This is a genomic window from Pseudomonas sp. JL3 (genome assembly GCF_031570575.1).
Classification (GTDB): Bacteria; Pseudomonadota; Gammaproteobacteria; order Pseudomonadales; family Pseudomonadaceae; genus Aquipseudomonas; species Aquipseudomonas cucumis.
In genome coordinates, this window is sequence record NZ_JAKWJK010000006.1 from 113,031 (window position 1) to 228,373 (window position 115,343).

At 57.0% G+C, this 115,343-nt stretch carries 103 protein-coding genes and 1 pseudogene (2 of these 104 cut by a window edge); 61 read left to right on the plus strand and 43 right to left on the minus strand.

From position 1 onward, the window contains the following. Together MMG91_RS13280 and mnmC are read right to left on the minus strand one after the other, a co-directional pair. Positions 1-1,167: the 5' portion of an N-acetylglutaminylglutamine amidotransferase gene (locus tag MMG91_RS13280; protein WP_305446447.1), read on the minus strand. The gene continues 606 nt to the left of window position 1, outside the view; only the first 1,167 of its 1,773 coding nucleotides appear in the window; it begins with the start codon at positions 1,165-1,167; the stop codon falls past the left edge of the window. 122 nt (positions 1,168-1,289) lie between these two features. Further along, on the minus strand, positions 1,290-3,272 hold the full coding sequence (gene mnmC, locus MMG91_RS13285; RefSeq protein WP_310659852.1) for a bifunctional tRNA (5-methylaminomethyl-2-thiouridine)(34)-methyltransferase MnmD/FAD-dependent 5-carboxymethylaminomethyl-2-thiouridine(34) oxidoreductase MnmC: 1,983 nt from the start codon (positions 3,270-3,272) through the stop codon (positions 1,290-1,292). A gap of 253 nt (positions 3,273-3,525) precedes the next feature. On the opposite strand from mnmC, the gene pap reads away from it, so the two are divergent. Further along, on the plus strand, positions 3,526-5,049 hold the full coding sequence (gene pap / locus MMG91_RS13290; protein WP_310659853.1) for a polyphosphate:AMP phosphotransferase: 1,524 nt from the start codon (positions 3,526-3,528) through the stop codon (positions 5,047-5,049). Between the two features lie 105 nt (positions 5,050-5,154). Then, positions 5,155-6,339 carry a thiolase family protein gene (locus MMG91_RS13295; protein ID WP_305502833.1) on the plus strand — a complete coding sequence of 395 codons (1,185 nt, stop codon included), beginning with the start codon at positions 5,155-5,157 and terminating at the stop codon, positions 6,337-6,339. A 138-nt stretch (positions 6,340-6,477) separates the two neighbouring features. On the opposite strand, the gene MMG91_RS13300 is transcribed toward MMG91_RS13295, so the two are convergent. Beyond that, complete coding sequence (locus MMG91_RS13300; RefSeq protein ID WP_310659854.1) at positions 6,478-6,672, minus strand: DUF6316 family protein; 195 nt, start codon at positions 6,670-6,672, stop codon at positions 6,478-6,480. 201 nt (positions 6,673-6,873) lie between these two features. On the opposite strand from MMG91_RS13300, the gene MMG91_RS13305 reads away from it, so the two are divergent. After that, positions 6,874-7,833, plus strand: coding sequence for a DMT family transporter (locus MMG91_RS13305; RefSeq protein WP_310659855.1), 960 nt, complete (start codon positions 6,874-6,876; stop codon positions 7,831-7,833). Positions 7,834-7,942: 109 nt separating this feature from the next. Here MMG91_RS13305 and MMG91_RS13310 read toward each other — a convergent pair whose 3' ends face one another. Next, complete coding sequence (locus MMG91_RS13310; protein ID WP_310659856.1) at positions 7,943-9,337, minus strand: class II fumarate hydratase; 1,395 nt, start codon at positions 9,335-9,337, stop codon at positions 7,943-7,945. Between the two features lie 190 nt (positions 9,338-9,527). Here MMG91_RS13310 and MMG91_RS13315 point away from each other — a divergent pair, with 190 nt between their 5' ends. The 7 genes from MMG91_RS13315 to MMG91_RS13345 all read left to right on the plus strand — a co-directional run bounded on the left by MMG91_RS13315 (position 9,528) and on the right by MMG91_RS13345 (position 17,354). Beyond that, positions 9,528-10,049, plus strand: a complete 522-nt coding sequence (locus tag MMG91_RS13315) for a DUF2059 domain-containing protein (protein WP_310659857.1) — start codon at positions 9,528-9,530, stop codon at positions 10,047-10,049. Between the two features lie 12 nt (positions 10,050-10,061). Beyond that, a complete protein-coding gene (locus tag MMG91_RS13320; protein WP_310659858.1) occupies positions 10,062-10,361 on the plus strand; it encodes a BolA family protein in 300 nt (99 codons plus the stop codon). 102 nt (positions 10,362-10,463) lie between these two features. Continuing rightward, the gene (locus tag MMG91_RS13325) at positions 10,464-11,405 is read left to right on the plus strand and encodes a rhodanese-related sulfurtransferase (RefSeq protein WP_310659859.1); all 942 of its coding nucleotides are present in this window, start codon (positions 10,464-10,466) and stop codon (positions 11,403-11,405) included. A gap of 39 nt (positions 11,406-11,444) precedes the next feature. Continuing rightward, positions 11,445-12,047: a DsbA family protein gene (locus tag MMG91_RS13330; RefSeq protein ID WP_187326510.1), complete on the plus strand. Its 603-nt coding sequence runs from the start codon at positions 11,445-11,447 to the stop codon at positions 12,045-12,047. Then, positions 12,040-13,857 (plus strand): ABC transporter ATP-binding protein, encoded by a 1,818-nt coding sequence (locus tag MMG91_RS13335; protein WP_305446440.1) that lies wholly within the window; start codon positions 12,040-12,042, stop codon positions 13,855-13,857. The genes MMG91_RS13330 and MMG91_RS13335 overlap by 8 nt, the downstream gene beginning before the upstream one ends. A 198-nt stretch (positions 13,858-14,055) precedes the next feature. Then, positions 14,056-16,515 carry an EAL domain-containing protein gene (locus MMG91_RS13340; RefSeq protein ID WP_310659860.1) on the plus strand — a complete coding sequence of 820 codons (2,460 nt, stop codon included), beginning with the start codon at positions 14,056-14,058 and terminating at the stop codon, positions 16,513-16,515. 44 nt (positions 16,516-16,559) lie between these two features. After that, complete coding sequence (locus MMG91_RS13345) at positions 16,560-17,354, plus strand: TenA family transcriptional regulator (RefSeq protein WP_305446438.1); 795 nt, start codon at positions 16,560-16,562, stop codon at positions 17,352-17,354. Positions 17,355-17,491: 137 nt separating this feature from the next. On the opposite strand, the gene MMG91_RS13350 is transcribed toward MMG91_RS13345, so the two are convergent. The 5 genes from MMG91_RS13350 to MMG91_RS13370 form a co-directional block, all read right to left on the minus strand. Beyond that, positions 17,492-18,418: a GGDEF domain-containing protein gene (locus tag MMG91_RS13350; protein ID WP_305502819.1), complete on the minus strand. Its 927-nt coding sequence runs from the start codon at positions 18,416-18,418 to the stop codon at positions 17,492-17,494. A gap of 375 nt (positions 18,419-18,793) precedes the next feature. After that, complete coding sequence (locus tag MMG91_RS13355; RefSeq protein ID WP_253550439.1) at positions 18,794-19,534, minus strand: YciK family oxidoreductase; 741 nt, start codon at positions 19,532-19,534, stop codon at positions 18,794-18,796. A 106-nt stretch (positions 19,535-19,640) separates the two neighbouring features. Continuing rightward, the gene (mupP, locus tag MMG91_RS13360) at positions 19,641-20,312 is read right to left on the minus strand and encodes an N-acetylmuramic acid 6-phosphate phosphatase MupP (RefSeq protein WP_305502816.1); all 672 of its coding nucleotides are present in this window, start codon (positions 20,310-20,312) and stop codon (positions 19,641-19,643) included. A 4-nt stretch (positions 20,313-20,316) separates the two neighbouring features. Next, the gene (gene ubiG, locus MMG91_RS13365; RefSeq protein ID WP_007899720.1) at positions 20,317-21,015 is read right to left on the minus strand and encodes a bifunctional 2-polyprenyl-6-hydroxyphenol methylase/3-demethylubiquinol 3-O-methyltransferase UbiG; all 699 of its coding nucleotides are present in this window, start codon (positions 21,013-21,015) and stop codon (positions 20,317-20,319) included. Positions 21,016-21,072: 57 nt separating this feature from the next. Then, the gene (locus MMG91_RS13370) at positions 21,073-22,407 is read right to left on the minus strand and encodes a TRZ/ATZ family hydrolase (protein WP_310659861.1); all 1,335 of its coding nucleotides are present in this window, start codon (positions 22,405-22,407) and stop codon (positions 21,073-21,075) included. A gap of 109 nt (positions 22,408-22,516) precedes the next feature. Here MMG91_RS13370 and mtnA point away from each other — a divergent pair, with 109 nt between their 5' ends. From mtnA to MMG91_RS13455, 17 genes are all read left to right on the plus strand, one after another. Further along, complete coding sequence (gene mtnA / locus MMG91_RS13375) at positions 22,517-23,593, plus strand: S-methyl-5-thioribose-1-phosphate isomerase (RefSeq protein WP_305446433.1); 1,077 nt, start codon at positions 22,517-22,519, stop codon at positions 23,591-23,593. Between the two features lie 446 nt (positions 23,594-24,039). Further along, positions 24,040-26,709: a DNA gyrase subunit A gene (gene gyrA, locus MMG91_RS13380; RefSeq protein ID WP_310659862.1), complete on the plus strand. Its 2,670-nt coding sequence runs from the start codon at positions 24,040-24,042 to the stop codon at positions 26,707-26,709. A gap of 221 nt (positions 26,710-26,930) precedes the next feature. Further along, on the plus strand, positions 26,931-28,016 hold the full coding sequence (gene serC, locus MMG91_RS13385) for a 3-phosphoserine/phosphohydroxythreonine transaminase (protein ID WP_305502810.1): 1,086 nt from the start codon (positions 26,931-26,933) through the stop codon (positions 28,014-28,016). Beyond that, a complete protein-coding gene (gene pheA, locus MMG91_RS13390; protein WP_033055815.1) occupies positions 28,016-29,110 on the plus strand; it encodes a prephenate dehydratase in 1,095 nt (364 codons plus the stop codon). The genes serC and pheA overlap by 1 nt, the downstream gene beginning before the upstream one ends. 12 nt (positions 29,111-29,122) lie before the next feature. Next, the gene (hisC, locus tag MMG91_RS13395) at positions 29,123-30,235 is read left to right on the plus strand and encodes a histidinol-phosphate transaminase (RefSeq protein WP_310659863.1); all 1,113 of its coding nucleotides are present in this window, start codon (positions 29,123-29,125) and stop codon (positions 30,233-30,235) included. Positions 30,236-30,263: 28 nt separating this feature from the next. Then, positions 30,264-32,471: a bifunctional prephenate dehydrogenase/3-phosphoshikimate 1-carboxyvinyltransferase gene (locus tag MMG91_RS13400; RefSeq protein ID WP_310659945.1), complete on the plus strand. Its 2,208-nt coding sequence runs from the start codon at positions 30,264-30,266 to the stop codon at positions 32,469-32,471. Next, on the plus strand, positions 32,468-33,157 hold the full coding sequence (cmk, locus tag MMG91_RS13405; protein WP_310659864.1) for a (d)CMP kinase: 690 nt from the start codon (positions 32,468-32,470) through the stop codon (positions 33,155-33,157). The genes MMG91_RS13400 and cmk overlap by 4 nt, the downstream gene beginning before the upstream one ends. 120 nt (positions 33,158-33,277) lie before the next feature. Further along, on the plus strand, positions 33,278-34,969 hold the full coding sequence (gene rpsA / locus MMG91_RS13410; RefSeq protein WP_008005961.1) for a 30S ribosomal protein S1: 1,692 nt from the start codon (positions 33,278-33,280) through the stop codon (positions 34,967-34,969). Positions 34,970-35,186: 217 nt separating this feature from the next. Beyond that, positions 35,187-35,465: a hypothetical protein gene (locus MMG91_RS13415; RefSeq protein ID WP_237886278.1), complete on the plus strand. Its 279-nt coding sequence runs from the start codon at positions 35,187-35,189 to the stop codon at positions 35,463-35,465. A 150-nt stretch (positions 35,466-35,615) separates the two neighbouring features. Further along, entirely contained in the window at positions 35,616-35,912 is a 297-nt protein-coding gene (ihfB, locus tag MMG91_RS13420; RefSeq protein ID WP_007899751.1) for an integration host factor subunit beta, read from the plus strand. Positions 35,913-35,939: 27 nt separating this feature from the next. Then, on the plus strand, positions 35,940-36,179 hold the full coding sequence (locus MMG91_RS13425) for a LapA family protein (protein WP_305425806.1): 240 nt from the start codon (positions 35,940-35,942) through the stop codon (positions 36,177-36,179). 226 nt (positions 36,180-36,405) lie between these two features. Continuing rightward, a complete protein-coding gene (gene rfbB / locus MMG91_RS13430) occupies positions 36,406-37,482 on the plus strand; it encodes a dTDP-glucose 4,6-dehydratase (RefSeq protein ID WP_310659865.1) in 1,077 nt (358 codons plus the stop codon). Further along, on the plus strand, positions 37,479-38,372 hold the full coding sequence (rfbD, locus tag MMG91_RS13435; protein WP_310659866.1) for a dTDP-4-dehydrorhamnose reductase: 894 nt from the start codon (positions 37,479-37,481) through the stop codon (positions 38,370-38,372). The genes rfbB and rfbD overlap by 4 nt, the downstream gene beginning before the upstream one ends. After that, positions 38,369-39,259: a glucose-1-phosphate thymidylyltransferase RfbA gene (rfbA, locus tag MMG91_RS13440; protein ID WP_310659867.1), complete on the plus strand. Its 891-nt coding sequence runs from the start codon at positions 38,369-38,371 to the stop codon at positions 39,257-39,259. Before rfbD ends, rfbA begins: the two co-directional genes overlap by 4 nt. 56 nt (positions 39,260-39,315) lie before the next feature. Beyond that, positions 39,316-40,239, plus strand: coding sequence for a glycosyltransferase (locus tag MMG91_RS13445; protein ID WP_310659868.1), 924 nt, complete (start codon positions 39,316-39,318; stop codon positions 40,237-40,239). After that, positions 40,236-41,198: an SDR family oxidoreductase gene (locus MMG91_RS13450; protein ID WP_310659869.1), complete on the plus strand. Its 963-nt coding sequence runs from the start codon at positions 40,236-40,238 to the stop codon at positions 41,196-41,198. Before MMG91_RS13445 ends, MMG91_RS13450 begins: the two co-directional genes overlap by 4 nt. Continuing rightward, positions 41,195-42,220, plus strand: a complete 1,026-nt coding sequence (locus tag MMG91_RS13455) for a glycosyltransferase family 4 protein (RefSeq protein WP_310659870.1) — start codon at positions 41,195-41,197, stop codon at positions 42,218-42,220. Before MMG91_RS13450 ends, MMG91_RS13455 begins: the two co-directional genes overlap by 4 nt. 342 nt (positions 42,221-42,562) lie before the next feature. On the opposite strand, the gene MMG91_RS13460 is transcribed toward MMG91_RS13455, so the two are convergent. From MMG91_RS13460 to MMG91_RS13520, 13 genes are all read right to left on the minus strand, one after another. Beyond that, complete coding sequence (locus tag MMG91_RS13460; RefSeq protein WP_405046536.1) at positions 42,563-44,320, minus strand: DUF6077 domain-containing protein; 1,758 nt, start codon at positions 44,318-44,320, stop codon at positions 42,563-42,565. Positions 44,321-45,140: 820 nt separating this feature from the next. Beyond that, a complete protein-coding gene (locus MMG91_RS13465; RefSeq protein ID WP_310659872.1) occupies positions 45,141-48,341 on the minus strand; it encodes a hypothetical protein in 3,201 nt (1,066 codons plus the stop codon). Between the two features lies 1 nt (position 48,342). Beyond that, positions 48,343-49,164, minus strand: coding sequence for a glycosyltransferase family 2 protein (locus MMG91_RS13470; RefSeq protein WP_310659873.1), 822 nt, complete (start codon positions 49,162-49,164; stop codon positions 48,343-48,345). 11 nt (positions 49,165-49,175) lie between these two features. Further along, on the minus strand, positions 49,176-49,532 hold the full coding sequence (locus MMG91_RS13475; RefSeq protein ID WP_310659874.1) for an SMR family transporter: 357 nt from the start codon (positions 49,530-49,532) through the stop codon (positions 49,176-49,178). Beyond that, positions 49,529-50,365, minus strand: a complete 837-nt coding sequence (locus tag MMG91_RS13480) for a sugar phosphate isomerase/epimerase family protein (protein WP_310659875.1) — start codon at positions 50,363-50,365, stop codon at positions 49,529-49,531. The genes MMG91_RS13475 and MMG91_RS13480 overlap by 4 nt, the downstream gene beginning before the upstream one ends. Beyond that, entirely contained in the window at positions 50,362-51,144 is a 783-nt protein-coding gene (locus MMG91_RS13485; protein WP_310659876.1) for a pyridine nucleotide transhydrogenase, read from the minus strand. The genes MMG91_RS13480 and MMG91_RS13485 overlap by 4 nt, the downstream gene beginning before the upstream one ends. A 15-nt stretch (positions 51,145-51,159) precedes the next feature. Continuing rightward, positions 51,160-52,308, minus strand: a complete 1,149-nt coding sequence (locus tag MMG91_RS13490) for an FAD-dependent oxidoreductase (RefSeq protein WP_310659877.1) — start codon at positions 52,306-52,308, stop codon at positions 51,160-51,162. Beyond that, positions 52,308-53,333 (minus strand): glycosyltransferase, encoded by a 1,026-nt coding sequence (locus MMG91_RS13495; protein WP_310659878.1) that lies wholly within the window; start codon positions 53,331-53,333, stop codon positions 52,308-52,310. Before MMG91_RS13495 ends, MMG91_RS13490 begins: the two co-directional genes overlap by 1 nt. A gap of 82 nt (positions 53,334-53,415) precedes the next feature. Further along, complete coding sequence (locus tag MMG91_RS13500) at positions 53,416-57,696, minus strand: glycosyltransferase (RefSeq protein WP_310659879.1); 4,281 nt, start codon at positions 57,694-57,696, stop codon at positions 53,416-53,418. Further along, complete coding sequence (locus MMG91_RS13505) at positions 57,683-59,056, minus strand: ABC transporter ATP-binding protein (protein WP_310659880.1); 1,374 nt, start codon at positions 59,054-59,056, stop codon at positions 57,683-57,685. Before MMG91_RS13505 ends, MMG91_RS13500 begins: the two co-directional genes overlap by 14 nt. Beyond that, a complete protein-coding gene (locus MMG91_RS13510) occupies positions 59,046-59,873 on the minus strand; it encodes an ABC transporter permease (protein WP_310659881.1) in 828 nt (275 codons plus the stop codon). Before MMG91_RS13510 ends, MMG91_RS13505 begins: the two co-directional genes overlap by 11 nt. Beyond that, positions 59,873-60,418: a dTDP-4-dehydrorhamnose 3,5-epimerase gene (rfbC, locus tag MMG91_RS13515; RefSeq protein WP_310659882.1), complete on the minus strand. Its 546-nt coding sequence runs from the start codon at positions 60,416-60,418 to the stop codon at positions 59,873-59,875. Before rfbC ends, MMG91_RS13510 begins: the two co-directional genes overlap by 1 nt. A gap of 619 nt (positions 60,419-61,037) precedes the next feature. Beyond that, positions 61,038-62,024 carry a glycosyltransferase family 2 protein gene (locus MMG91_RS13520; RefSeq protein ID WP_310659883.1) on the minus strand — a complete coding sequence of 329 codons (987 nt, stop codon included), beginning with the start codon at positions 62,022-62,024 and terminating at the stop codon, positions 61,038-61,040. A 525-nt stretch (positions 62,025-62,549) separates the two neighbouring features. Between MMG91_RS13520 and MMG91_RS13525 the strand changes: the two genes are divergently transcribed. The 6 genes from MMG91_RS13525 to MMG91_RS13550 all read left to right on the plus strand — a co-directional run bounded on the left by MMG91_RS13525 (position 62,550) and on the right by MMG91_RS13550 (position 68,896). Continuing rightward, positions 62,550-64,544, plus strand: a complete 1,995-nt coding sequence (locus MMG91_RS13525) for a nucleoside-diphosphate sugar epimerase/dehydratase (RefSeq protein ID WP_310659946.1) — start codon at positions 62,550-62,552, stop codon at positions 64,542-64,544. A gap of 112 nt (positions 64,545-64,656) precedes the next feature. Beyond that, entirely contained in the window at positions 64,657-64,992 is a 336-nt protein-coding gene (locus tag MMG91_RS13530; RefSeq protein ID WP_310659884.1) for a helix-hairpin-helix domain-containing protein, read from the plus strand. A gap of 207 nt (positions 64,993-65,199) precedes the next feature. Next, positions 65,200-65,994, plus strand: coding sequence for an SDR family oxidoreductase (locus tag MMG91_RS13535; RefSeq protein WP_310659885.1), 795 nt, complete (start codon positions 65,200-65,202; stop codon positions 65,992-65,994). A 32-nt stretch (positions 65,995-66,026) separates the two neighbouring features. After that, positions 66,027-67,301, plus strand: coding sequence for a beta-ketoacyl-ACP synthase II (fabF, locus tag MMG91_RS13540; RefSeq protein ID WP_305446412.1), 1,275 nt, complete (start codon positions 66,027-66,029; stop codon positions 67,299-67,301). Positions 67,302-67,375: 74 nt separating this feature from the next. Next, positions 67,376-68,029 carry a GntR family transcriptional regulator gene (locus MMG91_RS13545; protein WP_305502784.1) on the plus strand — a complete coding sequence of 218 codons (654 nt, stop codon included), beginning with the start codon at positions 67,376-67,378 and terminating at the stop codon, positions 68,027-68,029. Positions 68,030-68,044: 15 nt separating this feature from the next. Further along, the gene (locus MMG91_RS13550; protein ID WP_310659886.1) at positions 68,045-68,896 is read left to right on the plus strand and encodes a DUF1989 domain-containing protein; all 852 of its coding nucleotides are present in this window, start codon (positions 68,045-68,047) and stop codon (positions 68,894-68,896) included. 45 nt (positions 68,897-68,941) lie between these two features. On the opposite strand, the gene MMG91_RS13555 is transcribed toward MMG91_RS13550, so the two are convergent. Together MMG91_RS13555 and eat are read right to left on the minus strand one after the other, a co-directional pair. Continuing rightward, a complete protein-coding gene (locus MMG91_RS13555) occupies positions 68,942-69,109 on the minus strand; it encodes a DUF2897 family protein (RefSeq protein WP_008006000.1) in 168 nt (55 codons plus the stop codon). Positions 69,110-69,234: 125 nt separating this feature from the next. After that, positions 69,235-70,599, minus strand: coding sequence for an ethanolamine permease (gene eat / locus MMG91_RS13560; protein WP_305502782.1), 1,365 nt, complete (start codon positions 70,597-70,599; stop codon positions 69,235-69,237). A 405-nt stretch (positions 70,600-71,004) separates the two neighbouring features. On the opposite strand from eat, the gene kdpF reads away from it, so the two are divergent. The 6 genes from kdpF to MMG91_RS13590 all read left to right on the plus strand — a co-directional run bounded on the left by kdpF (position 71,005) and on the right by MMG91_RS13590 (position 79,067). Further along, positions 71,005-71,094, plus strand: coding sequence for a K(+)-transporting ATPase subunit F (gene kdpF, locus MMG91_RS13565; RefSeq protein ID WP_007899818.1), 90 nt, complete (start codon positions 71,005-71,007; stop codon positions 71,092-71,094). Between the two features lie 8 nt (positions 71,095-71,102). After that, the gene (gene kdpA / locus MMG91_RS13570; protein WP_310659887.1) at positions 71,103-72,797 is read left to right on the plus strand and encodes a potassium-transporting ATPase subunit KdpA; all 1,695 of its coding nucleotides are present in this window, start codon (positions 71,103-71,105) and stop codon (positions 72,795-72,797) included. Positions 72,798-72,807: 10 nt separating this feature from the next. After that, complete coding sequence (kdpB, locus tag MMG91_RS13575; RefSeq protein WP_310659888.1) at positions 72,808-74,865, plus strand: potassium-transporting ATPase subunit KdpB; 2,058 nt, start codon at positions 72,808-72,810, stop codon at positions 74,863-74,865. 108 nt (positions 74,866-74,973) lie between these two features. After that, complete coding sequence (gene kdpC / locus MMG91_RS13580; RefSeq protein WP_310659889.1) at positions 74,974-75,519, plus strand: potassium-transporting ATPase subunit KdpC; 546 nt, start codon at positions 74,974-74,976, stop codon at positions 75,517-75,519. Positions 75,520-75,668: 149 nt separating this feature from the next. Then, the gene (locus tag MMG91_RS13585; RefSeq protein ID WP_310659890.1) at positions 75,669-78,320 is read left to right on the plus strand and encodes a sensor histidine kinase KdpD; all 2,652 of its coding nucleotides are present in this window, start codon (positions 75,669-75,671) and stop codon (positions 78,318-78,320) included. Between the two features lie 48 nt (positions 78,321-78,368). Next, positions 78,369-79,067 carry a response regulator gene (locus MMG91_RS13590; RefSeq protein WP_305502774.1) on the plus strand — a complete coding sequence of 233 codons (699 nt, stop codon included), beginning with the start codon at positions 78,369-78,371 and terminating at the stop codon, positions 79,065-79,067. A 41-nt stretch (positions 79,068-79,108) separates the two neighbouring features. On the opposite strand, the gene MMG91_RS13595 is transcribed toward MMG91_RS13590, so the two are convergent. Beyond that, positions 79,109-80,149: a patatin-like phospholipase family protein gene (locus MMG91_RS13595; protein WP_305446403.1), complete on the minus strand. Its 1,041-nt coding sequence runs from the start codon at positions 80,147-80,149 to the stop codon at positions 79,109-79,111. Between the two features lie 219 nt (positions 80,150-80,368). Between MMG91_RS13595 and MMG91_RS13600 the strand changes: the two genes are divergently transcribed. The 3 genes from MMG91_RS13600 to MMG91_RS13610 all read left to right on the plus strand — a co-directional run bounded on the left by MMG91_RS13600 (position 80,369) and on the right by MMG91_RS13610 (position 82,494). Further along, positions 80,369-80,647 (plus strand): hypothetical protein, encoded by a 279-nt coding sequence (locus MMG91_RS13600; protein ID WP_095055823.1) that lies wholly within the window; start codon positions 80,369-80,371, stop codon positions 80,645-80,647. A 46-nt stretch (positions 80,648-80,693) separates the two neighbouring features. Next, entirely contained in the window at positions 80,694-81,461 is a 768-nt protein-coding gene (locus tag MMG91_RS13605) for a CHAD domain-containing protein (protein WP_305446401.1), read from the plus strand. A gap of 235 nt (positions 81,462-81,696) precedes the next feature. Beyond that, positions 81,697-82,494 carry an acyl-CoA thioesterase II gene (locus MMG91_RS13610; RefSeq protein WP_305502771.1) on the plus strand — a complete coding sequence of 266 codons (798 nt, stop codon included), beginning with the start codon at positions 81,697-81,699 and terminating at the stop codon, positions 82,492-82,494. Between the two features lie 13 nt (positions 82,495-82,507). Here the strand turns inward: MMG91_RS13610 and MMG91_RS13615 are convergent. From MMG91_RS13615 to MMG91_RS13625, 3 genes and pseudogenes are all read right to left on the minus strand, one after another. Continuing rightward, positions 82,508-82,738 (minus strand): annotated as a pseudogene (locus MMG91_RS13615) (terminase); the annotation flags it as partial. Between the two features lie 166 nt (positions 82,739-82,904). Continuing rightward, positions 82,905-84,386, minus strand: coding sequence for a methyl-accepting chemotaxis protein (locus tag MMG91_RS13620; RefSeq protein ID WP_310659891.1), 1,482 nt, complete (start codon positions 84,384-84,386; stop codon positions 82,905-82,907). Between the two features lie 121 nt (positions 84,387-84,507). After that, positions 84,508-85,317: a TatD family hydrolase gene (locus MMG91_RS13625; protein WP_183683384.1), complete on the minus strand. Its 810-nt coding sequence runs from the start codon at positions 85,315-85,317 to the stop codon at positions 84,508-84,510. A gap of 237 nt (positions 85,318-85,554) precedes the next feature. On the opposite strand from MMG91_RS13625, the gene MMG91_RS13630 reads away from it, so the two are divergent. The 3 genes from MMG91_RS13630 to MMG91_RS13640 all read left to right on the plus strand — a co-directional run bounded on the left by MMG91_RS13630 (position 85,555) and on the right by MMG91_RS13640 (position 88,081). Beyond that, positions 85,555-86,976 (plus strand): transglycosylase SLT domain-containing protein, encoded by a 1,422-nt coding sequence (locus MMG91_RS13630; RefSeq protein ID WP_305449837.1) that lies wholly within the window; start codon positions 85,555-85,557, stop codon positions 86,974-86,976. 103 nt (positions 86,977-87,079) lie between these two features. Next, entirely contained in the window at positions 87,080-87,514 is a 435-nt protein-coding gene (locus MMG91_RS13635) for a DoxX family protein (RefSeq protein ID WP_310659892.1), read from the plus strand. A 258-nt stretch (positions 87,515-87,772) separates the two neighbouring features. Next, on the plus strand, positions 87,773-88,081 hold the full coding sequence (locus tag MMG91_RS13640) for a class I SAM-dependent methyltransferase (protein WP_305446397.1): 309 nt from the start codon (positions 87,773-87,775) through the stop codon (positions 88,079-88,081). Between the two features lie 18 nt (positions 88,082-88,099). Here MMG91_RS13640 and greB read toward each other — a convergent pair whose 3' ends face one another. Genes greB through MMG91_RS13655 form a run of 3 tightly spaced genes read right to left on the minus strand, consistent with a single transcriptional unit; the run spans position 88,100 to position 91,830 of the window. Next, positions 88,100-88,597: a transcription elongation factor GreB gene (gene greB / locus MMG91_RS13645; RefSeq protein ID WP_129436988.1), complete on the minus strand. Its 498-nt coding sequence runs from the start codon at positions 88,595-88,597 to the stop codon at positions 88,100-88,102. A gap of 45 nt (positions 88,598-88,642) precedes the next feature. Next, the gene (locus MMG91_RS13650; protein ID WP_310659893.1) at positions 88,643-91,147 is read right to left on the minus strand and encodes an ABC transporter permease; all 2,505 of its coding nucleotides are present in this window, start codon (positions 91,145-91,147) and stop codon (positions 88,643-88,645) included. Next, complete coding sequence (locus MMG91_RS13655) at positions 91,147-91,830, minus strand: ABC transporter ATP-binding protein (RefSeq protein ID WP_007899869.1); 684 nt, start codon at positions 91,828-91,830, stop codon at positions 91,147-91,149. Before MMG91_RS13655 ends, MMG91_RS13650 begins: the two co-directional genes overlap by 1 nt. A gap of 10 nt (positions 91,831-91,840) precedes the next feature. On the opposite strand from MMG91_RS13655, the gene MMG91_RS13660 reads away from it, so the two are divergent. The 3 genes from MMG91_RS13660 to MMG91_RS13670 all read left to right on the plus strand — a co-directional run bounded on the left by MMG91_RS13660 (position 91,841) and on the right by MMG91_RS13670 (position 93,901). Beyond that, the gene (locus tag MMG91_RS13660) at positions 91,841-92,446 is read left to right on the plus strand and encodes an arylesterase (RefSeq protein ID WP_310659894.1); all 606 of its coding nucleotides are present in this window, start codon (positions 91,841-91,843) and stop codon (positions 92,444-92,446) included. Between the two features lie 56 nt (positions 92,447-92,502). Next, the gene (locus MMG91_RS13665; RefSeq protein WP_305446393.1) at positions 92,503-92,796 is read left to right on the plus strand and encodes a hypothetical protein; all 294 of its coding nucleotides are present in this window, start codon (positions 92,503-92,505) and stop codon (positions 92,794-92,796) included. A 133-nt stretch (positions 92,797-92,929) separates the two neighbouring features. Then, on the plus strand, positions 92,930-93,901 hold the full coding sequence (locus MMG91_RS13670) for a L,D-transpeptidase family protein (RefSeq protein ID WP_305446392.1): 972 nt from the start codon (positions 92,930-92,932) through the stop codon (positions 93,899-93,901). Between the two features lie 123 nt (positions 93,902-94,024). Here the strand turns inward: MMG91_RS13670 and oprI are convergent, their stop codons facing one another. After that, on the minus strand, positions 94,025-94,276 hold the full coding sequence (gene oprI, locus MMG91_RS13675) for an outer membrane lipoprotei OprI (protein WP_003172710.1): 252 nt from the start codon (positions 94,274-94,276) through the stop codon (positions 94,025-94,027). 628 nt (positions 94,277-94,904) lie between these two features. On the opposite strand from oprI, the gene MMG91_RS13680 reads away from it, so the two are divergent. Next, on the plus strand, positions 94,905-95,186 hold the full coding sequence (locus MMG91_RS13680) for a GNAT family N-acetyltransferase (protein WP_030132333.1): 282 nt from the start codon (positions 94,905-94,907) through the stop codon (positions 95,184-95,186). 70 nt (positions 95,187-95,256) lie between these two features. On the opposite strand, the gene MMG91_RS13685 is transcribed toward MMG91_RS13680, so the two are convergent. Both MMG91_RS13685 and MMG91_RS13690 read right to left on the minus strand, forming a co-directional pair. Further along, entirely contained in the window at positions 95,257-96,333 is a 1,077-nt protein-coding gene (locus MMG91_RS13685; RefSeq protein ID WP_305502766.1) for a 3-deoxy-7-phosphoheptulonate synthase, read from the minus strand. Positions 96,334-96,465: 132 nt separating this feature from the next. Then, the gene (locus tag MMG91_RS13690) at positions 96,466-96,894 is read right to left on the minus strand and encodes a PilZ domain-containing protein (protein WP_310659895.1); all 429 of its coding nucleotides are present in this window, start codon (positions 96,892-96,894) and stop codon (positions 96,466-96,468) included. Here MMG91_RS13690 and MMG91_RS13695 point away from each other — a divergent pair. From MMG91_RS13695 to cysB, 5 genes are all read left to right on the plus strand, one after another. Continuing rightward, positions 96,893-97,279 (plus strand): co-chaperone YbbN, encoded by a 387-nt coding sequence (locus MMG91_RS13695; protein WP_305446389.1) that lies wholly within the window; start codon positions 96,893-96,895, stop codon positions 97,277-97,279. The two genes, MMG91_RS13690 and MMG91_RS13695, sit on opposite strands and share 2 nt — an antisense overlap. Then, positions 97,276-98,226: a putative 2-dehydropantoate 2-reductase gene (locus MMG91_RS13700; protein ID WP_310659896.1), complete on the plus strand. Its 951-nt coding sequence runs from the start codon at positions 97,276-97,278 to the stop codon at positions 98,224-98,226. Before MMG91_RS13695 ends, MMG91_RS13700 begins: the two co-directional genes overlap by 4 nt. Before the next feature lie 25 nt (positions 98,227-98,251). After that, positions 98,252-99,157 (plus strand): 5'-nucleotidase, encoded by a 906-nt coding sequence (locus tag MMG91_RS13705; RefSeq protein WP_305446387.1) that lies wholly within the window; start codon positions 98,252-98,254, stop codon positions 99,155-99,157. Positions 99,158-99,254: 97 nt separating this feature from the next. Then, on the plus strand, positions 99,255-99,758 hold the full coding sequence (locus tag MMG91_RS13710; RefSeq protein ID WP_310659897.1) for a universal stress protein: 504 nt from the start codon (positions 99,255-99,257) through the stop codon (positions 99,756-99,758). A gap of 113 nt (positions 99,759-99,871) precedes the next feature. Continuing rightward, positions 99,872-100,846: an HTH-type transcriptional regulator CysB gene (gene cysB, locus MMG91_RS13715; RefSeq protein WP_007899921.1), complete on the plus strand. Its 975-nt coding sequence runs from the start codon at positions 99,872-99,874 to the stop codon at positions 100,844-100,846. A gap of 16 nt (positions 100,847-100,862) precedes the next feature. Here the strand turns inward: cysB and MMG91_RS13720 are convergent, their stop codons facing one another. After that, positions 100,863-101,345 carry a transcription elongation factor GreAB gene (locus MMG91_RS13720; RefSeq protein WP_310659898.1) on the minus strand — a complete coding sequence of 161 codons (483 nt, stop codon included), beginning with the start codon at positions 101,343-101,345 and terminating at the stop codon, positions 100,863-100,865. Between the two features lie 14 nt (positions 101,346-101,359). Continuing rightward, positions 101,360-101,758 carry a hypothetical protein gene (locus tag MMG91_RS13725; RefSeq protein WP_305502760.1) on the minus strand — a complete coding sequence of 133 codons (399 nt, stop codon included), beginning with the start codon at positions 101,756-101,758 and terminating at the stop codon, positions 101,360-101,362. Between the two features lie 124 nt (positions 101,759-101,882). Here MMG91_RS13725 and earP point away from each other — a divergent pair, with 124 nt between their 5' ends. Both earP and MMG91_RS13735 read left to right on the plus strand, forming a co-directional pair. Further along, positions 101,883-103,025, plus strand: a complete 1,143-nt coding sequence (earP, locus tag MMG91_RS13730; protein ID WP_310659899.1) for an elongation factor P maturation arginine rhamnosyltransferase EarP — start codon at positions 101,883-101,885, stop codon at positions 103,023-103,025. 48 nt (positions 103,026-103,073) lie between these two features. Continuing rightward, positions 103,074-103,643, plus strand: coding sequence for an elongation factor P (locus tag MMG91_RS13735; protein WP_007943632.1), 570 nt, complete (start codon positions 103,074-103,076; stop codon positions 103,641-103,643). Positions 103,644-103,740: 97 nt separating this feature from the next. Here MMG91_RS13735 and MMG91_RS13740 read toward each other — a convergent pair whose 3' ends face one another. From MMG91_RS13740 to MMG91_RS13755, 4 genes are all read right to left on the minus strand, one after another. Further along, positions 103,741-104,757, minus strand: coding sequence for an alpha/beta hydrolase (locus tag MMG91_RS13740; protein WP_310659900.1), 1,017 nt, complete (start codon positions 104,755-104,757; stop codon positions 103,741-103,743). 32 nt (positions 104,758-104,789) lie between these two features. Then, entirely contained in the window at positions 104,790-105,209 is a 420-nt protein-coding gene (locus tag MMG91_RS13745; protein WP_310659901.1) for an organic hydroperoxide resistance protein, read from the minus strand. A 327-nt stretch (positions 105,210-105,536) separates the two neighbouring features. Then, on the minus strand, positions 105,537-105,998 hold the full coding sequence (locus MMG91_RS13750; protein ID WP_007899914.1) for a MarR family winged helix-turn-helix transcriptional regulator: 462 nt from the start codon (positions 105,996-105,998) through the stop codon (positions 105,537-105,539). Between the two features lie 69 nt (positions 105,999-106,067). Then, a complete protein-coding gene (locus tag MMG91_RS13755; RefSeq protein ID WP_305446380.1) occupies positions 106,068-107,024 on the minus strand; it encodes a LysR family transcriptional regulator in 957 nt (318 codons plus the stop codon). Between the two features lie 108 nt (positions 107,025-107,132). Between MMG91_RS13755 and MMG91_RS13760 the strand changes: the two genes are divergently transcribed. Further along, entirely contained in the window at positions 107,133-107,882 is a 750-nt protein-coding gene (locus MMG91_RS13760) for a sulfite exporter TauE/SafE family protein (RefSeq protein ID WP_305502756.1), read from the plus strand. Here the strand turns inward: MMG91_RS13760 and MMG91_RS13765 are convergent. Beyond that, positions 107,872-108,726: a LysR substrate-binding domain-containing protein gene (locus tag MMG91_RS13765; RefSeq protein ID WP_052964013.1), complete on the minus strand. Its 855-nt coding sequence runs from the start codon at positions 108,724-108,726 to the stop codon at positions 107,872-107,874. The two genes, MMG91_RS13760 and MMG91_RS13765, sit on opposite strands and share 11 nt — an antisense overlap. A 96-nt stretch (positions 108,727-108,822) precedes the next feature. Between MMG91_RS13765 and MMG91_RS13770 the strand changes: the two genes are divergently transcribed. Both MMG91_RS13770 and MMG91_RS13775 read left to right on the plus strand, forming a co-directional pair. Beyond that, positions 108,823-109,038 carry a DUF1127 domain-containing protein gene (locus tag MMG91_RS13770; RefSeq protein ID WP_105343284.1) on the plus strand — a complete coding sequence of 72 codons (216 nt, stop codon included), beginning with the start codon at positions 108,823-108,825 and terminating at the stop codon, positions 109,036-109,038. 64 nt (positions 109,039-109,102) lie between these two features. Then, on the plus strand, positions 109,103-110,332 hold the full coding sequence (locus MMG91_RS13775) for a winged helix-turn-helix domain-containing protein (RefSeq protein ID WP_310659902.1): 1,230 nt from the start codon (positions 109,103-109,105) through the stop codon (positions 110,330-110,332). A gap of 106 nt (positions 110,333-110,438) precedes the next feature. Here MMG91_RS13775 and MMG91_RS13780 read toward each other — a convergent pair whose 3' ends face one another. After that, on the minus strand, positions 110,439-111,785 hold the full coding sequence (locus MMG91_RS13780) for a class II 3-deoxy-7-phosphoheptulonate synthase (RefSeq protein WP_008009408.1): 1,347 nt from the start codon (positions 111,783-111,785) through the stop codon (positions 110,439-110,441). Positions 111,786-111,933: 148 nt separating this feature from the next. Here MMG91_RS13780 and MMG91_RS13785 point away from each other — a divergent pair, with 148 nt between their 5' ends. Further along, the gene (locus MMG91_RS13785) at positions 111,934-112,689 is read left to right on the plus strand and encodes a spermidine synthase (RefSeq protein WP_305425867.1); all 756 of its coding nucleotides are present in this window, start codon (positions 111,934-111,936) and stop codon (positions 112,687-112,689) included. 121 nt (positions 112,690-112,810) lie between these two features. Here MMG91_RS13785 and MMG91_RS13790 read toward each other — a convergent pair whose 3' ends face one another. Then, on the minus strand, positions 112,811-113,602 hold the full coding sequence (locus tag MMG91_RS13790) for a crotonase/enoyl-CoA hydratase family protein (RefSeq protein WP_305502754.1): 792 nt from the start codon (positions 113,600-113,602) through the stop codon (positions 112,811-112,813). Positions 113,603-114,024: 422 nt separating this feature from the next. Here MMG91_RS13790 and MMG91_RS13795 point away from each other — a divergent pair, with 422 nt between their 5' ends. Further along, positions 114,025-115,343: the 5' portion of a DEAD/DEAH box helicase gene (locus MMG91_RS13795; RefSeq protein ID WP_095078676.1), read on the plus strand. The gene runs 355 nt beyond the window's last position; only the first 1,319 of its 1,674 coding nucleotides appear in the window; it begins with the start codon at positions 114,025-114,027; the stop codon falls past the right edge of the window.

The following is a 115,343-nucleotide window of genomic DNA, read 5'->3' on the forward strand; positions in this document are numbered from 1 at the left end:
CGCACCGTCCACTTGCGGATACCAGTGATACCCGGCGAACAACTCGTCCGCGCCTTGGCCGCTTTGCACCACCTTGCAGTGCTTGGCCACTTCGCGCGACAGCAGGTAGAAGGCGATGCAGTCATGGCTGACCATCGGCTCGCTCATGGCTCGGAACGCCGCGGGCAGTTGCTCGATGATCTCTTTTTCGTCGATGCGCAGTTGGTGATGTTGGGTGCCGTAGTGTTTGGCGATCAGGTCCGAATACTGGAACTCGTCACCGCGCTCGCCGCCGGCATCCTGGAAACCGATGGAGAAGGTCGACAGGTTTTCAACGCCGACTTCACGCAACAGACCGACCAGCATGCTCGAATCGACCCCACCGGAAAGCAACACGCCAACATCCACCGCCGCCCGTTGACGGATCGCCACCGCATCACGGGTGCTGTCGAGCACGCGATCGCGCCAGTCTTCGAGGGTCAGGTTCAACTCGTCGGCGTGTGGGCCGTAGGGCAGGGTCCACCAGGTTTTCTGCTCGGTGGTGCCGTCCGCTTCGATGCGCATCCAGCTCGCCGGGGGCAGCTTTTCGATGCCCGCCAGCAGGGTGCGCGGGGCAGGGACCACCGCATGGAAATTCAGGTAGTGATTGAGCGCCACCGGGTCAAGGATCGGGTTGATGTCGCCGCCCTTGAGCAATGCTGGCAGGGCCGAGGCAAAGCGCAGGCGTTGACCGGTGCGCGACAGGTACAACGGCTTCACGCCCAGACGGTCACGGGCGATGAACAGACGCTTGGCGTCGCGCTCCCAAATGGCGAAGGCAAACATGCCGTTGAGTTTGGGCAACAGGGCTTCGCCCCAGGCGTGATAGCCCTTGAGCAGCACTTCGGTGTCGCCGCCGGAATAGAAGGCGTAACCGAGGCTTTCCAGCTCGGTGCGCAGTTCCGGGAAGTTGTAGATCGCGCCGTTGAAGGCCAGGGACAAGCCCAGTTGGTTGTCGATCATCGGCTGGGCCGAGCCGTCCGACAGGTCCATGATTTTCAGGCGCCGATGACCCAGGGCAATCGGCCCCTGGCTGTGGAAGCCCCATGCATCAGGGCCGCGAGGGGCCAGGTGATGGGTGATTCGTTCAATGGCTGCGAGGTCCGCAGGTTGATGGTCGAAACGTAATTCTCCAGCTAATCCGCACATAAGTCCTTACCGGTTTTTCCGTTGGGGAGGGTCAATCGATACCCGCCAAAAACGGCGGGTACTCAGAAACTGACCCAAGTGAATCCCTGGAGTTTTAGACCGATAAGTTATAAGGCTGCGGATCAGGCTTTTCCGCGGATCAATTGGCGCAAGGCAAAACGGTTGGGATGGCAGGCTTCGGCCACCGCTTTCGGCAAGGGCAGGGGCTCGTTTTCAAGCCATGCCGCCAATAGCTCGCCAGACAACGGCGCGGTGATCAGACCGCGAGAACCGTGACCGCTGTTGACGTAAAACCCCTTGAGCCATGGGCAGGGCACATCGGGCACTTGCCGGGCATCTTTGCTCAATGCGGCATAGGCCTCGGCGAAGGCGACCTGTTCGGCCAACGGTCCGACGATCGGCAGGTAATCCGGGCTGGTGCAACGGAACGCCGCGCGCCCTTCAAGCTGTTGCGGGTCCAGATCTGGAACATGCAGACGGGCGACCAGGTCAGTGGAGATTTCCTCGAGCAACGCCAGGTTGCCGAGGTGTTCGGCGACGGTCGGGGTCAGCTCATCGCTTTTGAAATCGAAGCTGGCGCCGAGTGTGTGTTCGCCCAGGCGTGCCGGCGCCACATAGCCTTCGGCGCAGACGACGGTCGCCAGGCTCTGGCTTTCAGGGGTTTGCGCCAGTCGGGTGATCTGGCCGCGAATGCGTTTGAGGGGCAGATCGGCGCTGTGTGGAAAACGCTTGATCTCGGCGGCGCCGGCCAGAATCACCACGGGAGCGCTGGCCAAAAGTGTTTCGCCATCCCAGGCCTGCCATTGATCATCGACCTTGCGCAGTTCCAGCACCTCGCGATGGGGCAGCCACTGGATGTTCGCCGAGGACGCCTGCCACTGGCACAACGCGGGCGGGTGAACCCAACCGCCTTCAGGGTAGAACAAGCCGCCGTGCTCCAGTTCGATACCGGCCCGGGCCTGGGCCTGGGGTTGATCGAGCAGGTGCACCAGGCTTGGTGAAAAGGCCGCGGCCAATTGCGCCTGACGCTCGGCTTCCTTGGCATTGAAGGCCAGTTGCAAGACCCCGCAATCGTCCCAGTCGACGCCACGCTGCAGCTGTTCCAGCAGACGTCGGGTGTAGCCAAAACCGCTGACGATCAATTGCGACAACGCCGTGCCGTGAGCCGAAAGCTTGAGGTACAGCACGCCCTGAGGATTGCCCGAGGCTTCCTGCGCCAGTGCTTCGTGGCGGTCCAGCAGGCTCACTTGCCAACCTCGCGCGGCGAGGCTGGCGGCACTCGCGCAACCGGCCAGCCCGGCGCCGATCACCAGGGCGCGGCGTTCGCCGGTCAGCGGTTGTGGGCGAGCGAACCATGGTTTTGTCGCCGCTGGTTTAGCGGCTTCTTCCGGCCAACCGAGGAAGGTGCCCCGCAGAATTTCCCATTTATGGCCGATACCAGGCGTGCGCTTCATCTTGAAGCCCGCCGCGTTCAGCAAACGACGCACCCAGCCGGTGCTGGTGAAGGTGCTGATGGTCGAGCCGGGTGCCGCTAGGCGAGCCAGTTCGGCAAACAGCTCGGCGGTCCACATGTCGGGATTTTTCGCCGGGGCGAAACCGTCGAGAAACCAGGCGTCGATCTGCGCATCCAGTTGCGGCAACTGCTCCAGTGCGTCGCCGATCAGCAAGGTCAGAGTGACGCGGCCGTTGTCCAGCACCAAGCGCTGAAAGCCCTGATGGATCGCTACGTATTGCGCCAGCAATTGATCGGCAAATGGCTTGAGTTCCGGCCATAAGTACAAGGCGCGTTGCAGATCGGGCGCGCTCAGCGGGTACTTCTCGACACTGACAAAATGCAGGCGTGCACCGGCCACCGCGTGCTGTTCGAACAACTGCCAGGCACAGAGAAAATTCAGCCCGGTACCGAACCCGGTTTCACCAATAACCAGTCGACCACTGGCCGGCAATGCGGCGAAGCGGTCGCGCAAATCGTTTTGCTCCAGAAACACGTAACGGGTTTCTTCAAGGCCCGACTGGTCGGAAAAATACACATCATCGAACACCCGCGAACGCGGGCGACCTTGGTCGTCCCAGTCGAGCTGGGCGTGGGGCATTACAGGTTTCATGGCAGGCTCGGTAACGGCAAGGTGGCCATTCTAGCTGATCGCCGTAGCGGCGCTTGATCCATGGCAAGACACGGGGCAAACCGCCTGCTCAGAATGGTGGTTACCGCAAAAGATCGCAGCCTTCAGCAGCTCCTACAGGTGTACATCGATCCCATGTAGGAGTTGCCGAAGGCTGCGATCTTTTGTTCTTTTTTGCTTCACCACAAACCTCCATCTTCCGTTAGTCTTGATCAATCCTGGAAGGAGCCGCTCTATGTTCGAATCCGCCGAAATCGGTCATGCCATCGACAAAGAAACCTATGACGCCGAACTGCCAGCGTTGCGTGAAGCCTTGCTCGAAGCGCAGTTCGAACTTCGGCAGCAACACCGCTTTCCGGTCATCGTTTTGATCAATGGCATCGAAGGAGCCGGCAAGGGTGAGACGGTCAAGTTGCTCAATGAATGGATGGACCCGCGCCTGATCGAGGTGCGTACGTTCGACCAGCAGACCGACGAAGAACTGGCGCGACCGCCGGCCTGGCGCTACTGGCGGATGCTCCCGGCCAAGGGCCGCATGGGGATTTTCTTCGGCAACTGGTACAGCCAGATGCTGCAAGGGCGGGTTCATGGTTTGTTCAAGGATCCGCGACTCGATCAAAGCATCAATGGGGCCGAGCGGTTGGAGAAGATGCTGTGCGACGAAGGCGCGCTGATCTTCAAGTTCTGGTTTCACCTCTCCAAAAAACAAATGAAAGCGCGGCTCAAGGCGTTGGCCGACGACCCGCTGCACAGCTGGCGCATCAGCCCGCTGGACTGGCAACAATCCGCGACCTACGACAAATTCGTGAAGTACGGCGAACGGGTGCTGCGCCGCACCAGCCGCGACTATGCGCCGTGGCATGTGATCGCCGGCGTGGACGCGCGCTATCGGAGCCTGACGGTTGGCAAGATCTTGCTCGAGGGTCTGCAAAGCGCGCTGAAGAGACCCAGGATTCACCCACACAAAGTCAGTGCAGCGCCCTTGTTTCCCAGCGTCGATCAAGTGAATCTGCTCGACAGCCTGGACTTGACCCTGCAGCTGGACAAGGACGATTACGAAGAGCAACTGATTACCGAGCAGGCACGGTTTTCCGGGCTGATGCGCGACAAGCGCATGCGTCGTCACGCGTTGATCGCGGTGTTCGAAGGCAACGACGCGGCAGGCAAGGGCGGGGCAATCCGGCGGGTGGCCGCAGCGCTCGACCCACGCCAGTACGACATCATACCGATCGCTGCGCCCACCGAGGATGAACGGGCGCAGCCGTATCTCTGGCGGTTCTGGCGGCATATTCCGGCCCGGGGCAAATTCACTGTGTTCGACCGTTCCTGGTATGGCCGGGTGCTGGTGGAACGCATCGAAGGCTTTTGCAGCAAGGCGGACTGGATGCGCGCCTACGGCGAGATCAACGACTTCGAAGAGCAGATCGCCGATGCCGGAGTGATTGTGGTCAAGTTCTGGCTGGCCATCGACAAACAGACTCAGATCGAGCGTTTCAAGGAACGCGAGCAGATCCCTTTCAAGCGCTTCAAAATCACTGAAGACGACTGGCGCAATCGCGACAAATGGGACGATTACCGTGTGGCTGTTGGCGATATGGTCGATCGCACCAGCACCGAGATATCGCCGTGGACGCTGGTGGAAGCCAACGACAAGCGCTGGGCGCGGGTCAAGGTCTTGCGCACCCTCAATCAGGCACTGGAAGAGGCATTCAAAAAGTCCGACAAACTTCAGAGGAAACTGCAAAAACGCAAACGCTGAACCGATGGCTACGCATACGCGGGGTGAATGATTGTCGCGGTCAGTCATAGGGTGGGCTTATGCTCGGTCCAACTCCTGACTGACAACAACAATGAGGTGTATGCCATGCGTGAAGTGGTGATCGTCGACAGCGTACGGACCGGCCTGGCCAAATCCTTTCGCGGCAAGTTCAACATGACCCGTCCGGACGACATGGCGGCCCACTGCGTCAACGCGCTGCTCACGCGCAATGACGTCGACCCGGCCAGCGTCGAGGATTGCATCGTCGGCGCCGGCTCCAACGAAGGCGCCCAGGGCTTCAACATCGGTCGCAACGTCGCGGTGCTGTCGCACCTGGGCATCGGCACGGGTGGCATGACCCTTAACCGCTTCTGTTCGTCAGGCTTGCAGGCCATTGCCATTGCCGCCAATCAGATCGCTTCGGGGTGCAGCGATATCATCGTCGCCGGTGGCGTCGAGTCGATTAGCCTGACCATGAAAAGCGTCAACACCGACAACCTGATCAACCCGCTGCTGAAAGAGCAGGTACCGGGCATCTATTTCCCCATGGGCCAGACTGCCGAGATTGTCGCGCGTCGTTACGATGTCAGTCGCCAAGAGCAGGATGTGTACGCCCTGCAAAGCCAGCAACGTACCGCCCTGGCGCAGGCGGCCGGGTTGTTCAACGATGAAATCGTACCGATGGCGGTGAAGTATCGCGTCGAAGACAAGGCCACCGGCCAGGTGCAGATCCTCGACGGCATCGTCGACCACGACGACTGCAACCGCCCGGACACCACGCTGCAAAGCCTGGCCGGGTTGAAACCGGTGTTTGCCGAAGACGGCTCGGTGACCGCCGGCAACTCGTCGCAGCTGTCCGACGGCGCTTCGATGACCCTGGTGATGAGCCTGGAAAAAGCCCTGGCGCTGGGGCTCAAGCCCAAAGCCTTCTTCCGCGGTTTCGCCGTCGCCGGGTGCCAGCCGGACGAGATGGGCATCGGCCCGGTGTTCTCGGTGCCGAAGTTGCTCAAAGCCAAGGGTTTGCAAGTCGCCGACATTGACCTGTGGGAGCTCAACGAAGCGTTCGCCTCGCAATGCCTGTACAGCCGCAATCGGCTGGAAATCGATAACGACAAGTACAACGTCAACGGCGGTTCGATTGCCATCGGCCATCCGTTCGGCATGACCGGTTCGCGTCAGGTCGGGCACATCGTGCGTGAGTTGCAGCGGCGTAACCTGCGTTACGGCATCGTCACCATGTGCGTGGGTGGCGGGATGGGGGCTACGGGGTTGTTTGAGGCGGTGCGGTAAGTACCCTGATTAAGTAGAGACTGTTGCATTGCTATCGCGGGCAAGCCCGCTCCCACAGTAGTTGGTGGCGATCACAAATACAGCGAACGCCACAAACCCTGTGGGAGCGGGCTTGCCCGCGAATGCAGGCGCCGCGGTTTACCGGCTCATACACAAGAACTGCATCCGCTCGATATACACCTGAATCTCACGCACCGCTGCCTCCCGGTTTTCAAACGGTCCCTCCAGCGTGTGTTCTCGCGTGGTGAAATACAGCTCTCCATTCACACGACACAACCGGTCACAACGAAAGTGGGTGGCGGGGGCGTTGTCTTGGGCGCGCATGCCGTACATGGGCGATCTCCTACGGATGACGGTTTCAATGAGCTTATGCATGAACCACTTGCCACGCCTGGCCACCTGATCGACGGCATATCGTCAACTTTATGGTGCGACCTGCACAGTTTCATTCGCGGCCCGTCGGCAACTGTCCCTGTGTCGCGCCCCGGTCTGTGCCTAGAATGACCGTTTTCGCCAATCGGCTTCGGGGTCAGCATGCATATTTCATCGGGTCGCTGGGTTTATGGTCTGTTCCTGGCCTTGCTGACCGCGTTGCTGTGGGGAATCCTGCCGATCAAGCTCAAGCAGGTGCTGCTGGTGATGGACCCGGTGACGGTGACCTGGTTTCGCCTGCTGGTGTCCGGCGGCTGCCTGTTCATTTATCTGGCCGCGACCAAACGTCTGCCGAGTCGCAAAGTCCTCGGCCCGCGCGGTGGCTGGCTGGTGTTGATGGCGGTACTCGGACTGGTCGGTAACTACGTGCTGTACCTGATGGGCTTGAACCTGCTCAGCCCCGGCACCGCGCAACTGGTGGTGCAGATGGGCCCGATCATGTTGCTGATCGCCAGTCTGTTCGTGTTCAAGGAAAGGTTCAGCGTGGGGCAGGGGATTGGCCTGTTGGTGCTGCTGATCGGCTTTGCGCTGTTCTTCAATCAGCGCTTGAGTGAGTTGCTCACCTCCCTGACCGATTACACTGCCGGTGTGCTGATGGTGCTGTTGGCGTCCACGGTCTGGACCTTCTATGCCTTGGGCCAGAAGCAGTTGCTCACGGTATGGAATTCGTTGCAGGTGATGATGGTGATTTACCTGTTCTGCGCGCTGTTGCTGACGCCGTGGGTGCATCCACTGGAAGCGCTGCAACTGAGCCCGCTGCAAGGCTGGCTGCTACTGGCGTGTTGTTTGAACACCTTGATCGCTTACGGCGCCTTCGCCGAAGCCCTGGCCCATTGGGAGGCCTCACGGGTCAGTGCGACGCTGGCGATCACACCGCTGGTGACCTTTGCCGCCGTGGCCATGGCCGCGTGGTTATGGCCGGAGTATGTGCATGCCGAACAGATCAATGGCCTGGGTTATGGCGGGGCGGTGTTGGTGGTGCTCGGGTCGGCGCTCGTGGCGTTGGGGCCATCGTTGATGGCGGGGCTCAGGGCCCGGCGGGTGCGGATGGCGGCCAGTTGATCGTTCCCAGGCTCTGAGTGGGAATGCCTCAATGGACGCTCTGCGTCCGCTCTTGGGACGCAGAGCGTCCCGGGCTGCATTCCCACGCAGAGCGTGGGAACGATCAGTTTCAACCTTTGGCACCCGCCTCCAGCATATTCTCCGGCCGCACCCACGCATCAAACTCTTCATTGGTCAGATACCCCAGCTGCAACGCCGCCTCACGCAGGGTCAGCCCCTCGCTGTAAGCCTTCTTGGCAATCTCCGCCGATTTGTCGTACCCAATATGCGGGTTCAGTGCCGTCACCAGCATCAAACCTCGTTCCAGATGCTCGGCCATTTTCTCGGCATCCGGTTCCAGCCCGGCGATGCAATGCTGCTGGAAGTTACTGCAGCCATCGCCCAGCAAGCGGATCGATTGCAGCAGGTTGTGGATGATCACCGGTTTGAACACGTTCAACTGCAGGTGGCCCTGACTGGCTGCAAAACCGATGGCAACGTCGTTGCCCAATACCTGACAGGCCAGCATCGAAAGCGCTTCGCACTGGGTCGGGTTGACCTTGCCAGGCATGATCGAGCTGCCCGGTTCGTTGGCCGGTAGTTTCACTTCGGCAAGCCCCGCTCGCGGCCCGGAGCCCAGCAGACGCAGGTCGTTGGCGATTTTCATCAGGGTTACGGCAAGGGTTTTCAGGGCGCCGGAGAGGGTGACCAACGGTTCGTGACCGGCCAAGGCGGCGAATTTGTTGTGAGCGGTGACGAACGGCAAGCCGGAGAGGGCGGCCAGTTCAGCAGCGATCGCTTCGCCAAAACCATGGGGCGAGTTCAGTCCGGTGCCCACCGCCGTGCCGCCCTGAGCCAGTTCACAGACCGCCGGCAGCGCGCTGCGGATCGCCCGCTCGGCGTAATCCAGTTGTGCGATGAACGCCGAGAGTTCCTGGCCGAAGGTAATCGGCGTGGCGTCCATCATATGGGTACGACCGGTCTTGACCAGTTTCATGTGCCGCGCGGACAACTCCGCCAACCCGCCAGACAACTCGCTGATCGCCGGCAGCAAATGCTGCTGCACCGCCTGAGCCGTCGCGATGTGCATGGCCGTGGGGAAGCAGTCGTTGGAACTCTGGGAACGGTTGACGTGATCGTTGGGGTGCACTGGCGTCTTGCCGCCGCGCGGGTTGCCGGCCAGTTCGTTGGCGCGACCGGCGATCACTTCGTTGACGTTCATGTTGCTTTGGGTACCGCTGCCGGTCTGCCAGACCACCAACGGGAACTGATCGTCATGGTCGCCGTCGAGTACTTCGTCGGCGGCTTGTTCGATCAGGCGGGCGATGTCGGCGGGCAGGTCGCCATTGCGATCATTGACGCGCGCCGCGGCTTTCTTGATCAGGGCCAGGGCGTGCAGCACGGCCAGTGGCATGCGCTCGTTGCCGATGGCGAAGTTGATCAGCGAGCGTTGCGTCTGAGCGCCCCAGTAAGCGTCATCCGGGACTTCTACCTGGCCCAGGCTGTCGGTTTCGATACGGCTCATCATGCACACTCCTGTAGGTGATAGCGCAGTTTAGGCCGTGATCGCCGGCCGTGGTTCCATCAGTCTGGAATTTGACCGTTCAGCCCCTCTAAATCAGGTGCGACAAGGCTTGGGGTTGAGTGACACACTTTTTTAGGTGCAGAATGGTCGCCCTTGAGGTTTTGCCTCGCCTGCTAGAAAAGGAAACTCGATGACTCGTCTTCGTGCCATCTGTACCGCGGTTGCACTGGTTTGCGCCAGCGGCCAGGTTTTTGCCGATACCGCCAGCCACAACGCCAGTGCCGAAGCTTTCCTGACCCTGGCGCACGCTGACAAATTGGGCACTCCGGTGTATATGCAAGTGCAGCAAATGTTCGCTCAGCGCTTTGCCCAAACCAAAGCCCCTGAATCGAAAAAAGCCCTGCTGGAAACTTACCAGGCCAAGGCCAACGCCGCTCTGGATCAAGCCATTGGCTGGAACAAGCTGAAGCCTGACATGGTCAAGCTTTACACCACCAATTTCAGCGAATCCGAGCTCAAGGATCTGGTTGCGTTCTACAAGTCGCCACTGGGCAAGAAAGTCCTGGAAAAAATGCCACAGCTGACTCAGCAATCGGCCCAGATGACTCAAGCCAAGCTGGAAAGCGCGGTGCCTGTGGTCAACAAACTGCTGGCTGACATGACGGCCGAGCTGGAGCCTAAGGGCGCCGCTCCTGCCAAGAAAAAGCCTTAAGCGGAGTTCGGGATGACCATGCAACAACGCATCGAATCGACGCTCGGTCAGCTACAGCCCGAGCATCTGCAAGTGCTGGATGAAAGCCACATGCACAGCCGTGGGTTGCAGACCCACTTCAAGGCGGTGGTGGTCAGCCAGCAGTTCGAAGGCCTCAATCGCGTCAAGCGTCACCAGAAGGTGTACGGCACTTTGGGCGAGCTGATGGGCGAGTTCCATGCGTTGGCGCTGCATACCTACACGCCAGAAGAATGGGCACAGATCGACGCGGCCCCGGCTTCGCCGACCTGTGCTGGCGGCAGCAAGCATTAAGCATCGGTTTTTTGCTAGAATCCGCAACGCGCCGCTCACCCGGCGCGTTTTTTTTCGCATCCGGTTCACCCCTTACGAGGGTAGCCACCTGGAGAATTACCCATGACACAACAGATTGTCGTGGCGGCACTGTATAAGTTCGTCACCCTGGAAGATTACGTCACCCTGCGCGAGCCGCTGCTGCAAGCGATGGTCGACAACGGCATCAAAGGCACCCTGCTGATCGCCGAAGAAGGCATCAACGGCACCGTGTCCGGCAGCCGCGAAGGCATTGACGGGCTGATGGCCTGGCTCAAGAACGACCCGCGCATGGACGACATCGACCACAAAGAGTCGTATTGCGACGAGCAGCCGTTCTATCGCACCAAAGTCAAACTCAAGAAAGAAATCGTCACCCTCGGCGTCGAAGGCGTGGACCCGAACAAAAAGGTCGGCACCTATGTGGATCCACAGAACTGGAACGCGCTGATCAGCGATCCTGAAGTGCTGTTGATCGACACCCGTAACGATTATGAAGTCTCGATCGGCACCTTCGAAGGCGCCATCGACCCGAAGACCACCAGTTTTCGCGAATTCCCCGACTACATCAAAGCCAATTTCGACCCGGCCGTGCACAAGAAGGTCGCGATGTTCTGCACTGGCGGCATTCGCTGCGAAAAGGCTTCGAGCTACATGCTCAGCCAGGGCTTCGATGAGGTCTATCACCTCAAGGGCGGCATTCTGAAGTACCTCGAAGAGGTGCCGCAGGAAGAAACCAAATGGCAGGGCGACTGCTTCGTGTTCGATAACCGCGTGACCGTGCGTCACGATCTCAGCGAAGGCGACTACGATCAATGTCATGCCTGTCGTACGCCCATCAGTGTGGAAGACCGTGCATCCGAGCATTACGTGGCCGGCATCAGTTGCCCGCATTGCTGGGATAAGCTGAGCGAGAAAACCCGTCGCAGTGCCATCGACCGGCAGAAGCAGATCGAACTGGCCAAGGCGCGCAACATGCCGCACCCGATCGGTTACAACTACAAGCAAACTCCTTCCGAGGCTTGAACCATGTCTGCACGTCGCCTGCTCTATGTGATGGACCCGATGTGTTCCTGGTGCTGGGGTTTTGCGCCGGTGGCCAACGCGCTGGTCGAGCAGGCGCAGGCAGCGGGGGTGGACGTGCATCTGGTCGTCGGCGGTTTGCGTACCGGCAGTGGCTCGGCGCTGGAGCCGACCACTCGGCGCTACATCCTTGAGCACTGGCAGGCGGTCCACGAGGCCACCGGCCAACCTTTCAAGTTTGAAGGTGCGTTGCCCGATGGGTTTGTCTACGACACCGAGCCTGCCTGTCGGGCGCTGGTGACGGCGCGCAGCCTGGCACCGGATTGCGCGTGGAAACTGCTCGGGTTGATCCAGCATGCGTTCTACGCCGAAGGGCGCGACGTCACCCACGCCAGCGTGTTGGTGGAGCTGGCAGAGCAGGCCGGTTTGCCGCGCATCGAGTTCGCCGCCGCCTTCGACCGTGCCGATCAGCACGCCGCCACCGCTGCCGATTTCACCTGGGTCCAGGACCTGGGCATTGCCGGTTTCCCGACCTTGCTGGCAGAGCGCGATGGTCAATTGGCGTTGTTGACCAATGGCTATCAACCTTTGAGTGTGTTGTCTCCGTTGCTCGGCCGCTGGCTGGAGCGCGCTGCCTGTGCATGACCTGCCCGACGACGCTCCAGCCCCTGCACGTGTCGACCGTCTGAGCTGGGCGGAAATCCGTCGCCTGGCCCTTCACCATAAAAAATCCTTGTGGATCGCCAACGGCGTCGCGGTATTGGCAACGCTGTGCAGCGTACCGATCCCCTTGCTGTTGCCGTTGCTGGTCGACGAAGTGCTGCTGGGCCACGGTGACGCGGCGCTGAAAATCATGAACCATGCGCTGCCCGACGTCTGGCAGAAAGCCGCGGGTTACATTGGCCTGATGCTGCTGGTGACCCTGGCACTACGCTGTGCGGCGTTGTTGTTCAACGTGGTGCAGGCGAAATTGTTTGCGGCGTTGGCCAAGGACATCGTGTATCGGATTCGGGTGCGGTTGATTGAGCGACTCAAGTGCATCTCGCTCGGGGAATACGAAAGCCTGGGCAGCGGCACGGTGACTACGCACCTGGTCACCGACCTGGACACGCTGGACAAATTCGTCGGCGAAACCCTCAGTCGTTTCCTTGTGGCCATGCTGACGCTGGTGGGCACCGCCTCCATCCTGATGTGGATGCACTGGAAACTCGCGCTGCTGATCCTGCTGTTCAACCCGCTGGTGATCTATGCCACGGTGCTGTTGGGCAAGCGGGTCAAACACCTGAAGAAACTCGAGAACGACAGCACCTCGCGCTTCACCCAGGCCTTGACCGAAACCCTGGATGCCATCCAGGAAGTGCGCGCCGGTAACCGTCAGGGCTTTTTCCTCGGACGGCTGGGCCAACGAGCACGTGAGGTGCGCGATTACGCGGTGAACTCGCAGTGGAAAACCGATGCATCGAACCGCGCCAGCGGCTTGCTGTTCCAGTTCGGCATCGATATTTTCCGTGCCGCGGCCATGCTCACCGTGCTGTTTTCCGACCTGTCCATCGGCCAGATGCTAGCCGTGTTCAGCTACCTGTGGTTCATGATCGGTCCGGTGGAACAACTGCTCAATTTGCAGTACGCCTTTTACGCCGCCGGCGGTGCGCTGTCGCGGATCAACGAGTTGCTGGCCCGTGCTGATGAGCCGCAATACACCGGCAGTGTCGACCCGTTCCAAGGGCGCGACACGGTGGGCATCGAAGTCCAGGGGCTGAGTTTCGGCTACGGCGACGAGTTGGTGCTGAACCAAATGAACCTGTCGATTGCCCCCGGTGAGAAAGTCGCGATTGTCGGCGCCAGCGGGGGAGGCAAAAGCACCCTGGTGCAGTTGTTGCTGGGCTTGTATACGCCCCAGGCCGGCACCATCCGTTTCGGTGGTTCGACTCAGGAAGAGATCGGCCTGGAAACCGTGCGTGAAAATGTCGCCGTGGTCTTGCAGCATCCGGCACTGTTCAACGACACCGTGCGCGCCAACTTGACCATGGGCCGCGAACGCAGCGACGAAGCCTGCTGGCAGGCATTGGAAATTGCTCAACTGCACAACACGGTGCGTGAGTTGCCCAACGGCCTGGACAGTATTGTCGGGCGCTCCGGTGTGCGATTGTCCGGCGGGCAGCGTCAACGCCTGGCGATTGCGCGGATGGTGTTGGCCGAACCCAAAGTGGTGATCCTCGACGAGGCCACGTCTGCCCTGGACGCGGCCACCGAATATAACCTTCACCAGGCATTGGCGCGGTTCTTGAGCAACCGCACCACGCTGATCATTGCGCACCGGTTGTCCGCGGTGAAGCAGGCCGACCGGGTGCTGGTGTTCGATGGTGGGCAAGTTGCCGAGGATGGCGACCATCAGCAATTGATTGCTGATGGTGGTTTGTACGCCAAACTTTATGGGCATCTGCAGCAGCACTAGATGAGTGCCACGGGACGTTCAGGGCGTTTTCCCCGGCAAGGGAGAGCACATGAGGACGAAGCCCAGCCCTGAAGCGCTGGGACTATGCCCCTGTTGAGCATGAGCTTCCCCGGCTTGCCTAGAGTGAGAACCCATCCTAGTCTAGCTATAGCGTTTTCGTCCGGACGACGATCGAGCAGTGTCAATACAAGGGACCTCATGAAGCAAAAAAGGACTCTCGGAACCCCTCGGTTGTTGGGCATCGTCTGGCCTTTTATCGCCGTCGTGTTATTTCAGGCCTTGTTGGGAGGCGTCAGCCTTTACGTTCTTTCGGCGGTTCGCGGCTACGTCGGCGGGGAGAGCCTGTGGTCCAAGGGCCAGAAAGACGCCATCTATTACCTCAATCTCTATGCCGACAGTCGCGACGAAACGATTTTTCTCAAATACCAGAACGCGATTGCCGTACCTCAGGGTGGCCACGAACTGCGCCTGGCGCTGGATCATCATCCACCGAATATCGAGGCGGCGCGAATCGCCATCCTAAAGGGCGGCAACCACCCGGACGATGTCGCCAGCGTGATTTGGCTGTACCTCAATTTCCGGCACTTCAGCTACCTTGAAAAAGCCATCGAACTCTGGACGGTCGGTGACGCGTACCTGATGCAACTTGATGACGTCGCGCGGGAGATGCATCAGCGCATTACCGATAGCCAGGCCACCGATGCCGACGTCAAACGCTGGAAAGACCAGATTTTTGCCATCAACGATGGCGTGACACCAGCCGCCAAAGCATTCAGTGATGCCTTGGGCGAAGGCTCGCGGGTGATTCTGCGGCTGCTGTTGGTGACCAACCTCGCCACTGCGCTGGGTTTGATTGTGTTGGCCCTGCTGCGCACACATAAACTGCTCAAGCAGCGCCATGCCTTCGCCGATGCCTTGCAGTTGGAGAAAGACCGGGCACAGATCACTCTGCAATCGATTGGCGATGGGGTGATCACTACGGATGTCGAGGGTGCGATCGCCTATATGAATCCGGCCGCCGAGGCCTTGACTCACTGGAAGGCCGAACACGCGGCGGGGTTGCCATTGGCAGCGCTGTTCAATCTGCTGGACGAGAACGCTCAGGCTGATGGTTTTACCTTGATCGAGCACATTTTGAGCGGTCAGCTCAGTGGTGGCAGCGAGCATTCCAAACTGATCCAGCGTCTGGATGGCAGCACGGTGTCGGTCACTCTGGTCGGCGCGCCGATTCGCAATACGGGCAAGGTCAGTGGCACCGTGCTGGTGCTGCATGACATGACTCAGGAGCGGCAATACATCGCCAATCTGTCCTGGCAGGCGACCCATGATGCCCTGACCGGGCTGGCCAACCGCCGTGAGTTCGAGTATCGCCTCGAACAGGCCCTGCATCACCTGACGCGCCAGGCGGGGCGTCACGCCTTGATGTTTCTCGACCTGGATCAATTCAAACTGGTCAACGACACCTGCGGGCATGCGGCGGGCGATGAGCTGTTGCGGCATATTTGTGCATTGTTGCAATCAGGGTTGCGCGAAGGCGACACCCTGGCCCGGTTGGGTGGCGACGAGTTCGGCATTCTGTTGGAAAACTGTGCGCCGGAAGCGGCCGAGAAAATCGCCGAAAGCCTGCGCCAGACCGTGCAGAACCTGCACTTTGTCTGGAAAGGCCGGCCGTTCGTGACCACCGTGAGCATCGGTCTGGTGCATGTGACCCAGAGTCCGGCCAGCCTCGAAGCTTCGCTGCGTGCCGCTGACATGGCCTGTTACATGGCCAAGGAAAAGGGCCGCAACCGGGTTCAGGTCTATCACGCCGACGACTCGGAGCTGTCCCTGCGCTATGGCGAGATGGCGTGGGTACAGCGTCTGCACATAGCGCTGGAAGAAAACCGCTTCTGCCTGTACGCCCAGGAAATCGCGCCCCTTGGCCCGGGTGAGCATGGCGGCGGGCATATCGAAATCCTGCTGCGCTTGCATGATGAGGCGGGGCGCCTGATTCTGCCGGACAGTTTCATTCCGGCCGCCGAGCGTTACGGTTTGATGACGTCGATTGACCGTTGGGTGGTGGAGAACGTTTTCAAAGTCATTGCTCAGTGCATCGCCCAAGAGCGCGAAGGGCCGCTGGCCATGTGTGCGATAAATCTGTCAGGTATTACTATCGGAGATGAGGCGTTTCTGGACTTCCTTCGTGAACAGTTTGTTGCATATTCAATTCCACCTGAAATGATTTGTTTTGAAATTACAGAAACCAGCGCGATTGCAAATTTGGGCAGCGCAATTAGATTTATCAATGAACTCAAAGGTTTAGGTTGTCACTTTTCGCTAGATGACTTTTGCGCCGGTATGTCCTCATTCGCTTACTTGAAACATTTACCTGTAGACTTCCTGAAGATCGACGGGAGTTTCGTAAAGGATATGCTGGACGACCCGATTAACCGCGCCATGGTCGAAGTGATCAATCACATCGGTCATGTCATGGGTAAGCGCACGATTGCAGAGTTCGTTGAAACACCTCAGATCGAGCAGGCATTGCTGGAGATCGGAGTGGATTACGCTCAAGGGTATGTGATTGAACGCCCGCATCTGTTTACCTGGGATAGTTTGCAAAGTCGTCCTGCCCGGCCCCGACCTTTGTTGTTCAAGGCGCCCGGCACGTTCCGTTGAAATCTCTTGTTGATCTTAAAATCACAATCAAAAGGAGCGCGACAGTGATCGAGACATTCAACAGAACCGGACCACTCATGGAAGCTGCAAGTTATCCCGCCTGGGCTCAGCAATTGATCCAGGATTGCAGTGAGAGCAAGCGTCGGGTTGTCGGACACGAACTGTATCAGCGCATGCGTGATAACAAACTCAGCGCAAAAACCATGCGTCAGTACCTTATTGGTGGCTGGCCGGTGGTCGAACAGTTCGCGTTATATATGGCCCAGAACCTGACAAAGACCCGTTTTGCGCGCCACCCTGGCGAAGACATGGCGCGTCGCTGGCTGATGCGCAATATTCGCGTCGAATTGAACCACGCCGATTACTGGGTGCACTGGAGCCGTGCTCACGGTGTCAGCCTGGAAGATCTGCAAGCGCAACATGTGGCCCCTGAGCTTCACGCCTTGAGCCACTGGTGCTGGCACACCAGTTCGTCGGATTCGCTGATCGTGGCCATCGCCGCCACCAACTACGCCATCGAAGGGGCGACGGGGGAGTGGTCGGCCCTGGTTTGCTCCAATGGTGTCTACGCGGCAGCGTTCCCCGAGGAAGATCGCAAGCGGGCCATGAAGTGGTTGAAGATGCACGCCCAGTACGACGATGCCCATCCATGGGAAGCGCTGGAAATCATCTGCACCTTGGCGGGCATGAACCCGAGCAAGGCGCTGCAAGTGGAATTGCGCCAGGCTGTCTGCAAAAGTTACGACTACATGTATCTGTTCCTGGAGCGTTGCATGCAGTTGGAACCGGCAGCAAAAGCACCTGTAGCCCGTGAGCGGATGGCGTTGGCTGAAAGCTGATCTGAAGACTACGCAAAACAACTGTGGGAGCGAGCCTGCTCGCGAAAAGCGTTCTGACATTCAATATCTATGGTGAATGTCAGGCAGCTTACGCGAGCAGGCTCGCTCCCACATTGGTTATTTGGTGTTGCCGGGACTCAGCCCGCCATCGCCAGGCGGTTACGCCCCTCACGCTTGGCCACATACAACGCACTGTCGGCCCGTCGCAACAAACTCTCGGCAGACTCGCCGGGCAGCAGCGTCGAGCAACCGATGCTGACCGTCAGCTCAATCATCTTGCCCTCGGCCTCATAGTCCTGAGCCTGCGCCGCAAACCGCAGTCGTTCACCGACCATGGCTGCCGCTTCCCGACTGGTGTTGGAAAGCAGAATCATGAATTCTTCGCCACCAAACCGGAACACCATGTCGACGTTGCGCAACTGGTTTTTGATTGACGCTGCGACGGCTTTCAGCACTTCATCGCCGGCACTGTGCCCGTAGGTATCGTTGATGTGTTTGAAATGATCGATGTCCAGCATCAGCAGCGACAGGGGTTGCGAGTGTCGCCGCGACATCTCGATTTCCCGCTCCAGCGTCTGATCCATGGCGATGCGGTTGCCGGTATCGGTCAACGGATCACGCAATGCACTTTGGGTCGCCGCTCGGTAGAGCAGGGCGTTTCGCATGGGGAAGAGCAGGGTCGATAGCAATGACTCCAGGTTGCCCTGTTCCTGTTCGCTGAAGCGCTGATTGCGACGGAACACCAGCTCACCCAATTGCTCGCCTTCATGGCTGAGGCTGTAGCTGATTGAATGATGACCCCGTGCGCCGAATTGCAGGCGCAAGTCGCTGGGCTGATGTTCGTAATTCAAGGCATCCAGCGGCACAAGGCGCTGAATTTCACGGAAGAAAAGCCCGAGAATGCGTTGCGGCTCAAGACTGGTTTGCAGTTGCAGGCCCAGCGCTTGGCGCAACTGCGCAAGACTGACGGGCCGCTCCAGGAGGGGAGGCTGCTGACCAAAGCCCAGGCGTTGCAATTTGGCACTGTCGAAGTCAATTGCGTTGGTCTGGGAAGGTGATTTCATATGGCGTGAGCCCCTAAGCAGTAAGGCTGTCTTACAGGCTGGGTGAGAGCGGCTTTGGGCTGCGCGTCATACTGGTCCATCAGTCCCGTAGGACATTTGGCACGAGTTTAGTCCGCTTTGCCGAAGATTAGTAACCACTCGGCCGAAGCTCCGCTTCTTCTGCTTTCACACGGCGTGTCTGAACAAAATTAGAGCGAAAGTCATGCCATTCGGTTCAGTCGAATAAAAAGCTTTTAAAAATCAAAATATTGGAAGGTTATGCGCGGTGAGCTGCGCAGAGTGATGACATTTATTTGACTTGAGGCTGGGGTGGTTACCACCGGGTTTGAGTGCCGCGGCGGGAAGCCGTCGCGGCAGAAAAGCGACGCACGGGCGTTACTGAGCGTTGAACGCCTGGCCATTGATGCCGGTACTGTCCGGACCCATCAGGTAGAGGTAGACCGGCATGATCTCCTCGGGTGTCGGATTGTTCAGCGGGTTTTCACCGGGGTAGGCTTGAGCGCGCATGCTGGTGCGGGTAGCGCCGGGATTGATGCTGTTGGAACGCACCGGGGCCACTGTGTCTACTTCGTCGGCCAGGGTTTGCATCAAGCCTTCGGTAGCGAATTTGGAAACGCCGTAAGCGCCCCAATACGCACGCCCCTTGCGACCGACGCTGCTGGAAGTGAACACCACCGAGGCGTCCTGAGACAGCTTGAGCAGTGGCAGCAGGGTGCTGGTGAGCATGAACATGGCGTTGACGTTGACGTGCATGACGCGCATGAAGTTCTCGCCGGACAACTGCTCGATCGGTGTGCGTGGACCGATGATGGATGCGTTGTGCAGCAAGCCGTCGAGGTGGCCGAATTCGGTCTCGATCATCGCTGCGAGTTCATCGTATTGATGAGGCAGTGCGGTTTCCAGATTGAACGGAATCACGGCCGGTTGTGGATGCCCGGCCGCTTCGATCTCGTCGTAGACCTGAGTCAGGTTGGCTTCGGTCTTGCCCAGCAACAGCACGGTGGCGCCGTGGGCGGCGTAGGTTTTTGCAGCGGCAGCACCAATGCCACGGCCGGCGCCGGTGACCAGGATGACCCGGCCCTTGAGCAAGTCAGGGCGGGCGGAATAATCAAACATAAAAAACCTCACAAAAACAGAAGACAGATCGCGGCGTGGCCAATCGCGGGCAAGCCCGCGAAGGCGTCATCATTCACGTCACATCCCCGGAGCTTGAAGCCGGGTCTCAGCAGCTACAGAGGGCATTATCCAACACCTCAAGCAACGCCAGCGGATGATCGATCACCACGTCCGCGCCCCAGTGCTTCGGGTTATCGTCCGGATGAATATAACCGTAGGTCACCGCGCAGGTTTTGGTGCCGGCATCGCGACCGGACTCGATGTCGCGCAGGTCATCGCCGACAAACAGCACACTGGCCGGGTCCAGATCGAGCATCTTGCACGCGAGGATCAACGGCTCCGGATCCGGTTTGCTGTTCTTCACATGATCGGGGCAAATCAGCACTTTCGAACGTTCGGCCAGGCCCAGCTGCTGCATGATCGGCTCGGCGAAACGTACCGGTTTGTTGGTGACCACGCCCCAGATCAGGTTGGCCTTTTCGATTTTTTCCAATACCTCGGCCATGCCGTCGAACAGATGGCTGTGAACCGCGCAACCCTTGAGGTAGCGATCGAGGAACTCCTGACGCAATTCCTCGAACCCCGGCGATTCCGGGTCCATGGAAAAGTTCGCGGCGACCATCGATTTGGCGCCGCCGGATATTTCATCGCGAATGTGTTGAGTGTTGATTGGCGGCAAACCACGATCAGCGCGCATCGCCTGGCAGATGGCGATGAAATCCGGCGCGGTGTCGAGCAGGGTACCGTCCATGTCGAAAAGGACTGCTCTGATACGCATCGGCTTACTCCTCGCGCAGGGTCTGGATCATGTAGTTGACGTCCACGTCGGCCGCCAGTTTGTAGTGCTTGGTCAGTGGATTGTAGGTCAGGCCGATGATGTCCTTGACGGTCAAACCGGCCATGCGGCTCCAGGCGCCAAGCTCCGAGGGGCGGATGAATTTCTTGAAGTCGTGGGTGCCGCGCGGCAGCAGCTTCATGATGTATTCGGCGCCGACGATGGCGAACAGATAGGCCTTCGGGTTGCGGTTGATGGTGGAAAAAAACACCTGGCCGCCCGGTTTGACCATTTTGAAACAGGCGCGGATCACCGAGGATGGATCCGGTACGTGCTCGAGCATTTCCAGGCAAGTCACTACGTCGAACTGCTCGGGCATTTCTTCTGCCAGGGCTTCGGCGGTGATCTGCCGGTATTCGACGCTCACGCCGGATTCCAGCTGATGCAATTGAGCGACGGCCAGCGGCGCTTCGCCCATGTCGATACCCATCACGGTGGCGCCGCGTTGCGCCATGGCTTCGCTGAGGATGCCGCCGCCGCAACCGACGTCGAGGACTTTCTTGCCGGCCAGATGGACGCGCTCGTCGATCCAGTTGACCCGCAGCGGGTTGATGTCGTGCAGCGGTTTGAACTCGCTTTCGCGGTCCCACCAGCGATGGGCCAGGGCTTCGAATTTGGCGATTTCGGCGTAGTCGACGTTGCTCATGGTGTCAGTCCTCTAAAACTTGAAAAATCCTGTTGCCCCGGTTTTGGTCCAGGGTGCTTACAATTCGGTATGGCCGCTGATGCGCTGGCCCCAGGCCTTGGCAGTGGCACACAACTGCGCCTCATCCAGGCGGGTCAGGCGGCGGTCGTCGAGCAGTTGCTTGCCGGCGACCCAAAGGTGTTTCACGCAGTCGCGGCCAGTGGCATAGATCAATTGCGAAACCGGGTCGTAGACCGGTTGCTGCGCCAGGCCCGACAGGTCGAACGCGACGATGTCCGCCGCTTTGCCGATTTCCAGCGACCCCGTTTCGGCTTCGATTCCCAGCGCGCGGGCACCATTGAGCGTGGCCATGCGCAGGGCGCGATGGGCGTCCAGCGCGGTGGCGGAGCCGGCGACGGCCTTGGCCAGCAACGCAGCGGTGCGGGTTTCGCCGAGCAGGTCAAGGTCATTATTGCTGGCCGCGCCATCGGTGCCGACCGCCACATTGACTCCAGCCTGCCACAAGCGCTCCACCGGGCAGAAACCGCTGGCCAGCTTCAGGTTCGACTCCGGGCAATGAATCACATTGGTGTTACTTTCTACCAGCAGCACCAAGTCTTCATCGCTGATCTGGGTCATGTGAACGGCCTGCAGGCGCGGCCCCAGCAGGCCCAGGCGGCCGAGGCGGGCCAACGGGCGTTCGCCGCACTGCTCGACTGATTGTTGCACTTCGAAAGCAGTTTCATGGACGTGCATGTGAATCGAGGCGTCCAGTTCTTCAGCGATCACCCGGATTTTTTCCAGGGTTTCGTCGCCCACGGTGTAGGGTGCATGGGGCCCGAAGGTGATTTTGATTCGCTCGTGATGCTTGAGATCGCCAAATAATTCGACGCCCTGACGAATGGCTTCATCCGCCGTGCCGGCGCCTGGAATCGGGAAATCAAGGATCGGAATGGCGATCTGGGCGCGAATGCCGCTGTTATGGACGCGTTCGCTGGCGACCTTCGGGAAGAAATACATGTCGGAGAAACAGGTGATGCCGCCTTTGATCTGCTCGGCGATGGCCAAGTCAGTGCCATCACGTACGAAAGCCTCGTCGACCCACTTGGCTTCGGCCGGCCAGATGTGGTTTTCCAGCCAGGTCATCAGCGGCAGATCGTCGGCCAGGCCGCGGAACAGGGTCATTGCCGCATGCCCGTGGGCATTGATCAGACCGGGGGCGAGCAACATGTCCGGCAATTCGCGGACCTCGGTTGCGTTAAACTTCAAGGCTGCTGCGCGCGGGCCGATAAATACGATGCGACCGTCGCGGATGCCCAAGGCATGCTCTTTAAGGATCACGCCAGCCGGTTCGACGGGTACCAGCCAGGTCGGCAGCAATAACAGGTCGAGCGCAGCGGTGGGGGTCGGCATCGAAAGTCGGTTCCAGTGCTTTTGTAAAGGATGGCGAAGTATACCCGAGCGTCTTCGCGGGGGGATCGCTATAATCGGCGCCTTTTGTTCATGAGTGCGGGGTAAGTGGATGCGCGATCGACTGTTGGCTGCGGAGAAGGTGAAGGCCATCGATTGGCGTGATGGCACCCTGTATCTGCTGGATCAGCGTATTTTGCCTTTCGAGGAAACCTGGATCGCCTACACCAGCGCTGCGGGAGTGGCTGAGGCCATTCGCTCGATGGTGGTGCGCGGCGCGCCGGCCATTGGCATCAGCGCGGCGTATGCCATGGTGCTGTCAGCCCGCGCCCGAATTGTCGAGGGCGGTGACTGGCAGGCAGCCTGGGAAGAGGATTACGCGTTACTGGCCGATTCCCGTCCAACAGCGGTTAATCTGTTCTGGGCCTTGAGTCGCATGCGTGACCGCCTGGACCGCCTCAAGGAAGACGCAGACCCTCTGGCGGCGCTGGAGGCCGAAGCCATCGCCATTCATGAAAGTGATCGCGAAGCCAACCTGACCATGGCCCAACTGGGTGTCGATCTGATCCGCAAGCATCAGGGCAACGCCCAGGCGATTCTCACGCACTGCAATACCGGCGCACTGGCCACCGGCGGTTTCGGCACGGCGCTGGGGGTGATTCGGGGGGCTTTCATCGAAGGCATGGTCGAGCGCGTCTATGCCGATGAAACCCGGCCATGGCTGCAAGGTTCGCGATTGACCGCATGGGAATTGGCCAATGAAGGCATTCCCGTGACCCTCAATGCCGATTCCGCCGCTGCGCACATCATGAAAACCAAGGGCGTGACCTGGGTGATCGTCGGCGCCGACCGCATCACCGCCAATGGTGATGTGGCGAACAAGATCGGTACCTACCAACTGGCGGTCAACGCCATGCACCACGGCGTGCGCTTCATGGTGGTGGCGCCGAGTTCGACCATCGACATGAACCTGGCCAGCGGTGACGAGATTCCCATTGAAGAGCGCGATGGTCGCGAGTTGCTGGAAGTCGGCGGCAAGCGAGTGGGGGCGGATGTCGATGCGTTCAACCCGGTGTTCGACGTGACGCCTGCGGATCTGATCGATGCGATCGTCACCGAAAAAGGCATCGTCGAGCGTCCAGATACCGCGAAAATGGCGCAGTTGATGTGCCGTAAGCGTCTGCATTAAAGATATCTGGCACCTGATAAATCGACTTCGCGGGTAAGCCCGCTCCCACAGGAATCTGTGTCGAACCGAAAATCTCTAGGCATGGAGCGATCCCTGTGGGAGCGGGCTTGCCCGCGATTAGGCCCTGAAAATCAATGAAGCAAGCCGAATCTGCCCTGAATTCTCCATTCAACACGGCTCTAAGCCCCTCTCGTCCCCTTCAAGCCTGTCACCGGTCAACTAACTATGCTCCATGCGCGTCTGGGGGATAGGTGCGTGGCGGCTCTTGTGATAACATCCGGCGGTTTCCAGGGTAGCCTGATGTGGCTGCCTTTACTGCGCAGATCCATGGCATAACTCGTTGATTTGTCGTAAGTCGGTGCATGGCACTCAGTCTGCATCGGCGAGCTTCGTTCGTCCCATATGGATGTGACGAAGTTTCACCAGAAAAAGGAATCAGGCTTCTCATGGGCGAACTGGCCAAAGAAATCCTCCCGGTCAATATCGAAGACGAGCTGAAGCAGTCCTACCTCGACTACGCGATGAGCGTGATTGTCGGGCGGGCACTGCCGGATGCGCGCGATGGCTTGAAGCCCGTGCACCGGCGTGTGCTGTTCGCGATGAGCGAGCTGGGTAACGACTTCAACAAGCCGTACAAGAAATCTGCCCGTGTTGTCGGTGACGTGATCGGTAAGTATCACCCTCACGGTGATACCGCGGTGTACGACACCATCGTTCGGATGGCGCAGCCATTCTCGCTGCGTTACCTGTTGGTAGACGGTCAGGGCAACTTCGGTTCGGTGGACGGCGACAACGCCGCGGCCATGCGATACACCGAAGTGCGCATGACCAAGCTGGCGCACGAGCTGCTGGCTGACCTGCACAAAGAAACCGTGGACTGGGTGCCGAACTACGACGGCACCGAAATGATCCCGGCGGTCATGCCGACCCGTATTCCCAACCTGCTGGTCAACGGCTCCAGCGGTATCGCCGTGGGCATGGCGACCAACATCCCGCCACACAACCTCGGTGAAGTCATCGACGGTTGCCTGGCACTCATCGACAACCCGGAACTGACCGTCGATGAGCTGATGCAATACATCCCCGGTCCGGACTTCCCGACCGCCGCGATCATCAACGGTCGCGCCGGCATCATCGAAGCCTACCGCACCGGTCGCGGACGCATTTACATGCGTGCCCGCTCGATAATCGAAGACATCGACAAGGTCGGTGGCCGTCAGCAGATCGTCATCACCGAACTCCCTTACCAGCTGAACAAGGCCCGTCTGATCGAGAAGATCGCCGAGCTGGTAAAAGAGAAGAAGCTTGAAGGCATCACCGAGCTGCGCGACGAGTCCGACAAGGACGGTATGCGCGTCGTGATCGAACTGCGTCGCGGCGAAGTACCAGAGGTGATCCTCAACAACCTCTACGCCCAGACCCAGCTGCAAGCGGTGTTCGGTATCAACATCGTCGCGCTGATCGACGGCCGTCCGCGGATCCTGAACCTCAAGGACCTGCTGGAAGCTTTCGTTCGTCACCGTCGCGAAGTGGTTACCCGCCGTACCGTGTTCGAGCTGCGTAAAGCGCGTGAACGTGGCCACATTCTGGAAGGTCAAGCGGTTGCCCTGTCGAACATCGACCCGGTCATCGCCCTGATCAAGGCCTCGCCAACGCCGTCGGAAGCCAAGGAAGCACTGATCAAGACTGCGTGGGAATCTTCCGCTGTAGTTGCGATGGTTGAGCGTGCCGGTGCCGATTCGTGCCGTCCAGAGACCCTGGACCCGCAATACGGTCTGCGCGACGGCAAGTACTTCCTGTCGCCAGAGCAGGCGCAAGCCATTCTGGAGCTGCGTCTGCACCGTCTGACCGGTCTGGAACATGAAAAGCTGCTGGCCGAGTATCAAGAGATCCTCAACCAGATCGGCGAGCTGATCCGCATCCTCAGCAGCGCCACGCGCCTGATGGAAGTGATTCGCGAAGAGCTGGAAGTCATCCGCGCCGAGTACGGCGATGTGCGCCGCACTGAGATTCTCGATGCCCGTCTCGACCTGACCCTGGGTGACATGATCCCGGAAGAAGAGCGCGTCGTGACCATTTCCCACGGTGGCTACGCCAAGACCCAGCCATTGGCTGCGTACCAGGCTCAGCGTCGTGGCGGTAAAGGCAAATCGGCTACCGGCGTCAAGGATGAGGACTACATCGCTCACCTGCTGGTCGCCAACAGCCACACCACGCTGCTGCTGTTCTCCAGCAAAGGCAAAGTGTACTGGCTCAAAACCTACGAAATTCCGGAAGCATCCCGCGCTGCCCGTGGTCGTCCGCTGGTCAACCTGCTGCCGCTGGACAGTGATGAATACATCACCACCATGCTGCCGGTCGAGGAATACACCGAAGGTCACTTCATCTTCATGGCCACTGCTAAAGGTACTGTGAAGAAGACCCCGCTGGAATCCTTCAGCCGTCAGCGCAGCGTCGGCCTGATCGCGCTGGAGCTGGACGAAGGCGACGTACTGATTTCCGCTGCCATTACCGATGGCGAGCGTGAAGTCATGCTGTTCTCCGATGGCGGCAAGGTCACTCGCTTCAAGGAAACCGACGTCCGCGCCATGGGCCGTACCGCTCGCGGTGTCCGCGGCATGCGTCTGCCGGAAGGCCAGAAGCTGATTTCCATGCTGATCCCGGAAGAAGGCAGCCAGATCCTCACCGCTTCGGCGCGTGGTTTCGGCAAGCGCACCGCAATCACCGAGTTCCCTGAGTACAAGCGTGGCGGCCAGGGCGTTATCGCCATGGTCAGCAACGAGCGTAACGGCCGTCTGGTCGGCGCAGTCCAGGTGCTCGACGGCGAGGAAATCATGCTGATTTCCGACCAGGGTACTTTGGTTCGTACCCGTGTCGACGAAGTCTCCAGCCTGGGTCGTAACACCCAGGGCGTGACCCTGATCAAGCTGGCCAGCGATGAAACGCTGGTGGGCCTGGAACGGGTACAAGAGCCGTCGGAAGTCGAAGGCGAAGAGCTGGAAGGCGAAGGGCTCGAGGGTGAAGAGGGTGCAGTGTTCGACGGTGAAGTCGTGATCGACGACGTTGCCGAAGACCAGCAACTCGACGCCGCCGCTGACGAAGAGCCGCAAGAGTAAGCGGGCAAGCAGGGGGCGGATGAAGATTCGCCCCCTTGTTGTTTGTTCTGTTTGAAAATTTGCGACACTGCACAGGATCGTTCCCACACTCTGCGTGGGGATGCCGCTCGGGACGTCCCATGACGCAGAGCGTCATTGGATGCATTCCCACGCAGAGTGTGGGAACGATCATCCGCAGACCGAAAGATTTAAGTGACCACCAGATCAGAGCGAGATTGGATGTGAGCAAGAGAGCCTATAACTTCTGTGCCGGTCCTGCGGCGCTTCCCGAAGCTGTCCTGAAGCGCGCCCAGGGTGAACTCCTTGATTGGCACGGCAAGGGCTTGTCGGTCATGGAAATGAGCCATCGCAGCGATGAGTTCGTGTCCATTGCCACCAAGGCCGAGCAGGATCTGCGTGATCTGCTGAATATCCCCTCGAACTATAAAGTGCTGTTTCTGCAAGGTGGCGCGAGCCAGCAATTTGCTCAGATTCCTCTGAACCTGTTGCCGGAAAGCGGCACCGCCGACTATATCGACACCGGTATCTGGTCGCAGAAAGCTATCGAAGAGGCCTCGCGCTACGGCCACGTCAACGTTGCCGCCACCGCCAAGCCTTACGACTATTTCGCTATTCCCGGTCAGAACGAATGGAGCCTGTCGAAAGACGCGGCCTACGTTCACTACGCACCGAACGAAACCATTGGCGGCCTGGAATTCCAATGGATCCCGGAAACCGGTGATGTGCCGCTGGTTGCCGATATGTCTTCGGACATTCTCTCCCGTCCGGTGGATGTATCGCGCTTCGGCATGATCTACGCCGGGGCCCAGAAAAACATCGGCCCGAGCGGCGTCGTCGTGAGCATCATTCGCGAAGACCTGTTGGGTCACGCCCGCTCCATTTGCCCGACCATGCTCAACTACAAGGTCGCGGCCGATAACGGCTCGATGTACAACACTCCGCCAACCCTGGCCTGGTACTTGTCCGGTCTGGTGTTCGAGTGGCTGAAAGAGCAGGGTGGTGTCGAAGCCATCGGCAAGCTCAATGAAGTGAAGCAGCGCACGCTGTATGACTTCATCGACGCCAGCGGCTTGTACAGCAACCCGATCAACAAGTCGGACCGCTCGTGGATGAACGTTCCGTTCCGTCTGGCCGACGATCGTCTCGACAAGCCGTTCCTGGCCGGTGCCGACGAACGTGGCCTGCTGAACCTCAAGGGCCACCGTTCCGTGGGCGGCATGCGTGCCTCCATCTATAACGCCGTCGATATCGTTGCGGTCAACGCACTGGTTTCGTACATGGCAGAGTTCGAGAAGGAACACGGCTAATGTCTGAGCAAGAACTCAAGGCACTGCGCCTGCGCATTGATGCTCTGGACGAAAAAGTCCTGGAGCTGATCAGTGAGCGCGCACGTTGCGCCCAGGAAGTTGCGCGAGTAAAGATGGCCTCGCTGGCCGAAGGCGAAGTGCCGGTGTTCTATCGTCCTGAGCGTGAAGCTCAGGTGCTCAAGCGCGTGATGGAGCGTAACAAGGGGCCGCTGGGCAACGAAGAGATGGCGCGGCTGTTCCGCGAAATCATGTCCTCGTGCCTGGCCCTCGAGCAGCCGCTGAAAGTGGCGTACCTCGGCCCTGAAGGCACCTTCACTCAGGCTGCGGCCATGAAGCACTTCGGTCACGCAGTGATCAGCAAGCCAATGGCGGCGATCGACGAAGTGTTCCGTGAAGTGGCAGCCGGTGCGGTGAACTTTGGCGTGGTCCCGGTGGAAAACTCCACCGAGGGCGCGGTCAACCACACCCTCGACAGCTTCCTCGAACACGACATGGTGATCTGTGGCGAAGTCGAGTTGCGTATTCACCATCACCTGTTGGTCGGTGAAAACACCAAGACCGACAGCATCAGCCGCATCTATTCCCACGCCCAGTCCCTGGCCCAGTGCCGCAAGTGGCTGGACGCCCATTACCCGAATGTCGAGCGCGTGGCGGTTTCGAGCAACGCCGAAGCGGCCAAGCGGGTCAAGGGTGAGTGGAACTCGGCGGCGATCGCCGGCGACATGGCCGCTGGTCTGTACGGGTTGACTCGTCTGGCCGAAAAAATCGAGGATCGTCCGGACAACTCCACACGATTCCTGATGATCGGCAGCCAGGAAGTACCGCCGACCGGCGACGACAAGACCTCGATCATCGTTTCCATGAGCAACAAACCCGGCGCGCTCCACGAGCTGCTGGTGCCGTTCCACGACAACGGCATCGACCTGACACGCATCGAGACCCGTCCGTCGCGCAGCGGTAAATGGACCTACGTGTTCTTCATCGACTTCGTCGGCCACCATCGCGATCCGCTGATCAAAGGTGTGCTGGAAAAGATCAGTCAGGAAGCAGTAGCACTCAAAGTGCTGGGTTCCTACCCGAAAGCAGTTCTCTAAGGGCGGTAGCAAATGAGTGGCAACTTCCTCGCTCTGGCACAGCCGGGCGTGCAACAACTTTCGCCTTACGTTCCGGGCAAGCCCGTGGACGAACTGGCCCGTGAGCTGAACCTCGATCCGGCCAATATCGTCAAACTGGCGAGCAACGAAAACCCGTTGGGCGCCAGTCCCAAGGCGCTGGCAGCGATTCGCGAAGCGCTGACCGAGCTGACCCGCTATCCGGACGGCAACGGTTTTGCGCTCAAGACCCTGCTGGCCGATCAGTGCCGCGTCGAGCTGAACCAGGTAACGCTGGGCAACGGCTCCAACGACATTCTGGAGCTGGTGGCGCGTGCCTATCTGGCGCCAGGCCTGAACGCGGTGTTCAGCGCCCATGCGTTTGCGGTCTATCCGATCGTGACCCAGGCCGTCGGTGCCCAGGCAAAAGTGATACCGGCCAAAGACTGGGGCCATGATCTGTCGGCCATGCTGGCCGTGATCGATGCCGATACCCGTGTGGTGTTCATCGCCAACCCGAACAACCCGACCGGGACCTGGTTCGACGCCCAAGCGCTGGATGACTTCCTGCAGGACGTACCGGCCCATGTGCTGGTGGTGCTGGACGAGGCCTACATCGAATACGCCGAAGGCAGCGACTTGCCCGATGGCCTGGACTATTTGGCGGCCTATCCGAACCTGCTGGTCTCGCGCACCTTCTCCAAGGCCTATGGTCTGGCGTCGCTGCGGGTTGGTTACGGCTTGTCCTCGGCCATTGTCGCCGATGTGCTGAATCGCGTGCGTCAGCCATTCAACGTCAACAGCCTCGCCCTGGCCGCCGCTTGTGCGGCGCTGCAAGACGTCGAGTACCTGGCCGAAAGCCGTCGCTTGAACGAGTCCGGCATGCAGCAGCTGCAAGCGGGTTTCCGTGAGCTGGGCCTGAGCTGGATTCCATCCAAAGGCAACTTCATCTGTGTCGATCTGGGGCGTGTTGCGGCTCCAGTGTTCGAGGGGTTGCTGCGCGAAGGCGTGATCGTGCGTCCGGTGGCCAACTACGGCATGCCGAACCACCTGCGTATCACCATCGGTTTGCCGGCGGAAAACAGCCGCTTCCTCGAGGCGCTGACCAAGGTTATGGCTCGTGGTTGATGTCACTGCACTGCAATCTGCTCAACCTATGATCGGTCGCCTGGTGGTGGTCGGTCTGGGGTTGATCGGCGGTTCGTTTGCCAAAGGCTTGCGTGAAAGCGGTCTGTGCCGCGAAGTGGTCGGGGTTGATCTCGACCCGCAGTCGCGCAAGCTGGCGGTCGAGTTGGGCGTGGTGGATCGCTGCGAAGAAGACCTGGCGGCAGCTTGCCAGGGCGCTGACGTGATTCAGCTGGCGGTGCCGATCCTGGCCATGGAGAAATTGCTCGCGCTGTTGGCGGGCATGGACCTGGGGCAAGCGATTCTGACCGACGTCGGCAGTGCCAAGGGCAATGTGGTGCGCGCGGCGACCGAGGCGTTTGGCGGCATGCCGGCGCGTTTCGTGCCGGGGCATCCGATTGCCGGTTCCGAGCAGAGCGGGGTGGAAGCCTCCAATGCCGAACTGTTCCGTCGCCATAAAGTGATTCTGACGCCGCTGGATCAGACCGACCCGGCCGCGCTGGCGGTGGTCGATCGGTTGTGGCGCGAATTGGGCGCTGATGTCGAGCACATGCAGGTCGAGCGTCACGACGAAGTGTTGGCGGCGACCAGCCATTTGCCGCACTTGCTGGCGTTCGGTTTGGTCGATTCGTTGGCCAAACGCAATGAAAATCTTGAGATCTTCCGTTACGCTGCGGGCGGTTTCCGCGATTTCACAAGAATCGCCGGTAGCGACCCGGTCATGTGGCACGACATCTTCCTCGCCAACCGCGAAGCTGTCCTGCGCACACTCGATACATTTCGCAGCGACCTCGACGCTTTGCGCGACGCGGTCGATGCAGGGGATGGGCACCAATTGTTGGGCGTGTTCACTCGCGCCCGGGTTGCCCGCGAGCATTTCAGTAAAATCCTGGCCCGCCGGGCCTATGTGGACGCTATGAATTCCAACGATCTGATTTTCCTGGCACAACCTGGTGGCCGCCTGACTGGGCGGATTCGTGTACCGGGCGACAAATCGATTTCCCACCGTTCGATCATGCTCGGCTCCCTGGCTGAAGGCGTCACCGAAGTGGAAGGTTTCCTCGAGGGCGAAGACGCCTTGGCGACCCTGCAAGCTTTCCGCGACATGGGTGTCGTCATCGAAGGTCCGCACCACGGTCGCGTGACCATCCACGGCGTCGGTCTGCATGGCCTGAAGCCTGCGCCGGGCCCGATCTATCTGGGCAACTCCGGTACCTCGATGCGTCTGCTGTCTGGCCTTTTGGCTGCGCAGAGCTTCGATAGCACCCTGACCGGCGACGCTTCTCTGTCCAAGCGTCCGATGAATCGTGTGGCCAATCCGCTGCGTGAAATGGGTGCCGTGATCGAGACGGCTCCTGAAGGTCGTCCACCGATGACCATTCGCGGTGGCAACAAGCTCAAGGGCCTGACTTACACCATGCCGATGGCCAGCGCCCAGGTTAAATCCTGCCTGTTGCTGGCAGGTCTGTATGCCGAAGGCAAAACCACCGTCACCGAGCCGGCACCGACTCGTGATCACACCGAACGTATGCTGCGTGGCTTCGGCTATCCGGTGACCGTCAACGGCGCCACCGCATCGGTCGAGTCCGGCCACAAATTGACCGCGACCCACATCGAAGTGCCGGGCGATATCTCGTCGTCGGCGTTCTTCCTGGTGGCCGCGTCGATTGCCGAAGGTTCGGAGCTGGTGCTTGAGCACGTCGGCATCAACCCGACCCGTACCGGCGTGATCGACATCCTGCGCCTGATGGGCGCTGACATTACCCTGGAAAACCAGCGTGAAGTCGGCGGCGAACCGGTAGCGGATCTGCGCGTACGGGCAGCTAAACTCAAAGGTATCGAGATCCCTGAGGCGCTGGTTCCACTGGCTATCGACGAGTTCCCGGTGCTGTTCGTGGCCGCTGCCTGTGCCGAAGGGCGCACCGTGCTGCGCGGCGCCGAAGAGCTGCGGGTGAAGGAGTCGGACCGGATCCAGGTGATGGCGGATGGTCTGCTGGCGCTGGGCGTCAAGTGCGAACCAACCCCGGACGGCATCATCATCGACGGCGGCCAGATCGGCGGCGGCGAAGTGCACGGTCACGGCGATCACCGGATTGCCATGGCTTTCAGCGTGGCTTCGCTGCGCGCCACTGCACCGATCCGCATCCATGATTGCGCCAACGTCGCGACCTCGTTCCCGAACTTCCTCGCGCTGTGCGCGCAGGTCGGTATCCGTGTTGCACAAGAGGCTCAGTCGTGAAAATCATCGCGCCGGTCATCACCATCGATGGGCCAAGCGGCTCTGGCAAGGGCACGGTCGCCGGGATGCTGGCCAAGCGCCTGGGCTGGAACTTGCTGGATTCTGGTGCGCTGTATCGATTGCTGGCGTTCGCGGCGTATAACCATGGCGTCGATCTGACGAATGAGGAATTGCTCAAAAAGCTTGCCGCTCATCTGGATGTGCAATTCATCGCCGCGACCGACGGTCAGCTGCAGCGCATTATTCTGGAAGGCGACGAAGTCAGCGATATCATTCGCACCGAAAGTATCGGCTCGGGCGCCTCGCAGGTCGCTGCGTTGCCCGCCGTTCGTGAGGCGCTGCTTCAGCGCCAGCGGGCCTTTCAGGAACCACCGGGTCTGGTGGCCGATGGCCGCGACATGGGCACGGTGGTATTTCCCGAGGCACCATTGAAGATTTTCCTGACCGCCAGTGCCGAGGAGCGTGCGCGCCGTCGATACTTGCAGTTGAAGGGCAAAGTCGATGGTGTTAGTCTGTCGAGTCTGCTAGATGAGATACGTGCACGCGATGAGCGTGACATCCAGCGAGCGGTAGCCCCGCTCAAACCGGCGGCTGACGCCATACAGCTGGATTCCACGGAATTATCCATCGATCAGGTGCTGGAACGCATCATGAGTGAAATCGCCATTCGCGATATCGCCGGGTGACCAAGAAGGCCGCAGGGGACCAGTCATAGTCCTGCGGTGGCTTCTTTTAAATGAAACTGACCCACACCGTCTGGGGTGTGGAGATGGGCGTATTCTTCGCCCTTATCAACAGGAATTAAAATGAGCGAAAGCTTTGCGGAACTCTTTGAAGAAAGCCTAAAAACCCTGAACCTTCAGGCAGGCTCCATCATCACCGGTGTTATCGTTGATATCGATTACCAAGCTCGCTGGGTAACCGTTCACGCTGGCCTGAAGTCTGAAGCACTCATCCCGCTTGAGCAGTTCTACAACGATGCTGGCGAACTGACTATCAACGTCGGTGACGAAGTTCACGTTGCTCTGGACTCGGTTGAAGACGGCTTTGGTGAAACCAAGCTGTCCCGTGAAAAAGCCAAGCGCGCTGAATGCTGGATTGTTCTGGAAGCAGCCTTCGCAGCCGAAGAAGTGGTCAAGGGCGTTATCAACGGTAAGGTTAAAGGCGGCTTCACTGTCGACGTTAACGGCATCCGTGCGTTCCTGCCAGGTTCTCTGGTTGACGTCCGTCCAGTGCGCGACACCACGCACCTGGAAGGCAAAGAGCTGGAATTCAAGGTCATCAAACTCGACCAGAAACGCAACAACGTTGTCGTTTCCCGTCGCAGCGTCCTCGAAGCCGAGAACTCCGCCGAGCGTGAAGCTCTGCTGGAATCCCTGCAGGAAGGCCAACAAGTCAAAGGTATCGTCAAGAATCTCACCGATTACGGCGCATTCGTCGATCTGGGTGGCGTCGATGGCCTGCTGCACATTACCGACATGGCTTGGAAGCGTATCAAGCATCCTTCCGAAATCGTCAACGTTGGCGACGAGATCGATGTCAAGGTTCTGAAGTACGATCGCGAACGCAATCGTGTTTCCCTGGGCCTCAAGCAACTGGGCGAAGATCCATGGGTTGCTATCAAAGCCCGTTACCCAGAAAGCACTCGCGTTACCGCTCGTGTAACCAACCTGACCGACTACGGCTGCTTCGCTGAGCTGGAAGAAGGCGTTGAAGGCCTGGTACACGTTTCCGAAATGGACTGGACCAACAAGAACATCCACCCTTCGAAAGTCGTACAAGTCGGCGACGAAGTGGAAGTTATGGTTCTGGACATCGACGAAGAGCGTCGTCGTATCTCCCTCGGCATCAAGCAGTGCAAATCTAACCCATGGGAAGATTTCTCTGGCCAGTTCAACAAGGGCGATAAAATCTCCGGCACCATCAAGTCGATCACCGATTTCGGTATCTTCATTGGTCTGGACGGCGGCATCGACGGTCTGGTTCACCTGTCCGACATCTCCTGGAACGAAGTGGGCGAAGAAGCCGTTCGCCGCTTCAAGAAGGGCGACGAGCTGGACACCGTTATCCTGTCGGTTGACCCAGAGCGCGAGCGCATCTCCCTGGGTATCAAGCAACTGGAAAGCGATCCGTTCTCCGAGTACGTTCAAGAGAACGACAAAGGCGCCATCGTTAAAGGCATCGTGAAAGAAGTTGACGCTAAAGGCGCCATCATCACTCTGGCCGACGATATCGAAGCGACTCTGAAAGCCTCCGAAATCAGCCGTGACCGCGTTGAAGACGCGCGCAACGTTCTGAAAGAAGGCGAAGAAGTAGAAGCCAAGATCATCAGCGTTGACCGCAAGAGCCGCGTAATCCAGCTCTCGATCAAGTCGAAAGACGTTGAAGACGAGAAAGAAGCCATCCAAAGCTTGAAAGACAAGCCTTCGGATAGCATCGCTGCTGGTCCTACCACTCTGGGCGACCTGTTGCGTGCACAAATGGAAAAGCAGAACTAAGTTCTGTCAGACCATAAAAAAAGGGCGACTTCGGTCGCCCTTTTTTGTGCCTGCGATTTGGTGAATCCCAAACGTGCTGACGCCGCATTATTTCTTTCGTGAAACCAATGATCTACATAAGCTGTCTGTAACTTCATACAGGTCAATCGTCTATTCAAGGCTAGGCTTAGTCTGAAGTGAACGACCGCTGGGCAATGCGCCTGGCATAAGGAAGCGAATGAACAAGCTCATTGTCGTGATAGCAGTACTGACATTGGCGGGTTGTACCACTAGCGCCAAGACTCATGCGGTACGCGGAGTCAGTGGCATAGAGATCGATTGTTCCGGGTTAGGTTCTGGATGGGAGAGGTGCCACAAGCGAGCTGCCAGGGAATGCAAGGGCGCAGGCTATAAAGTCGTCGTAAGGTCCGATGACGCGAAGGAGGAAGATGAATTCCCTTTTGGCTTCAATCCCGCGGGTTATCTGACGCGCACCATGCTGGTTATCTGTAGATGAATGCCGGGTTAGAGCTATGTTCCGATGTTCTGAAATCGGGTGCCTCATTGCAGGGAAAGATATGTCAAAGCTCGGGCTGTTCAAATTTCTCCGGGCATGCTAAAACCTTTGAAGCGCTTTTCCTAGCTGCTTGAAAAAGAAGGGAAAAATATGACGAAGTCGGAGTTGATCGAACGAATTGTCACCCATCAAGGGCTGCTCTCATCCAAGGATGTAGAACTGGCCATCAAGACCATGCTTGAGCAAATGTCCCAATGTCTGGCCACCGGTGATCGAATCGAGATCCGTGGGTTTGGCAGCTTCTCCCTGCACTATCGCGCACCGCGCGTAGGCCGCAATCCGAAAACCGGTCAGTCCGTCAGCCTCGACGGCAAGTTCGTTCCGCATTTCAAGCCAGGCAAAGAACTGCGCGATCGCGTGAACGAGGAAGAGGAGGAGGGGCTTTGACAGCTGCTGCATTTCAAGGAACCGCTGATGCGTAACCTCAAGCGCGTACTTCTCGCTGTATTTGTCCTGTTGCTCGTTCTGGCGATCCTGGCGTTCGTTCTTGAGAACCAGCAAAGCGTGTCGCTGCTATTTCTGGGCTGGGCAGGTCCACAATTGCCTGTGTCGCTGATCATGGTGATTGCGCTGCTGATTGGCATGGTAATCGGCCCCATTCTCGGCTGGTTTCTGGGACGTACGTCCAGAGCCTCGCGCAAGCGCCTTGTCTGACTGCGACAAACCCGTTGTACGCGTCTAATTTGCGTCGCAGCTTGTCCATATCCATTAGTAAAACCTTCATTAAGCTGTAAAATGGCGCGCTTGATCGATAAGGCATTCCCGAATCGGTTCAGACTGACTCTGTCAGAAGCCTCAGCTGACTTGACGGCTTTTGCATTCATGGATTAGACAGTGCGCGGTTAGCGGCCCTGTCAGCAACTAAAGGGTATGGTTTCGCGTGAAAATTCTAGTTACCGGCGGCGCCGGGTTCATCGGCTCGGCAGTCATTCGTCATATCATCTCCAACACTAACGACTCTGTCGTTAACGTCGATAAACTGACTTATGCCGGTAACCTTGAGTCGCTGGCCGAAGTCAGCCATAACTCGCGTTACGTGTTCGAGCGCGTTGACATCTGCGACCGTGACCAAGTGGACCGTGTCCTGCGTGAACACCAACCAGATGCCATCATGCACCTGGCCGCAGAGTCCCATGTTGACCGCTCGATTTCCGGCCCGTCTGAATTCATCCAGACCAACATCATCGGCACTTACACCTTGCTCGAAGCTGCACGCCATTATTGGGCGGCACTGGATGACGCGCGTAAAGCCAACTTCCGCTTCCATCATATTTCCACCGACGAAGTCTACGGAGACCTCGAAGGTCCGGAAGACCTCTTCACCGAAACCACGCCGTACCAGCCAAGCTCGCCGTACTCGGCCAGCAAAGCCAGTTCCGATCACCTGGTTCGCGCCTGGAGCCGTACCTATGGCCTGCCGACTCTGGTGACCAACTGCTCGAACAACTACGGTCCTTGCCACTTCCCTGAGAAGTTGATCCCGCTGATCATTCTCAACGCACTGGAAGGCAAGCCGCTGCCGGTCTATGGCAAAGGCAACCAGGTCCGTGACTGGCTCTACGTCGAAGACCACGCCCGCGCGCTCTACAAAGTCGTGACCGAAGGCGTGATCGGCGAGACCTACAACATCGGCGGCCATAACGAGAAGCAAAACATCGAAGTGGTGCATACCCTGTGCGCACTGCTCGACGAACTGCGTCCGGACTCCGCTCATCGCCCACATGCCAGCCTGATCACCTACGTTCAGGATCGCCCGGGTCACGACCAGCGCTACGCGATCGACGCCAGCAAAATCCAGCGTGAGCTGGGTTGGACGCCGGAAGAAACTTTTGAAACCGGTATCCGCAAGACCGTCGAGTGGTACCTCAACAACACTGAGTGGGTAGCTCACGTGAAGAGCGGCAGCTACCAGCAATGGATCGACCAGAACTACACGGATCGTTCGGACAAGGCATGAAAATCCTCCTGCTGGGAAAAAATGGCCAGGTGGGCTGGGAGCTGCAACGTTCCCTTGCGCCACTTGGAGAGTTGATCGCCCTGGACCGTCACCCGGTCGATGGCTTGAGCGGCGACCTGGCTGATCTCGATGCACTGCGCGCGACGATTCGTCAGGTCAAGCCAAACGTCATCGTCAACGCAGCGGCGTACACCGCCGTTGATAAAGCTGAATCCGAAACCGAGCTGGCCGACCGTGTGAACGGTCAAGCCAGTCAGGTCATGGCTGAAGAAGCTGCATCCCTGGGCGCCTGGTTGATTCACTATTCGACCGATTACGTGTTCAGCGGTGAAGGCCGGACGCCATGGCAAGAGACCGATGCTGTCGCCCCGGTGAATCACTACGGCGCCAGCAAACTGGCCGGCGAGCAAGCGATTACGGCCTCGGGCTGCAAGCACCTGATCTTCCGCACCAGCTGGGTCTACGGCGCGCGCGGCAACAATTTTGCCAAGACCATGCTGCGTCTGGCCAAGGACCGCGAAACCCTGAGCGTCATCGCTGACCAGATCGGTGCCCCGACCGGTGCAGATTTGATTGCCGACGTGACGGCATTGGCCATTCAGCAAGTCTTGCAGCGTCCTGAATTGGCGGGCCTGTATCACCTGTCGGCCGCCGGCGAAGTGTCCTGGCACGGCTATGCCAGCCATGTGATCGGTTTTGCCAAGGCCAACGGTGAAGAGCTCGCCGTTACGTCGGTCAATCCGATAGACACAACCGCCTACCCAACACCGGCGCGCCGCCCTCTGAACTCACGGTTGAACACTCAGAAGCTGCGCGACAATTTTTCTCTACACTTGCCGGATTGGCAAAGTGGTGTCACCCGAATGCTGACGGAAGTTCTGAACAAATGACCATGACAAATCGTAAAGGCATTATCCTCGCTGGCGGCTCGGGCACTCGTCTGCACCCGTTGACCCTCGGCGTGTCCAAGCAGATGCTGCCGATCTACGACAAGCCGATGATCTTCTATCCGCTGTCGGTGCTGATGCTCGCCGGTATGCGCGAAATCCTGATTATCTCCACCCCTGAAGACCTGCCAAGTTTTCAAAAACTGCTGGGTGACGGCAGCCTGTACGGCATCAAGTTGACCTACGCCGAGCAGCCTAGCCCGGACGGCCTGGCACAAGCCTTCATCATCGGCGAAGAATTCATCGGCAAAGACCCTTGCTGCCTGATCCTGGGCGACAACATCTTCTACGGTCAGCACTTCTCGGAAAACCTGCGTTCCGCCAGCACTCAAGAGCATGGCGCGACTGTATTTGGTTACCACGTATCCGATCCGGAGCGTTTCGGTGTTGTCGAGTTCGACGCTGCCGGTCGTGCCTTGAGTATCGAAGAAAAGCCGCTGAAACCAAAATCCAGCTACGCGGTGACTGGTCTGTACTTCTACGACAACCAAGTCGTGGAAATCGCCAAGAGCATTAAGCCATCCCCACGTGGTGAGCTGGAAATCACTGATGTTAACCGTGCATACCTCGAGCAGAAGACCCTCAACGTGGAAATGCTCGGTCGTGGTTTTGCCTGGCTGGATACCGGTACCCATGATTCGCTGCTGGAAGCCAGTCACTTCGTGCATACCATCGAGCAGCGCCAAGGCCTGAAGGTGGCGTGCCTGGAAGAGATTGCTTACCACAATGGCTGGATTACTGCCGAGCAGTTGGGGACTCAGGCCGATGCCCTGAAGAAAACGGGCTACGGTCAGTACCTGCAGAAACTCCTGGACTCGCCTTCCCACTGATTCGAAGGCTCAATCCTTTCGAACAGTAGCGTTTATTCAGTCCAGGCAGGAATGGCATGCCAGTAAAACATCCCAAGGTTGCGGTTTTGCTGGCTGCCTACAATGGCATGCAGTGGATCGAGGAGCAGTTGGCCTCGATCCTCGACCAGTCAGCTGTCGACGTAACCGTTTATATCAGTATCGATCCTTCCACTGACGGTACCGAGGCTTGGTGTGCGGCTTATGCCACTAAGCACCCCGAGGTTTTAGTCTTGCCGGCTGCCGGCAGTTTTGGCGGTGCTTCCCGCAACTTTTTCCGCCTCATCCGCGATGTAGACTTCGAAGGCTACGACTTTGTCGCCTTTGCCGACCAGGATGATGTGTGGCATTCGAATAAACTCCAGCGTGCGACCCAAGCCATCCAGGCTCGTCGCGTAGATGCCTATTCCAGTAATATCACGGCCTTCTGGCCAGACGGCAGCACTCATGTGCTGGACAAGGCGCAGCCTCAGGTCGCATGGGATTTCCTGTTCGAAGCGGCGGGTCCCGGCTGTACCTACGTGATGAGCAGAAGTCTTGTGGATTCACTAAAGGCTTCGATGCTCGTTAATTGGCAGCAACTGCAAGATGTCAGTTTGCATGACTGGTATTGCTACGCCTTTGCTCGTAGCCATGGTTATCGCTGGTATATCGACCCTCAGCCGTCCATGGACTATCGCCAGCATGAGCGTAACCAGGTAGGTGCCAACAAGGGCTTGAGCCCGTTGATTGCCCGCTACAAAACCATTCATGACGGTTGGTGGTTCAATCAGGTTCGATTGATTGCGCTGCTGGTGGGGCAGGGCGCCGATCCTTTCGTGCAAACATGGCTGAAACTGCGCCGCAGACAACTCATGAAGCTTTCTTTCAGTGCCTGGCGTTGCAGACGACGAGTGCGGGATAAAGTGTTTTTCTTTTGTATTTGCTGGGCGACCGCGTTGATAGGGAAGAAGGCCAAATGACCACCCCGAAGGTATTAGTGACGGGGGCTAGCGGTTTCGTTGGAGAGGCGTTGGTTTTCAGGCTGTTGGTGGACAAGAAGTTCAGCCCGATCGCAGCTGCTCGCGGCGCTACGCGGTTACATGGGTTGTGTCCTGTGGTGCCATTCGATCTCACCCATGACAAGGTCTTGCCTGCACTCGACGATGTCCAGGTAGTCATTCATGCCGCTGCCCGAGTGCATGTCATGAATGAAACCGCTGTGGACGCATTGGCTGAGTTTCGCAAGGTGAATGTGGAAGGGACGCTCAAGCTGGCTCAGTGCGCTGCTGCGTCGGGAGTAAAACGCTTTATTTTCATCAGCTCGATCAAGGTGAATGGCGAAAGCACTCTCCCGGGTAAACCATTCAAAGCTGATGATCATCCGAATCCGCAAGATCCTTACGGTGTGTCCAAGTACGAAGCCGAAGAAGCTCTGAAGCAACTCAGTCACGACACCGGAATGGAAGTGGTGATCATCCGTCCGCCACTGGTCTATGGTCCTAGAGTGAAAGCCAACTTTCTGAGTATGCTGAGCTGGCTTAATAAAGGTATTCCTTTGCCATTTGGCTCGATTCGGAATCAGCGTAGCTTGGTAGCAATCGGAAACTTGGTGAGCCTCATAGCTACTTGCATTGATCATCCCGCCGCCGCCAATCAGACTTTTCTGGTGAGCGACGGTGAAGACCTATCCACAACTCAACTACTGCGTCGTCTATCCAAGGCGTTGGGTAAGCCTGCCCGACTTTTGCCTCTGCCTGAGGGGCTATTGAAACTGGCAGCCTCGACACTGGGCAAGCAAGCCGTTGCTCAACGCATATGCGGCTCGCTGCAAGTCGATATCAGCAAAAATCGCGAATTATTAGGGTGGACGCCACCCGTCAACATGGACAAAGCCATGAGACAAACCGCTGGCCATTATCTGGAAAAGCAAACGAAATGACTGTTTGGTGGCTGCTTTTCGCAGTATTCGCTGTTTCCTGGGTATTGACGCTCGTCTTGCGTCGTTACGCCTTGGCGAAGAGTTTGATGGACATACCTAACGAGCGCAGCTCTCATTCGGTCCCGACGCCGCGTGGGGGAGGGGTGGCCATAGTTGTCGCCTTTCTGCTGGCGCTTCCTGTCCTTACTGGCATTGATCTGCTGAGCACGGCGGCCTTGTATGGCTTGTTTGGTTCGGGATTGCTCGTTGCGATTATCGGGTTCGCCGATGACCATGGACATATCGCTGCCAGATGGCGGTTGCTAGGGCATTTCATCGCTGCGGCTTGGGCGCTGTTTTGGTTGAACGGGCTTCCGCCCATTGAGTTGTTCGGCATCACCGTTGATTTGGGGTGGTTCGGTAATATCCTGGCGTTGGTCTATCTGGTCTGGATGCTCAACCTCTATAACTTCATGGACGGCATTGATGGTTTGGCCAGTGCTGAGGCGATCAGTGTTTGCCTGGGGATGTGTCTGGTTTACTGGTTTAGCGGGAATCTTGAGCTGATCTGGGCTCCGTTGATTCTGGCGGCGGCGGTGTCGGGGTTTCTGTGGTGGAATTTTCCGCCGGCTCGGATTTTTATGGGGGATGCGGGGAGTGGGTTTCTGGGGATTGTGTTGGGGGCGATAGCTCTAGAGTCAACGTGGCTTAACTCCGAACTGTTATGGAGTTGGTTGATTCTGTTAGGTGTTTTTATTGTGGACTCAACTTTGACGTTGATCCGGAGACTAGTGAGGGGGGATAAAATTTATCAGGCGCATCGTAGTCATGCCTATCAATCCGCATCTAGATATTACGCAAGTCATAAGCGAGTAACGCTTGGTGTCATGGCAATAAATGTATTTTGGCTGCTGCCAATCTCATTAGCTGTTGGATCTTCGATATTGAGCGAGCTTATCGGTGTATTGCTGGCGTTCGTACCTCTAATACTGCTTGCGTTAAAGTTTGATGCAGGGGCTGCAGAGCGAGTCTCGTCGAGTTAAAAGTTAAGCGCTGGTCTAGTTTTTAGGATTGCTGCTGAGCAACAGGTTCTTGAGCTGGCAGTCGGCAGATCGGTGTTTCTCCATTAATAAAAAGCCCACAATGCAGCGGTGAGAGTACTCGCTTTGATCTTAACGGTCCGGGATCAGAAACGAGAAAACCCAACGCATTAGTCGGGCTTTCTCTGTTCTATCGCTCTGAAACAGCTGAACACCGTGCTATAAAAACAGAGCTGTTCCATATGGACAACTTTCTTTTAGCGCCCGGGCCGCATCACACAAATAAACCCTCCCCCCCCCATCAAAACATACATAAAAACATAGTTTTTATTTTTTAACGAGACATCAATTACGACAGAAAACTACGTAATTCTCCTCCGAAAGTACTTTTTTATAGTTATTTAGCATTGGGCTTGCGCCGTTTTCGACTTGTGAGCGAATCACAATAATATCAATCCCTTTAGTTATAAGGAAACGAAAATCTTCAGCTGAGCCATCATGTAGACCTGCTGCAAAATTTCTTGCGCGCAGCCTTACATCCTCCGGCACCTTTATTTGAACAGTATCAGTGTTTAAGAAGTTATGATGCATGTGACGTGCGGCGACACTTCTCAGTGACGGTTCGAGCATTTGGGCAGTTACCTCCCACTGTTCTGGAGCTAAAAGTGTTGCGGACTCTTTTAAGTGCCGGCAGTTTTCCGACGCTTTCCTTACCGACATAAGCTCTATTTCAGGAAGTTTCTCTACGAATAGCCCTTTGAAGTGATGAGGGTAGCCCCACTGCTTTTGAAGTGAAAATACGCTTGAACCGGCAGCAATAATCAAGATAAGAAAAAAACTAGGAAGTAAAGCCCTTTTGTATGAGTGTGTTTTGATAAAATTTATAACAATCATACCAAGCATTGCTATTATAGTAGGGTATTGAAAAAGATAATAAATTCTCCAGAAACCATCAGAAGGAACAAATTTATGGAAGACTGGAAGTAGTAATGGATTAAGAAGAACTATACAAAGTACAAGTTGATACACTGAGAACTTAATCAGGGCCGTCCTGTTTATCTCTAGATTTTTACATAGCAGGATTGGGATTAATGCGAGATATATGAAAAGACTCCTGCTGGAAAGGCTTAATCTTACATAGTCTGAAAAAGGCATCGTTTCAAACCCTCTCCAATAACTATCGTCCTTCAGGCCTCCGAATTTATATATAAAAACCCCGCCCACTACTACTGGCACCACGGCTAGCAAAAAAGACATTAATCTAGGTGGAGCACCCTTGCGGACTATAAACTCAGTAAGAATTAATGCAGCTATTGCGACTGGTAGTATAAAAAGTGAGGAGCCCGTCAATCCTAAGAAAAAAACTACTGCGCAAAACAAAAAAAACCAATCTCTTGGTCGATTAGTTTCGTAAGCTCGATCAAATGCTGGGAATAGTGTAATTAGAGCTGCGGATAGGAAACATTTCCCAGTCCACCCACCAAGAAAAAGCCAAGCCCCTATGCGCCTATTCTGATCTGCGTCAAAAAATAAAAATAAAATCACAGAGACGGCGGCAAGGACTCTAGTTGACGCATTTGTCGTTGGAAAGAAATGTGCAACTGCGTAGTTTACTGAAAAAACATAGAGCATTATTGAAACGAATGTTCCGCCGATTTGATATCCAACGATCTCTGATCCAAAAAAATTGCCAAAGTTGGAGAGGAAATATTCCCAAGATGTCATTAGATGAGCAGCGCTGATTGGCGCGACTTGATCAAATGCTATTCTAGTATCGTAGTCCGGAAAAAAAATATCACCACTTAACCTCAAAAACGCTATTCGATGAAAAAAAGTACTGTCATCTGGATTGAATGCGTAAAGAAAAGCTGTGAACAACGCAAGAAAAATGGACACGCCAAGTAAAATAAAAAACTCTTTATTGTATTTTATTTCTTGATTTTTTAGAAGCCTGGATGAAATCAACCAAAAGACAATCGCAGCCATAAGTGTAGCTATCAATCCGATGTTCTGGTTTACCCCGATCAAAACACAGAGCCAATAGGCTATAGTTAACCCCGCAAACGCACAAATAAAATTCTGAAAAAATCTAATTGATCCCACAAAATTCTCCAAGACTAGTCGATATATCCTTTTCCAGTATATCTGTATTTTTATTGGTTTTGCAGGAGTAAGAATTAGTTAGCTGGCTCTTGTGTTACATAAGCGAATTCTATGATTCGTGGGATGCTGACACCAGAACAGCTTTACGGATATCCATTTCTGAACGTTCTCTGCTGGTAGCCTATTCGGCGTGTATTGGTCAAATCGGATGCTGACGATGGTCACTACCAATGTAGCTGCCGATCAGTATGAATCCTGCTCTGCAGTGGCCTCCAGCACGCAGTCAATCCAGGCAATACCTGCTTTAATCAGTTCCCGCGCCTTTCCTTCGCTCACCCCAGTGCTTGCTTGTTGACTCGTACCACCGGCCACTTAACTCCGTAATACAGCCAGATCATATCGGCCATCTGCTGCTCGCGCTTGTACAGTCCGACCACAACGGTATCAACCATACAAGCCAAGTCGTAATGGTGTACGAGTTCGATGCGAACGGAATTGATTCACGCATAATGCCTAGGATTGACGAGGTATTGATTGGGAATCTCTATCCAGGACATGTTCGGTATTACCTAGCGGACGGCGCAACGGCATAGGAATTTTCATGATCTTTTCCCTCAATCCCCGGTGTAGTTCGATCATTCTAAATGACGCATGTGGTTTTCTCGCGTTAAGCACGGTGCACGATAGTCATGATGGTAGCCATCTATTTTTGAGTTCACTGAAGTGTTCGGGCCGTGCTAGGGTGCTTTATCGCAATAAAACTACAATAAAGCACCTTGTGCGGAGCGCCTATCTGTTTGGATAAGCGTTTTTATAATTGTTATGGAAGAGTGTTGTTCTTATATAGTGCAAGGTGTTTAAGCTTAACGCTTGTGCACGCAGCAGGATTATCAAGATCAATTCTAAGCCCTGTTATTTTTTTCATTGTTAACCATAAAGGTAAAGCCTCTAGCGGTACGACTACACTTCCGTCCTCGGCATTAAATTTTACGCTCAACGTTTCGTTTGGGCCGTCGTATGTGTCACCCCACCAAAATAGTTGAATACGTGGTTCTTGCTGTTCATCCTCGCAGGAAAAGTCGAAGCGCAGCACACCAGAGGTCTTCCCAGACAAGGCCAAACTGGAAACATCATAGATAAGTTGAGGGTCAGGTCCCGAGATTCTTAACGACTCCCCCTGTACAGAAAGGTCTATCGTAGAAAATGGGATGGAGGAAAGATCTGATAATAGGTCAAGCTTTGATTCGAGAGACTTAAGTGATCGTCCCCACGCAATCGGGATCTTTTTGAAGTCATTACTGCCAAAAGATTTTTGCATTAGTGTTGATCTATACTTGTTAATGGATTCTCCGGTTAACTCAGTCTCAATATATGTTTGCTCGGCGAGCTTAAGTTTCGTGGGTTTTATGTCTGAAGAAAGTGTGATTAGATTTTTATCTATGTTGGTAATTGTGTATCGATCGTTCGACAATTTTATTGCCTGACCAATATTGAGTATGTTCGAAAAATCCGGGTCGATAGTTATGTTGAATTTGCTCGAGCTTTTCGAGATCAAAGGGGTGGAGTCTGGAGTGGTAATCGTTGGGATTTGAACGACATTGCTTATCGAGTTTGATTCGGATTTTAAGTAGCCGACTATAAAACCATCCTCTAAATTGGCTACATAATTTTCAACTATGTAGTGATAGAGCAATGGTGTGCGAAGAGCAAGGCCTCCTCCGTCGTGAATGATATTAGCACCTTCCAATAAGGCCATACGAGGCTTAGCCTTAATCAGAGTTTCTATTGCTCTGCGTTGTTGTTCCAGAGGCACCATGTTATATACGGCCGTTACCGATAGCAGCGGAGGCCTGTTGAGATAAAAGTATTGTGCGTTGCGAGAGGTAAGATCTAAATATGACTCATTTGGTGATAGTTTAGCATCGAACAGCGCCTTTAGACGTCTTAGGCGATTAATGTTTTCTATTTGGATGGAGCCGGTACCTATATTGGAGAAGCCATTTCTCTCGCCATCAAAGAGATATCCAACAGGGATGTGAGATGAAAAGCTGTGTACGAAGGAGTTTAGTGAAGGAGGGAAGACGTTTACAGTGGAGCTTAGGGCTGCTCCAAAAATAATCCATCCGGCTTTTATCCGAGCCTCAGTCAAATTCCATATCGCCAGGGGAACCAGGATGGTCCAACCTAATATGCCTGATGTCGCTGGCCGAGATCCGGCGCTTGGATCAATTCTTCCCATTGAATATGGAATCAATAGTAGAGATAGTGCCACGACTACTACGGCAGGCAAAATTAAATTTGGGTTGCTTTTTAGATCGTGACGATGATTGTATATAGTGATTAAGGCAATTACTGGAACAAAGACCCAAGACATTCGGACTGTTTCAAAAATAAATCCTGAGCGCGGACCGCCATTCCAACTTAGACTCCAAGGTACTCCATAAGCAACTTGGTTAATGGGACCATTTTCTAAGACATATCTGACTGCATTGAAAAGCATCGAAAGAAACGGGCTAGTAGCCGAAAAAAGAACAATGACTCCAAGAACAAGGGCTACATAACCTCGTCCAACGGTAAACTTATCGCTTTTCCAGTACTTCCATAGGACGTATAAACCTATTGGCGCTGAAGCAATAGTGATTAACAATCCTTGTGGGGGTACACCCAATATTGCTATAGGCGCGGTTAATAGCCAAATAGATAACCATTTTGCGTGTTTTTCGATAAGACTATTATCGAGCCATAGACATAAGAATGGGACGAGGAATAACCAGCTCAAATTAGTCGATTGAGAAAAACCACCAAGAAGAAGTGTTGCAATAAACGCCAGTAAGTAACTTTGACTGAATTTATAAAGTGCTAAAAAAGCTGCGAGGCTCAGTAATAGTGTTGCAAAACGGGCCGCTTCAGCAATATTTGCAGCAGTTCCCTCATAAAATATGTAAGCCAAGAGGCCTGGGAGGTCATCTCCGATGATCCCATGTGCTGGCATATAGTCAACATACGGAACAGCGCCTTTAAGATATTGCCACCAACCCAACAGATGCTCACCAAAATGATAGTCATCAGGACTGACCAGTGGCTGAGCTGTAACTCCTGCTTTAAATGCGATAAGAAGTGCAAATATTGCTAGGGGGGATATTAAGCTAGTAATTCCATTTCTTTTGTTTTTTTGATAATTTATATGTCGTCGAATAATATCCACTACGCAGAGCGCTACCAAAAGGATAAGCACTACCTTAAGCAAAGGAGTTGTTGAGTATTTCGTGATTACGCCAGTGGGAGTTATTAGTCTTGCCGGGTAAAAGCATAGAAAAAGTGTAGATAGAGTAGTTTGTCCAAAAAACAAAGCTAAGGGGGTTAGTTTTTCTAAATAATGTGGCCGATAAATGGCCGTAAATAACAGCGCTATTACCCCAAGGGTCAATAATAGATAAGCTGTTTTTAGTGTTGACTTTATGTCTAACGTGTAGCCAATGCTGGCTGGTAGGCGACCTAAAATAAGTGCTAGTTCAAGTGGGGCTAGAGAGATAAGAATAATGCTGAATAGGGCTATACTGGCTGTATTCGAGGTTAATTTAGTATTTGACTTGGTAAATGTTAGGCTGATGAGCAAAAAATAGATGATGCCGAGTATGGATAGATAAAAAAGTTTAATGTCGAATGGGAGCCCTATCAGGCTTGAACCAAACGTCATTGCTGCAGGAATCGACCAAGTTAATAGCTGTTTGACAAAAGAGTTAGCTTCATCTTCAGAATTATTTGTCTTGATGGCCATTAATTTTGTTTTGAAAAACCAAAGACTAAATAATAATGTAAATATAAACACAGGGGCAGCTATTAGGTCTTGCAGTTTGGAGTTTGCATCCCAGGTGATATTGCCCACAATAAAGCTAAAATATGATGGTGCTAAAGTTAAGTTCAAAGACGCTAATGTGAAGAATATAGCCGCGCAGATGGACACAATAGCGACTGTTACTTTGTCTAAAAAATAAAACTTTGGTGATGGAATAGAGATCATTTTATTGTTTCTTTGCTGGATTGTAGCGGCCGGCACATGCCCGAAAAAGAACTTCTAGTACCGAAAGATTGCCTTTGATACTGCTAATTTTTGTTGGTACTTCACCTTTTGGATAACGTCGATTAGTTGCTATTTCTATGCAGCGATAACCCAGCCTTGGGGCGCGATAGGATAAGTATGCCAAAAGCTCATAGGTGCCAAAAATGTCGCGGAATATTGAAATTTCCGGATCTATCAACATTTTTCGACTATATGCTCTAAATCCTTGAGTCGTGTCGGTCCATTTAAAGCCAGAACTAATGCTTAGTAGGGGGGCATGAATAAATCTAATGGCTAAATCGCGTGATTTTGGAGTGTTTTCTGCAACTCCTCCCGCGACAAATCTCGAAGCTTGTACGAAATCCACTCCGGCAGACAAAGCCTCTATGAATCGAGGAATTGCCTCCGGATCGTCTTTGTCGTTACCATCAATTGTAATAATGCCATCGTAACCTTCATCTAAAGCGAAGGCATATGCGCATCGAAGTTGCGAGCTTAATTTTCCTGGGCCGGTTTTTACAATTAAGCCGTTGACACCTAGTTTTACAAGTTCATCATGAATCAAGGAGCCATCTGTACTGCCCCCATCCACAATCAAAATATCCGCTTGCTGTTCAATGTTCAAGTCGGACATGCGGGAAAGAAGATTCCTTATTCTTTCTCCTTCATTTATTACTGGTATCACTATGCAGTAATTATGCTTGCGACCATTCCAGAAAGTGGTGCTAAAGTTTGGGATTTCCCATATGTCGCGATCAAATGGAATTGTATCTGATGAGTGCATATTGTTTCCCTTTACGCTACGCGCGCTGTAATTAACGCAACACCTGCAATTATTAAGAAAATACCGGCCACCGTTGTCCAGTAAAAGTTCTCACGAAATATTAATACTGAAAATAGCGCGACAGTTGCCACAGCTCCTGCTGTCAGAACCGGGTGTGCTACATTCAAGGGCAGCTTGGTCAATGCTGCAGCATAAAGTAGAAAGGCTGCTCCATATAATACAAGGCCAAGCCAGAATGGCCAGTTACTCAGCGACTCAAGCGGCGTTTGAATAGATGGAAATTTTCTAGGGGGGATCATAGCCATCTTAACGAGAACACTCGCGGATGCATTAGAAAGTATGCCCATAATTAAAATTAGCCATTTCATCGTTGCAGGTCCGCTAGTTTATTACAGTATTTGTTAACGGCGACATCTAGTGAACGCTTAATTGATACGATATGAGGCTCATTAACCGTGGCTAGCATTTCGATAGTTAGTAGTGTTTGGGGCAAGAAGGAGTCCAAAGCTAATCGTATCGAGTCGTGGTCAGTAGATCCGTCGCCAAGAGGAACTAGGTTTGGTTCGCTGATATGAATGTGACCGATTAAGTGTGCAAAATTCTTAATAATTATAGTCGGGTCCTCATTGTTTAACGTGATTGCCCCAGTATCCAGTTGCATCTTTATTGCTTGGTGATTCGTGTGCTTTACTACTTCGGCTGCTTCTGCGCTCGTAGTCATGAAATTCGAATTATAAATTGGAGGGTTTGGCTCTAGGCAAACCAGTACTCCGTGGCGAGCGGCAATATCGCCAAGACTGTAGAAAAAGGCACCTGCAGCATCCAACGCTTCCTTATCACTCAACCCTGATCTATCACGATTTTTCGGAGATCCGAAAACAAGGCGTTTAGCTCCTAGCCCTGCACCTATCCGACATATCGCATCTAAGTGCCGTAGCATCTCTGACTGTGAGTTTGGTGAACCGAACATATTCAATCCAGTTGTCCCAAATAACAAAGCCTGCATACCTGTAATTTCGATTCCTTGTTCCAGCCACCAATTTCTAACGGTGGCAATTTCGATGTCCGACGTGCTGAGTGGCTCAGGGAAATATTTTCCAGGGGCTATATCGATAGCATTGACATTATAGCTATGCAAGAGCTCGACAATAGAAGAATCTTCTTCAACGGACCATGCTATATTCGAAATTGATAGTCTCATGGTTTTTTACCGGAAAGAACTTGCTGGTATTGATTATAGGATCTTATGGCCTGAATGGTTTCGCGCACACCATATAGGTAACTTCCCGATGCGCCATAAATATTTGCATACTGTGTTTGCATATCATATCTTGCGCTCTCGGCCGAGCATTGGTTTTCGAAATTTTTTCCAAATCCGTACTTTGATACATCCGAAACAGATATAGGCTCTGCTGTTAAATGAATTATTCTAATGTTTGCCTCTCTCGCAATGTTTATATCTGCCCAGAGGTTTACCATAGGGTAAAATTGAAAGACTGCTTGGCTGTCAATGCTTTGGGTGTTGTTATTGTGCTGAAAGTCGTAAATTACGTTTTTCCGAAGACCGGGCCCAACCAGTCCTGGAAGACGAACTATCAAGTGGCGCTCAAAATGTTGCTCCACAAACTTTTCTAATCTTCGTCGATTTAGACCATACGCTTGAAGCTCATTTTCATTTATAGGGCTGGCTTCATTTACACCAATAGGTGAGTTAAAAACGTCTACGGTACTAATTAGAATAAAATTGTTGCAGCTTATGGTTTTTAAATGACTAATAATCGCATCAATTATTTCCCGGTCTTTTTCGGGATTTTTGTTGGCAATCCATTTTTGAGCGGGCGCTGCTGCGCACACTACGGTATCAAATGATTTTCCATCAATCTCTTGAATGTTCGTCGAGCGATAATGAAACTCAAATTGAGTTTGGTTCAGAAGGGTGCTCCCCACGAAACCCGATGATCCAATGAGTGCGTCAGCCATTAATTACTCCAGTATTCAGCTTTCGATAATCGGTGAGTTAATTAATATCTCGGTGTCTAGTTTTTCAAATATATCGTAGATATTATCAATTTTCCCGCCCAATATTGAGTAACACCCAGGAAGCTCTGTATGTTTCTCAAATAGTATGGGCCTGCCATCATCGCTTTCATTTTTTGTCAAGACGGTTTTTACTTCGAAAAGTGATTCGATGTGATGTGCCTTTATAATGCTAGGTATATATCTGCTAACATCTCTGATCATCCTATCAGTACGAGAGCTTCGGTTGTATTGCTCTAGTTTGAGATATGGGTCTACACCGAAGTTGTCTTTCCAGCTTAAATGAGGTGTGTACCTAACGTGAGATAGAGTATGTAGGTCACGAGATGGGAAAGGCATCAGTGAAAAGAAAGGGCCATCCATAACAGTTATGCCTAAATCTGAAAGCTCGGGCGGCATTTTTACAAGAGCCATCTCGGTAATTTCATGTTTTAGTTTCGAAGATAGAGATCTGAAATCGCCAGAAAACTGATTTAATCCACTATAAGTGCAGTTGAATACAGTGCGGGTTTTAATGACATGGCTGTGGGTCAAGTTGCTAATAAGTTTGATGCCAAGTTGTTCTGTGTTTAAGTTGCTTATTTGTGTTGCTCGAGTGCTATAAAGAATTTTTATATTTAATCGATTGAGTTCCCTTGTAGCCCAGTCACATAGTTTTTTCGAGTCAAAGGCATACTCTTCGACTAAAAAGGCTTTCTCAATCAAATGAGGTTCAAATAAGCCTTTCAAGGATGCGTCGATTGGTTTTACGGATGCCCCTATTTCAGAGCAGAATCTTTCAAATTGTTTGGCTGTGACCTTTGAGTTTCTACGAGCAATGGCATAGATTTTGGTGAAGTCTTGTTTGATTACCTGAGGCCAATCTTTAACAAAGCGTGGTAAGTTAACTCTGCTACGATAGGCTGTTGTGAAGCTTCTAGGGTAGTGATACCCATTATGAACGCGAGCTTGATTGTTATATGAGGCGCGTGTCATTAACTGCGCTTCTTGTTCAATAACTAAGATTCGCTTGATGCCTCTTGTTGATGCGAGATAAGTTGCGATCGAAACGCCGTAGAAACCTCCTCCTATTATTACGGCATCATAATCGTTGGCGGAATTTTGCATTACTTATCTTGCTCCTGGTTGGAGGCGTATTGAAGAGGGGAGGTATAATTGTTTTCTTCGATGTTTAATTTCTCTTTGCGATTTATTATGGAGCTAGTGAATTCTTGTGCTACATGATATAGAGGTCCCTCGTTAGACGAGTGAGCCATATGAAGAATGTATTCGCCTAGAACTAATAGAACTAATGATATTAGGAAAAACATACCTGACTGTTGTAATGATAAGCTGGCCCATCCTGACGCGACATCGGGCTTGAATAGCCAGATTGTTACAACGTAGATTGAGTATATTAAATTAGAAAAGGCACCGAAAAGAGAAAGTGATGTAACAAGTCGCATAGGTGCACGGGTAGTGGACACGATCATTCTCATGCCCCGATCAATACTCTCGCCTAGACGGCGGTCTTTTTTTGGTTTGGTTTGAGAACAGTATTCAAGATTGACTCTAGCGAATCCCCCTGTCGCCGGAAGGTGACGGTAGGTCATTGCTGGTTGAGGGTGTTGTAGTATGAAATTTACTACGCGTTTACTTAGGATGCGATATTGGGGAGCTTCATTAGCTAAGTGTATACCGTTAAACCACTTGTAGAGCTTGTTGAAAATGGAGAAAGCGCTTTTGTATAAAAAACCTTGATCGGATTTATTCTTGTTATTGGCGAATACAACGTCGGCACCTTCAACAGCCTTGCTCAACATCTCATTCAGAAACGTAATGTCGTCAGAAAATGGATCAATTACGGCGACAAAATCACCTAGAGCATTTTCCAAGCCAACCCATGATGCGGTATCGGCATCTACAGATTTGGTAAGGGCATATACCTGTAAGTTTGGCAGGCCTGATTCGTCTGTTAGTCTTTTCAATATGGAGACTGAACAATCATCCGATGCGTTATCTACTACTATTAACTCGAAGTCACTTACTTGACCTTCGATGAGTTTTACGGTGTCGGCGAGTAGAGGCTCAATTCTATCGGACTGATTTCTCAGAACCATAACAACGGATAAAAATATCGGAAAATAAGCCACGGTTTACTCCAGCGTCTTCGTTAAAAAGCAGGGGGCGATTATATATTTCGCCCCGCTGTGCAGCATAAAAATTACCAGTGTGTCACTTTGATGATCGAGTTCGATTGTGCACTCTTGGAGGCCAGGCTAGACTAAAATCTTCATGATCAAGAGTAAGGTTAACGTTGTAGATGTAGTCGTAAGATATGTTTGGCCACCGGCTTTGCATATATAAAACCTCTTGTTGGAATCGTTGTTTTTTCAGTGGCGTATCTTCTAATCCGCGCGTAGCCGATTCATGGTGATAAAGCTCTGCGTAGGGAGTCCAAACATTTCTGTAACCGGCCTCAAATACTCTTAGGCAAAAATCAACGTCGTTAAAGGCTATCTTCAGATTGGTTTCGTCTAAGCCATTAACTTCATTGAAAATTGATTTTCTAATCACCAAACATGCAGCTGTCACTGCGGAAAACTCTTGAGTCAACCCCCCTCTACAGAAGTATCCATAGTCGCCTTTCGGAAGATACTTATGAGAGTGGCCAGCGACACCGCCGATACCTATAACTACTCCACCATGCTGAAGTCTATTGTCTGGATACCAAAGCCTTGCACCCACTGCACCAATACCAGGCTGTAATGCAATAGATACCATCTCATCTAACCATTCTGGTGTGATTACCTCGATGTCATTGTTAATTAGACCTACAAGCTCACCGCGAGACTTTTTAACAGCTTCATTGTTTAGAGCTGAATAGTTAAAGGGGCCGTCATCACGTAGTACTGTTATGTTCTCTTCCTGGTTTATTTCTTCAAAGTACTTGATGGACTCTGGGTCGTCCGAACCATTGTCGACGAGAATAATTTCGTAGTTTGGATAGGTCGTTAGCTGCTTAATGCTATCAATACATTGCTTAACCAACACATGCGCATTCCGAGTCGGAATGATCAAGCTAACCATCGGAAGAACATCTGGCAGTTGATAATGGATGCGGTACATACCCATAGGCAGTAACTCGGTCGTACCAATATTACCTTTCCGCTGCAGGTGCTCGTCGAGGGCCTTTACACCAGCCAGGGCTGCATATGGCTTCTCGTCGCCGGCCATTGCCGTGCTGCCACTGTGCATCCGCCAGTGATAAAGCACTCGAGGGATGTGGATGATTTCATCGCGGCTAAGTTTCTCGACGCAGCGCAGCGCCAGATCATAGTCTTGCGCACCTTCGAAGCCCACACGGAACTGACCAACCTCATTCACAAGGTCACGACGGTAAACGCCCAGATGGCAAATCATGTTTTGTGAGCGGAACAGATATTCGTTCCAGTCGGATTTGAAATAAGGCGAGCTTCGCCGGCCTTGGGTGTCGATTTTGTCTTCGTCGGAGTAGATCAAACCTACATTCGGGTTTTCGAGGATGGTGCGAGCAACCCAGTACAGAGCGTGTTCTGGTAGCAGGTCGTCGTTGTCCATCAGCGCAATATATTGACCTTTGGCTATTTCCAGTGCCGAGTTGCTGGCACGGGATATATGACCATTTTCAGGTCTGAAAACCACCTCAATTCGCTGGTCTTCAGCAGACAGTGATTTCAGGTAAGTGAGGACTTCCGGATCTGTTGAGGCGTCGTCCGCGAGACACAGTTGCCAGTTCGGGTATAGCTGACCTTTGACGCTGTCGACGGCTTCGCGCAACAAGTCCAAGGGCGGGTTGTATACCGGCATGATTATGGAGATCAGCGGCGCGTCGTTCCAGCCATCGATTTCATTCGTCATGCGCGCTCGTGTGATCGCATCGATGGTGTCGTAGTACTTGATCCACAACTTGTAGTCGTGGCGATCAGGCACGTCTCGAGTTTCCTCGCCGGCGGAGTCTAGATTTTCCGGTCGATTCAGCCAGCGAAGACGAGCGATGACCCCGGCAGTGCCCTGGATCTTCCAGAGGCTATGCGCTTTTTTCAGGGTTTTTTGTACACCACCGCCACGTTTGATTATCTGGGGGATCAATCGCAGTACTTTTTCCAGGCGTCTTGTGAGAACGATTGATTTGCGCAGTGGAGCGGTGACAAGCCAGCTCGTCGAACCCTGCAATGCCCGTATCGTCAGGTTCAGATTATGTATATGTGTATTTTTTTCGTGGGCGAGCGTAGCTATCTCGTGGGTGAGCTTAGCTATTTCGGCAGATGAGTCTTGATCGAGTTTGGTGTTTATGCCAATCAGCAGTGGCATAGGGTCTTGCTCTTGGAGCTGCTTTTCGCCCAGACCTGGCTGAATTACTAAGCCCAGCTTTTCAAAGACATAACGATTATCGTGGCGATGGATTTTCAACTCCAATATCGAATTTTCTCGCGCGGATAAGCTATCCAGCGTAACGGGAAGAATAAAAAATACGTCTTCGGTCGTGCTCAGAAGAAATCTGCTTTCCCCGCTACTTTGGAGCAATTGAATGGCTCCTGAGCATCGGGATAGCTCTTCAAGCTTGCCAGACCATTCCCATTCGACGTTGTTGCCGTTAAGAATACGCAACGACGCTATAGAGAAGCAGGTCTGCTTATTGACGGGATCCAACCGCAAGAATGTCGACGATGCCGGGATGCTACTCAACGGGAAGGTCAAGGTTCGTTGGCCGAGCGTGATCTCGCGATGAATGACTGCTTGTTCGTTAAAGCCATCTTCCGTTTCCGCGTAGTACAGCGATGCACATAATTGAGCATCTGCATCCATAGCATGCGGATTGACAGGATCTTCTGGCAGCCAGTTCAGAAAAGTGTCACGCGCTCGACCGGTTACCTGCTCCTGGAAGCGGGACTCTTCGGTGATGTACTTATCCAGTTGTGCTGAGGTGACAGATAAACCTACAGCGTTGAATGCGCCAGATACGAACTCTCGACGAGTCAACTGCCGCTGACCTGCCGGCAGAGGACCGGTGCTGGCTAGAAGCAGCAGCAGCCCGCGCATCAATAGGTGGCCAAACTCGACACCCTCGCTGGCTTCCCACTCGATGTCGATGAGCTGTGGTGTGCCGTCGCTTTGTAGTACGACGTTTTGAGGTACCGCGTCGATGAACCTCCCTGGCAAGCGCTCATCTGCGCTGACCAATGGAAGGTTGATTCCTTGATCGGCCAGCAGATTTCGCAGGTGGTCCACATAGCTCTTCATGAACTCTGCAAACTGCTCCATCGACCAGTTCGAAATGCTGACAATCGAGAGGAAGTCCAGGCTCAGTACGCGCCCTTGAACGTAGCGGTCAGTTTCAGGAAGGATGTAGTTGAAGCCGCTGTCATCGGCTGCGGGCTTATCAGCGTTGAGTCGAGTGTATTGAACGCTGATGCCTTCGGGGGTTTCTACGAACAGCGCCTGTTTGCAATACGCAGCTTTTCGGCCGGTACTGAAGTGATAGGCCAGTACGTTATCGGCAATGGTCTTGTCGTCTTCGCACGAGGCGGCAATCAGGAAGGAGTTCGCCAGCTCCATTCCCAAGTGGTTATCGACGACGACAGGCCATGCTTTCTCAAGGTTGAAGAAAGTATCGAGCGGCAACTGCGGGTCTTTCTTAACGTTTTGAACGTTCAAGCTGCCCGAGTCGAAGTCTTTTACGGTGATGCCGCGTTCCGTAAAGATAGAGTTTGGAATTTTGTAGTCAGGACTTGGCGAAAGGAATTCCGAACGTTTGTAGCCCGCGCGTGCGATCAGGTCTGCAAGTTCTTTGCGACCATAGGTTTGCGGTTGTCCGGATGTGTAGCGACCTTCGATGCCGTACATCTTGATGCCGACATGGTCTTCGGGAGCGCCAGCGAAATATTTCAGGCCCAGCTGGTTCTCGATCGCAATGAACAGTCGGCCATTTGGTTTCAGAAGTTCGCGAATGCGTTTGAGCATCGCATAGGCCGGATCCGGGTCCGAGCTGAACATGCTGGCGTATTCGAGTACACCGATTAGCGTAATCGCGTCGAAACGCTCTTCGGTTTTGAAGTCGTCAAATCGTTCGGAGAGAACCGTAACGTTATCGAGATCTCGGGTCCGGCTAGCGGCGATAGCTGCCCGGCGTGGGCTGCCCTCCAAGCTCAAAACGTCACCGCCGCATTCGCCTAGATAACGGCTGATTGCGCCACAACCTGCACCAATCTCAAGGATACGTCCTTTGAGATGAGCTTCGAATGGGCGAAGGATGTTCCCGCGAGCTGAGCTGAGGTGGTAAAGAGTCGCCCAGTCGTGGCAGTGCCTGGAAAGCTCCACCGACAACACGGATACGTCGCTGGCATTGCGGACAATTTGAGCCAGGTGGTTTTCTGCGTGATCACCGTCGCTATAGGCAATGCCTTGATAGTCGGAGCGTAACCATACGCCTGTCTCTGGGCTACGGGAGTATCCGTTGCGCTCAAGCTCGAGCATTGTTATTTACCTGATCAAAATCCATGGAAACAGCCAAATCTATCAAGCCATGATGGCGAGGTGTGGGTGAGACGATGAAGTGGATGGAGTCATATCGGCGGTCGTGTGGGACGATTTCTTCGCCCTGGCGCGAGGCCAGCCCAACCGATATAAAATAGTCGCCGGAAGCCAGCTTGTTCTGAAAGCTCAGGCGCGCTTTGGCCTGAGTGCCTGCTGCTCCCATCTGGCTCATATCGTCGCAATCGAGCAAATAGGAGTTAGTACCGTAAATGGTCACTCCTTCTTTGGTTTTGATTGTGAATCCGAGTATTGGATTAACGACGAGATGGTTGAACCGGATAGCCAGAGAGAGGGTGACCTGTTCGCCTGCATCGATAGTGTTCGGGTACTCACGACCACCTGCGCTCAGGTGGAAGTCCAGCAAGGTTGCAGCGCCATCGCCCCAACGGTACTCATGAGGGTTATAGCCGACTTGGGTGGAGTACTTGTCTTCACCAAAACTAAGACTATCGTCTGCAAACGAAGTAGCAATTTCCAGTTCACTGGAAGCCGCTTGGTCCTGAGGCTGCTCGGTCTCGCCGTCTTGGCGTTTATCCCTACCGAACAAGATATCGAGGTATCGATTGATGACCGGGCGAGATTTATCAATCAGCTCGACTCGGCTTCGCTCCAGCAGAATCGCACGCGAACAATGCGTAACCACTTGCTCGCTGGCGTGAGTCACTAAAAGAATACTGGTGCCGTTGTCCTTCAACTGACGCAGGCGTTCGAAGCACTTGGCCTGAAATCTGGCGTCCCCTACGGACAGCGCTTCATCGACGATCAGGATGTCCGGATCTACTTGCGCCTGTACGGCAAACGCCAATCGTACCGCCATGCCGCTCGAATACGCTTTTACAGGCTGGTCGATGAATTCGCCAATGTCCGCGAAGCTGGCGATTGCATCGAATCGCTGGTCCACTTCATCGCGGCTTAGCCCGAGAACGGCTGCGTTCAGATAGATGTTCTCTCGCCCTGAGAACTCGGGGTTGAAACCTGAACCTAGCTCAAGCAGGGCGGCGATTCTGCCGCGGGTTTCTACCACACCTGTTGTTGGTGTCAGCGTGCCGCTGATGATCTGGAGCAGGGTCGATTTTCCGGAACCGTTTCGACCGACGATACCAACGGTTTCGCCTTTCTGTACGGTGAAATTGACGTCCCGCAGGGCCCAGAACTCTTTGCCGTAAGTGGTAACGGGGCGACCGACCATTCGTTGCAATCTGGGCACGAAGGCTTGCTTGAGTCGATCCTGAGGCTTTTCATAGGTATAAAAGCATTTGGAGACGTTACTAACGCTGATTGCAAAATCATCAGAGGACATCAGCAAATCCTTTACGTGTTTTTTGGAATACCCAATAGCCGGCAGCCGCCATCAGCGCCCCGATGGCCATTGCAACAAAAAGGCTATCCCATTGAGGCAAGTGTCCGAACAGCAAGATGTTGCGGCTCTCCTCGATGATGTAGGTGAGCGGGTTCAGCTTCAGCCATGGCTGATAGGCGGGGGGGAGTGCCGCCACTGGGTACAACACAGGTGAAAGAAACAGCAGAACGGTGGTCAGAACACCGATGACATGGCTGACATCGCGCAGAAATACGCCAAGCGACGCCAAAAGCCAGCTGATACCCAGGGTTCCCAGAACCAAGGGCATTAACACCAGCGGTAGCAGGGCCGCAGTCCATGGAAGATCGTGGGTCAAAAGCAACTGCGCGAGTACCAGGACGATCAAGCTTATGCAGGTATGGAACAACGCAGACCCTAGCGTGATCAGCGGCAGAATTTCCAGAGGAAATACCACCTTCTTAACGTAGTTACTGTTCGACAGAATCAGGGACGGTGCTCGGTTGGCGCATTCGGCGAACAGGCCATGCACGATCATGCCAACGAACAACAGAATCGCGAATTGACCCTTACCCGCATCCTGGCCGACCCATCGAGCCTTGAAAATCTCGGAGAAGACAAAGGTATATACCGCCAACATCAGGATTGGGTTGAAGAAGGACCATGCCAGTCCCATTACCGAACCTCGGTAGCGGCCGATTACTTCACGCCTGGTCATCTGAGCGATCAGTTGGCGGTTGTGCCAGAGGCTTCGCAGCAGGCTAAGGGGGCCACTTGCCGGGGAAAGATGCGGGTTCACTAGGCGAATACCTCGGCGTTTTGCATTAACACGGCCGCTTGGTCTTTGGTGGATAGCGCTGGTGCAGCGGTTAGTGGCCAATCAATTCCGATACTGGGATCGTTCCACGCCAGACTGCGCTCGTGGGTGGGAGCATAATAATCAGTTGTCTTGTACAAGAATTCGGCGCTCTCGGACAGCACCACGAAGCCATGGGCGAAACCTTCCGGAACCCACAGTTGCTGTTTGTTTTCAGCGCTCAGGTGGGCGCCTACCCATTTACCGAATGTCGGAGAGCTTTTGCGCAAATCTACCGCGACGTCGAACACCTCGCCTTGTGTTACGCGCACCAGCTTGCCCTGAGTTTGTTTGACCTGATAGTGCAAGCCTCTGAGCACCCCCTTTACCGAACGTGAATGGTTGTCCTGGACAAACTGGACGGAGCGTCCTACAGCTTCTTCAAACGCTTTTTGATTGAAGCTCTCGTAGAAGAATCCGCGGTCATCCCCAAAAACCTTTGGCTCGAACAGAATGATTTCCGGGATGGCAAGATGTGTGGCTTTCATCGTTATAAAGTCTCCACCAGAAACGAGGCGAGGTCTTTGCTACGGCCTTGGCGCAGTGGCAAGGAGGCAAAGTCATCGGAAAATCGGCTGTGTGTCCGGCGTTGGCTGTGGACAGTGTTCATACAGGTCAGGCGGGCCATGCTCGTTCGATTGACTGAGGCGATACTGAAGCGAATGAACTCACTCATTGTTTGAGGCATTTCTGACCGAGTGGTGAGGGCCATTCCACTTTGCTTCATTTCGTTCCTTCAGTTTTTCGGTATTGGACCAATGTTGTTTCGGTAGCCCGAGACGTCTTCCTGGCAAAAATGTTTCGAGATGACTGTCGATCATTGCCGCAGCCACCTGTCTCTCAAAGCCTGGAAAATTGGACTTTGGCGTATCCGCTGAAAATCGCCTGGCGAAAGCTTGAAAAACGTTCATCGCCTACATTTTTCAGCGCTGCCTGAAGTGAATTTTTTTTGATGGCCATTGGCTGGCTATTCTTCGCCTTGGGCGGGCGGCACCTTACCATATATGCGACTTGGAGGCATCCATTGCACTGCAATACCCGCAAGGTCAGGAGGCTGAGACCTGGTGTCGGGAATACTGGTTTTCCGGGTTGTTGAGCGGTGCTGCTTCAGATTTTGTTCAGGCATGCGGCAAGGAAAAGGCTGGCGTTACCTTTGCCAGTCTGACGATAGATACCAGACTCTTTCATCAGATAAAGCCTGCGCAACAGAGAGCTTTGACGAGCTTGCTCAAATTGCTCCAGTGTCAGCCGGTTTTCGGGCGTTAACTTCAACTTGAAATCGGCAAGTACAATCAGGTTTTGATTGCTCCACTCATTGAACCGTCCCGAACACATCTTGCCTAGGCGGATCAGGCGTTCTTTGAGCCCTGAGTTGGCGCCAATCAGGTTGCCGCCATGCTGTCGGTAGTCGAGCGTTGGCGTTTGATCGAAAACCACTTTGCCACCACATCCACTGACCAGAAGATAAGTCAGCCAATCGTGGGCTACGATGGTTGCGTCATCAGCCGTCTGCGCTAGCAACTCCCTTGTTTGGCGATTTATGAGCATCGTATTTGCCCCCGCAATGCTTTGTACCAGAGCGTTGCGGAAGTGTGGGGGAGCCAAAAAGCGCGGGGAGACGCCGATCACTTGCCGGTCAGCAGAGATGAGGCGAGTCCTGGAACAATAAAGTGCGGGCGTGTTTTGTGTATCTGCCAAGTTGGCGATGCTTCGTTCCAGCTTATCCGGGAACCAGATATCGTCTTGATCACTAAATGCAAAATAGTCAGCGTCAATGGATGGGTTTTTTATCAGCGACAAAAAATTCTTGGCGAAGCCTTGGCGCGGGCCTTCCAAGATGATTAAACGATCTTTTCCCTGTTCAGTTTGAAAGTCCTTCAGGAGCCTGATGGTTTCATCGCTTGAGCCATCATCCGATGCATAAATCACCCAGTTTTTGTGGGTTTGCATCGTGAACGACTCCAGTTGTTCGCGGATAAACTCGGAACCGTTATAGGTGCAAAGCAAGATGGCAACTTTGGCGTTGGTAGCCGTAAAGACGGTGCTCTCGTTGGCGCTCGCGTTCAGTTCGGGTATTTGGGGCTGCGTGTTCATTTTCTAATCTCAAACATTGCCGAATTGAATACGGTAACTGCGACTAAGCTGTAGTTTTTTGAGCGTGAGCAGTGTGCAAATCAGGACAGGGTTTCGGGGTAGTGGGGCGAAGCCAGTACTCGGAATTGTCTACGACCCGCACCGGGCGGCATTTTAAGATGGTTTTCCAGAAAAGTCTGTTCAGCAGGCACTTCATTGGGAAAAAGTGATCGCATATCAGAGGCGTGAAATGACAGCGTCCACCCGTCGAGGCCTTCGATTTTGTGGGTGAGTGGCGGGAAGACGAGTGCTAGCTATGCTGGCTCAATCAATTTCTCCGCGTCTGTTGAGGTAGATTCAGTGTCCGAAGGATAGATTTTTCTGGATTGATGGTGTGGCAATTGCGATTGCTTCCCATCAAGGCTGATTTGTTGATTTATGCTGCGGGATCAGACACTTATATATGATGTGCTGAAACTGCTCAGACGAGTACAATCCAATCGCGCATGTTAGGTGAGGGAGTGGGGAATAGTGTTCGATGATGTTATGGAGAGACTCAGGACATTTCTAGTAGGGCTGCCACGTCGTAAAAAGCGACTGATACAGGTTGCGACAGACGTCGTATTGGTGTGGGCCGCTCTCTGGCTTGCCTTCATCGTCCGCCTCGGCGTCGACGACATGTACAACCCGCTGAAGGTCCACTTCTGGCTCTTCGTCTGCGCGCCTGTTATAGCCATCCCCTTATTCATCCGCTTCGGCATGTACCGAGCGGTCATGCGCTATTTTGGCAACGATGCCCTGATAGCCATCATTAAGGCTGTCAGCCTTTCGTCGCTGATCCTGGCGGTTGTCGTTTATTGGTACAGCAACCACCAAGCCGTCGTCCCACGCTCCATCATCTTCAACTACTGGTGGCTAAGCCTCGTCATCATCGGCGGCCTGCGCCTGTGCATGCGCCAATACTTCATGGGCGACTGGTTCACCGCCGCCCAGCACGTACCGTTCACCAGTCGCGATGACGGTCTGACCAAAGTCGCCATCTACGGCGCAGGCGTGGCAGGCAATCAGTTGGTTGCTGCGTTGCGCATGGGCCGAGTGATGCGTCCAGTGGCATTCATCGACGACGATTCCAGCATCGCCGATCGCTCTATCTCCGGCCTCCAGGTCTACAAACCCAAACACATCCAGCAGATGATCGACGTCACCGGCGCCCAGGAAATTCTCCTGGCCCTACCGTCATCCACCCGCGCACGACGCCGGGAAATTCTCAATCTGCTGGAGGCCTATCCCCTCCATGTGCGAAGCGTCCCGAACTTCACCGATCTGGCCAGTGGTCGGGTCAAGGTCGAAGACATTCAGGAAGTGGACATCGCTGACTTGCTGGGTCGCGATGCCGTGCCAGCCCAGGCCGATTTGCTCGAACGATGTATCAAAGGCAAGACCGTGATGGTCACTGGCGCTGGCGGATCGATCGGTTCGGAGCTGTGCCGGCAGATCTTTTCCCTTGGCCCGACCACGCTTCTGCTGTTTGAGCACAGTGAGTTCAACCTCTACAGCATCCTGTCGGAATTGGAGCAACGCGCCTGCCGTGAGTCGGTAACGGTCAAGTTGTTGCCCATCCTCGGCTCCATCCGTCATCCGCACAAACTGCTGGATGTGATGAAGACCTGGCGCGTGGATACCGTTTATCACGCGGCCGCTTATAAGCATGTGCCGATGGTCGAGCACAACATTGCCGAAGGCGTGCTCAACAATGTCATTGGCACGTTGAACACTGCTCAGGCTGCCTTGCAGTCGGGTGTGGCCAACTTTGTGTTGATCTCCACCGATAAAGCCGTTCGTCCGACCAACATCATGGGCAGCACCAAGCGTCTGGCGGAGTTGACCCTTCAGGCCCTCAGTCGTGAAATCGCCCCGGTACTGTTTGGCGACAAGGCCAATGTATCGCGGGTCAATAAAACCCGTTTCACCATGGTGCGTTTTGGCAATGTGTTGGGGTCGTCCGGTTCGGTGATTCCGTTGTTCCACAGTCAGATCAAGTCCGGCGGACCGCTGACGGTCACGCACCCGAAGATCACCCGTTACTTCATGACCATTCCCGAAGCCGCCCAACTGGTGATTCAGGCCGGTTCCATGGGGCAGGGGGGGGATGTGTTCGTGCTGGATATGGGCGAACCGGTGAAGATTGTCGAGTTGGCGGAGAAAATGATTCACCTGTCCGGTTTGAGCATTCGCTCCGAGCGAAATCCCCAAGGCGATATCTCAATCGAGTTCACTGGCCTGCGTCCGGGCGAGAAGCTTTACGAAGAGTTGCTGATCGGGGATAACGTCGCTGCAACGTCCCATCCGATGATCATGTCCGCCAACGAAGATCATCTGCCTTGGGATGTGCTCAAGGGCCGTTTGACCGAACTGTTGTTGGCTGTCGAGGAGGACGACTACTCCCGCGTGCGCCAGCTTCTGCGCGAAACGGTCAGTGGCTACACCCCCGACGGCGAGATTGTCGACTGGATCCACCAGCAACGTCGTCTCGAGCCCTGATTGTTTCACATCCTGTAACTAACACATTTTTGACAGCTCCATCACATCGCCTAGGTTTAGGGGGCAGCTTCGGAAAAGCTGCTTTCTCAATCGATGTCATGGAGCTTCATTTATGCGTACTGGCTATTTCTACTCTCTGGTTTTTGCCCTGCTCACCAGCGCCTCTATTGCAGCCATTGCTGCGCCGACGGCTGTGCCAGAGGCTGCCAAGTCACCCTTGATGCTGGACGTTGCCGCCACGGCTCAAACCGGTAAGGTCGACCTCAATGGGGCCGATGCGACGACTCTGCAGCGCGAGTTGGCCGGGATTGGTGAAGCGAAGGCCAAGGCGATTGTTGCGTATCGTGAGAGTAATGGGCCGTTTTCGTCCGTTGACGAATTGCTGGAAGTGAAAGGGATCGGCAAAGCCATTCTGGACAAGAATCGCGAGAAGCTGGAAGTGAACTAAGCTTGTAAATCCACACCAAGAGGCCGGTCATTGACCGGCCTTTTTGCATATTGCTATAGGGGTGATCAGGCGCCTTTCATCGGAGGACAAAAAATTATGGCTATCATATGGCGTTTAAATTATGCCTATAATAAATTCATCATTCGCTGAAGCGCTCTGACATTCATGCGCTTCGCCTTCCCTCAAGCATCCTCCAGGAGCATTGTCATGAATTCTGTCCCGACCCAAGGTACGGCCCTTGTCACCGGCGCATCTTCCGGTATCGGTGCGATTTACGCGCAGCGGTTGGCGGCTCGTGGTTTTGATTTATTGCTGGTGGCCCGTGATCAGGCACGGCTGGAGACTGCAGCGAGCAAGTTGCGCGCTGCGCATGGCGTCCAAGTGGAAGTTCTGAAGGCAGATCTGACGCAAAAGGATGATGTATTGAAGCTTGAGCAGCGTCTGCGCAGCGATTCGAGTATCAGCCTGTTGCTGAATAACGCCGGTGTCGCGGCGGATGGTTTGCTCGCCAACGCGGATATGGATCAGCTGGAGCGTTTGATTCAGCTGAACGTCACCACGGTGACGCGGCTGGCCTCGGCAGCGGCGGCCGGGTTTTCCAAGGCCGGTCGCGGGACGATCATTAACATTGCATCCGTGGTGGCGTTGTTTCCGGAGCGGTTCAACGCGACGTACAGCGCGAGCAAGGCTTATGTGTTGAGCCTGACTCAGTCGTTGAACGCCGAATTGCAGGGCACCGGGGTCCAGGTTCAAGCGGTGTTGCCAGGCGTAACACGCACTGAGATCTGGGAGCGTTCCGGTATCGATGCGACCCAGATTCCGGCGGAGATGGTCATGGAGGCGGAGGAGATGGTCGACGCGGCGTTGTCGGGGCTGGATCAGGGTGAGTTGATCACCATTCCTTCGTTACCGAATGCTTCCGAGTGGGAAGCCTTCATGGCGGCGCGTCATGCGATGGCGCCGAATCTGTCCAGAAGCACGGCCGCCCCGCGTTACAAGTGAGGCACCATAAATCGGCTTGAGGTATTTGCGTTATGAGTAATCGTCGAGTAGTGGTAACGGGCATGGGCCTGGTGTCGCCGTTGGGTAGTGGTGTTGAAGCGGTTTGGGCACGTCTGTTGGCCGGGCGATCCGGGTTGCGGGCGTTGCCGGACGAAGTGGTGGCCGATCTGCCGGCCAAGGTCGGTGGCGCGGTGCAGACGCTGGCGGAAGATCCCGAGGCGGGTTTTGATCCGGATCGGGCGACGTCGCCCAAAGAGCAGAAGAAGATGGATCGCTTCATTATGTTTGCCATGGAGGCGGCGCGTCAGGCAGTGGAGCAGGCCGGTTGGCAACCGCAGGACGCCAACGCCCAGGAACGCACTGCCACCATTATCGGTTCGGGCGTGGGTGGTTTCGGCGCGATTGCCGACGCGGTGCGCACCACCGACAGCCGTGGCCCGCGCCGTTTGTCGCCGTTCACCATTCCTTCGTTTCTGGTCAACCTCGCGGCGGGCCATGTGTCGATCCAGCACGGTTTCAAGGGGCCTTTGGGGGCTCCGGTAACGGCGTGCGCGGCCGGAGTTCAGGCGATTGGTGACGCGGCGCGGTTGATTCGATGTGGCGAGGCGGATATCGCAGTGTGCGGCGGTGCGGAGGCGGCGATCGATCGGGTCAGCCTGGCCGGGTTCGCGGCGGCCAGGGCCTTGTCCAGCGGTTACAACGATACCCCGGAGCGCGCCTCGCGACCGTTTGACAGTGGTCGCGATGGCTTTGTGATGGGTGAGGGCTCGGGCCTTCTGGTGATCGAATCCCTGGAACATGCTCTGGCACGCGGTGCTCAACCGTTGGCCGAGCTGGTCGGTTACGGCACCAGTGCCGATGCCTATCACCTGACCGCGGGGCCTGAAGATGGCAGCGGTGCGCGTCGGGCGATGTCGCTGGCGTTGGCTCAGGCGGGCATTTCGCCGGCGCAGGTGCAGCATCTCAATGCTCATGCGACTTCAACACCGGTTGGCGATCTTGGGGAATTGGCGGCCATCAAGTCGTTGTTCGGCTCGGACAACAAGATAGCGGTAACGTCGACCAAGTCCGCGACCGGGCATTTGCTCGGCGCCGCAGGCGGGATCGAGGCGATCTTTACGCTGTTGGCACTCCGCGATCAGGTGGTACCGGCCACGCTCAACTTCGATAACCCGGATCCAGCCGCTCAAGGCGTGGACATCGTTCACGGTCAGGCGCGTCCCATGAATATCGATTACGCGATGTCCAACGGCTTCGGGTTTGGTGGCGTGAACGCCAGCGTGTTGTTCAAGTACTGGGAGGGCTAGTTCACGGCGGGAGATGGCACGAATAGTGATTACTCATTCGCTGACGATTGTTGAACAATCACGAGGCATTGAGTATGAACAGCGGATTGTCCCTGGCCGACCACATCACATTGGAGTTACGCGCTGACATCATCGGCGGTCGTTTGCTGCCCGGCATGGCGTTGGTGGAAAACGATCTGGTGTCGGCTTACAACGCCTCGCGAAACACGATTCGCGAGGCGTTGCATCGTCTGGGGCAGGAAGGGCTGACCCGTTATGTCCGCAACAAAGGTGTGATGGTGCGTCGGCTGGGGAGCGATGATGTGCGCGATCTGTTCAAGGTCCGCCGTACTCTGGAACTGCAAGCCATCAGCGCCAGTCAGCCATTGCGTGAATATCAGTCCGACCGGATGCTCGAAGCCCTGGAGGCCACCGAGCTGGCCCGGGAGCGCGAGGACTGGCGCGCGGTCGGCACCCACAGCCTGGCATTTCATCAACACATTGTTGGATTGCTGCGCAGTCCGTTGTTCGATGAGTTCTTCACCAACGTCGTCGCGCAACTGCGCCTGGTGTTTTGCACCGCTCCCGACGAATCACGTTTTCAGGCGCCCTGGCTGGCGCGTGACCGACAGATACATGACTTGCTGGCCGACGGCGATAAGCGCGCGGCCGGGGATGCCATGAGCCTTTATCTCGATGACTCTGAACACCTCCTGTTGCAGATGCTTGCCCCTTCTTCCCATCACTGATCGAGGATTTGTGCCATGTACAAAGACTATCCGGCGGCCTATCAAGTCAGCAAAGGCTCGGCCTTGCAGGTAGACACGGCTTTCTACGAGAGAGTCCGGGACAAGAAAGAGGGGCGTACGCTGATCGAACAGTTCGAGGTGCTGATCCGCACCGGCCGCGCCTGGAATGTGCCGGCCGGGCATGTGTTCAGGGTCACCACCCCTGTCGGCCCGCAAGTCGGGGATTTCAATGTCTGGAATGCCCACGATCCGCGCGAACGTTTGTGGGCGGCGCGGACCCGGCAGTTGCAAGGGGCGCATGTCAGCACCCATGACCGGCTCTGGTCGAACCTGCCTTTTTTACGACCGCTGGTGACCATCACCGACGATAGCCTGGCCGGCTACGGCATCGACGAACATGGCGGGCGTTTGCACGACTTGCTGGGGACGCGCTGCGATCCGTATGTGAACAAAATGCTTACGGGCGAGGACTTCCATCATCACTGTCACTCGAATTTGACTCGCGCAGTGTTACCCCATGGCCTGACCGAGTTTGACGTGCATGATGTGCTGAACATTTTCCAGTGCACCGGCCTGAACCACGACGACATGTACTTCATGAAAGCCTGTCCGGCACAGAAGGGCGATTACCTGGAGTTCTTTGCCGAGATTGATTTGTTGTGCGCGCTGTCGACTTGCCCGGGTGGGGATTTGTCACTGGCCATGTGGGGGCCGGATGCGCAGGATCCGCTGAGTGTGTGTCGCCCGTTGGGGGTGGAGATTTTTCGGTTGGAGGATTCGTTACTTGAGGGCTGGAGCCAGCCGGAGCGTGCGGCTTACAAAGGGCTGCATGGCTTGCACATTGCCAAGGCCGATTGGGAAAAGTAGAAACGCAAAACCCTGTCATTCAATGAGAATGACAGGGTTTTTGTTTTAGCGGTCCTGCGCATCCTTGGCATCCGCTTCCGCATTACGTTCGGCGACGCGTTTGCGTTGCTCTTCAGTCAATTCGACCTTGTTGGCGGTGTCACGCAGCATCATCAAACCGCCAACGATCGAGCCGATGGCAACGATCAGAATCAACCAGGCATACCAGGGCATAGGATTCTCCTTGAGGGCAGGTCGGTGGGCGGGTTTCGCCAACCGATCCTGCATACCACTTTTGAGCGATGGAATTTCGCAGTGGTTCCATTCTATGCCTGATCTGACAGCAACACTGCGGCTGTTTAGAGCCCGGTCAACATCGCATCCGCCGGCGCATCGGCACGCAATTGCGCGGTGAGCGTGAAGTACACGAAACCCACCGCCATAAAGCCAAGGAAGATCAACCCGATCAAGGTGTTGAACCAGGCCATCGCCACCAGGCAAACCACTGCCAGCACCAAGGCAATGAATGGCACCAACGGGTAGCAAGGCGCGCTGAAAGTGCGTTCCAGGTTCGGTTCGGTTTTGCGCAGTTTGAACAGGCTGAGCATGCTCATGATGTACATCACGATTGCGCCGAATACCGCCATGGTGATCATCGCTGCTGTAAGCGTCATGCCACCAAGGTTAATCAAGCCGTCGCTGTAGATTGCCGCGATGCCGATCACGCCACCGGCGATGATCGCCCGGTGCGGGGTCTGGAAGCGTGACAGTTTGGCCAGGGATGCTGGCAGGTAACCGGCTCGGGCGAGGGCGAAGAACTGCCGCGAGTAGCCGAGGATGATCCCGTGGAAACTCGCCACCAGACCGAACAAGCCGATCCATACCAGCATGTGCAACCAGCCGGAGCTTTCGCCAACCACGGCTTTCATGGCTTGCGGCAGCGGATCGTTGATGTTCGACAGGGTACGCCAGTCGCCGACGCCACCGGCAAAGAACATCACGCCCATGGCCAGCAGCACCAGGGTCAGGATGCCGCTGATGTAGGCTTTGGGAATCGTGCGTTTCGGGTCCTTGGCTTCTTCGGCGGCCATGGCTGCACCTTCGATGGCCAGGAAGAACCAGATGGCAAATGGAATGGCTGCGAACATGCCGGCAATCGCCGGCGCACCGAACACATCAGAACCCGCCCAGCCGTTGAGGGCGAAGTTGCTGAAGCTGAACGCCGGGGCGACCACGCCCATGAACACCAGCAATTCGGCGACCGCCAATACGCAGACCACCAGTTCGAAAGTCGCGGCCAGTTTCACGCCGAGGATGTTCAAGCCCATGAACACGATATAGGCACCGACCGCCGCGTGTTTCGGGTCGAGGGCCGGAAACTGCACGTTCAGGTAGGCACCGATGGCCAGGGCAATCGCCGGTGGGGCGAAGACGAATTCAATCAGGGTCGCGAGCCCGGCGATCAATCCACCTTTTTCACCAAAGGCCCGGCGGCTGTAGGCAAAGGGACCGCCGGCATGGGGAATGGCGGTGGTCAGTTCGGTGAAACTGAAGATGAAGCAGGTGTACATCGTGGCGACCATGAATGAGGTCACCAGAAACCCCAGCGTACCGGCCACGCCCCAGCCATAACTCCAGCCGAAGTACTCACCGGAAATCACCAGCCCGACCGCGATACCCCACAGGTGCAGCGTGCCCAGCGTGGGTTTGAGTTGTGTGTTCATGTGTTGCCCTCTGAACGGTTTGGAAAGCTCAAGGGGAGGGCATGTGCAGCGGGCGTGCCAGTGTTGTGATGGCGGTCGTAAAGCGCAAAATGACGTCGTATCGGGGATGTTTGCCACCGTAAGCCCCGTATTTTGTGCGCCAGTTGAGGGCGTTGGCGCTTGTTCTGCCGCCATCGCGGGCAAGCCCGCTCCCACAATGGAATGCGTATGCCCGGAAATCGCAAAGACCTGTGGGAGCGGGCTTGCCCGCGATGAGGCCCGCCTGGGCACCGCTGTAACAAAGCTATAAACCCACTCTTTACGCATTCTTTATTCTCCGCCCCACCCCTCGATCTCGCGCCTTTACAGCCTCCCTGCCGACAATCCCTCCACACGCGGCAATACGCCGTAACACGGAGAACTTCCATGAGCGTTCTGGACGGAGTGTCACTGCTATTGGCAGTGGGGCTGTTCATTTATCTGTTGGTTGCGCTGTTGCGCGCGGACCGGAACTAGGAGCGGCTATGCACAGTTATGACTATTGGCTGATCCTCGCCTTCTTCGCCGTGGTGCTGATCCCTGCACCGTTTCTGGGGCGCTTCTACTACAAGGTGATGGAAGGGCAGCGCACTTGGCTTTCGCCGATTCTCGGGCCAGTGGAGCGTGGTTGCTATCGGGTGGCTGGCGTCGATCCGCAGGCCGAACAGAGCTGGCAGAAATATGCCCTGGCCTTGCTCGCCTTCAGCCTCGCGGGTTTTTTGCTGCTGTTTGCGATCCTGCTGTTTCAGGATCACTTGCCGCTGAACCCGCAAAACCTGCCGGGTCAGGAATGGACGCAAGCGTTCAACACCACCGTCAGCTTCATGACCAACACCAACTGGCAGTCCTACAGCGGCGAAGCGACCCTCAGCTACCTGAGTCAGATGGTCGGCCTCACCGTGCAGAACTTCGTCAGCGCCGCCACTGGTCTCGCTGTGTTGGTTGCGCTGTGTCGCGGCATCGGTCGCAAATCCACCAAAACCCTGGGCAACTTCTGGGTCGACATGACCCGGGCCACCCTCTACGGCCTGTTGCCGTTGTGCCTGTTGCTGGCGCTGTTTCTGGTCTGGCAGGGCGTGCCACAAACCTTCGCCCACTACGTGAACGCCGTGACCATGCAAGGCATCGATCAGGTGATTCCGCTCGGCCCGGCCGCCAGCCAGATTGCGATCAAGCAACTGGGCACCAACGGCGGTGGCTTCTTCGGCGTCAACTCGGCGCATCCGTTCGAGAACCCGACGGCCTGGAGCAACCTGTTCGAAGTCTCCTCGATCATTCTGATCCCGGTGGCGCTGGTGTTCACCTTTGGCCATTACGTGAAAGACCTGCGTCAGAGCCGCGCGATCATCGCCTGCATGCTGGCGCTGTTTTTGATCGGCGGCGCGACGTCGCTGTGGGCTGAATACCAACCCAATCCGACCCTGGCCAACGTCGCCGTGGAACAGACCGCGCCGCTGGAAGGCAAGGAAGCGCGCTTCGGCACCACCGCCACCGTGCTGTGGTCGGTGACTACTACTGCGGCGTCGAACGGTTCGGTCAACGGCATGCACGACAGCCTCAACCCGCTGAGCGGGATGGTCGCGATGATCAACATGATGGTCGGCGAAGTGATCTTCGGCGGCGTCGGTGCCGGGCTCTACGGCATGTTGCTCAACGTGCTGATCGCGGTGTTCCTTGCCGGGTTAATGATCGGCCGCACTCCGGAATACCTCGGCAAGAAACTGCAAGCCCGGGAAGTCCAATTGCTGGTGGTGACCTTGCTGGTGATGCCGGTGGGCGTGCTGGTGCTGGGTGCGATTGCCGCCAGCCTGCCAGGCCCGGTCGCGGCGGTGAGTAACCCCGGCGCTCACGGTTTCAGCCAGTTGCTTTATGCCTACACCTCGGCCAGTGCCAACAATGGTTCAGCGTTTGCTGGATTTGGGGCGAACACCGCGTTCCACAACCTGATGCTGGGCTTTGGCATGTTGATTGGGCGCTTCGGTTACATCCTTCCGGTACTGGCCCTGGCCGGCAGCCTGGCGATGAAGAAAACCGCGCCGATTGGCCAGAACAGCTTCCCGACTCATGGCCCGCTGTTCGTGACCTTGCTGACCGTGACCATTTTGCTGGTGGGTGGCCTGACCTTTCTGCCGTCATTGGCGCTGGGTCCAATCGCTGAACACCTGAGCCTGGGCTTCTAAGGAGTCAATGATGAATATGCCCGCAACTAAAGCCGCCGTCGTCAAGGCGCCGGAACAACCGAAAACCGCGATTTCGGCCCTCTGGCGCCCGGCGCTGGTGCAAGCCTTCGTCAAGCTCGACCCACGGCAATTGCAGCGTGCGCCGGTGATGCTGGTGGTGGAACTGACCGCGATTCTGACCACTGTGCTGTGCTTCATTCCCGACAACGCCGTGCCGACTTTCGTCGCCGCGCAAATCGCGTTGTGGCTGTGGTTCACCGTGTTGTTCGCCAACTTCGCCGAAGCGCTGGCCGAAGGTCGCGGCAAGGCCCGTGCCGACAGCCTCAAGGCCGGCAGCGAAGGCTTGAGTGCCCGTCGCAAAACTGCCAATGGCAGTTTTCAAGTGGTGCCCGCCAGCAGCCTGCGCAAGAACGATGTGGTGCGCGTCGAAGCGGGGGAGATGATTCCCGGTGACGGCGAGGTGATCGAAGGTATCGCGGCGGTGAATGAAGCGGCGATTACCGGTGAATCGGCGCCCGTGATTCGCGAGTCCGGCGGCGACCGCTCGGCCGTCACCGGCAACACTCGACTGGTGTCCGACTGGCTGCTGGTGCGCATCACCGCCAACCCCGGCGAGTCGACCCTCGACCGCATGATCGCGCTGGTCGAAGGCGCCAAACGCCAGAAAACCCCGAACGAAGTGGCGCTGGATATCCTGCTGATCGGCCTGACCCTGATCTTCCTGCTGGTAGTGGTGACCCTGCAACCGTTCGCCCACTTCGCCAACGGCAGCCTGCCGCTGGTGTTTCTGGTGGCGTTATTGGTCACGCTGATTCCGACCACCATTGGTGGCTTGTTGTCGGCCATCGGTATCGCCGGGATGGACCGTCTGGTGCGCCTGAACGTGATCGCCAAATCAGGTCGTGCCGTGGAAGCAGCGGGGGACGTGCACGTTCTGCTGCTGGACAAAACCGGCACCATCACTTTCGGCAACCGTCGTTGCTCTGCGGTCTATGCCGCGCCAGGCGTCACCGCCCAAGAGCTGGCAGAAGGCGCGTTGTTCGCCTCCCTGGCCGATGACACGGCTGAAGGCAAATCCATTGTCGAGTACTTGCGCGGTCTTCACCCACAACCCGAGCCGTCCGCCGAGGTGCTGACCGCCGTGCCGTTCAGTGCTGAAACCCGCCTGTCCGGTGTCGACTATCAGGGCCGGGTCTATCGCAAAGGCGCGGTGGATTCGCTGCTGACCTTCGTCGGCCTGAAACGCGCCGATCTGGCAGCGCCTCTGTCCCGGGAAATCGACAAGATCGCTCAGAGTGGCGGCACGCCGTTGCTGGTCTGCGCCGACGGCAAGTTACTCGGTGTGATCCACCTCAAGGACGTGGTCAAGCCTGGCATCCGCGAGCGTTTCGCCGAGCTGCGCAAGCTGGGGATTCGCACGGTCATGGTCACTGGCGACAACCCGCTGACCGCTGCTGCGATTGCTGCCGAAGCAGGCGTGGATGACGTGCTGGCCGAAGCCACACCGGAGAAAAAACTGGCGCGCATTCGTCACGAGCAGAACGACGGGCGCCTGGTCGCCATGTGCGGCGACGGTGCCAACGATGCCCCGGCCCTGGCCCAGGCGGACGTCGGCATGGCGATGAACGACGGCACACAAGCGGCGCGGGAGGCGGCGAACATGGTCGACCTCGACAGCGATCCGACCAAGCTGTTGGACGTGGTGCAGATCGGCAAGGAATTGCTGGTGACCCGCGGAGCGCTGACGACCTTTTCCATCGCCAACGACGTAGCCAAATACTTCGCGATCCTGCCGGCGCTGTTCGCCTCGATCTACCCACAACTGGGTGTGCTCAACGTCATGCACCTGAGCAGTCCGCAGAGCGCGATTCTGTCGGCGATCGTGTTCAATGCCTTGATCATTGTGGTGTTGATTCCGCTGGCGCTGCGTGGTGTGCGGGTGCAGGCGGTGAGCGCGGCGGCGTTGCTGCGGCGCAATCTGCTGATCTATGGGCTGGGCGGGATTCTGGTGCCGTTCGTGGGCATCAAGGCGATCGACATGTTGTTGACGGCGTTGCATTTGGTTTGACTTTCGCGGCGCGCCAGTTGCGCCGCCTTCGCGAGCCTGCTCGCGATGAATGCGCCACGTTGCACCTGACTGAATGCTGTATTTGTTATCCGAATCGAGGATTGTGAAATGTCCACACTGATACGTCCGGCCCTGAGCCTGCTGATGCTGATGACCCTGATCACCGGCGTCGCTTACCCCTTGGTCGTCACCGGCATCGCCCAGGTCGCCTTTCCGGACCAGGCCAACGGCAGCCTGGTGCGCGACGCCGACGGCAAGGTCCGAGGCTCGTCGCTGATCGCCCAGGATTTCGTCGGCGACGCCTGGTTCCATCCACGGCCATCGGCCGGGGCCTTTGCCACCGTGTCGAGCAGCGCCAGCAACCTTTCGCCCAGCAACCCGGCGCTGGCCACACGGGTGATCGACGACGCCAATAAATTGCAGGTGACCGGGCAGGGGCCGGTGCCGTTGGCGATGTTGACCACCTCCGGCAGCGGCCTCGATCCGCACTTGCCACCGGCCGCAATTGCCTATCAACTGGCGCGTGTCGCGGCGGCGCGCAATCTGCCGGTGTCTGCGCTTGAGCAATTAATGGATGCGCACATCGAGCAGCCGCTTGTTGGGCCGCCAGTGGTTAATGTGCTGGCGTTGAATGCGGCGCTGGAAAACTTGTAAAGGTTAAAAGTTTGGAAAGGATCGTTCCCACGCTCTGCGTGGGAATGCATCTATGGACGCTCTGCGTCCACTTCGGCTGGGACGCGGAGCATAGCGGGCTGCATTCCCACGCAGAGCGTGGGAACGATCAATGAGAGAGAACTTCAAGCATGAGTGATTCCGGCCGCGCCGACGCGCTGTTAGCAGACCTGCCCCGCGATGGCCGTGGCCGCCTCAAGGTGTTCCTCGGTGCCGCGCCAGGCGTGGGTAAGACCTACGCCATGCTGCAAGCCGCCCACACTCAACTGCGCCAGGGCGTGAAGGTCATGGCCGGCGTGGTCGAAACCCACGGTCGCGCCGAAACCGAAGCGCTACTGGCTGGCTTGCCCCAGCAGCCGTTGGTGCGCTCGGAGTACCGCGGCGTGATGCTCGAAGAAATGGACCTCGACGGTCTGCTGGCCGCCAAACCGAAATTGGTATTGGTGGATGAACTGGCCCACAGCAATGCCCCCGGCAGTCGTCACGCCAAACGCTGGCAAGACATCCAGGAATTGCTGGCCGCCGGCATCGACGTGTTCACCACGGTCAACGTCCAGCATCTGGAAAGTCTCAACGATCAGGTGCGCGGCATCACCGGCGTACAGGTGCGCGAAACCCTGCCGGACTGGGTGCTGCAAGAAGCCTACGAATTGCTGCTGATCGACCTGCCGCCGCGTGAGTTGCTGGAGCGTCTGCGCGACGGCAAGGTCTACGTGCCGGAGCAGGCGCGGGCGGCCATCGATGCGTTCTTCACCCAGACTAACCTCACGGCCCTGCGCGAACTGGCGATGCAAACCGCAGCCGCTCAGGTCGATAACGATCTGGCCCAGGGTTATCGCCAGTTGGGGCAGGCCGCACCGGCAGTGCGCGGTCGCTTGCTGGTGGGTGTCGATGGCGATGCTCAGGCCGAGCGTCTGGTGCGTCACGCCAGTCGCGTCGCCCAGCGGCGGCATCTGCCGTGGAGCCTGGTGCATGTGGACAATGGCCGTATACGCGACGAGCAATCGCGTCTGCGCCTGCAAAGCGCTCAACAACTGGCCGAACGCCTCGGTGGCGAAGTGGTGTTGCTGCGCGCCGGTGAGGTGGCGAAAACCTTGATCCAGCACGCCGCTGAACGACGCGCCAGCCTGGTGCTGGTGGGCCAGTCGCGTCAGCGTTTGCGTCGACGGTTGTTCGGCGGTGGTCTGGCGTCTCGTTTACTGCGCGATGCTCGCGGGCTGGAAATCAACGTGCTCGACAGCGATCAGGAACAGCATCAACCGCGCCAACCCTCGGCGCAGTCGTTGGTCTGGTTCGACTACGCGTTGGCGCTGGTGGCTACAGTGCTCGCCAGTGCCCTGGCCTGGGCGGTGTCGAGCGCCTTGCCGCTGCCGAACATTTCGCTGGTGTTCCTCGCGGCGGTATTGCTGGTGGCGGTGCGCAGCAGCCTCGGCCCTGCATTGGCCTGCGCGGTGCTGTCGTTTCTGACCTATGACTTTTTGTTCATTCCGCCAAATTTCTCCTTCAGAATCCAGCGCGAAGAAGACGTGCTGACTTTGCTGTTCTTTCTGCTGATGGCGGCCCTCACCGGCAACCTGGCGGCGCGGCAACGGCGACAATTGCAGGCCCTGCGCGACACCCAGGAAGAAACCAGCGAACTGCTCGACCTGTCGCGCAAACTCACCGCCGCCACCGACCGTCAGGCCGTGGTCAGCGCTGCGGCGCAACACCTCAATGGCTGGACCGACCTGAAACTGTGCCTGCTCAATCGCGATGGCCAGAGCGGTTGGAAAGTCGAAACCGGTGGGCCGTTGGAGTTCTCCGAAGCCGAGCGCGCCGCCGCCGATTGGGCCTGGCAACATGATCAGCCGGCCGGCGCAGGCACCGGCACCTTGCCGTTCGGGCGCTGGTGGTGGTGGCCGTTGTCGGTGGACGATGGGCCGCTGGCACTGCTCGGCGTGTGTGCCAAAGAAGGTCAGACCCTGAGCGGCCAGCGGCGGCGCTTGCTGACCGCGCTGAGCCAACCGCTGGCCCAGGCATTGGCCCGCGCGCAACTGGCTGATGACCTTGAAGCGGCGCGCTTGCATGGTGAAACCGAGCAGCTGCGCAGCGCGCTGCTGGCCTCGGTGTCCCACGATTTGCGTACGCCGCTGACTTCCATGCGCGGCAGCATCGACAGCCTGCTGGCGCTTGGCGAGGCGATTCCCTTGGAGGACCGTCGCGAACTGCTCGAAGGTACTCGCGATGAAGCCGAACGGCTGGATCGCTACATTCAAAACCTGCTGGACATGACTCGCCTCGGTCACGGCGCCCTGAAGCTGGCGCGGGACTGGGTGTCACCGGCCGACATCGTCGGCAGTGCGCTCAATCGTCTGCGCGCGGTGCTGGCGTCGTTGCAGGTCATTACCGAAGTGCCGGCCGAACTGCCGCTGCTCTATGTGCATGCCGCGTTGATCGAGCAAGCACTGGTCAATGTGCTGGAAAACGCCGCGCGTTTCTCACCGCCCCACGGGCGTCTTGAATTGCGTGCCGGGGCCACTGACAGCGAGCTGTTTTTTTCGGTGAGCGATGAAGGGCCGGGGATACCGCAGGAGGACCGGGCGAAGATTTTCGACATGTTCTACACCGCCGCTCGTGGCGATCGCGGTGGGCAGGGCACGGGGCTGGGGTTGGCGATCTGTCAGGGCATGGTCGGTGCCCATGGCGGACGGATCAGCGTCGCCGACGGTATCGAAGGGCGCGGCACCTGCATCACGCTGCATTTGCCGTTGCAGACTCAGCCGGGATTGGACAGTGAAGCCTGATCTCGTCTGCGCTACTCTCTTGCCACTTCTTTGTGTTGATGTGAATTCATGAGCCAGACCGCGACCATTTTGGTCATCGACGACGAACCGCAGATCCGAAAATTCCTGCGCATCAGCCTCGTTTCCCAAGGCTACAAAGTGCTGGAGGCCGGCACCGGCACGGAAGGCCTGGCCCAGGCTGCATTGAACAAACCCGACCTGTTGGTGCTCGACCTCGGCCTGCCGGACATGGACGGCCAGCAGGTGTTGCGCGAGTTTCGCGAATGGTCGACGGTGCCGGTCCTGGTGCTCTCGGTGCGCGCCAGCGAAGGGCAGAAAGTCCAGGCCCTGGATGGCGGCGCCAACGACTACGTGACCAAGCCGTTCGGCATCCAGGAATTTCTCGCTCGAGTGCGTGCGTTGCTGCGTCAGGCGCCGACCGGTGAGGCCCAGGAAGCGGCGCTCAGTTTCGGTCCGCTCACCGTGGACCTGGCTTATCGCCGGGTGCTATTGGACGGCGCCGAAGTGGCGCTGACCCGCAAGGAATACGCGGTACTGGCGCAACTGGCGCGGCATCCGGGGCGGGTCATCACCCAGCAGCAATTGCTCAAGGACATCTGGGGCCCGACCCACACCGAAGACAGCCACTATCTGCGGATAGTGGTCGGGCACCTGCGGCAGAAACTGGCGGATGATCCGACTCAGCCACGGTTCATCGTCACCGAAGCGGGGGTTGGGTATCGGTTGTTGAGTGAGGGTAGTCTTTAGTTGATCGTTCCCACGCAGAGGGTGGGAATGATCGTCAGGCCTCAAGAATCCCGCTCATTCTCATACCGATCCAGCGTATCCCGGGCAATCTCACGCCCCAGCGCGATCAACTCCGGCGCTTTGTAGAACTCGAAAAACCGGCACACCCGCTTGGGCACGTTAATCAGGATATCCGGCGGATACCCGGCAATCTTGTACTGTGCCAATGACGTCTGCATCACCTCGAAACTCTGGTTGATCAGGTCCAGCAAGGATGCCGGCCCCACGTTGTCGATGATGAACGATCCGGTGGCGGACTTCGGTGCGCCGTTGCTTTCCGGGGCCGCCGCCGGTTGCTGGCCTTCTGGCTCGGCGGATTCGATCCACGGGTTGATCTCGGCCGCTTCTGCCATCAACGCTTCCTTTTCCAGCAGCAGCAATTGTTCGGCCTGCTTGCGGCGGAAGGGCAATTTCGATCCCAGCGAGTTGATCAGACTGTCGAAGCGGGTCTTGAACGCGGCCGGGCGCTGGATCACCGGCAGTTGATAGTGACGCTGGTTGGTGGAGTTGAGGTTGACCGCGATGATCAGGTCGCAATGGCTCGACACCACCGGCACGATCGGCAACGGGTTGAGGATACCGCCGTCCACCAGCATTCGATTGCCCTGCATCACCGGCGTGAACAGGCTGGGGATCGCCGCCGAGGCGCGCATGGCCTGGTGCAGGCAGCCTTCCTGAAACCAGATTTCCTGCTGGTTGGTCAGGTCCGTGGCTACGGCGGTGTAGGGAATGCGCAGGTCTTCGATGTTGATCTCGCCGACGATCTTGCGGATCTGCCCGAAGACCTTCTCCCCGCGAATCGCGCCCAGGCGAAAGCTGACGTCCACCAGACGCAAGACGTCGAGGTAATCCAGGCTCTCGATCCAGTCGCGATAATCCTTGAGTTTACCGGCGGCATAGATCCCGCCGACCACCGCGCCCATGGAGCAACCGGCGATGCAGGCGATGTCGTAGCCGCGCCGTTCGATCTCTTCAATGACGCCGATATGGGCGTAGCCCCGGGCGCCACCCGAGCCCAACACCAGTGCGACACGCTTTTTCATGAAACGACCTCTCTGACAAGGTTCAACAATGCGCCTATCGAGGGGCAAGCTTCAATCGCTATGGTCGTTCGGCGGGGCGATAGCGTCGTTTTTTGACACTCAATAAAGGCGAATGGGTATCCTCGCGAGCGCTATAGTTTCCATTGCGGGTCCAAGGCACTTTTCACGCGCCAGGCCGTCTTAGCTGCACGACTGTTTATTATCTTTGAGGTGTGAGTGATGAAAGCCTGGATCTGTGTGCCGTTGATTGCCCTGGCACTCGCCGGTTGTGCCGGTAAAACCGCTTACCGTGACAGCTGCGGGAGCCAGCTCGACGCCGCCTGGCGTGAACTGGATCTGGCCAAGGTCGAGGGCTTTGCCGGGACCGTCAGCTATTCCAAGGCGCTGTCGTTGCTGACCGGTGCCAAGACCCAGCAGCAATTCGAAGCATACGAGGGTTGTACCAAGAAGGCCGAGAAGGCGCGCTTCTACATCCGTGAATCCCGCGCCGGCCGTTGAGGCATGATAGCGCTCACTTGGGGCAATTCGATTCAGGGAGCAAGCGATGTCTGCCTTGGTTGATCGGTTGGTGGCTCATGTTCTGAGCTTGGACGTTCGCCTGCTCGCCTGTCAGGCACGCTTGAGTGCGCGTACCGACTCTGAAGCGCTGCATGATCTACGCACCACCGTGCGGCGTTTGCGCAGCCTGCTGCGGCCCTTGCGCGGTTTGCCTGGGGTCGAGCAACTGGAAGCGGCGGCGTCCCGGGTGGGTGATCTGACCACGCCGTTGCGCGATCGCGAAGTGTTGGCGGCGTACTTGCTCCAGCACGATCAACCCGAGGCCGCGCACCGGCGCATGGCGCGGATGGACGAGGCTTATCCCATCGTGGCGGCGAGCCCCGAGCTGGCGCAGATGCTGATGATCCTCGACGCCTTTCCGCGTTTTCTGCGGGCTTCCCAGCGCCAGGGCTTGCTCAAGGGTTTGCGTAAGCGCATCGAAAAACGCCTGGGCAAACAATGGAAGAAACTCGACCAGGCCCTGCATGATCCCGCCCATGACCGCCATCGCCTGCGCCTGCTGATCAAGCGCGTGCGTTATGGCATCGAAGCCTACCCCGAACTGGATCGCTTGCCGGAAGCGGCCTTGCCCAACCTGAAATCGGCGCAGGCCGCTCTGGGCGATTGGCACGACAGCTGGCAGTGGCTGGACCGCGCCAAGGAAGAGCCCGATTTGCAGCCCTGTGTCGCGGTCTGGAAAACCACCTTGGCCAAGGCCGAAGCGCGCGCCGACCGCGTCCTCGACAAACTCAGCGCCGCTTGCTTCAAATCCTGAAACTGTGGGAGCGGGCTTGCTCGCGAAGAGGGCATGACATTCAACGAAAATGTTGAATGTCATGCCCTCTTCGCGAGCAAGCCCGCTTTCGCGAGCAAGCCCGCTCCCACTTTAGTTTGTGTGTTCAATGTTGGCACGGCTCATCTGTCCGTGATTTTGGCCGGAATAAGCGCTGTATCGTCTTTGCGGGCTGGTTAAGATCGTTCCATCCATTTTTCCTGCCTCTGAGGTTCCCATGCACTTTTCCGATCTGCTCGACGCTGTTCGCAGTCAGCCGCAGGCGTTGTCTATTCCGGCCGAGTGGGGTCAGGGGCGAGCCAGTTTTGGTGGGCTGATAGCCGCCTTGCAATACGAAGCCATGCGCGCAAAAGTCCCGGCGGACCGTCCGGTGCGTTCGTTGGCAATCACTTTTGTCGGCCCGGTCGAGCCCGATGTGCCGGTCAGTTTTGAAGTCGATGTGCTGCGCGAAGGCAAAGCCGTCAGCCAAGTGCTGGGCCGGGCGATGCAGAAGGGCCAAGTGGTGACGTTGGTCCAGGGCAGCTTCGGCGCCTCGCGACCTTCCGAGGTGGCGGTCACGGCCAACGCTGCGCCCGAGATGAAGCACTGGGTCGACTGCCAGGAAATGCCCTATATCAAAGGGGTGACCCCGGAATTCATGCGTCACCTGGCAATGCGCTGGAGCATCGGTGGCCTGCCGTTCACGGGCAACACCTCCCGCGATATGGGTGGTTGGGTGCGCTTGCGTGGAGAAGGGAAGGACGAGGTGGTCAGCGAGGCGCATATTCTGGCGCTGGTCGACGCCTGGCCGCCGTCCTTGTTGTCGCATCTGAAGAAACCGGCGGCAGGCAGCACGTTGACCTGGACTATCGAATTCGTCCAGCCGTTGCTCGCGTTGAGCACGCTCGACTGGTGCAAGTACCTGGTTGAAATCGAGTATGCCGCTGACGGCTACGGGCACGCAGCCGCAAAACTGTGGAGCGAAGACGGTCAGTTGATCGCCATGAGTCGGCAGACCGTGACAATTTTCGCCTGATACTTGCAGGCTACGCCTCCAGGTGATGACTGTGACGCTGTAGGCCCAGGGCGGCGAGCAGGCCGATGACGCCGATCGCGAAGCTCGCCAGATCCAGGCTGAACACCCCCGAGACCATCAGCAAAAACGCCACGATGAACAGCGGCACGGCAATCATGTGCAACACCGGATCGGTCGGGTGCTGGTGGCTGTGCGGGTGCAGTCGCCATTGCCAGGCGGGAAGGTTGGGGTGACGTTTGCCCATGATGCTGATCCTTTATTTGTGAGGCGCTTGAATAAAGAATAGGCGTGGCAAAAGCCGTCGGCGAATCAAGGCTGGCTATCGAAGTGATAGGGGCCATGGGCAATATTGATGTTGACCGGGCTGACGCTTTCGCTTGTAGGAGCGAGGCTTGCCCGCGAAGAGGCCCTCAAAGCTTGAGCTGCCCAATGGCCTTGCTCAATTCCCCCGCCAACATCGCCAACTCATTGCTGGTAATCGCCGAATTCACGGTCTGTTGAACGGTGTTTTCGGTCACGTCGCGAATGCTCACCACCGCCCGATTCATTTCCTCCGCCACATGACTCTGCTGCTCGGCTGCCACCGCAATCTGCGTATTGCTTTCACGCATCTGCGCCACCGCACTGGTGATTTCGGCCAGGGCCACGCTGGCTTCCTGGGCCTGCTGCAGGCAGTCGTCCGCCTTGAACGAGCTTTCCTGCATGAAGTCCACGGCGTCCCGAGTGCCGGCTTGCAGCGCTGAAACCATGGTGGTGATCTCGTCGGTGGACGCCTGGACGCGCTTGGCCAGGTTACGCACTTCATCGGCGACCACCGCAAACCCGCGGCCCATTTCACCGGCCCGGGCCGCTTCGATGGCTGCGTTAAGGGCCAGCAGGTTGGTCTGTTCGGCGATGCTGTGGATCACGCTGACCACGCCGTTGATCTTCTGGCTGTCCTCGGCCAGACGCTGAATCATCTCGGCCGTTTGCTGTACGCCGGTGGACAACCCGCCAATCGACTTTTGCACCCGAGTGACCACTTCCTGCCCGCTGCCGGCCAGAGTGTCGGCGGTTTGCGAGAGGTCGCGAGTAGCCCCGGCGTGTTGGGCGATGTGGTGGACCGTGGCGGTCATTTCGTTAATCGCTGTGGCAGCCTGATCGGTTTCGCTTTGTTGGCCAAGCATCCCGTGACGTACCTCGTTCATGCTCGACGCCAGCCGCGCGGCACCGACATCCAGTTGCCGAGCGGTGTTGGCGACGGTGTTGACCACCCGCTGGTAACCGGCCTGCATGGCATTGAAGGCATTGGCCATTTGCCCGACTTCATCCTTGCAAGCCAGCGGTACACGAGCCGACAGGTCACCGGTTTTCTCGACGTGGAGCATCACGTCTTTCAAGGTGTTGAGCTGGCTGAGCAGGAAGCGGATCAACAGTTGCGACGCGCCGAGCATCGCCAGCATCAGGATGAACACCGCTACCGCGTAGTGGGTGAAGCGTTCGCCGAACACTTGGCTCAGGCTCGGGCCATGGGCAATCACCGCGATCTGTTGACCGTCAGGCCGAGTGAATACCTCTGCGCCCATCAACGGATTTTCACCGAACAGCGGCAGGGAGTTGATCTCGACCCAACCGTTGGTATCGGTCAGCTCCAGCAGCGGTTGCCCGTTCAGTAATGGTGCTTGCCCGCGATTGAAGGTCAGCAGGTTATCGGCCTTGGGCAGCGGCTGCCCGGCAGGCCAGGCATTGAGTAACCGCGCCTGGGCCTGGGCCGACGTTTGGGCGGCGTGGCTGCGGGCTTGTTGTTCAAGCTGCACGGCGTACAGCACCAGCAACAGGGTGGTGACGAAGGCGACGGCGTTGACCGCCCAGAATTTATACTTCAGCGAGATGTTGCTAAGCCAGGCACCCATGGAGGTCTTCTCTGATAGCGGAAACAGTTTTGGCAAGGTGCCAGTATTGTGCCGCTATTCAGGAATTCAGATGTTGATGCAGGTCAACGAGCACCACCGCCAAACCTGTGGGAGCGGGTGTTCATTGAGGGATTGAGGGCAACCCGTAGAATGCTCGCGCGCAGGCTGTGGTGTGGTTTGCCAGGTCTTCCTGGCTTTCGCCGCGATGCAACGCCACTTCACGCAACACTTCAGTCAGATACGCTGGCTCGTTGCGACCATTCTTCGGCTTGGGGCGCAGACTGCGGGGCAGCAGATACGGCGCATCGCTCTCCAGCATCAAGCGCCCGCGTTTAATCTCTTTGACCAACGGATGCAGGTGCGTGCCCCGGCGTTCATCACAAATCCAGCCAGTGATACCTATGTGCAAATCGAGGTCGAGATAGCTGAACAGGGCCTTTTTCTCACCGGTGAAGCAGTGCACCACGGCCGCCGGCAATTGGTCGCGGTAATCACGCAGGATCTCCAGCAATCGTTGGCTGGCGTCGCGCTCATGCAGGAACACTGGCAACTGCAGCTCAACCGCCATCGCCAGATGTTCTTCGAGGACTTTTTCCTGTTGCGGGCGGGGCGAGAAATCACGATTGAAATCGAGGCCGCATTCACCCACGGCCACCACGTTCGGCTCCTTAAGCAAACTGCGCAGACGCTGAGCACTGTCGGCGTTCCAGTCGCTGGCCGAGTGCGGGTGAATACCGGCCGTAGCGAACAGCCGCTGAGCGCTTTCGTCCAGTTGCTGGCACAGCTCCAGAGCCTGTTCGCTGCCCTCGACGCTGGTCCCGGTGAGCACCAATTGGCAGACTCCGGCAGCATAGGCACGGTCGAGTACAGCCTGGTGTTTGTCGGCGAAACTGGGGTTGGTCAGGTTGACGCCGATATCGATGAGTTGCATGGTGCTACCTCGGACCAAAGGCCGGAAAGCATATCAGAGCTGTAGATTTATAAGAAAAGCCAAGAACTACAATGAGTTAAAGCTGTCTGTTGAGGCCGCGAGACAGGTTGGGGTTGGTGGATTTGCCATCACTGTGCCACTCTCACGCACTTTGCCAGCGTTTCAGGCGCTCTGTTTCTGTCGCTCGACGTCATGAAATCACCTATGAAGTCGACCAGTATTCTTTCCGGAGAGTGGATGATTCGTCCCTCGGTTTTGTTACTGCTGTGTTGTTCGTTGCTGCTGCCCATGCCGGCGGTTGCGCGCCTGGCCGGGCCGTTGCAAGCCGTGCCCGCGGCCAAGGTCCGCGACCTGGCGGAGATTCGCAGCAGTCGCGTGCTGCGGGTGTTGGTCAACCAGAGCCGCAACAGCTCCGGCGAAGTCCAGGGCCAGGCCATCGGTGTCGAATATCACCGCCTGCGCGCCTTCGAACAATACCTCAATGGCCATGCCCGCGATGGCCAGGAAATCACCCTCAAGATCATTCCCAAAGCCAAGGATCAACTGCTCGGCGCGTTGCAGCGCGGGGAGGGTGATCTGGTTGCGCCGGGGGAGTTACTCGACCCGCAACCGGGCCTCGCCGTCAGTACCAGTCAACCGATCGCCAGCAATGTGCCGTTGCTGCTGGTGGGGATCAAGGGCGAACGACGGTACACCCGTCTCGAACAACTCTCGGGCAAAACCCTCGCGCTGCCCACCGGCAGCGCCGCCGGGGATGCAGTCAGTCAGATCAATCAGAAGCTCGCGCTGCACAAACTGGCGCCGGTGAAGATCGAGTGGGTCGACCCCAGCCTGGCGGTCGAGGACGTGCTGGAAATGGTCCAGGGCGGGATTTTTCATCTGACGATTGTCGAGCAACCGATTGCCGAACGTTGGGGCAAGATCCTGTCCAAATTGCGCTTTGATCGTCAGGTTCTTATCAGCGAGCCGGGGGAGGAATACTGGTTCGTGCGCCGCGACGCCTCGATGCTGCGTTCGAGCATCGATCGCTTCCTGACGACCTACAAGAAGCCGTCGGACCAGGATGCAGCGTTCCTGCGGATCTATCGACGCCTGTATCAAGTGCACTATCCCTTGGCCAAGGCCGATCGGCAGCGCCTGGAAAAACTTCGACCGGTGCTGCAAAAACATGCTGAGGCCCAAGGCATGGACTGGCTGAACCTGGCGGCGCTGGCTTTCAAGGAATCGGCGCTGCAGCCCAACGCCAGAAGCGGCAGTGGCCCCACCGGCCTGATGCAAATCACCCCGTCCGCCGCCCAACGGGTTGGCGTGAGTAATATTCAAAACCTCGATGCCAATGTGCAGGCCGGCGCCAAGTACCTGGCGATGATCCGCCGCAAGTTTTTTGCCAGCCCCAAACTCAACGAGCGCGAGCGCATGGCGTTCGTATTGGCGGCCTACAACATGGGGCCGGAGCGGGTCCAAGGCATGCGCGCCGAAGCCCGGCGGCGCGGCTTGAATCCTAATCAGTGGTTTTTCCAGGTCGAGCGCATCGCCATGGAGCAGGTGGGAATGGGGGCTGTCAGCTATGTTAATAGCGTGAACAAGTATTACTTGGCGTTCGATCGGGAGCGGGAGTCGTTGGAGCCCCAAGGGCAAAAAGTGGCCTCACGGAAATGATCGACTAAGCTGATTGTTATGGTGCGTTTTTTGCGCTTTTAACATGAGTTTTACTGATTAATATAGCGGCCAACCAACACACACTCACAATGGATGACACAGCATGAGCACACTGATCAACAAGGTACTGTTCACTCGCGCGGGCTACGGTCTGACGATTCTGCGGATTTTCGTCGGCATCATCTTCGCGGCCCATGGCGCACAGAAACTCTTCGGGGCATTCGGCGGCTACGGCATTGCCGGCACCGCGCAGTACATGGAAAGCATCGGGTTGGCACCCGGTCACCTGATGGCGATGCTGGCCGGTGGTACCGAGTTCTTCGGCGGTCTGGCGCTGATCATCGGCCTGCTGGCACGCCCGGCGGCGCTGGGTCTGACCTTCCTCTCGCTGGTGGCTATTTTCACGGTGCATATCAGCAACGGTCTGTTCATGGCTAACAACGGTTATGAATTCGCCTTGGCGTTGCTCGGTGGCAGCCTCGCGGTGCTGATCGAAGGTGCAGGCAAGCTGTCGGTAGACCGCGCCATCACCGACTGACCCCTGGCTCAACGAAAAGGCCTGCATTGTGCGACGCACTGTGCAGGCCTTTTTTGTTGCTGGTGATTCTTGACACTGTCCGGTCAGCTTCTCTAGGATGCTGCCCATGCGCCGATTTAAACAGCTACTTGCGGGGCGCCAGGTGACTCATTCGGTTGCCGATAGAAGCTTGAAACAGGCTTCGAAATACCGCTAAAGCGCTGGTTCGGTGTTGCCTCTCACCTGCCATGCAGACTTTTGAGGCAGAGACACGACACAATGAATGCATTAAGCCCTGTTATACGCCCTGCGCCGATCACGGCACACCTCACCCAGCGCAATCCAAAAATCCTGCTTGGCGGTAAACATCAGCCGACGCTTCTGCGTTACCTCGATGGCTGGCCACGTCGTACCGGTGGGCCTGCTGCCTTTCTGATTCAGTTTGTTGACGACGGCGAGTCACTGGCACGGTTTGCCAACGACAGTTTCGATCTGGCGGTGATTCAATCGCCCAGTGCGCAGGATGCACCTGAAATGATCAAACAGCTGACCCGCGTCGCGCGCCAAGGACTGATTGCCCGCCGCTGAGGCTCAGAGCGCTGGGGCTCATAAATAGTCGATCGCCACGATATACACGCATTGTTCGCCAGTCGGCGTCTGCACCCGCACTTCGGCGTCCAGTGCTTTGCCGATCAAGGCGCGTGCCAACGGTGAGTCGATGCTGATCAGGCCTAGTTTCAGATCCAGCTCATCTGGCCCGACAATGCGATAGCGCGACTCTTTGCCGTCTTCATCTTCAATCGTGACCCACGCGCCAAAATAAACCTTGTTCGGATCGCTGGGTTTTTCGCTGACGACCTTGAGGGCTTCCAGGCGTTTGGTGAGAAAACGCACGCGACTGTCGATCTCGCGCAGCATCTTTTTGCCGTAGGTGTATTCGGCGTTTTCCGAGCGATCGCCCTGGGCCGCCGCTTCGCTGACCGATTGCGTCACTTGCGGTCGGCGCACATGCCAGAGTTCATGAAACTCGGCCCGCATCCGCGCTTCACCTTCGGGGGTGATCAGCGCGGTGCCAGCGGTGCGGGGAGGGCGATAACGGCTCATGGCGACTTCTTGTGGTTGAATACGTGATCAGAGCGCTTGAGTTTATCAACCCTCGCGCAAGACTGTCAGGGGGCTGGCGTTCAAGGCGCGGCGTGTGCCGAACACACCGGCACCGCCGATCAGTACTGCGCCGATCAGTGGCAACACCAACAGCCATGGATGCGGATGCCAAGGCAGGTCGAAGGCATAACGGTAGAGCACCAGGCTCACCAGTTCCGAACCCAGTGCCGCCAACAACCCGCTGACCGCGCCGAGCAGGCCGAACTCGATACGCCGGGCCCGGACCAGCAACTGCCGCTCGGCGCCTAGCGCTCGCAGCAACGCACCTTGGCGAATGCGTTCATCCAGCGTTGCCTGCAAGCCGGAAAACAACACCGCCATCCCCGCCGCCAGCACAAACAACAGCACGTATTCCACTGCCAGGGTGACCTGGCCGAGAATGCTGCGCAGCTGCGCCAGCAAGGCTTCGACCTGCAGAATGGTCACTGCTGGAAAGCTGCGGGACAGGTCGACGATCTGCTGATCGTGACCGGCCGCCAGATAGAAACTGGTCAGGTAGGTCGTCGGCAAGTCCTTCAAGGTGCCGGGCTGGAAGATCATGAAAAAGTTCGGCTGGAAGTTGTCCCAGTTGATCTCCCGCAGGCTGGTGACTTTCGCCTCCCGATTGACCCCGCCGACGGTGAACACCATGTGATCGCCGAGCTTGAGTTTGAGGCTTTCGGCGACTTTACCTTCCACCGAAACACCGGGTATTTCATCCGCTGGTTGCTGGTCCCACCAGTTGCCGGCGGTGAGTTTGTTGCCCGCTGGCAGGTCTGCCGCCCAAGTCAGGCTCAAGTCGCGTTGAATGGCTCGATCGCCGGCCGAATCCTTGCTGACGATCTCCTGCACCGGTTCGCCATTGATGCTGATCAGCCGTCCCGGTACCACCGGGTACAGCGGCGCCGATTGTGCCGACAACTCCATCAGTCGATCGGTAAAGGCCTGTTTGTCCGCCGGCAGAATGTTCAGGGCGAAATAGTTAGGGGCGTTTTTCGGCAACTGGTTTTGCCAGGTGTCGAGCAGCTCACCCCGCAGCAGAGCGATCAGCGCCATGGACAGCAGAATCAAGCCGAAGGCCAGGGCTTGACCCGCCGCTGCCAATGGATGGCGCAGCAGTTGGCCCAACCCGAGGCGCCATGGCAATGCGGCGCGCGCCAGCATCCGGCGCAGGCTCTTCAGTAGCAGCAACAGCAAACCGCCCAGCACCAGCGCCGCGATCACACCGCCGCCTAGCAGGGCGAAGGTCAGCAACAGGTCCAGGCTCAAGCGCCACATGATCAGGCCGAGGGCGCCCAATGCCGCGCCATAAACAATCCAGGTACTGGACGGAATGGGCAGCATGTCGCGACGCAACACGCGCAGCGGTGGCACTCGACCCAAAGCGGCCAATGGTGGCAGGGCGAAGCCGGCGAGCGCGACCAGCCCGGTGCCGATCCCGGCGATGGCCGGCAGCAGGCCACCCGGTGGAACATCGGTCGGCAGTAAATCATGCAGCAGTGCAAACAGCCCGAGCTGCGCCAGCCAGCCGAGCAGGGCACCGCTGATGCTGGCGAGCAGTCCAAGTACGGTTAGCTGCAGACTGAACAGCACCATGGTTTCCCGGCGGGACAGACCCAGGCAGCGCAGCAATGCGCTGGCATCGAATCGGCGCGTGGCGAAGCGTGTCGCCGACAGCGCCACCGCCACACCGGACAGCAACACCGCCACCAGGCTGGCCATGTTCAAGTAGCGTTCAGCCTTGCCCAGGGCGCCGCCGATCTGCCGGTTGCCATCGCGAGCATCCTGGATGCGTTGATTGGCCGCCAGCTCGGGTTTGATCCGCTGCCGATAGGCTTCCAGCGCCGAGGCGTTGCCGCGCCAGAGTTCACGGTAACTGACCCGGCTGCCGGGTTGCACGACGCCGGTTGCCTCAAGGTCGCTGAGGTTGATCAGCACCCGTGGCGTCAGGCTGTAGAAATTGCCGGCGCGATCCGGTTCGTAGGTCAGTACTCGCGCCAGCGTCAGGGTTTTCATGCCGACGTCGATACTGTCGCCGATCTTCAAGTCCAGCGCGGTCAGCAGTCGCGCTTCGACCCAGGCTTCGCCGGGTTTCGGACCGCCACCGGGTTCTTCCGTCGCGAAGGGCGCGGGGGCGCTTTTCAGTTCGCCGCGCAACGGGTAGATGTCATCGGCGGCTTTGATACTGGACAGCTGAATGCCGTTGTCAGTGGCGATGACGCTAGAAAACTCCACCACTTGAGCGTGTTCAAGGCCCAGCTCTGTGCCGCTCCTCACCTGTTCCGGTCGCGCCGGTGAGCTGCCTTCGAGCACCAGATCGGCACCGAGAAACTCGGTGGCGCGCAGCATCATGGCGCCGTTCAGGCGGGCACCGAAGTAACCGATGGCGGTACTCGCCGCCACGGCCACCAGCAAGGCGAAGAACAACACGCGCAACTCACCGGCGCGGGCATCGCGCAGCAATTGGCGGATGGCGAGACTGAACAGGCGCAATAGCGGCAAGCGTGCCATCAAGGCTCCAGAGGGGCGACCAGCAGGCCGGCTTCAAGGCGGATCAGGCGCCGGCAGCGATGTGCCAGGCGTTCGTCGTGGGTCACCAGCACCAGGGTCGTGCCGCTTTCCTGGTTGAGTTCGAACAGCAGATCGCTGATGCGCTCGCCGGTGTGGCTGTCGAGGTTGCCGGTGGGTTCATCGGCGAACAACACGTCGGGCTCGGCGGCGAACGCCCGGGCAATCGCCACGCGCTGCTGCTCGCCACCGGAAAGCTGACGCGGCGAGTGCGTCAGGCGCTGGCCCAGACCGACCCGTTGCAGCAGTTCGGTGGCGCGCTCGCGAGCGTCTTTGCGGCCATCGAGTTCCAGCGGCAGCATGACGTTTTCCAAGGCATTGAGACTGTCGAGCAGCTGGAATGATTGAAAGACAAACCCCACATGCTCGGCGCGGATGCGCGCGCGTTGGTCTTCATCGAGATTGCTCAGGCCTTGCCCGGCGAGGGTGACTTCGCCGCTGCTCGGCAGGTCGAGGCCGGCGAGCAGGCCCAGGAGAGTGGATTTGCCGGAACCGGAGGCGCCGACGATGGCCAGGCTATCGCCCTTGTTCAGTTCCAGGCTGAGTTCGTGCAGGATAGTCAGTTCACCTTCCGCGCTCGGAACCACTTTGCTGAGGTTCTTCGCGGTGAGAATGCTTGCGCCCATGGAGAATCCGATGCGTGTGTGGTTTTTGAGTGCTGGCCTGGCCTTTATGTGCATGGCCCAGAGCGCAGCGGCGGGTACAGTCCTGATCGTTGGCGATAGTATCAGCGCCGGTTTCGGCCTGGATACCCGCTTGGGGTGGGTGTCTTTGCTTGAGCAACGGCTCAAGCGCGAAGGTTTCGACGATAAGGTGGTCAATGCATCCATCAGCGGCGACACCAGCGCCGGAGGCCGGGCGCGCCTGCCGGCGCTGCTTGCAGAGCATAAACCGGAGCTGGTTATCCTTGAGTTGGGGGGCAATGATGGGTTGCGCGGAATGCTGCCAACACAATTGCAACAAAATCTTGCGTCGATGATCGACAGCTCCCGCGCCAGTGGTGCCAAGGTACTGCTGCTGGGCATGCAACTTCCACCCAACTATGGTGTGCGTTACACCCAGGCCTTTGCCGAGGTTTTCACCCAGGTGGCCGATGAGAAAAAGATCCCGCTGGTACCGTTTTTTCTCGACGGTGTGGGTGGTCATCCGGACCTGATGCAAGGCGACGGCCTGCACCCGGCTGCGGCGGCTCAGGACAAGTTGCTGGAAAATGTCTGGCCGACACTGAAACCGCTGCTTTGACGCTTTTCTAGCGGCGGTGTTTCGGCTAAGGTGGCGCCCCCGATTTGGAGCCCCCGATGCCACGTCCCGCCTGGTCCCTTTATGCCTACCAACTGATCGAGCCTGACGAACAGCTGGATCTGTTCGCCTGCCAGGAAGTGCGGGTGCATCTGGTGACCCGTCAACTGGAATTGGGCGGCTCGGTGGACCGAACCTTGTGCGGCAGCCTGTTGCCGGCGCAACCGCGCTGGTCGAGCGTCGACCGTACCGTGTTTCAGGACCAGCGCCTGTGCTCGCTGTGCCGGGCCATCCTTGAATCGCAAAAACGGGGCACCTCGCCGATCTGGCCTGAGTTGCGGTTCGAGCTTTAGGGCCCCTCGCCACAGGCAAGCCCCCTCACCGCTGATCCCCCCAACCACAGGTCTTTACGTCTCCCCGAAATAACGGGCGTCGGTGTACAATCCTGTTTTTATACCCTTGTCGATCATGCGAAGGATTTTCCGGATGTTGCCGCGCTTTCCCGCCGTCACCCGCTGCCTGTCTCTTGCTGCGCTCTGCGTGGCGGGTCCCGTTGCAGCATTGGAGCTACCCCTGCCACCACCCGGTGAAGACATCATCGGCCAGGTGCAAGTGATCAAGGCCAAGTACGAAGACACCTTCGCCGACCTTGGCACCACCTACGATCTGGGCTACTCGGAAATGGTCGCGGCCAACCCGGGCGTTGATCCATGGTTGCCGGGCGCGGGTACCGAAGTGGTGCTGCCGACGCGCTTCATCCTGCCGCCGGGCCCCCGTGAAGGCATCGTCATCAACCTGGCCGAATACCGTCTCTACTATTTCCCGAAAGGCCGGGACGTGGTGTACACCTTCCCGCTGGGTATCGGCCGTGAAGGCTGGGGCTCGCCGATTGCCCACACCAGCATCATCGCCAAGACGCCGAACCCGACCTGGACGCCTCCAGCGTCGATCAAGGCTGAGCACGCCGCTGATGGCGATCCGCTGCCGAATGTGGTGCCGGCCGGCCCGGACAACCCGCTGGGGCCGTTCAAGTTCACGCTGGGCACTCCGGGCTACCTGATTCACGGTTCGAACAAGAAATTCGGTATCGGCATGCGCACCAGCCATGGTTGCTTCCGCATGTTCAACAACAACGTGCTGGAAATGGCCAGCATGGTGCCGGTCGGGACGTCGGTGCGGATCATCAATGACCCGTACAAGTTCGGCCTCAGTGGCGGCAAGGTTTATCTGGAAGCGCACACGCCGCTGGACGACAAGGGCAACCCTTCGGTGGTCGACAAGCACACCGCAGTGATCAATGCGATGCTCAAGCGTGAGGACATCACCAACAACTTGCGCATGAACTGGGATGTAGTGCGTGACGTGGTTGCCGCTGAAGATGGTCTGCCGGTGGAAATCGCCGTGCCGAATGCTTCAGAGCCAATGGTATCGAGTGCACCGATCGATCTGCAGCAATAACGCGTTAAAGCAACCCGCTGATGCAGGCCGCATCGGCGGGTTTTTTATGGGCTGCAGAAATGGCGGGCAATAAAAAAGCCGACCCAAAAAATGGGTCGGCTTGATAACAATCCCGAAGGACTATTACTTGCGGCTAGCTTTTTCCAGCATGCGCAGAGCACGCTCGTTAGCTTCGTCAGCAGTCTGTTGTGCTTTTTGAGCAGCAGCCAGAGCTTCATCAGCTTTACGGTAAGCTTCGTCTGCACGAGCCTGGGAGCGAGCTGCTGCGTCTTCAGTAGCAGTCAGACGTGCTTCGGTTTCTTTCGATACGCTGCTGCAACCGGTAGCCAGAACTGCGGCCAGAGCCAGAGCAGAGAATTTCAGAACGTTGTTCATCGTGTTCCCCTTCAAGGACTTTCTATTAAGTAGCTGTCTCCTCAGAGTGAGGAAATAGCCGGCGTACATACTACCCATTACTTGTAGTAAGTAAACTGACGTAGAGCAAGAAGCAAAAAAAATTGTAGGCGTTGATTCTTTTTCGAGCAACTTTTAACTGCATTGTATAAAAAATATACAGCTGTGAGGCCCGAACTGAGCGAGCCGCCGGGGAAAAGTTCCCGGTGTTGGTAGCTGTTTTTCAGTATCGACTAAAGTCTGCCTAGATGGAATCGTCCACACTTTTGTTCGGATTTTGCGCAGCGGCTCTCATATCTTTATCCATGTTGAGGTGACTTAAACAAAGGGCGCTCGTCTTAAGTCTCAATATCCGGCAATGTTCAGGCTCGGACTCGGGAAGATTCCGGTCGAGCCGCCCCTGCATTACCCAAGCAACACCCGCCTGCCAGCATGACGAGCGTCCCTTGAGCATTTCTGCCAATGGTGCCTACTATTTGTACGTGCTCGGTTGCGCGAGATTGTGTTGCTCTCTCGGTGTCCATTCAGGCACGGGGTGGCGTAGATGTTCCTTCGCCGGAAAAACATCGGTAAGGTAGGGGTCAGAATTAAAGACCCGCGAGGAGTAGTGATGAGCGAGGCGTTGTCCATCCACCATGACCAGGCTGGTCATCAGTTCGAGACCACTGTGGACGGTTATCGTGCCTACCTGACCTATATGGATCTGGGAAAACAGACCCTGGATATTTATCGTACCTTTGTGCCCAATGCGCTGCGGGGTCGCGGCATCGCGGCGGCGTTGACCGAGCAGGCACTGCAATACGCTGAGGAAATGGGCTACACGGTCATTCCATCGTGTTCCTACGTGGAGCGCTACATGGAGCGTCACCAGCGGCATGCCGCCAAGCTGTGAACAAAGCGAACCCATAAAAAAACGCCAGGTTTAAACCTGGCGTTTTTTTATGGGTGAAACGTAACGACGATCAGCTGCGATTGCGTTTTGGCAGCACGTCCTTGAGTTTGACGTGCATGCTGCGCAAGGTGTTTTCGGTGGCGGTCCAGTCGATGCAGGCATCGGTGATCGACACGCCGTATTGCAGGTCGGCGAGGTCTTTCGGGATCGCCTGGCAGCCCCAGTTCAGGTGACTTTCGACCATCAGGCCGATGATCGACTGGTTGCCTTCGAGGATCTGGTTGGCGACGTTCTCCATCACCAGCGGTTGCAGGGCCGGGTCCTTGTTGGAGTTGGCGTGGCTGCAATCGACCATGATGTTCGGCTTGATCTTCGCCTTGTTCAGCGCTTGTTCGCAGAGCGCGACGCTGACCGAATCGTAGTTCGGTTTGCCGTTGCCGCCGCGCAACACGACGTGACCGTAGGCGTTGCCCTTGGTGGTGACGATCGACACGCCACCTTCCTGGTTGATGCCCAGGAAACGGTGCGGGCTGGAAACCGATTGCAAGGCGTTGATGGCCACTGTCAGGCCACCATCGGTGCCGTTCTTGAAGCCGACAGCCGAGGACAGGCCGGAAGCCATTTCACGGTGAGTCTGGGATTCGGTGGTGCGTGCGCCGATCGCCGACCAGCTGATCAGGTCCTGCAAGTATTGCGGGGAGATCGGGTCGAGGGCTTCGGTCGCGGTCGGCAGGCCCATTTCGGCCAGGTCCAGCAGCAACTGACGACCAATGTGCAAGCCATCCTGAATCTTGAACGAGTCGTCCAGGTACGGGTCGTTGATCAAGCCTTTCCAGCCGACGGTGGTACGTGGCTTCTCGAAATACACGCGCATGACCAGATACAAGGTATCGGACACTTCCGCCGCGAGCACTTTCAGACGCTCGGCGTATTCGTGGGCCGCCTTGATGTCATGGATCGAGCACGGCCCGATCACGACGAACAGGCGGTGGTCGGTGCCATCAAGAATGTTGCGAATGACTTCGCGGCCCTTGGTGACGGTGCGCAGGGCAGCGTCGCTCAGAGGGATATCACGCTTGAGCTGATCGGGAGTGATCAGGGTCTCGTTGGAGGCGACGTTAAGGTCGTTGATCGGTAAATCAGCCATCGTTTACTCGTCAGGTCACGGGTGCCGGCCGCCAGCGAACCCGCGCGGCGGAGCACAGCAAATTAAGCGCGTCGGGGAGCCGAACCTTAGCGCGTTACACCGTGGCTCGACAATGGGCAGACAGCGGTTTAACTATGCAAATGCCTTGCGAACCGTGTCGTGGGAGAACTCGTTGGCGTGCAACTGGACCCATTCGAGGGCCAGGGTCTGGTTGTTCAGCTGTTCGCTTTGAGGTTCATGCTGACGGCAGTAACGTTCGATCTGGCAAACCTGCTCACCCATTCGTGCGCTAAACAGGGTCTGTTCGTCGACGAAGGCGATACCCACCAGATAGCTGCGTTTTCGTCGCAGACACCAGGCAACATAGCCCAGGTAACAGATCGTGGTGCTCAGGGTGGGCATGCGCACTTGAAGTGCGGTGCCCCTTCGCCATCCTCGGTGGTAATTGCAAGCCATGCCACCGAGGCTGATAGTGTGCAGCTGTTGCCGCGAAATGCACTCATGTTTGAGCAACGTTAATTCGACGGGTACATCGTCAGGATGAGGAAGATAACGTCCCATGAACACGGACTCCCTGTGTCGGCCATCTGACATCGTTTCTCCCAGTATAGTGGTTGAATCGGAACTGACCGATTTCGACGCCGATCAACGGCTGTTGGCGATGAGCGGCATTTCTCTGGTGATTTTTACCAGCGTCGGCTGCGCCAGTTGCCGTTTTGCCCGTGAGCAATTGCCCAGGTTCGATCTGGCGGTCGATCGACTGTGCTGGATCGATGCAGGGAGCAATGGCGGGGTGGTCGAGCGTTATCGGGTCTTTCATTTGCCGGCGCTGTTTGTGGTGCGCGACGGTGAGTTCTTCGGGGCACTACAGTCGCGTTTGACCCGCACGGCGCTCAACGAAGCCGTGGGTCAGGCGTTGAGTCGACAAGCAGAGGAGTTGCCATGACAGTGGCCAGGCCGACAATCGGCATTATCGGGACCGGCGCGATCGGTGGTTTCTACGGGCTGATGCTGGCGCGTGCCGGCTTCGATGTGCACTTTTTGTTGCGCAGTGAGTTTTCAGCGGTGGCTGAGCGAGGTTTGCATCTCGACCATGCATCGTTGGGCCCGTTGACCCTGAACCCGGTCCAGGCCTATTCATCGGCTGCCGACATGCCGCCGTGTGACTGGCTACTGGTGGGCGCCAAGACCACCAGTAACGCGGACCTGGCCCCCGCCATTATTCAAGCCGCGGCACCTGATGCCAAAGTGCTGTTGCTGCAAAATGGCCTGGACGTTGAAGACAGTCTGCGCAAGTTGCTCCCCGACTCGCTGCACCTGCTCGGCGGGCTCTGTCTGATCTGCGTTCATCGCGCCGGCCCAGGGATTATTACCCATCAGGCGCTCGGCGCCGTGAACGCCGGCTATCACAGTGGCCCCGTCGCCGATGAACAGGCACGCATGAGCATTGTCGAGGAGGGCGCCGGGCTGTTTCGCGCCGCCGGCATCGACGCCCAGGCCATGCCGAACCTGCACCAGGCGCGTTGGCAGAAACTGGTCTGGAACATTCCCTACAACGGCCTGTCGGTTCTGCTCGGGGCCAGCACCACGCCGTTGATGGCGGACGCCGACAGCCGCGCGCTGATTCAGGCCTTGATGGCCGAAGTGGTTCAGGGGGCCAAGGCCTGTGGTCACGACATGCCGTCGGGTTACGCCGATTATCTGTTCATGATGACCGAGAAGATGCCCGATTATTGGCCGAGCATGTACCACGACTTCCTGCACAAGCGGCCGCTGGAACTGGACGCGATCTACACTCGGCCACTGGCAGCGGCGCAGACGGCGGGATGTGAATTACCGCGAATCGAAGCCTTGTATCGCAGCTTGAGTTTTATCGATCGACGTAATCACTGAGTCGATCAACAGGAGAGGGAAGGGCATGGCAAATGTCATAGACGACAAACTGGTGCTGGCGATTTCTTCGCGAGCACTGTTCGACTTGAGCGAGAGTCACAAGGTTTATCTGTCGAGCGGCGTCGAGGCCTATCGGCAATATCAGATCGAACACGAAGACGAAATTCTCGAGCCCGGCGATGCGTTCCCGTTGGTCGAAAAACTCCTGAACCTGAACGCCAGTCTTGGCCGTGCCCGGGTCGAGGTGATCCTGGTGTCGCGCAACAGTGCCGACACCGGCCTGCGGGTTTTCAACTCGATCCATCACTATGGCTTGGCGATCTCGCGTGCGGCATTTGTCGGCGGGCGCAGTCCTTATCCGTACCTCAAGGCCTTTGGCTGCGACCTGTTTCTTTCGACCCATTCCGACGATGTGCGCAGTGCTCTGGATGCGGGTTTCGCCGCAGCGACTATTCTGTCGGGCGGTGCCAGTCGCGCCGCCAGCGATGAATTGCGCATTGCGTTCGACGGTGACGCGGTGCTGTTTTCCGATGAGTCGGAGCGGGTCTATCAGTCGGGAGGCCTGGCGGCGTTTCAGGCCAGTGAACGCGAGTCAGCCCGCGAACCTCTGCGCGGCGGGCCGTTCAAAGGCTTCCTCGCAGCGCTCAACCTTTTGCAGCGCGAGTTCCCCGATGATGCCTGTCCGATCCGCACCGCGCTGGTGACCGCGCGCTCGGCGCCGGCCCATGAACGGGTGATCCGCACCTTGCGCGAATGGGACATCCGTCTGGACGAATCGCTGTTCCTTGGAGGGCTGACCAAATCGGCTTTTCTCGAAGCCTTTGCCGCCGACGTGTTTTTCGACGATCAGGCCGGGCATTGCGAGCTGGCCCGCGAAGTGGTCGCCACCGGTCACGTGCCGCATGGCATCAGTAACGAGCCGTCGATTTAAAGCGCCGCGGTTCAATGCGTTGCGCCGAACGCCGCTCTCGCCACGGCACTGCTAAGCTGAATCAATCTCCGCCATGTTGGCATTAAAGGAGGTCACTATGATTCATTCGATGCTGTATGCCACCGACCTCGGTCTGTATGCACCTTTTGTGATGCAGCATGCGCTGGCACTGGCTCGAACATTTAATGCCGACCTGTATGTAGTGCACGCGGTTGAACCGATGGGGTTGTTCGCCGAATCGGTGCTTCAGAGTTACCTCGATGAGCAGGCCTTGAACGAGTTTCACAGTCAGGGTCTGAATACTGTGATCGCCAATATCCAGCAGCGGGTGCTCGACAGCTTTCGCGAAGAACTGGGGGATGAGGGGGAGCAGGACCTGGAACGGATTCGCGCAGTGCGGGTGCTGCAGGGCGATCCGGCGCAGGTGATTCTCGACCAGGCGCAGAAACTCTCCGTCGATTTGCTGATCGTAGGGAGTCACAGTCATGGCGCTGGCGCGGATACGCCATTGGGCCGAACCGCTGCGCGCGTGTTGCAACTGTCCAGGGTGCCGGTCTATCTGGTGCCGCTGATGGAGCGTCGTCGCAAAGGGGATCGCTAGGACACGAATAATGGCATTTTGATAAAAAAGTTCTAGATTTATTAATCAAACCATTAATATAGTTATATACCGTCGCTGATGCCCGTGGCGTCTACCTGCTTTGAGGGATTCATATGAAGCTTCAACAATTGCGCTACATCTGGGAAGTGGCGCATCACGACCTCAACGTTTCAGCTACAGCCCAAAGCCTCTACACCTCGCAACCGGGCATCAGCAAACAGATCCGTCTGCTGGAAGACGAATTGGGGGTCGAGGTTTTCGCCCGCAGCGGTAAGCACCTGACCCGGGTTACCCCGGCCGGCGAGCGCATCATCACCACCGCTGGTGAGATCCTGCGCAAAGTTGAAAGCATCAAGCAGATCGCCCAGGAGTTCTCCAACGAGAAAAAAGGCACTCTGTCGATCGCCACCACGCACACCCAGGCGCGTTATGCGTTGCCACCGGTAATCAGCAATTTCATCAAGCAATACCCGGACGTTGCCCTGCACATGCACCAGGGTTCGCCGATGCAGATCGCCGAAATGGCCGCTGATGGCACCGTCGATTTCGCCATCGCCACTGAAGCCCTGGAGCTATTCGGTGACCTGGTGATGATGCCGTGCTATCGCTGGAACCGCTGCGTGGTCGTGCCTCAGGGCCACCCGCTGACCAAGCTGTCGAAGCTGACCCTCGAAGCCCTGGCCGAATACCCGATCGTGACTTACGTGTTCGGTTTCACCGGCCGTTCGAAACTCGACGAAGCCTTCAGCCATCGCGGCCTGACACCGAAAGTGGTGTTCACCGCCGCCGACGCCGACGTGATCAAGACTTACGTTCGTCTGGGCCTGGGCGTGGGCATCGTGGCGAAAATGGCGGTCGACACCAAGCTCGATAGCGACCTGGTGGTGCTCGATGCCAGCGAGTTGTTCGAATCCAGCATTACCAAAATCGGTTTCCGTCGCGGTACGTTCCTGCGTGGCTTCATGTGCGATTTCATCGAGAAATTCGCGCCGCACCTGACCCGCGAAGTCATGGCCAAGGCCATTCAGTGCCACAACAAACAGGAACTGGAAGAGCTGTTCGACGGCGTCGAACTGCCGGTGCATTAATCGTCAATCGTCTTGCCTAGACCACCTCGGTAACAGAAAACTGTTGCCGAGCGCCCGCCACCAGAATCTCCACTTCATCCCCTTCGAACTTGCCCAGCAGGCTTTTGCCCAGCGGCGAGCGGGGGGTGATGACGGTAATCAGTTGCCCCACCAGATCAACCTTCAACCCTGCCGCGTCAGGAGCCAGGAACAGCCACTGCTCGCGACCCTTTTCGTCTTTCAGGCCGAGCAGGGCGCCGACTTCGATACCGCGCTGATCGTCATAAGGCCGCAGTGTCAGGTTCTGGCAAAGGGTCAATGACTGCCTGATTTCTTCCACTCGTCTGGCCTGTCCGGCCGCCAGGTAAGACGCCTCCAGCCCCAGCGTGTCGTACTTGTTTTCGGCTATGTTTTCTTCGTGGGTCGCGGTTTCGTAAGCGGTTTGCGCGGCCCGCTCGGCGATGTCGAGATCGATCCGCAGCTTGTCGATAATCAGTTGGTGGACGGTCGGCTTGTGCATAGAGAGCTTCATGATCAATCGCAGAATTGCAGGACGTTAGCGCGGCTTTTTTCGCTCGGCGCCGTTTGATTCTGCTGCAGCCAGAACTGGCATTTTGGATTGGACTGATTGTGTTTGCTGCTTCTGGCCTGTTCCACCATTTGCTGCTGTTCATTCCTGCGCAGGTGGTCCTCGTACTGTTCGAACATCGGGTTCTGCGGGGCAGGTTGCTCAATCACCGGTGGCTTGGCCAGTTGCTCTACCGCCTGGGCCAAGGGCGCCAATTGCTCGTTGAACAACAGGCGCCAGGCGAGCCAGCAAGTCAGTGCGATCGCGATGAATCCCAGCCACAAACCGAGGGCAATACTGCCGGTCAGTTGCAGCGCATTAAACTGGATCGGCAAGGGACGGCGCGGGTTGGGACGGTAGGGCATGACTGCCTCCTGGCGGGTAGTCGCGGGCAAGTGGCGATTGTCGCATGAAGATTAATCGCCGTCGGCTCTTCTGCGCGGGGTAATTTATGCGGACAATCGGCGCCTTTGCCAACGGGAGCCTGGAATGCCTGAAATGAAAACCCGCTGGGATATTTTTTGCACCGTGGTCGACAACTTCGGCGACATCGGTGTGACTTGGCGCCTGGCCCGACAACTGGTGGCCGAACATTCAGTGGCGGTGCGCCTGTGGGTCGACGACCTGCGGGCCTTCGAGCGTTTGTGTCCGGACATCGACATCAATGCTACGCAGCAATGGCAGCAGGGCGTCGAGGTGCGACAGTGGTCGGTCGACTGGCAGCCCACCGAAGCCGCTGATGTCGTCATCGCCGCATTCGCCTGCCAGTTGCCGAGTGCCTATATGGAGGCCATGGCCGAACGGGAAAAACCGCCGCTGTGGATGAACCTCGATTATCTGAGTGCCGAAGACTGGGTCGTCGGCTGCCACGGCTTGCCATCGGTGAAGTACAAGAACGTGCAGAAGTTCTTTTTCTTCCCGGGGTTCCGCAAGGGCACCGGTGGCTTGCTGCGTGAAAGCGGATTGCTGGAGCGGCGTCGGCAGTTTCAGCAAAGTCCGCAAGCTCAGCGAGAATTCCTGCAAGGCCTGGGGATTGATCGCGCACCGAATGCACAACTGATCTCCTTGTTTGCCTACGAAAATACCGGGCTGGCCAGTTGGCTCGACACGATGGCGGCTGATTCGACGCCGACTCATTTGCTGGTACCCGAAGGCCGGATTCTCGGCGACGTCGAACGCTGGCTCGGGTTGGATGGGCTGAAGGCCGGTGCGGTGCATGTGCGCGACGCCTTGACCGTGCAAGTGCTGCCATTTGTCCGACAGGATCAATATGACCTGCTGCTGTGGAGCTGCGATTTTAACGCCGTGCGCGGCGAAGACTCCTTTGTCCGCGCCCAATGGGCAGGTCGGCCGCTGCTCTGGCACATCTACCGGCAGGACGAAGACATCCATCTGGACAAGCTCGATGCTTTCCTGACCCTGTACACCCAAGGTCTGTCCGAACCTGCCCGCGAGGCGATCAGCGGTCTATGGCGGGCATGGAATGCAGGTGAGACAATGACGGATCACTGGAAATCAACCCGCAAACATTGGCCTGAACTGGAAAAACATGCCGAGACATGGTGTCTGGAACAAGCCTTGCAGGCAGATCTTGCCGCAGCGCTGGTACAGTTTTACCTAAATTGGATATGATACGCGGCCTAGATTTTTGTAAATCCCATCCAAATTCGGATATTCGCAATGAAAACTGGTAAAGAACTGAAACCCGGTACCGTGATCCGTCTCGAAAACGATCCTTGGCTGGTTCAGAAAGCTGAATTCACCAAGTCGGGTCGTAACAGCGCGATCATGAAGACCAAGCTGAAAAACCTGCTGACCGGTTACAAGACCGAGATCGTTTACAGCGCCGACGACAAGCTGGACGACGTAATCCTCGACCGCAAAGAAGCGACCCTGTCCTTCATCAGCGGCGACACCTACACGTTCATGGACACCACCGACTACACCATGTACGAGCTGAACGCTGAAGACATCGAAGCCGTTCTGCCTTTCGTTGAAGAAGGCATGACCGATGTTTGCGAAGCGATCTTCTTCGAAGAGCGTCTGGTTTCCGTAGAACTGCCGACCACTATCGTGCGTCAGGTTGACTACACCGAAGGTTCCGCTCGCGGTGACACTTCCGGCAAGGTGATGAAGCCTGCCAAACTGAAGAACGGTACCGAACTGTCGGTTGCTGACTTCATCGAAATCGGCGACATGATCGAGATCGATACCCGCGAAGGCGGTTCCTACAAAGGCCGTGCTAAATAAGCACAGCTTCAGGAATGAAAAAGCCCGACCATTGAGTCGGGCTTTTTTGTGCGTTTTTTTCAGAAAAGCGCCAACTCTTGTAGGAGCGAGGGGTGTGTTATTTCTTCAGGTGTTGCTTGAGTTCTTCAGATGCCTGCAACATCGCCGAACGCACCGCGGGCACCTGGCTCACTACGTTGAGCAAACCATAGTCGTGGATCATGCCGTTGTAGCGCACCGCCGTGACTGCTACGCCAGCCGCGTCGAGTTTACGGGCGTAGGCTTCACCCTCATCGCGCAGTACATCGGCGCTGGCCGTCTGTACCAGAGCGGGTGGCAAACCCTTGAGTTGCGCGGTGGTCGCCCGCAGCGGTGAGGCGTAGATCTCGTTCCGCTGTTTGGCGTCGGTGGTGTAGTTGTCCCAGAACCACTTCATCATGTTTTTGGTGAGGAAGTGCCCCTCGGCGAACTGGTTATAGGACGCCGTCTCGAAGCTGGCATCAGTCACCGGCCACAACAAGACCTGGAACCTGATCGCCGGTATGCCTTTATCTTTGGCCATCAGCGCAACCACAGCCGCCATGTTGCCACCGACGCTGTTGCCGGCCACGGCCAGACGTTTGCCGTCGACGTTGATCTCTTTACCGTGCTCGGCCACCCACTTCGTCGCGGCGTAAGCCTGGTTGATTGCCACCGGGTAATGCGCTTCCGGCGACGGGGTGTAATTGACGAACACCGCCGCTGCACCCGACCCCGTTACCAAGTCCCGAACCAGCCGTTCGTGGGTCAGGAAATCCCCCAGCACCCAGCCACCGCCGTGGAAGAACATGAACACCGGCAGCTCGCCTTTGACCCCGGCCGGCCGAACGATAGTCAGGCTGATCGGTTGACCATCGACCTGGATAGTCTTCTCGCTGACGTCGACTTTTGGCAACGTCAACTTCACCCCGGCCTGTGCACCCACCAACACCGCGCGGGCATCGGCAGGAGTGAGCTGCTCGATCGGTTTACCGGTGCCGGCATTCAGCACGTCGAGGAACGCCTGGGTGTTGTGTTCAACCCCATTGCCTGCGAATGCACTGTTGATGGACAGGGCGAGGAGAGTACCGGTCAAGACTTTGCTGAAAGTGTTCATATCCATTTCCTGTTCGACCTTGGAGTCAGCGGTTAGACGGTGACGTGCAGGCGCACATCGACGTTGCCACGGGTGGCGTTGGAGTACGGGCAGACTTGGTGGGCGGCTTCTACCAGGCTTTGTGCATCGGCTTGTTCAAGACCCTGCAAGCTGATGTGCAGATCGATGTCCAGACCGAAACCGCCAGGGATCAGGCCGATGCCGACATGGGCGGTGATCGATGCGTCGTCCGGGATTTTGCGTTTGGTTTGGCTGGCGACGAATTTCAGCGCACCGATGAAGCAGGCGGAGTAGCCAGCGGCGAACAGTTGTTCAGGGTTGGTTGCTGCGCCGCCCGCACCACCGAGTTCTTTAGGCGTGGCGAGTTTGACGTCGAGAACGTTGTCGCTGGAGATCGCACGACCGTCACGGCCGCCGGTGGAGGTTGCGATTGCGGTGTAGAGAGTTTGCATGGTGTGAGCCTCGTTCGGGTTTGTGTGTTTTGCGCTAAATGTTTGCGCGCTAAGTAAGTGCGAGGTGAATGTAGCTCGCTAGTATTTAGCGCGCAAGATAAATTTTCGAAAAAATTTGTTTTGAAGCGCAACCCAGCAATTCGATTGGTGAGGAGAGGCTTGAGATAGAGGCTTTCGTGTGGGTTTTTGCGAGGTGAAATTTTTTGCGACGGGGAGGACGCCATCGCGGGCAAGCCTCGCTCCCACAGTTTTTGTGTCATTTACAAATTATGTTATCGACCGAAACCTGTGGGAGCGAGGCTTGCCCGCGAAGAACGATAACGCGGTCTAAAGACTATCTTGCAGATGACTACGCAGCGCTTGAAGATCCGCTTGCAGCTTCTTCAACTGTTCCAGCGTTTGCCCACTGGCGCCGAGGATGCACTGGGGAATGCCCCGTGCCTTGTCTCGCAGTGCACGGCCTTGCTCAGTCAGTTCGACAATCACCACCCGTTCGTCTTCACGGCTGCGGGTGCGGCTCAGCAGGCCTTCGGCTTCCAGGCGCTTGAGCAGCGGGGTGAGGGAACCGGGATCGGTCAGCAGTCGGGTGCTGATTTCGCCGACCGTCAACCCATCCTTTTCCCACAACACCATCATTGCCAGATACTGCGGATAGGTCAGGCCCAGCGCTTGGAGCAACGGCTTGTAGACCTTGGTCATCAGCAGCGAAGTGGAATGCAGGGCGAAGCAGACCTGATTGTCCAGCAGCAGGTCGTCGCAGTTATCCGGGTTGTTGCGCTCGGTGTTCATTTCAAAGCCTTGATCAGTGATCGTCATGAATCTAGCGGGCGAATCTTTAATGCGCCAGATAATTCTGGACTAGTGGCGGTCCAGGTTGGTTTGCAGCGCCAGATCCCACGGCGGGATGGGGCTGAAACGGGTCTTCAGGTATTCCAGCAACAAGCGGCTGCGCGAACTGGGTTGCTGCTCCAGGCGCAACGCATAAATGCCGGTGCTTTCCGGTTTTGGCAGACCGTTTTCGCAGAACAGCGGCTGCAGTTCGCCGCGTAATAAATATTCGCTGGCCAGCCAGGTCGGCAAATGCGCGATGCCCAACCCGGCCAGTGCGCCGCAGACCAGTGCCTCGGCATTGTTGGCGCTCATGCGGATTCGCGCTGGCCGGTGCAAGTGCATCTGTCCATCACGCTCGAAGCGCCAGGCGAAGGGCGGAGCCAAGCCTTCCCAGTCGAGGCCATCATGGTCGACCAACTGCGCAGGGTCGGTCGGCACGCCACGGCGTTGCAGGTAATCGGGGCTGGCGCAGGCGATGCGCACCATACTCGCCAGCGGCGTCGCCACCAGCCGGGTGTCGGCCATCTGCCCGGCACGTAACACCAGATCGACCTTGCCCAGATTCGAGCCCTGCATGTCGACAAAGCTGTCGATCAGGTGCAATTGCACGTCGAGGCCAGGATAAAGCATCAGGAAATCGGCAATCACCGGCGCCAGGTGTCGGCGTCCGAACGCTGCGGGCGCATCCACCCGAATCAAACCTTCCGGCGCACTGCTAAGAGACACCGCTTCCGCACGGGCCAGACGCAATTCAGCGACGATCCGCCGCGCACGCTCGGCAAAAGCCAGACCGGCCGGGGTCGCGCGCACGGCATGGGTGCTGCGAATGAACAACTGGCTGCCGACGGCGCTTTCCAGGCTATCAATGCGTCGCGCCACAGCCGAAGGTGTCAAGGGATGGCGTCGGGACGCGGCGGAAAAACTGCCGCTTTCCAGCACATCGAGAAACAGGCCAAGTTGTTCGGTTAATTGATTGGGGTTCATGGTTCGTCGGTGCTTGTGCGAAATTGGCACAGCCATTGTGCGTTGCTGTGCGTTTCCCCGCCAGAGCCGACTGCGTAGGATGAACACCCTCACAAAAGGAAATCGCCTGTGATTGAGTTCATGTTGTATCTGGTTTTTGGCGCGGCCTTGGGAACCCTCGGCGGCCTGTTCGGCATTGGTGGCGGGTTGGTCGCGATCCCGCTGCTGGGCGTGTGGTTCGGTCTTGATCAGCAAATTGCCCAAGGCACGGCGCTGGTGATGGTGGTGCCGAACGTGATGCTGGCGCTGTGGCGCTATCATCAGCGCAATCGCATCGAATTGCAGCATGCGCTGCCACTGGCCTCGATGGGGTTCTGCTTTGCCTGGATCGGTTCGATCTGGGCGGTGGGCATCGATGCGCAAACCATGCGCTTGGGCTTCGTCGCTTTTCTGATCGCGCTGTCGGCCTACAACCTGATGCGAATGTTCACCACCAATGCACCGGCCTCTTCGCAGATGCGCTATTCCTGGCCGTGGCTGGGTGTGCTCGGCGCGGCTTCCGGGACCATGGGCGGACTATTTGGAGTGGGCGGGGCGGTGGTGGCAACGCCGGTGTTGACCAGCCTGTTCGGTACCACCCAGGTGGTTGCCCAGGGATTGGCGCTGGCGCTGGCGTTGCCAAGTACGGGCGTCACCCTGGCGACTTATGCGGTGCACCATCAGGTGCATTGGGCGATCGGTGTGCCATTGGCGGTCGGTGGATTGATGAGCATCAGTTGGGGCGTGAGAATTGCCCACGCATTGCCGGAGCGGCTTCTGCGTGGGCTGTTCTGTGGTTTTCTGGTGGTCTGTGCGGTGATGCTCGCGTTTAAAGTTTGAAGCCTTCGACGATGTGTTCGGCCAGGCATTCGGTGATCGGCGAAGGGTTGTTCAGGTTGCGGATCAGCATGATGCTGGCTTCCGGCAACAGCGGCAGGTCTTCGTTGGCGCCGAGGATGCGCATGTCCGGGGTGATCAGGCTTTCCAGTTGCGCGGTGATCGCCAGACCCGCGCTGACCACGGCCATCAACGCCGACAGGCTGGAGCTGTTGTAGGCAATCCGGTAGTCGCGGCCCATGGCGTCCAGGGCATTGCATGCCCAGAGGCGGCAGAAACAATCACTGTTGAACATCGCGAGAGGCAGCGGCGTCTGCTCATGGGCGTTGAAGCATTGGGCTTCGGCCCAGACAAAACGCTCCTTGCGCAGCAGTTGACCGATCTCGTTGCCCGGCTCGCGGGTAACGATGGACAGGTCCAGGTCCTGACGCTGCAACAGTTGCCGGGTCGATTCGCAGTGAACCTCGATCTGGATCAGGGGGTAGAACTGCGCGAAGCGCGACAGGATGCCCGGTAGAAAGCGCATGACGTAATCGTCGGGTGTGCCGATGCGCACCGTGCCGACCATGTGCGGTTCGCGCAGGGTATTGAAGACTTCGCTGTGGAGTTTGAGGATGCGCCGCGCATAGCCCAGCAATACCTGACCTTCGGCGGTCAACTTGACCTGACGTCCGTCGCGTTCGAACAACTGGCGCTGCAACACGTCCTCTTCGAGGCGCTTCATCTGCATGCTCACCGCGGACTGGGTGCGGTTGACCATTTCACCGGCGCGGGTAAAGCCGCCCTGGTCGGCGATCGCGACGAAGGTGCGCAGGACATCGGTGTCGATACTGGGGTAGGCGGACATTCATCAATCTCCGAGATGCATTCCATCAGAAACATTCGTTGGATTGATCTTATCGCTGGAGCGAGACTGGATCCATCCCTAAAGGAGGGCTACACGATGAAAGGTCACAACGAGCATGTAACGCAAGAAAAATTCTCAATCCACGCGGTATCCGATCTGCTGCACAAGTTTAGTCGCTGGTACGAACTTCACCGTGAACGTGAAATGCTGGCGGGCTTGAGCGACGAAGCACTGAAGGACATCGGCGTGACCCGTGCGGATGTGGAACATGAGGTAGTAAGACCGTTCTGGGATGATCCGATGCATAAATGATGATGCCATTGCTACACAAACCACTTTCGGGTGAGGTAGGTTGCGAGCAGACAAGGAGATGCTCATGCCCGCCACACAGTCCTTTTCCCTCAAACAGGCTCGGCGTCTGGCGCTGGCTGCCCAAGGATTCAACGGGCGCCAGCCGCCGGCGACGATCAAACCGGTTCAGCTCAACCGGCTGATCGAACGCTTGGGCATTCTGCAGATCGATTCGGTCAATGCGTTGGTGCGTTCGCACTACCTTCCCTTGTTTTCCCGTCTTGGCAATTACTCATCCGACTTGCTTGATCAGGCTGCCTGGAGTCAGGGCCGTCGGCGCACGTTGTTCGAATATTGGGGGCACGAAGCGTCGTTGCTGCCCTTGTCGATGTACCCCTTGATGCGCTGGCGCATGCTGCGCGCGACCCGCGGCGAAGACATCTATCAACAACTGGCGCGCTTCGGTCGTGAGCAGCAAGCCACGATTCGCCGCGTGCTGGCGTCGGTTCAAGAACTCGGTGCGCTGGGCGCGGGCAGCTTGTCGACCCGGCAGGAGCGGGCAGGGCCGTGGTGGGACTGGAGCGCGGAAAAGCATGCGCTGGAATGGTTGTTCGCCGCCGGTGAAGTGACCGTGGCGGGGCGGCGCGGGTTCGAACGGCTTTATGATTTGCCGGAGCGGGTTATTCCTTCGGCGATTCTTCAGCAGCCTTTACTCAGTGAGGCCGAGGCTCAGCGCGGGCTATTACTGCACGCCGCCACGGCTTTGGGTGTCGGCACGGAAAAGGACCTGCGGGATTATTTTCGCTTGAGCCCGGCAGACAGCCGGCCGCGTCTGGCGGAACTGGTCGAGGCGGGTGATCTGCTGGTCTGTAAGGTTGAAGGCTGGCGGCAACCGGCCTATTGCCTGGCAGAGCCGAAAGTGCCGCGCAAGATCGAGGCGAGTGCGCTGCTTTCACCGTTCGATTCGCTGATCTGGGAGCGCAGCCGTACCGAGCGGTTATTCGATTTTCGTTATCGGCTGGAGATTTATACGCCACAGCACAAGCGCGTCTATGGCTATTACGTATTGCCGTTTTTGCACCATGAGCGGATTGCCGCGCGGGTCGACTTGCGCGCAGAGCGAGCGTTGAGCCGGTTGGCGGTGCATGCCGTGCACGAAGAAGAGCCTGGGCTGGATGAGGCGGGGATGCTGGCGTTGGCGGTCAATTTGCGGCAGATGGCGGATTGGTTGGGGCTGGCGCAGGTTCAGTTGAATTGCCCGCGGGCGAGTGCGGCGCGGTTGCGGGTGGCATTGGCACAGATTGATGGTGATTGAGCTGACGCCATCGCGGGCAAGCCCGCTCCCACAGGGTTAGCGCTGAACCTGTGGGAGCGGGCTTGCCCGCGATGGCGGCCTGTCAGGCAATAAAAAACCTACTGACTCACCGCCGAACCTGCTTCAACGTCTCGGCAATCAAAAACGCCAATTCCAGCGACTGATCGGCATTCATCCGTGGGTCGCAGTGGGTGTGGTAACGGTCCGACAACCCATCCTCGGTAATCGGCCGCGCGCCGCCGATGCATTCGGTGACGTTCTGCCCGGTCATTTCGATGTGGATGCCGCCGGCATAACTGCCTTCCGCCTCGTGAACCTGGAAGAACTGTTTCACCTCGCCAAGGATCTGCGCGAAGTCGCGGGTCTTGTAGCCGCTGCTGGCCTTGATGGTGTTGCCGTGCATCGGGTCGGAGCTCCAAAGCACCTGCTTGCCTTCGCGCTGCACCGCGCGGATCAGCTGCGGCAGGTGATCGCCGACCTTGTTCGCGCCCATCCGCGCAATCAGGTTCAGGCGACCCGGATCGTTGTCCGGGTTGAGCACATCGATCAGGCGAATCAGGTCTTCGGGGTTCATGCTCGGGCCGACCTTCACGCCGATCGGGTTGTGCACCCCGCGCAGGAATTCGACATGCGCGCCGTCCAATTGACGGGTCCGGTCGCCGATCCACAGCATGTGGGCCGAGCAATCGTAGTAATCGTTGGTCAGGCTGTCGCGACGCACGAAGGCTTCTTCGTAGTTCAGCAGCAGCGCTTCGTGGGCGGTGAAGAAACTGGTTTCGCGCAGTTGCGGCGAGCTGTCCATGCCGCAGGCGCGCATGAAGGCCAGGGTTTCATCGATGCGATCGGCCAGGTGGCTGTACTTCTCGGCCAGCGCCGAGTTGGCGATGAAGTCCAGGTTCCACTTGTGCACCTGATGCAGGTCTGCAAAGCCGCCCTGGGCGAAGGCGCGCAACAGGTTCAGGGTCGCGGTGGACTGGTGATAAGACTGCAGCAAACGCTCTGGATCCGGCACGCGGCTTTTTTCGTCGAAACCGATGCCGTTGACGATATCGCCACGGTAGGCCGGCAGTGTCACGCCGTTGATGGTTTCATCGTTGGCCGAACGGGGTTTGGCGAACTGGCCGGCCATGCGTCCGACTTTGACCACCGGGCAACCGGCGGCAAAGGTCATGACGATCGCCATTTGCAGCAACACTTTAAACGTGTCGCGAATTTTCGCGGCGGAGAATTCGGCGAAGCTTTCGGCGCAGTCGCCGCCCTGCAACAGAAACGCCCGGCCCTGGGTGACTTCGGCAAACTGACGACGCAATTCCCGCGCTTCACCGGCAAACACCAGTGGCGGATAGCTCGCCAGGGTTTGCTCGACATGCAGCAAATGCGCCGCGTCGGGGTATTGAGGTTGTTGCTGGATCGGCAAGGCGCGCCAGCTGTCGGGGCTCCAGGGTTGGCTCATCGCAGTCTCTAGTGTTTTACGCTCGGACGGTTATGTTATCAGCAATTAGTGCGTGACCTGTTCCCGTCGCATCGCGGACAATCGCGCCTTTGCCGCTTTATGTTGCGGTTTATAGCGTTGCCGGGGCCGGTGACGATCAGGAGACGAAATGACTGAGGAGCGCGTCGAGCATCTGCTCGCCGAGGTACAGGATGAATTCGGCGTGATTCGCGTGCTGGAAGTGGCCGATTACCGTTTTCTGGAGTTCGGTGATGCCATCGAACAGAGCTGCGTGTTCACCGCTGACCCGAGCTGGCTCGAGTACGATTACACCCGGGCGATGCTGATTGGTGCACTGTGCCACGAACAACCGGAAAGCGCGCTGTTCCTTGGGCTCGGCGCCGGTACCCTGACTCAAGCCTGTCTCAAGTTCCTGCCGCTGGAAGATGTCGAAGCCATCGAGCTGCGCCCGGATGTCCCGCGCCTGGCCATCGAATACCTCGGGCTGGATGATGACCCGCGATTGTACATCCGCGTTGGCGATGCCCTGGAATTGCTCGATACGGCTGAACCGGCCGATCTGATTTTCGTCGACCTCTATACCGATGTCGGGCCGGGTGTCGGGCATCTGGCCTGGGGGTTTCTGGAAAACTGTCAGAAGCGTTTGAATCCGGGTGGCTGGCTGGTGATCAACCAGTGGGCCACCGATGATGGTCGACCGTTGGGGGCGGCGTTGTTGCGCGGTCTGTATCACCGGCATTACTGGGAACTGCCGGTGAAGGAGGGCAACGTGATTCTGATCGTGCCGTCTGAGCTGGATCAGGAACTGGATATGGATGGGCTGATCGCGCGCGCTGAAGGCCTGGCGCCGCGATTGGGGTATTCGTTGCAGTCGTTGATCAAGGCGATTCGGCCTGCGACATAGATTGTTATTGTTCTTTAGGGCCTCTTCGCGCGGGCAAGCCTCGCTCCTACATACAGGATGCGCGCAACCATTGTAGGAGCGAGGCTTGCCCGCGAAGGCTTTCTACCCGCCAACACATGCCTCAAACTCCTTTGAAAACGCCCGGCCGCTTCTCGATCATCGACCGCACACCCTCCTTGGCATCCTCGCTGTTCAGCAATTTCTTCACCAGCGCTGGCAATGCCTGAGCTGCCGCCATTTCACCCTCATAGCGGGACTGCCTGGCCGACATCAGCGTCGCCTGGACCCCAAGCGGCGCCTGCCGGGCAATCCGCTCCGCCAATTCAATGGCCCGCGGCAACAAGTCCTCGCTGGCCATGACCTCCTGCACCAACCCCAGACGCAAGGCGTCATGAGCATCGAACTCATCGCCGGTAAGCAACCAGCGCATCGCATTGCCCCAGCCGGCGACCTGATGCAGGCGCAAGGTGGCGCCGCCGAACGGGAAGATTCCGCGCTGCACTTCCTTCTGGGCAAAACGAGTATTGCTGGCGCACAGGTTGATGTCGGCAGCCAGCATCAACTCAATGCCAACGGTCAGGCAGTAGCCTTTCGCCGCGACAATCACTGGTTTGCTGACCCGGGGGCCTGCGAGCACGCCCCATGGATCGCAGCCTCCGGGCGGTGCCTGCCAGCCTTCGGCGAGGGCCGCGCCGGCGCTGATCAGATCGAGCCCGGCAGTGAAATGCTCGCCATGGCCGAACACCACCGCGACCCGCGCTTCGCTGTCGGCCTCGAACTCGCCATAGGCCAGACTGAGTGCGTTGAGCAGGTCGAGGTCGAAGGCATTGCGTTTGGCCACCCGATCCAGACCGATCATCAGGACATGACCGTGTCGTTCACGGGTTACACGACTGGGGCTGGGCTGATTCATGGGACATTTCCTCGGGTGGGGAAGGGGGTGTCAGACCGAAGGTCTGCGTCGCTAGAGTGAACCGTTTTAGCGCCATCGTCAGCAGGGCCGGGCCTTTGCAAAATAGACCGTCGCACAATTATCCGAAAAGCCCGTGACACAACGGTATGCGCCGGTTTTTTCCGATAAAAAAAGCTCCCTTTTCGGGCGAATTCCGGTATAGTGCGCGCCGGCCTTTAACCGGGCCGCGTTTAGGTAGCGCAATTCCCCGAAGCCAGCTTCGGCTGCACGTCCGCACAGCGGACTCTTCCTTGACGAATCTTTTTCATTCATTCGTTTTCGCAAATCCCCGCCGACAAAGCAGCCAGGGCGACTCTTGAGTCTTACACGGCATGCGCAGCTTTGGAGCATGGGTCTTTGCGGATGCACTTAGAGGCAGACCCATGACCCAGGAAACCGGCGGCTTCGCCGCTTTTAATCTTAATCCGAATATTCTTGCAGCTGTCATTGCGACCGGCTACGAAGAACCTTCGGCTATTCAGCAGCAATCGATCCCGATCATCATGGCCGGTCACGACATGATTGGTCAGGCGCAAACCGGTACGGGTAAAACCGCCGCGTTCGCCCTGCCGATCCTGCACCGCATCGATCCTGCCAAGCGCGAGCCGCAAGCCCTGATCCTGGCGCCAACCCGTGAGTTGGCGCTGCAAGTAGCAACCGCTTTCGAAACCTACGCCAAGCAAATGCCGGGCGTTACCGTTGTGGCCGTTTACGGCGGCGCGCCTATGGGCCCACAACTGAAAGCAATCCGTAATGGCGCACAGATCGTTGTCGCCACGCCGGGCCGTCTGTGCGACCACCTGCGTCGTGACGAAAAAGTTCTGGCTACCGTGAACCACCTGGTTCTCGATGAAGCCGATGAAATGCTCAAACTGGGTTTCATGGACGACCTCGAAGTTATCTTCAAGGCTCTGCCTGCAACCCGTCAGACCGTATTGTTCTCGGCTACCCTGCCGCAGTCGATCCGTGCCATTGCCGAACGCCATCTGCGCGATCCGCAACACGTGAAGATCCAGACCAAGACTCAGACCGTTACCGCGATCGAACAGGCTCACCTGTTGGTTCACGCTGACCAGAAGACCTCGGCTGTATTGAGCCTGCTGGAAGTGGAAGATTTCGACGCCCTGATCATGTTCGTGCGCACCAAGCAAGCGACCCTGGACTTGGCCAGTGCCCTGGAAGCCAAAGGCTACAAAGCCGCTGCGCTGAACGGTGACATTGCTCAGAACCAGCGCGAGCGCGTGATCGAATCCCTCAAGGATGGCCGTCTGGACATCGTTGTGGCGACCGACGTTGCCGCTCGTGGTCTGGACGTTCCGCGTATTACTCACGTGTTCAACGTCGACATGCCGTACGATCCTGAGTCCTACGTTCACCGTATCGGCCGTACTGGCCGTGCCGGTCGCGAAGGTCGTGCCCTGCTGCTGGTGACTCCTCGTGAGCGCCGCATGCTGCAAGTGATCGAGCGTGTAACCGGTCAGAAGGTTGCCGAAGTTCGTCTGCCGGACGCCCAGGCCGTTCTTGATGCCCGCATCAAGAAACTGACCAACAGCCTGTCGCCGCTGGTAGCTGATGCCGAATCGACTCATGGTGATCTGCTGGATCGCCTGACCGCCGACATCGGTTGCACCCCGCGTGCACTGGCCGCTGCTCTGCTGCGCAAGGCAACCAATGCTCAGGCGCTGACCCTGGCCGCAATCGA

Coding starts and splice junctions, on each gene's coding strand:
- mnmC (WP_310659852.1), bottom strand. CDS start 3,272: ATGAAACCTGTAATGCCCCACGCCCAGCTCGACTGGGACGACCAAGGT.
- pap (WP_310659853.1), top strand. CDS start 3,526: ATGTTCGAATCCGCCGAAATCGGTCATGCCATCGACAAAGAAACCTAT.
- MMG91_RS13295 (WP_305502833.1), top strand. CDS start 5,155: ATGCGTGAAGTGGTGATCGTCGACAGCGTACGGACCGGCCTGGCCAAA.
- MMG91_RS13300 (WP_310659854.1), bottom strand. CDS start 6,672: ATGTACGGCATGCGCGCCCAAGACAACGCCCCCGCCACCCACTTTCGT.
- MMG91_RS13305 (WP_310659855.1), top strand. CDS start 6,874: ATGCATATTTCATCGGGTCGCTGGGTTTATGGTCTGTTCCTGGCCTTG.
- MMG91_RS13310 (WP_310659856.1), bottom strand. CDS start 9,337: ATGAGCCGTATCGAAACCGACAGCCTGGGCCAGGTAGAAGTCCCGGAT.
- MMG91_RS13315 (WP_310659857.1), top strand. CDS start 9,528: ATGACTCGTCTTCGTGCCATCTGTACCGCGGTTGCACTGGTTTGCGCC.
- MMG91_RS13320 (WP_310659858.1), top strand. CDS start 10,062: ATGACCATGCAACAACGCATCGAATCGACGCTCGGTCAGCTACAGCCC.
- MMG91_RS13325 (WP_310659859.1), top strand. CDS start 10,464: ATGACACAACAGATTGTCGTGGCGGCACTGTATAAGTTCGTCACCCTG.
- MMG91_RS13330 (WP_187326510.1), top strand. CDS start 11,445: ATGTGTTCCTGGTGCTGGGGTTTTGCGCCGGTGGCCAACGCGCTGGTC.
- MMG91_RS13340 (WP_310659860.1), top strand. CDS start 14,056: ATGAAGCAAAAAAGGACTCTCGGAACCCCTCGGTTGTTGGGCATCGTC.
- MMG91_RS13350 (WP_305502819.1), bottom strand. CDS start 18,418: ATGAAATCACCTTCCCAGACCAACGCAATTGACTTCGACAGTGCCAAA.
- MMG91_RS13355 (WP_253550439.1), bottom strand. CDS start 19,534: ATGTTTGATTATTCCGCCCGCCCTGACTTGCTCAAGGGCCGGGTCATC.
- mupP (WP_305502816.1), bottom strand. CDS start 20,312: ATGCGTATCAGAGCAGTCCTTTTCGACATGGACGGTACCCTGCTCGAC.
- ubiG (WP_007899720.1), bottom strand. CDS start 21,015: ATGAGCAACGTCGACTACGCCGAAATCGCCAAATTCGAAGCCCTGGCC.
- MMG91_RS13370 (WP_310659861.1), bottom strand. CDS start 22,407: ATGCCGACCCCCACCGCTGCGCTCGACCTGTTATTGCTGCCGACCTGG.
- mtnA (WP_305446433.1), top strand. CDS start 22,517: ATGCGCGATCGACTGTTGGCTGCGGAGAAGGTGAAGGCCATCGATTGG.
- gyrA (WP_310659862.1), top strand. CDS start 24,040: ATGGGCGAACTGGCCAAAGAAATCCTCCCGGTCAATATCGAAGACGAG.
- pheA (WP_033055815.1), top strand. CDS start 28,016: ATGTCTGAGCAAGAACTCAAGGCACTGCGCCTGCGCATTGATGCTCTG.
- hisC (WP_310659863.1), top strand. CDS start 29,123: ATGAGTGGCAACTTCCTCGCTCTGGCACAGCCGGGCGTGCAACAACTT.
- MMG91_RS13400 (WP_310659945.1), top strand. CDS start 30,264: ATGATCGGTCGCCTGGTGGTGGTCGGTCTGGGGTTGATCGGCGGTTCG.
- rpsA (WP_008005961.1), top strand. CDS start 33,278: ATGAGCGAAAGCTTTGCGGAACTCTTTGAAGAAAGCCTAAAAACCCTG.
- MMG91_RS13415 (WP_237886278.1), top strand. CDS start 35,187: ATGAACAAGCTCATTGTCGTGATAGCAGTACTGACATTGGCGGGTTGT.
- ihfB (WP_007899751.1), top strand. CDS start 35,616: ATGACGAAGTCGGAGTTGATCGAACGAATTGTCACCCATCAAGGGCTG.
- MMG91_RS13425 (WP_305425806.1), top strand. CDS start 35,940: ATGCGTAACCTCAAGCGCGTACTTCTCGCTGTATTTGTCCTGTTGCTC.
- rfbD (WP_310659866.1), top strand. CDS start 37,479: ATGAAAATCCTCCTGCTGGGAAAAAATGGCCAGGTGGGCTGGGAGCTG.
- rfbA (WP_310659867.1), top strand. CDS start 38,369: ATGACCATGACAAATCGTAAAGGCATTATCCTCGCTGGCGGCTCGGGC.
- MMG91_RS13445 (WP_310659868.1), top strand. CDS start 39,316: ATGCCAGTAAAACATCCCAAGGTTGCGGTTTTGCTGGCTGCCTACAAT.
- MMG91_RS13450 (WP_310659869.1), top strand. CDS start 40,236: ATGACCACCCCGAAGGTATTAGTGACGGGGGCTAGCGGTTTCGTTGGA.
- MMG91_RS13455 (WP_310659870.1), top strand. CDS start 41,195: ATGACTGTTTGGTGGCTGCTTTTCGCAGTATTCGCTGTTTCCTGGGTA.
- MMG91_RS13465 (WP_310659872.1), bottom strand. CDS start 48,341: ATGATCTCTATTCCATCACCAAAGTTTTATTTTTTAGACAAAGTAACA.
- MMG91_RS13470 (WP_310659873.1), bottom strand. CDS start 49,164: ATGCACTCATCAGATACAATTCCATTTGATCGCGACATATGGGAAATC.
- MMG91_RS13475 (WP_310659874.1), bottom strand. CDS start 49,532: ATGAAATGGCTAATTTTAATTATGGGCATACTTTCTAATGCATCCGCG.
- MMG91_RS13480 (WP_310659875.1), bottom strand. CDS start 50,365: ATGAGACTATCAATTTCGAATATAGCATGGTCCGTTGAAGAAGATTCT.
- MMG91_RS13485 (WP_310659876.1), bottom strand. CDS start 51,144: ATGGCTGACGCACTCATTGGATCATCGGGTTTCGTGGGGAGCACCCTT.
- MMG91_RS13490 (WP_310659877.1), bottom strand. CDS start 52,308: ATGCAAAATTCCGCCAACGATTATGATGCCGTAATAATAGGAGGAGGT.
- MMG91_RS13500 (WP_310659879.1), bottom strand. CDS start 57,696: ATGCTCGAGCTTGAGCGCAACGGATACTCCCGTAGCCCAGAGACAGGC.
- MMG91_RS13505 (WP_310659880.1), bottom strand. CDS start 59,056: ATGTCCTCTGATGATTTTGCAATCAGCGTTAGTAACGTCTCCAAATGC.
- rfbC (WP_310659882.1), bottom strand. CDS start 60,418: ATGAAAGCCACACATCTTGCCATCCCGGAAATCATTCTGTTCGAGCCA.
- MMG91_RS13520 (WP_310659883.1), bottom strand. CDS start 62,024: ATGAACACGCAGCCCCAAATACCCGAACTGAACGCGAGCGCCAACGAG.
- MMG91_RS13525 (WP_310659946.1), top strand. CDS start 62,550: ATGGAGAGACTCAGGACATTTCTAGTAGGGCTGCCACGTCGTAAAAAG.
- MMG91_RS13530 (WP_310659884.1), top strand. CDS start 64,657: ATGCGTACTGGCTATTTCTACTCTCTGGTTTTTGCCCTGCTCACCAGC.
- MMG91_RS13535 (WP_310659885.1), top strand. CDS start 65,200: ATGAATTCTGTCCCGACCCAAGGTACGGCCCTTGTCACCGGCGCATCT.
- fabF (WP_305446412.1), top strand. CDS start 66,027: ATGAGTAATCGTCGAGTAGTGGTAACGGGCATGGGCCTGGTGTCGCCG.
- MMG91_RS13545 (WP_305502784.1), top strand. CDS start 67,376: ATGAACAGCGGATTGTCCCTGGCCGACCACATCACATTGGAGTTACGC.
- MMG91_RS13550 (WP_310659886.1), top strand. CDS start 68,045: ATGTACAAAGACTATCCGGCGGCCTATCAAGTCAGCAAAGGCTCGGCC.
- MMG91_RS13555 (WP_008006000.1), bottom strand. CDS start 69,109: ATGCCCTGGTATGCCTGGTTGATTCTGATCGTTGCCATCGGCTCGATC.
- eat (WP_305502782.1), bottom strand. CDS start 70,599: ATGAACACACAACTCAAACCCACGCTGGGCACGCTGCACCTGTGGGGT.
- kdpF (WP_007899818.1), top strand. CDS start 71,005: ATGAGCGTTCTGGACGGAGTGTCACTGCTATTGGCAGTGGGGCTGTTC.
- kdpA (WP_310659887.1), top strand. CDS start 71,103: ATGCACAGTTATGACTATTGGCTGATCCTCGCCTTCTTCGCCGTGGTG.
- kdpB (WP_310659888.1), top strand. CDS start 72,808: ATGAATATGCCCGCAACTAAAGCCGCCGTCGTCAAGGCGCCGGAACAA.
- kdpC (WP_310659889.1), top strand. CDS start 74,974: ATGTCCACACTGATACGTCCGGCCCTGAGCCTGCTGATGCTGATGACC.
- MMG91_RS13585 (WP_310659890.1), top strand. CDS start 75,669: ATGAGTGATTCCGGCCGCGCCGACGCGCTGTTAGCAGACCTGCCCCGC.
- MMG91_RS13590 (WP_305502774.1), top strand. CDS start 78,369: ATGAGCCAGACCGCGACCATTTTGGTCATCGACGACGAACCGCAGATC.
- MMG91_RS13595 (WP_305446403.1), bottom strand. CDS start 80,149: ATGAAAAAGCGTGTCGCACTGGTGTTGGGCTCGGGTGGCGCCCGGGGC.
- MMG91_RS13600 (WP_095055823.1), top strand. CDS start 80,369: ATGAAAGCCTGGATCTGTGTGCCGTTGATTGCCCTGGCACTCGCCGGT.
- MMG91_RS13605 (WP_305446401.1), top strand. CDS start 80,694: ATGTCTGCCTTGGTTGATCGGTTGGTGGCTCATGTTCTGAGCTTGGAC.
- MMG91_RS13610 (WP_305502771.1), top strand. CDS start 81,697: ATGCACTTTTCCGATCTGCTCGACGCTGTTCGCAGTCAGCCGCAGGCG.
- MMG91_RS13620 (WP_310659891.1), bottom strand. CDS start 84,386: ATGGGTGCCTGGCTTAGCAACATCTCGCTGAAGTATAAATTCTGGGCG.
- MMG91_RS13625 (WP_183683384.1), bottom strand. CDS start 85,317: ATGCAACTCATCGATATCGGCGTCAACCTGACCAACCCCAGTTTCGCC.
- MMG91_RS13630 (WP_305449837.1), top strand. CDS start 85,555: ATGATTCGTCCCTCGGTTTTGTTACTGCTGTGTTGTTCGTTGCTGCTG.
- MMG91_RS13635 (WP_310659892.1), top strand. CDS start 87,080: ATGAGCACACTGATCAACAAGGTACTGTTCACTCGCGCGGGCTACGGT.
- MMG91_RS13640 (WP_305446397.1), top strand. CDS start 87,773: ATGAATGCATTAAGCCCTGTTATACGCCCTGCGCCGATCACGGCACAC.
- greB (WP_129436988.1), bottom strand. CDS start 88,597: ATGAGCCGTTATCGCCCTCCCCGCACCGCTGGCACCGCGCTGATCACC.
- MMG91_RS13650 (WP_310659893.1), bottom strand. CDS start 91,147: ATGGCACGCTTGCCGCTATTGCGCCTGTTCAGTCTCGCCATCCGCCAA.
- MMG91_RS13655 (WP_007899869.1), bottom strand. CDS start 91,830: ATGGGCGCAAGCATTCTCACCGCGAAGAACCTCAGCAAAGTGGTTCCG.
- MMG91_RS13660 (WP_310659894.1), top strand. CDS start 91,841: ATGCGTGTGTGGTTTTTGAGTGCTGGCCTGGCCTTTATGTGCATGGCC.
- MMG91_RS13665 (WP_305446393.1), top strand. CDS start 92,503: ATGCCACGTCCCGCCTGGTCCCTTTATGCCTACCAACTGATCGAGCCT.
- MMG91_RS13670 (WP_305446392.1), top strand. CDS start 92,930: ATGTTGCCGCGCTTTCCCGCCGTCACCCGCTGCCTGTCTCTTGCTGCG.
- oprI (WP_003172710.1), bottom strand. CDS start 94,276: ATGAACAACGTTCTGAAATTCTCTGCTCTGGCTCTGGCCGCAGTTCTG.
- MMG91_RS13680 (WP_030132333.1), top strand. CDS start 94,905: ATGAGCGAGGCGTTGTCCATCCACCATGACCAGGCTGGTCATCAGTTC.
- MMG91_RS13685 (WP_305502766.1), bottom strand. CDS start 96,333: ATGGCTGATTTACCGATCAACGACCTTAACGTCGCCTCCAACGAGACC.
- MMG91_RS13695 (WP_305446389.1), top strand. CDS start 96,893: ATGAACACGGACTCCCTGTGTCGGCCATCTGACATCGTTTCTCCCAGT.
- MMG91_RS13690 (WP_310659895.1), bottom strand. CDS start 96,894: ATGGGACGTTATCTTCCTCATCCTGACGATGTACCCGTCGAATTAACG.
- MMG91_RS13700 (WP_310659896.1), top strand. CDS start 97,276: ATGACAGTGGCCAGGCCGACAATCGGCATTATCGGGACCGGCGCGATC.
- MMG91_RS13705 (WP_305446387.1), top strand. CDS start 98,252: ATGGCAAATGTCATAGACGACAAACTGGTGCTGGCGATTTCTTCGCGA.
- MMG91_RS13710 (WP_310659897.1), top strand. CDS start 99,255: ATGATTCATTCGATGCTGTATGCCACCGACCTCGGTCTGTATGCACCT.
- cysB (WP_007899921.1), top strand. CDS start 99,872: ATGAAGCTTCAACAATTGCGCTACATCTGGGAAGTGGCGCATCACGAC.
- MMG91_RS13720 (WP_310659898.1), bottom strand. CDS start 101,345: ATGCACAAGCCGACCGTCCACCAACTGATTATCGACAAGCTGCGGATC.
- MMG91_RS13725 (WP_305502760.1), bottom strand. CDS start 101,758: ATGCCCTACCGTCCCAACCCGCGCCGTCCCTTGCCGATCCAGTTTAAT.
- earP (WP_310659899.1), top strand. CDS start 101,883: ATGCCTGAAATGAAAACCCGCTGGGATATTTTTTGCACCGTGGTCGAC.
- MMG91_RS13735 (WP_007943632.1), top strand. CDS start 103,074: ATGAAAACTGGTAAAGAACTGAAACCCGGTACCGTGATCCGTCTCGAA.
- MMG91_RS13740 (WP_310659900.1), bottom strand. CDS start 104,757: ATGAACACTTTCAGCAAAGTCTTGACCGGTACTCTCCTCGCCCTGTCC.
- MMG91_RS13745 (WP_310659901.1), bottom strand. CDS start 105,209: ATGCAAACTCTCTACACCGCAATCGCAACCTCCACCGGCGGCCGTGAC.
- MMG91_RS13750 (WP_007899914.1), bottom strand. CDS start 105,998: ATGAACACCGAGCGCAACAACCCGGATAACTGCGACGACCTGCTGCTG.
- MMG91_RS13755 (WP_305446380.1), bottom strand. CDS start 107,024: ATGAACCCCAATCAATTAACCGAACAACTTGGCCTGTTTCTCGATGTG.
- MMG91_RS13765 (WP_052964013.1), bottom strand. CDS start 108,726: ATGTCCGCCTACCCCAGTATCGACACCGATGTCCTGCGCACCTTCGTC.
- MMG91_RS13770 (WP_105343284.1), top strand. CDS start 108,823: ATGAAAGGTCACAACGAGCATGTAACGCAAGAAAAATTCTCAATCCAC.
- MMG91_RS13775 (WP_310659902.1), top strand. CDS start 109,103: ATGCCCGCCACACAGTCCTTTTCCCTCAAACAGGCTCGGCGTCTGGCG.
- MMG91_RS13780 (WP_008009408.1), bottom strand. CDS start 111,785: ATGAGCCAACCCTGGAGCCCCGACAGCTGGCGCGCCTTGCCGATCCAG.
- MMG91_RS13785 (WP_305425867.1), top strand. CDS start 111,934: ATGACTGAGGAGCGCGTCGAGCATCTGCTCGCCGAGGTACAGGATGAA.
- MMG91_RS13790 (WP_305502754.1), bottom strand. CDS start 113,602: ATGAATCAGCCCAGCCCCAGTCGTGTAACCCGTGAACGACACGGTCAT.